The sequence below is a fragment of the Curtobacterium sp. VKM Ac-2889 genome (assembly GCF_015350855.1).
GTDB lineage: Bacteria > Actinomycetota > Actinomycetes > Actinomycetales > Microbacteriaceae > Curtobacterium > Curtobacterium poinsettiae.
Genome location: NZ_JADKSC010000002.1, coordinates 696,277 through 809,834, shown reverse-complemented (window position 1 = coordinate 809,834; position 113,558 = coordinate 696,277). Strand labels below are relative to the sequence as shown.

Below are 113,558 nucleotides of genomic sequence, written 5' to 3'. Positions count from 1 at the left end.
AGGGATTCCACCGAGGTGACCTCGCCACGTTCGAGCGTGACTGCGGTGCCGGCCTGGCCAGAGATCGCGGCGTCGTTGATCACGACGTCGAGGTCCTTCGAGTCGTGCTCCTCGCCTTCGATCTCCTGCACCACGTGTAGTGCGTTCGTGCCGCGCTCGAGGCCGTCGACCGTGATGCTCCACGCACCGGTCTCGGCGTCGGCCTCGGTGCTCTCGTCGCCGATCGTGATCGTCGCGCCCGGAGTTGCGGTACCCGAGATCACGGCGGACTTGCCTGCGTGGTCGATCGAAGCGATGTCGGCCACGAGGTCGACGACGTTGGTCTCGATGGTGGTGGTCGTCGTGCCCTCAGCCAGGAAGTCGCCCTTGCTGCTGGTGCCCGGCATGGAGAACTCCATTGCGTCGGAACCGGCGGGAGCGTCCTCGTCAGCGGTCACGCCGACCATGAAGCGGTACTGCTCGTCGGCGGGGTGGTTCGCGGCCCACTCGGCATCGAACGTGATGGTCTTGCCGTCATTCGACCGCGAACCGTCGGTCAGCGGGACGGACGTGGTGTTCGCCCAGTCGTCCTCTCCGACGTCACGCATCTGGCCCTGGACCGTGGCCTGCTGGTCGAACGTGGTGCCTTCGGGTGCGTCGAGCGTGACCGTGCCGTCGGTGTTCGTGCGCGCCTCGCGGTTCTCGACCACGAACGGCACCGGGGTGCTCTCGCCGCGCTCGAGCTCGATCGGGCCCTGGTCGACACCGACGAGCGTGCCGCCCTCGACGATCGTCGCGGTGACAGTCTTCTCGTCGACCCGCGCGTTGTTGAAGCGCTGCGTCGCGGTGAGGGAGTTCGCCCCGACTGAGAGCCCTTCGACGGTCATCGACCAGTTGCCGCTCGAGTTGACGTCGACGGTCTTGTTGCCGATCGTCACCGTGCCGTTCGGCGTTGCCGTACCCGACACCTCAGCGGTCCTCGCGATGTTGTTCGCCTTCGTCACCTGCGCGGTCATGGCTCGGGTGCTCGGGAAAATCTCATCGTACGTCGCGAGTTCGTAACCTGTCTGGCCTTTCCCAAGCCATGCTGGCTCATTCGAGTACGGCCAGATACCGATCCGGGAAGAACCCTCCCAGAGGGTGCCGCCACTGAGGTTGATCTGCACCGCGTTGCCGCAAGATCCAACGGTGTAGTCGTGGGTGAAGCCCGACGGTGCTGGGACAATGCACGAGGATCCGATCTTGAGCTCGCCAGTACCCGTAGTGAATGTTGCAGTCGCAGCAGCCGCTTTCGCGGCGGCGAGCGATGAATGGGCTGTGGCGCTGAGATTGGATCCGACAGCCCACCAGGTCGAGTTAGATCTGGACTTCATCACGAACTTGCCGGAGGCGGTGGCCTGGGTCGAGATCGACCGGGGCTCGGGCGAAGCGATCGCCGTTGCTGCACCGAATGACAGGCCGGACACGATGGTGGCAGCGGCCAGCCCGGCCGCACCCATGGACTTGAGGGCAGTCGATGCCCTCTTCTTGTGAGACATGTGCATCTTTCAGGACAGGCCGCGCGACGGCGGCTGTGCGGTAAGGGGGCACGCCCGTGGACAGACTCCAACGGCGCATGTGTATTCAGAATATCACGTGAAATACCAACATACGAACATGCTACCTCACTTGCGCCCGACTGGGAGTTGAGTGGGACTGGCGCAGGTTTGTGCTCCCTGAAGTTGACTCCAGGTGACTCAGGAGTAGGGTTGAGTCCATCGGACGCAAGTCCAACGACTTACCCCCAAGCAAGAGGAGCAACACATGGGACGTGCAGTAGGCATCGACCTCGGAACCACCAACTCCGTCGTCTCCGTTCTCGAAGGTGGCGAGCCCACCGTCATCGCCAACGCCGAAGGCATGCGCACCACGCCGTCGATCGTGGCGTTCACGAAGGACGGCGAGGTCCTGGTCGGCGAGACCGCCAAGCGCCAGGCCGTGACGAACGTCGACCGCACCATCGCGTCGGTCAAGCGTCACGTCGGCACCGACTGGACCACCGAGATCGACGGCAAGAAGTACACGCCGCAGGAGATCTCGGCCCGCACCCTCGGCAAGCTCAAGCGCGACGCCGAGCAGTACCTCGGCGAAGACGTCACGGACGCGGTCATCACCGTGCCGGCGTACTTCAACGACGCCGAGCGCCAGGCCACGAAGGACGCCGGTGAGATCGCCGGCCTCAACGTCCTCCGCATCATCAACGAGCCGACCGCCGCCGCTCTCGCCTACGGCCTCGACAAGGGCAAGGAAGACGAGCTCATCCTGGTCTTCGACCTCGGTGGCGGCACGTTCGACGTCTCCCTGCTCGAGGTGGGCAAGGACGATGACTTCTCGACGATCCAGGTCCGCGCGACCTCCGGTGACAACCGCCTCGGTGGTGACGACTGGGACCAGCGCATCGTCGACTACCTGGTCAAGAAGTTCAAGGACGAGCACGGCGTCGACCTGTCCACGGACAAGATCGCCAAGCAGCGTCTGAAGGAAGCGGCTGAGCAGGCCAAGAAGGAGCTGTCGTCGCAGATGTCGGCGAACATCCAGCTCCCGTACCTGACGCTCACCGCCGAGGGCCCGCTGAACCTGGACGAGACCATCTCGCGCGCACAGTTCGAGCAGATGACCTCCGACCTGCTCGACCGCACCAAGAAGCCGTTCAACGACGTCATCAAGGAAGCCGGTGTCTCGGTCAACGACATCGCGCACGTGGTGCTCGTCGGTGGCTCGACCCGTATGCCCGCCGTGGCCGAGGTCGTCAAGTCGCTGACCGGTGGCAAGTCCCCGAACCAGGGCGTCAACCCGGACGAGGTCGTCGCAGTCGGTGCCGCGCTGCAGGCCGGTGTGCTGAAGGGCGAGCGCAAGGACGTCCTGCTCATCGACGTCACGCCGCTGTCGCTCGGCATCGAGACCAAGGGCGGCCTGATGACGAAGCTCATCGACCGCAACACCGCGATCCCGACCAAGCGGAGCGAGACCTTCACGACCGCTGACGACAACCAGCCGTCGGTCGCCATCCAGGTCTTCCAGGGCGAGCGCGAGTTCACCCGCGACAACAAGCCGCTCGGCACCTTCGAGCTCACCGGCATCGCCCCGGCTCCCCGTGGCGTGCCGCAGGTCGAGGTCACCTTCGACATCGACGCCAACGGCATCGTGCACGTGTCCGCCAAGGACAAGGGCACCGGCAAGGAGCAGTCGATGGTCATCTCCGGCGGCTCGTCGCTGCCGAAGGAGGACATCGAGCGCATGGTCCGCGAAGCCGAGGAGCACGCCGCCGAGGACAAGGCACGTCGCGAGGCCAACGAGCGTCGCAACCAGGCCGAGCAGCTCGTCTACTCGATCGAGAAGCTCATCAAGGAGAACGACGAGAAGCTCCCCGCGGACGTCAAGTCCGAGGTGCAGGCCGATGTCGACGCGCTCAAGTCCGCTCTTGCGGGCGAGGGCGACGACGCCGTGAAGACCGCCTTCGACAAGCTCAACGAGTCGCAGGGCAAGCTCGGCCAGGCCATCTACAGCCAGCAGGACGCAGCAGCCGGCGCCGCCGGTGGCGAGCAGCCCGCGGGTGAGCAGCCGGCCGACGACGAGGACATCGTCGACGCCGAGGTCGTGGACGACGAGGACGACAAGGACAAGAAGTAACGATGACGGATCCCAAGGACAACGCGCCCCACGAGGACGAGCCCCAGGTCGAGGGCGACGCCACGAACGCGGCCGAGCCCGAGGACCTCATCGAGGCGGAGGGGCCCGACGTCGAAGTACCGACGGACGGCCCCGCCGCCGGGGGCCCGGCGGCCGATGCAGCGAACGACCTCTCCCCGGAGGACGAAGCGCTGCTCGCCGACGCGGCCCGCGGCATCGCCGAGGACAAGCTCAGCACCGAGGACCGCGACCTCGTCGCGGAGATGCGTGCGGACATGCTCCGTGCGCAGGCCGAGCTGGTGAACTTCCGGAAGCGCGTCGAGCGTGACCGGGAGGCCAACCGCGAGGTCGCCATCGCCGAAGTGGTGCGGGCCCTGCTGCCGGCGCTCGACGACCTCACCCGGGCCGAGGCCCACGGTGACCTCGCCGAGGGGCCGATGCAGGTCATCGGCCAGAAGATCCGCGGGGGCTTCGAGAAGTTCAAGCTCGTGCAGATCGGCGAGAAGGGCGAGGCGTTCGACCCGAACATCCACGAGGCGATCGTCCAGCTCCCCACCCCGGGCGCCACCGGACAGACCGTCGCGGACGTCGTCGAGCCGGGCTACAAGCTCGGTGAGCGCGTCCTCCGCGCGGCCAAGGTCGCGGTGGCGGTCCCGGCCTGAGCCGGGTCCCCAAGGTGACGACAGAAGAAGGCAGGTGATCCATGGCCAGTCAGGATTGGTTCGACAAGGACTTCTACAAGGTCCTCGGCGTGTCCAAGGACGCCTCCGACGCCGAGCTGAAGAAGACGTACCGGAAGCTCGCGCGGCAGTTCCACCCGGACTCCAACCCGGGTGACGCCGCCGCCGAGAACCGCTTCAAGGAGATCAGCGAGGCGTACTCGGTGCTCTCCGACAAGGAGCAACGCCAGGAGTACGACCAGGTCCGTGCCATGGGCTCCGGCGCCCGCTTCACAGCGGGCGGCGGGGGCCAGGGCGGGTTCGAGGACGTCTTCGGCGGGATGTTCGGGCAGCAGGGCGGCGGCGGACAGCGTGTCCGCTTCGGCCAGGGTGGCCCCGGCGGTGCCGGTGGATTCGAGGACATCCTCGGCGGGATGTTCGGCGGAGGTGGCGGCTTCGGCCAGACCTCCGGCGGCTACCGCGGTTTCGGCGGGCCGACGAAGGGCCGCGACGTCACGGCGTCGACGACCCTCGACTTCACCACGGCGATCGCCGGTGACACCGTCAAGCTGTCGCAGGGCAACGGCCGACCGGTGAACGTCCGCATCCCCGCGGGCGTCGCCGACGGTCAGAAGATCCGTCTGCGCGGCCGCGGCGAGCCCTCGCCCGATGGCGGAGAGGCCGGTGACCTCGTGGTCGCCGTGTCGGTGCGGAAGCACCCGGTGTTCGAGCGCGACGGGCTCAACCTGCGCGTGGACGTCCCCGTGACGTTCACCGAGGCAGCGCTCGGCGCGACGATCGAGGTCCCGACGCTCGGCGGTTCGCCCGTGAAGCTCAAGGTCGCCCCCGGCACGCCGTCGGGTCGCGTCCTGCGCGTCAAGGGCCGCGGCGTCACGACGAAGAACGGCACGGGCGACCTGCTCGCGACCGTCCAGGTCGCGGTGCCGTCGCACCTGTCGGACAAGCAGCGCGAGGCCGTCGAGGCACTTGCGGCTGCGCTGCCCGACGAGAACCCCCGCGAGGACCTCCTCGCCAAGGCGCGCGACTAGCGTCGCGCACGCAATGCAGTAGACCCGGCCTGGAGGAACGGCGCGGCTTCCTGACGGACGCTCGCCGTTCCTCCAGGCTGGTTTCCACCCCACGCGGACGACGGAAAGGAACGCGCCATGACCGACATGGACGAGAACTCGCCCGTCTTCGCGATCGCGGTCGCTGCGGAGCTCGCCGAGATGCACCCGCAGACGCTGCGGCAGTACGACCGGCTCGGCCTGGTCGTGCCGGGTCGCACCCGGGGTGGGTCGCGGCGGTACTCGATGCGCGATGTCGTGCAGTTGCGCGAGATCGCGCGACTCGGCTCCGAGGGGGTGTCGCTGGAGGGGATCCGGCGGGTGCTCGACCTGGAGAACGAGAACAAGGCGCTGCGCGACCGGGTGCGCGAACTCGAGTCGGCGTTGGCCGACCAGCTCATCAACCGGCCCGGTGCGCGGGTCTTCGCCGCCACCGCGAGTGGTGCGGCGATCTCGCTCAAGGCGGGGTCGCGGCCGCAGCGGAACACGCAGATCGTCCTGTACCGCGGACCGCGCTGACGGGGATCGACAGGCGAACGCCCCCGGTGACCGAGTGGTCACCGGGGGCGTTCTGTGTGGGCTGTGTGGCTTACTTGACGGTGAAGCGGACGGGGAGCTCGCTGGTGGCGTTGCCGGGCGTGGTCTGCTTCGCGGTGAGGGCGTAGCTGCCACGGCCGAGGTCGATGTTCGACGCCACGCTCCACTTGCCGTCGGCGTTGACCTCGGCGGTCGCGACGACGCGGGAGGTGCCGCGGATCTCGATCGTCGAGCCGGCCTGGCCGGTGCCGGTGAAGGTGGGGCGGGGTCCGGTGGTGGTGCCGTTCATCCCGGGGGACGTGACCGTCAACGGCGCTGCCGTGGCGGTGACGGAGAAGCGGACGGGGGCTTCGCTGGTGGCGTTGCCGGTGGTGGTCTGCTTCGCGGTGAGGGCGTAGCTGCCGCGGCCGAGGTCGATGCTCGACGTGGCGCTCCACTTGCCGTCGGCGTTGACCTCGGCGGTCCCGACGACGCGGGAGGTGCCGCGGATCTCGATCGTGGACCCGGCCTGGCCCGTGCCGGTGAAGGTGGGGCGGGGGCCGGAGGCGGTGCCGTTCATCCCGGGGGACGTGACCACGAGCGGTGCGACGGCGTCGTCTTCGGTGGTGAAGGCGATGTTGCGCATCACCGAGGAGCGTCCGTCGGCGGTGGTCTGCGTGAACGTGACCTCGTACCCGTCCTTGCTGGTCAGGTCGGCGGTGGCGTCCCAGGTGCCCACGCCCGACCGTGCGCCGTCTGCCTTCGTCTCGAAGAGTCGCTGGCCGCGCTGGTCGGTCGCGGTGATCGTCGCGCCGGCCTCGGCGGTGCCGGCGAACGCCCGCTTGCCCGGCGTGTAGTCGTTCTCGTCCGCGAGGCCCTCGACCCGCAGGAGGCGGGGAAGCGCAACGCGCTCCGATGTCCCGCTGAAGTCGCGGCCGTTGAAGACCAGGTTGACCATGTCGAGCTGCTTGCCGGTCGCGGCGGCGGCGATCGTGTAGCTCCACACCGCATCGGCGCGGGTGGTGTGCCCGACGACGCGGTCTCCGTCGAGGATCCAGAGCCCAGGAGCGTCATCGCGCTCCCCGACCACCTGGACGCGCCCGTCCGGGTAGACGAACACGGACCGGAGGGACGGTGCGGCGGCGGTCGGGTCGATCGGCAGCTGCTCGAGCGCGACGGGCACGCGGGCCGAGGAGGTGCCGTCGGCAGTGCGTCCGACGACGTAGACCGTGGAGCCGACGCGGTCCTGCGGGAGCCGAGCGGAGTAGCCGGTCTCGCCGAGGCTGGCGTCGGCGATGGTGGAGCCGGCTTCGTCCTGCACGACGACCGAGTCGACGTCCTCAGCGACGGAACCCGCCACGACGAACGACCCGTCGAGGACGCGCCCCTTCTGCACGACCGTCGGCGCCTGCGGCGCCTCCGATGCCGCCGGCGAGAACCGCACGTCGCGGAGCTCGTTCTTCCGACCGTCGGTCGTCGTCTGCGTGAGGGTGATCACGTGGTCGGAGTCGGCGAGGTCGGCATCGGCGTTCCAGGTGCCGGTCCCGTTGCGTGCCCCGCTGACCTCGGTCGTGAACAGGGTGGCGCCCGAGGTGGTGTCCTTCGCGACGATCGTGGCACCGGCGGTCGCACTGCCGGCGAAGTGGGTGGTGCCGGGCGTGAACGTGTTCTGCTGCTGCAGTCCGTCGATCTTGATGGTGCGGGGGATCGGGGTGCGCTCGCCGCGGGTCTGGGTGCCGTCGGCGGCGGTGTGGACGCGGATCGCTTCGAGCGGTTCGTCCTTGTGGCGGTCCTGCACGACGAGGAAGAAGATGCCGGTGGTGCTCCGGTCGTACACCTGGTTGCCGCTGACGAGCCAGACGTCGTCGCCACCACCGGCTCGTCCGCCGACGATGCGGGATGACCACGGGGTGCTCCAGTCGATGGAGAAGCGCAGTGCCTCCAGCGAGGGATCGACGGGGATGGAATCGAAGTCCGGAAGAGTCTCCTGCACGGTGGAGTCCGACGACGAGGCGGCTGCGGGAGTGGCGGTGGCAGCGGTGGCGGCCGCGGGCGTCAGCAAGCCGAAGCCGAGGGAAGCGGTGAGGACGCCGCAGACGACCGCGGCGCTCCGGAACGATGTGGATGCCATTGAGGGCTCCTTCTGGTGGGGGGGACTCCCAGTGTATTGACATGTGAAATACACAGGCTGTTGATATCGCGAGTGCAATCACCATGCGCTTCGCCGCGGGCTGTCGCCGGGTACGCTGACGCGGTGCCAGACTTCGCCGACCTCTTCCGCCGACGCGACGACGACGCGCCCGACCTCATCGCGATCGACGGCACCGACCGCTTCCTGCTCGACGAAGCACCGCACGTGCACGGCGACGCACTCCGGCAGCCGGGCGAGGTCGCGGTCGTCGACGACCGGTACGGGGTGCTGACGCTCGGCCTCATCACGCAGTACGGCGCGAGCGACATCCGGGTCGTGCAGGACTCCCTGGTGGGGGAGCGGGCGCTCGAGGCCAACGCCGGCACCTTCGGACTCCGTGGGTTCCACCACCCCGACTCGTTCGAGGCTGCGTTCCGCGACGTCCGGCTGGTCGTGCTGCGGCTGTCGAAGTCGCACGACCGTCTGGACGAGATCGCCCGCGCCGTCGCCCGGTTCGCCGCGCCCGACGTCGTGTTGCTCTGCGGCGGCAACGTCAAGTACATGAACCTGTCGCAGAACGACGTGCTGCGCCGGTCGTTCGGCGACGTCGCTGCCTCGCGTGGCCGGGGCAAGTCGCGGCTGCTCATCGCGCAGGACCCGCTCCGCGCCCAGGCCACCCGTGCCGCGACCACGAACCCCTGGCCCCGGTCGGTGCACGTCGACGACCTCGGCATGACCCTGGTGGCACACGGTGGCGTGTTCGCGGGGACGTCGCTCGACCAGGGCACGCGGGTGCTCCTCGACGCGATGGACCGAGCGGTCCCCACCGCGCGCACGGTCGTGGACCTGGGGAGTGGCAACGGCGTGATCGCAGCGGCGATCGCGCTGCGCCGACCGAACGTCCGCGTGGTCGCCACCGACGTGTCGCGGATCGCGGTGGAGTCGACGCGCGCGACGGCGGAAGCCAACGGGGTCGCCGACCGGGTGACGGTGCTGCGGACCGACGCGGGCGACGAGCTCGCCGAGGGGTCCGCGCAGCTGGTGCTGTGCAACCCGCCGTTCCACGCGGACACGGCGGTGACCACGGACACCGCCGAGGCGATGTTCCGGAACGCGGCCACGATCCTCCAGGCCGGCGGTGAACTGTGGTGCGTCTGGAACACGCACCTGCGCTACCGGCCGGTCCTCTCGCGCCTGGTCGGGCCGACCCGCGAGGTCGTCAGGACCCCGAAGTTCACCGTGACGGCCTCGGTCGCGACGAACCGCTGACGGCCACGGACGGCGAGAGCCGCCCGGGCTGACCCGGACGGCTCTCGCGACGTGCTGCTGTGCTGGGATCGATCAGGCCGGCACGTAGTCGAACGTGTCGGGGTCGGGACCCGTGCGGTGGCCCTTGTCGAGGCCGGTGATGTCCGTCATGTCCTCGTCCGAGAGCTCGAAGTCGAAGATCGCGAAGTTCTCCTCGACGCGGGCGCGCGTGACGGACTTCGGGAACACGATGTCGCCGCGCTGGATGTGCCAACGGAGGACGACCTGCGCCGGGGACTTGCCGACCGACGAGGCGATGCGGGTGATGGTCTCGTCGTCGAGCACGAGGCCCTGCGCGATCGGGGACCACGCCTCGGTCGCGATGCCGTGCTCGCGGTTGTAGGCACGGAGTTCGTCCTGCGCCAGGTACGGGTGCACCTCGATCTGGTTCACGGCCGGGGTAATGGTCGTCTCGGCGGCGAGGCGGTTGAGGTGGTTGGTCTGGAAGTTCGAGACACCGATCGACCGGGCGGTACCGGCGGCGTAGAGCTCCTCGAAGGCCTTCCACGTCGGCACGAAGTCCGAGACGGTGGGCAGGGGCCAGTGGATGAGGAAGAGGTCGGTGTAGCCGCCGAGCAGCTCGGCCGACTTCTTGCCGTTCTCCAGCGCAGCCTCGGGGTCGTGGAAGCCGTTGTTGAGCTTCGAGGTGACGAAGATCTCCTCACGCGGGATGCCGGACGCAGCGATCGCCTCACCGACCTCCTTCTCGTTGCCGTACATCTCGGCGGTGTCGATGTGGCGGTAGCCGACCTCGAGCGCAGCCAGCGTGGCGGCCTTCGTCTCGGAGGGGTCGATCTGGAAGACACCGAAGCCGAGCTGCGGGATGGTCTTGCCGTCGTTCAGGGTGATGTTCGGAACGGTCATGGACCCATGCAACCAAACGCCCCTCAGCGCGCATTCCGCCGACACCCAGGAACGGCGAGCCCGGGCGCGCCGCGCGGGCTGCGCCGCTCGGGCTGCGCCGCGCGGGCTGCGCAGCTCAGGAGAGCGCAGCCGTGATGTACGCCTGCAGTGCCTGCCCGTACGCGATCGCGGGCACCTCGGACGCGAAGCTGCGGTCGACGCCCCCGATCGTCGCGGTCACCGTGAAGACCACGCGCCCGCCGACCGGCACCCGGGTCAGCCCGATGAACGACGGCCCGAGCAGGTCGCGCAGCTGGTCCTCGCGGGGCAGCCAGAGCGACTCCGACGCGGTGACCGAGTCGAGGGCCCACTCCGTGGTGCCGTTGAAGCCGAGGATCGTGCCGGTGGGGGAGTCGTGCCGTTCGACGGTCATCTCGGACACCGTGTAGACGTCGTCGTCGATGCCGGGCTTGTCGATCACGAACCGGTCCCCGGTCTCGGGGTGCCAGCGGAGGCCGGCGTCACGGAGGGACCTGGCGAGTTCGACGGTGATCACGTTCCCACCTTGCCCGCGCGACCCGCCCCTGTCACCACCTAGGTTGCCGAAAGCATCCCGTACTAGCATCGCCGAGCACCCCTCGCGCGAGCGCACCCCGTTCGCGCGCGCGGCGTGACGACGCCCGGGCAACCGGTGCCGCGCCTCCAGGCCGTGGGACCGGTCGTGGGCCGGGCCGCCGGCCGGCGTCCCCGACCGAGGCTGACGGACACCCTGCCGCCGAAGAGAAGGACCCGCATGACCCTCGAACGCGAGGAACTCCGCGACCACTGGACCGTGACGATGGCCGGAGGAACCGGTGCGCCGGACGGCGTCGTGGGCCGCACCATCCCGGCGACGGTGCCGGGCCAGGTCCACACCGACCTGGAGCGGGAGGGCCTGCTGCCGGACCCGACGTTCCACCTGAACGAGCAGGCCGCCAAGTGGGTCGGCCGCGCCGACTGGGCCTACCGCCGCACGGTCGACGTCGACCCGCGCGGACACGAGCGCGTCGACCTGGTCTGCGACGGCCTGGACACCGTCGCGGAGCTCAGCCTGGACGGCGTCGTCGTGGGCACGACCCGCAACATGCACCGCCGCTACCGGTTCGACGCCCGGGTGCAGACGGGGTCCGGTGGCACCACGAAGGACCTCGAGATCCTGTTCGAGTCGCCGTACCGCGAGGCCGGCCGGGTGGCCGCGAAGGCCGGCAGCATGCCGGGCCCGTACGACGAACCGTTCCCGTACATCCGCAAGATGGCGTCGAACTTCGGCTGGGACTGGGGCCTGACCGCGGTCACGAGCGGCCCCTGGCGGCCGGTCGCGATCGAGCGCTGGTCGACCGCGCGCCTGCGCGAGGTGCGTCCACTCGTCGACGTCGAGGCCGGTGAGGGCGTGCTCGACGCCCACATCACCGTCGAGCGTTCGGGGATGAACGACCTGGACCAGGACGGCGAGGACGACGACCTGGTGCTCGTCGTCACCGTGAGCGGCGAGACCGAGGACGGCGCCACCACGCGTCAGCGCTCCCGCGCGCAGCTGACCCCGAAGGACGACGAGACGGTCGTCACCGTGCGCGTTCCCGAGGCACGACGCTGGTGGCCGCGCGGCTACGGCGCGCAGCCGCAGTACGACGTCGTGGTCGAGCTGCAGACCGTCGACGGCGAGGTGCTCGACCGCGACACGTTCCGCACCGGCTTCCGGTCGACCCGGATCGAGACCCAGGTGGACGGCATCGGTCGCCCCTTCGCGGTGCACGTCAACGGCACCCTCGTCGACGTCCGTGGCGTCAACTGGATCCCCGACGACGTCATCGTCTCGCGCGTGGACCGCGCCCGGCTCGAGTCCCGGCTGGGTGCCGCGGCGTCGCTCGGCACGAACCTCGTGCGCGTCTGGGGCGGCGGCGTGTACGAATCGCGCGACTTCTACGAGGTCTGCGACGAACTCGGACTGCTCGTCTGGCAGGACTTCCCGTTCGCGTGCTCGGCTTACCCGGAGGTCGAGCCGATCCGCAGCGAGGTCATCGCCGAGGCGCGGGACAACGTCGCCCGGCTCGCCCGCCATCCCTCGCTGGTGGTCTGGAACGGCAACAACGAGAACATCTGGCTGCACGACGCCGACGGCTGGGGTGCCGAGCTGGGCGATCGGGGCTGGGGCCTCGACTACTACCTCGACCTGTTGCCGACCATCGTCGACGCCGTCGACCCGTCGCGCTTCTACACGGTCGCGTCGCCGTGGTCCGGTTCCGAGTCGCTGCCCGCGAACGAGGTCGACCACGAGACGCACCACTCCTGGGACGTCTGGAACCGGCTGCCCGACACCGCCTACCGCGAGTCGGTGCCGCGCTTCGTGTCCGAGTTCGGCTGGCAGGCGCCGCCCGCTTGGCGCACGCTGCGCGAGGCGGTCACGGACGCGCCGCTGCGGGTCGACTCGCCCGGTGTGGTCCACCACCAGAAGGCGGCGGACGGGATGGCCAAGCTGGCCCGCGGGCTGGAGCCGCGCTTCGGCACGGTCGATCCGGCAGCGTTCGACGCCTGGCACTACCTGACGCAGCTGCAGCAGGCACGGGCGATCGCGACCGGCATCGAGCACTGGCGCACGCACTGGCCGCGGAACACCGGCGTGGTGGTGTGGCAGCTGAACGACCTGTGGCCGGTGTCGTCGTGGTCCGCGATCGACTCGGCAGGGCGGCTGAAGCCGCTGGCGCACGAGCTGCGCCGCCTGTACGACGACGTGCTGCTGACGATCCGTCCGGTGTCGTCGGTGTCGGTGGCGCCTGGGGCGGCCGACGCGTCCGGTGCGGTCGTTCCGACCAGCGCGTCGGGTGCGTCGGGTGCGTCGGGTGCGGAGCGGACGGGAGGCCCGGATCACCCGGGTGCGCCGCCTGCGGTCGGCGAGACGGCCGATCTGGGTGCGCTCGCGGACACGCTCTCGCTGGGCGTCTCGCCCGGCGCCTTCGGGTCCTCGCCCGTCGAGGTGGCAGTCCGGTCGACCCGCACCGGGCACGACAGCGTCGTCCGGGTGCGCCGGATCACCACGGCCGGCACGATCCTGGCCGAGGTGTCGCTGCCGGTCCGGTTGTCCGGCGCCGGCGTCGCGGTGGTGTCGCTGCCCGAGTCGGTGGGCGTCGTCGACGACCCGGCGAACGAGCTCATCGTCGCGGACATGGACTGGCGCCGTGCGGTCTGGACCCCCGGCCCCGACGCTGCGATGCGCTGGGAGCCGGCGCGCTACCGGACCGCGTTCGCGGTGGTCGACGGCGGCGTGGACCTGACCGTCGAGGCTGACTCGCTCGTCCGCGACCTGCTCGTGCAGCCGGACCGTGTGGCGGCCGGCGGCACGGTGGACCGCGGGTTCATGACGCTGCTGCCCGGCGAACGGGTGGTGTTCCGTCTGCGCGGAGTGACCGAGGCCGACGTCCCCGCGCTCCGGGAGGCGCCCGTGCTCTGGAGTCTGGACCGCGCACTCGACCGTTGATATGCAGAACGACACGGTGATATATTTAATGGTGCGCCGCTCGATGTCGTGACCTGAGCGACTCCGGCGTCCGATCGATCTCCTCGTCGATCGGTCGACAGGAGGCCCCAGATGTCGTTCGCGATGCGCCCACCCACCGGAGCGGTCCCCACCGTGCTCCACTCGACCGTGCTCCACCCGACCGCGCTGAACTCGACGGTGCCGACGTCCGCCGGGCCGGTCGGTGCCACGGCGTCACTCCGGACGGTCGCTCCGGCGGGGGCGCGCCGGGGGTTCGTCCCCGCGGTGGCGTTGCTCGACCTCGCGCTGCTGCTCACCGCGTTCGCCATCGCCCACGTCGTGCGGTTCCCCTGGGAGCTCGCATCCGTCCGACCACGCTCGGGCTGGTTCGAGTTCGTGGTGGCCCCCGCCATCGTCGTGGTCTGGATGCTCCTGCTCTCGGCGTTCCGCACCCGCGACCCCCGGATCGCCGGCATCGGCGGCGAGGAGTACCGCCGCCTCGTCACCGCGAGCCTCGTCGCCATCGCCGGGGTCGCGGTCGTCGCGTACGCGGCGCAGCTCGACCTGGCCCGCGGGTACGTCGCGATCGCGTTCCCGCTGGGGCTCGCGTTCCTGGCGCTCGGCCGCAAGGGTGTCCGCACAGTGCTCGCCCGGAGTCGCGCCCGGGGCGAGCACCTGCAGGACGTCCTGATCGTCGGCGACGCCGAGGACGTCCGGTACGTGGGTGCGCGGATCGCCGCTGCGCCGAGTGCCGGCTACCGCGTGCGGGCCGTCGTCACGGACTGCGCTCCGGCCGGGGCCCGTGTCGACCTGGGGGCGACAACGGCTCCGGTCGTCGGGGGCATCGATGACGTGCTCGCGCACGCCCGGGCCGAGGGCGTCTCCGCCGTCGTCGTCGCGGGTGCCGTCCGTGGTGGGCACGCCCGCCTCCGTCGCCTCGGGTGGCAGCTCGAGGAACACGGCGTCGAGCTCGTGGTGTCCTCCCCCCTGGCCGACATCGCCGCCGGGCGGGTGCACGAGCGCCCGGTCGACGGGCTGCCGCTCATGCACGTCGAGACCCCCGACTACCGCCGCCGGATGGGCAAGCGGGCGCTCGACGTCGTCGGCGCCGTGCTCGGCCTGGCGTTGCTCTCCCCGGTCCTGGCCGCGGTCGCGCTGGCGGTCCGCGCTGACGACGGCGGGCCGGTGTTCTTCCGGCAGGTCCGCGTCGGTCGCGGTGGCGCGGAGTTCCCGATCCTGAAGTTCCGGACGATGTGCGTCGACGCCGAGGCGCGCATGGCTGCTCTGCAGTCCGAGAACCAGGGCGCCGGTCCGCTGTTCAAGATGCAGGACGACCCGCGGGTGACCCGGGTCGGTGCCTTCCTGCGACGGACCTCGCTCGACGAACTGCCGCAGCTGTGGAACGTGCTCACCGGGTCGATGAGCCTGGTCGGCCCCCGACCGGCCCTGCCCCGCGAGGTCGCGCTGTACGAGGACTTCGCCGACCGCCGACTCCTCGTGACCCCGGGGATCACCGGCCTGTGGCAGGTCAGCGGCCGATCGGACCTCGACTGGGCCGAAGGGGTGCGGCTCGACCTGCACTACGTCGAGAACTGGTCGTTCCTGCACGACCTGGTGATCCTCGCCCGCACCGTCCCGTCGGTGCTGCGGTCCCGCGGCGCGTACTGAGCGCTGCGCTTCCCTGGACGAACGGTGTCCGTTCCGGGGGCCGGCCTGGGCTTCCAGGGGCGGGGGAGTTACGATGGAGGCACACGGACTTCCGCCGCGTGGGTCGACGACGATCACCGGACGGCGACCAGTTCCACAACAAGGAGTCATGATGCTCGGAAACCTCGGCGGCATTCACCTGCTGATCATCCTCGGGATCGTCATCCTGCTGTTCGGCGCGACCAAGCTCCCGGCGCTCGCCAAGGGCCTCGGCCAGTCGATCAACATCTTCAAGAAGGAGATGTCCGACGACGAGAAGAAGGCGCAGGCCAACGGCACGGCTCCGGACGGCACGGTGCAGAACAGCACCGTCCAGAACGTCCCCACCGAGCCCGCCGCCGGTCCGGTCCTGAACCCGGGGCCGACCGCGCAGCCGAACACCGACTCCCGGCGTTAGGACACCCAGCCCCGTCCTGTCGGCAGCCCCCGCGACCACACCGGTCGCGGGGGCTTCGTCGTGCGGGATCGACCGCGGGGTACCCGGTGCCGCAGGATGAGCACATGACCGCTCCCGTTCCCGTTCCGGCCCCCGTGCCGCACGGTGTCGCGCCGCTCCGGGACGACCGGCGGATCGTGCTGGTGGTGGCGATCCTGGCGTCGTTCGTCGTCGGGCTCGACTCGAGCGTCGTGAACGTCGCACTCCCCGCGATCCGGCAGGAGCTCGGCGGCGGACTCGTCGTGCAGCAGTGGGTCGTCGACGCGTACCTGGTCACCCTGGGCTCGCTCATCCTGGTCGCCGGCAGCCTGTCCGACCTGTTCGGCCGCGTCCGGATCATCACGTGGGGGCTCGTCGTCTTCGGCATCGCGTCCGTGGTGTGCGCGATCGCCCCGACCGGCGAGGTGCTCATCGTCGCCCGGGCGCTGCAGGGCGTCGGCGGAGCGCTCGTCATGCCGAGTGCGCTCGCGCTGATCGTGGCGGCGTTCCGCGGGGCGGCGCAGGCGAAGGCGATCGGCACGTGGACAGCCTGGTCGAGTGCAGCCACCATCCTCGGGCCCGTGGCCGGCGGGCTGGTGGTGGACGGGATCGGGTGGCGGTGGATCTTCGTGCTCACCGCGGTGCCGATCGCCGTGACGATCCCCCTGGTCCTGCGCATCACCGGCGAGGTGCACCCAGTCGTCCGCCCACGCATCGACGTCGTCGGGGCGCTGCTCGCCGTGGTCGGGGTCGGCGGTGTCGTGCTCGGGCTCATCGAGCAGGAGCGGCTGGGGTGGGGTTCCCCGGTGGTGGTCGCCGCGCTCGTGCTCGGTGCCGCTGCCCTCGTGGCGTTCGTGCCGTGGGAACTGCGGGTGACCCGGACGGCCGGGTCGCCGCTCGTGCCGCTCGAACTGTTCCGGGCGCGCAACTTCACCGTCGGCAACCTCGCGACGCTGTCCATCTACGGCGCACTCGGCATGGTCTTCTTCGTCGTCACGCTCTTCCTGCAGGAGGTCTGGCGGTTCCCGGCCTGGCTCGCCGGCCTCGCGACGCTGCCGCCGACGATCATGTTGCTCGTGCTCTCCACCGCCGTCGGGTCGTTCGCCGGTCGGTACGGCCCGCGCTGGTTCATGGCCGCGGGGCCGGCGGTCGGTGCGGTCGGGGCGCTCCTGCTGCTGTTCGCCGGCGACGACCCGGACGGCTACTGGTGGTCGGTGTTCCCCGGACTGGTGCTGATCGGCGTGGGCATCGCGCTGATGGTCACACCCCTGACGAGTGCGGTGCTCGGTTCGGTCCCGCAGTCCGAGGCCGGCTCCGGGTCGGCGGTCAACAACGCCTTCGCCCGGATCGCCGGCCTGGTCACGGTGGCACTCGCTGGCGTCGTGCTCGGCGGCGAGGTGAGCGTCGAGGGGCTGCACCGGGCCATGGTGGTGATGGCGCTCCTGCTGCTGGCCGGTGCCGTCGTCTGCGCGGTCGGGATCCGGAATACGCCCGCGCGGACGTAAGTTGAGTGGAGTAGACTCAAGTCCAGGACCACCGCAACGAAAGGACGGAACGCATGGCGAACCTCCAGGGCGCTCCTGACTCGCAAGAACGACAGAAGACCGCCCTCGAGCAGTACGGCATCGACCTCACGACGATCGCCCGCAGCGGCAAGCTCGACCCCGTGATCGGACGTGACTCCGAGATCCGGCGCGTGTCCCAGGTGCTCACGCGCCGCACCAAGAACAACCCGGTGCTCATCGGCGAGCCCGGCGTCGGCAAGACCGCCGTCGTCGAGGGGCTCGCGCAGCGCATCGTCGCCGGCGACGTCGCCGACTCCCTCAAGGACAAGCGGCTCATCTCGCTCGACATCTCCGCCCTGATCGCCGGCGCCAAGTACCGCGGCGAGTTCGAGGAGCGGCTGAAGGCCGTGCTCAAGGAGATCAACGACTCCGACGGGCAGGTCATCACGTTCATCGACGAGCTGCACACGCTGATGGGGGCCGGTGGCGGCGAGGGGTCCGTCGCGGCGTCGAACATGCTCAAGCCGATGCTCGCCCGCGGTGAGCTCCGGCTCATCGGTGCGACGACCCTCGACGAGTACCGCGAGTACATCGAGAAGGACGCCGCCCTCGAGCGTCGCTTCCAGCAGGTCTACGTCGGTGAGCCCAGCGTCGAGGACGCCGTGGCGATCCTCCGCGGGCTCAAGGAACGCTACGAGGCGCACCACAAGGTGACGATCAACGACTCCGCACTGGTCGCCGCCGCGAGCCTGTCGAACCGGTACATCTCCGGCCGCCAGCTGCCCGACAAGGCCATCGACCTGATCGACGAGGCCGCCAGTCGACTCCGCATGGAGATCGACTCCAGCCCCGTCGAGATCGACGAGCTGAAGCGGAACGTCGACCGTCTCCGTGTCGAGGAGTTCGCGCTCAAGCAGGAGAAGGACGACGCCTCCAAGGCCCGCCTCGAGACCCTGCGCAACGAGCTGCACACGCGCGGGGCCCGGCTGGCCGAGCTCGAGCAGCGCTGGCAGGCCGAGCGCGCGAGCCTGAACCGCATCGGTGAGCTCAAGCAGCAGCTCGACGACCTGAACATGCGGTCGCAGCGAGCCCAGCGCGAGGCCGACTACGAACTCGTCTCCCGCCTGGAGTACGGCGAGAAGCCCCGCATCGAGGCCGAGCTCGCCGCCGCCGAACAGGCCGAGAGCGCCGACCGGATGGTGAACGACAGCGTCACCGACGAGGACATCGCCGCCGTCATCGCGCAGTGGACGGGCATCCCGCTCGGCCGACTGCTGCAGGGCGAGACCGAGAAGCTCCTGCACCTGGAGAGCGAGCTCGGCCGCCGCATCATCGGGCAGCGCACGGCCGTGACCACCGTGTCCGAGGCCGTCCGGCGCACCCGCGCCGGCATCTCCGACCCGGACCGTCCGACCGGTTCGTTCCTGTTCCTCGGCCCGACGGGCGTCGGCAAGACCGAGCTGGCCAAGGCGCTCGCCGAGTTCCTGTTCGACGACGAGAAGGCCCTCGTCCGGATCGACATGAGCGAGTACGGCGAGAAGCACTCCGTTGCCCGCCTGATCGGTGCCCCGCCCGGGTACGTCGGGTACGAGGCCGGTGGGCAGCTCACCGAGGCCGTCCGGCGCCGTCCGTACTCGGTGATCCTGCTCGACGAGATCGAGAAGGCCCACCCCGAGGTGTTCGATGTGCTGCTCCAGGTGCTCGACGACGGACGGCTCACCGACGGCCAGGGCCGCACGGTCGACTTCCGGAACACGATCCTGGTGCTGACGTCGAACCTCGGGTCGCAGTTCATGACGGACCTGTCCCTGAGCGACGTGCAGCGGGAGGAGGCGGTCCGTGAGCTCGTGCAGCAGGCGTTCCGCCCCGAGTTCATCAACCGCCTCGACGACATCGTGGTGTTCCAGGCCCTGACCGCCGAGGACCTCGGACAGATCGTGTCGCTCTACGTCGACCGGCTGGCTCGTCGCCTGACCGACCGCCGGCTCGAGCTCGCGGTCACCCCCGAGGCGCGCGGCTGGCTCGCGGAGCGCGGGTACGACCCGCTCTACGGTGCGCGGCCGCTGCGTCGCCTGATGCAGCGGCAGATCGACGACCGGTTGGCCCGCGCGATCCTGTCGGGTGACGTCCGTGACGGCGACACCGTCCGGGTGGACGTCGCCGCGGACGGCGACGGCCTGACGGTCGAGCCCTTCGAGCTGGCCGAGATCGTCGAGGAGTAGCCCACCAAGACGGACGGGAGGCCCGCCACCGGTTCCTGAGACCGGTGCCGGGCCTCCAGGGTGTTGGCTGCAGAGCATGCCGGAGATCCGCGCGCTCCGCCGCCTCACCGACGCCGTCGAGCACGCCAGCGTGCTCGACAAGGCCGTCGACATCGACCGTGCCGTCGTGAATGCCCTGGCCAAGCCGAAGGCCCTGCGTCAGCTGCTGCACGGAGTCCCGTTCGGTCACCCGATCCACCCGCTCATGGTGCAGGTGCCGCTCGGCGCCTGGATCTCCGCCGCGGTGCTCGACCTGCTCGGCGGGAAGGGCAACGCGAAGGCCGCCAAAACCCTGGTCGGCGTCGGGGTCGTCTCGGCGAGCAGCGCCTCGGTCGCCGGCTACGTCGACTGGTCGGAACTGGACCGCGAGCAGCTCCGCACCGGATGGGTGCACCAGGCCGTGAACTGGACCGGGCTGTCGCTGTACGGCCTGTCGTGGCTGCAGCGGAAGCGCGGCAACCACGGTGCCGGCAAGATGCTCGGCTTCGCCGGGCTCGCCGTCGTGAGTGTCGGCGGGTACCTGGGCGGACACCTGTCCTACCGGCAGCGCGCCGGCGTCAGCGACCACGGTGAGGTGCCGTTCGACGCCTGATCTGCCTCCCAGGTCCAGTACAGGTACGTCACGTGTGATGTATCGATGCGCGTACTCGTGGTGGACGACGAACGGCCCCTCGCCGACCTGATCGCGACGGGCCTGACCCGACAGGACATGGCGGTGGACGTCGCCTACCGAGGCGACGACGCCGACGAGCTGCTGGCGGTGCACGACTACGACGTCGTCGTGCTCGACCGCGACGTCCCCGGGCTGCACGGCGACGAGGTCGCACGGCGGCTCACCGCTCGTGGCGCACTCACACGGATCCTCCTGCTCACCGCAGCGACCACGTTGCGCGACCGGGTGCAGGGGCTCGAGCTCGGTGCGGACGACTACCTGACCAAGCCGTTCGAGTACCCGGAACTCGTCGCCCGGGTCCGCGCGCTCGGTCGGCGGAGCGTCCCACCCGTCGCCCCCGTGCTCGAACGCTCGGGACTCGTCGTCGACACGAACCGGCGGATGGCCACACGTGACGGTCACCCGCTCGACCTGACGTCGAAGGAGTTCGGGGTGCTCGAGACCCTGCTCCGCGCGGACGGCCGCATCGTCTCCGCCGAGCACCTGCTCGAGAAGGTCTGGGACGTGAACACCGATCCGTTCACCGCCGCGGTCCGCGTGACGATGTCGAAGCTCCGCCGGAAACTCGGGGACCCGGACCCGATCCGGACGGTGCCCGGCCAGGGCTACTCGCTGTGAGTCGGTGGGCCCGGGGCTGGAGCATCCGGACCCGGACGGCCCTGACGTTCGCGCTGGCGGCCATGGCGCTCGCGGCCGGGGTCGTGGTCTTCACGAACACCATGTCCCTGGCGGGCGTCGGCGCGGGTCTCGACACGGCGGCCGTCGAGCGACCACCGTCCGGATCGGGGAGCGCCACGACCGCTCCGGCCCCGCTCGCGGTGGACCCAGCGGCGGCGGACGAGCGCACTGGTGCCGTGGCGGTGATCCGCCTCGTCGCGGTGCAGCAGTGGCAGTGGTCCGCGATCGGGATCGCCGGCGCCGGGATCGCTGCCGGCGGCATCGGTTGGATCGTCAGCCGCCGGGTGCTCCGTCCCATCGACCGGATCACGGCGACCGCGAACCGGATCTCCGCGTCGAACCTGCACGAGCGCATCGCCCTGGGCGGACCCGACGACGAGCTCCGACGGCTCTCGCGGACGGTCGACGACCTGCTGGCCCGCCTGGAGACCGCGTTCGAGAGCCAGCGACGGTTCGTCGCCCAGGCGTCCCACGAACTCCGGACGCCCCTGGCAGTGCAACGCGCCGCGGTGCAGATCGGGCTGCACGACGACGCCGACCCGGCCGAGGTGCGTGCCGTCCGCGCCGAGCTGCTCGAGCAGAACCGGCGGACCGAGCGGCTGGTCGCGTCGCTGCTCGTGCTCGCCGAGGCCGACCGCGGCCTGGCGGGCGCGACACGGGCCGTCGACCTCGTCGAGGTGACCGACGAGGTCGTCGCGAGCGCGGCCCGGGACGCGGCCGAGGCGGGAGTGACGCTGACCCACGAACGCCGGACCGGGCCTCCTGGCAGCCTGGTCGTGTCCGGCGAGCCGACGCTGCTGCGGCAGCTGCTCGGCAACCTCGTCGGCAACGCCGTCGAGTACAACGAACCCGGCGGTGCCGTGCGGGTGACGACGGAACCGGACGGCTTCGTGGTCGAGAACGACGGGCCGGTGGTCGCGGCGGACGAGGCGGCGTTGCTCGTCGAACCCTTCCGTCGCGGCGGCGCGGACGCCGGACGTGGGCAGCACAGCGGTCTGGGCCTGTCGATCGTGGCCGCGATCGTGCACGCGCACGGGTGGACGCTGTCGATCACCGCACGGCCGACCGGTGGGCTGCTCGTCCGGGTCGGTGTTTCGCCGGTGCAACCCGACGTGCACGCGGGGCGAAACAGCCCGTCCGCTGTGCTGGAGGCATGAACCACACCACGATGACGACCACCCGTCGCACCCGGTCCCTGATGAGCGTGGCCGCGGCCGTCGTCCTGCTGCCCCTGCTGCTGGCCGGCTGCTCCGACCCGGCACCCGACGACGACGCGACGACCGCCTCCGGGGGCGCGGCACCCGGCGTCGCCCTCGCCGAGTGCATGCGCGACCGCGGCTACGACATGCCGGACCCCGGCACCGGCGGCGGGTCGATGCAGCTCAGCGCACCGGACGGCGTCGACCCCGAGCAGTACCAGGACGACCTCAAGGGCTGCCTCGACGACTCTGCGGCCGCGGGTGACGCGCAGGCCGCGCAACCGATGCCCGGCACCGAGGAGATCGCCCGGAGGACGGCGGAGTGCCTGCGGGAGCAGGGGTTCCCGGACTACCCGGACGACCAGGACGCGCAGATGCGGTTCCAGCCGGACGACCAACAGGCGTTCGACGAGGCCGCCGGGCCGTGCACCGACGCGGCGTTCGAGGCTGTCCAGGGCGGAGCCGGGTCGTGACCCACCGACGCGCCCGTCGCCGGGTGATCATGTCGGGGTGCCTCGTCGCAGCGGTGGCCGCGGGGGTCGGGACGTGGGCCCTCGCCGTGGCGCCGAACGGTGCGGGCGCCTCGGCCAGCAGTGCGTCGCGCGGCGGGACTGCACCCGCCGGAGCCACCGGCACCGTCACGCGCGGTGACCTGACGGATTCGAAGGTGTTCGCCGGGACGCTCGGGTACGGCGCGGCCTCGGGGGTCCCCGGTGCAGCCGCCGGCACGATCACCTGGCTGCCCCGGGTCGGCGACGTGGTCGAACGCGACGGGGCGCTGTACGCCGTCGACGAGCGGGACGTCCGGTCGATGTACGGCACCGTGCCGCTCTGGCGCGACCTGGAGCGGGGGCTGCAGGGCGCGGACGTCCGGCAGCTCAACGAGAACCTGGCAGCGCTCGGGTACGACGTGTCCGTGGACGACCGGTTCGGCCCGCGGACCGAGCGAGCAGTCCGGCAGTGGCACGAGGACCGGGGACACGAGGGCACCGGGGTGCTCACTGCGGACGACGTCGCCTTCGTGGACGGCGCGGTCCGGGTCGCCTCGGTCGAGGGGCGCCTCGGCGAGCGGATCGACGGTGGTGCGGGAGCGGCCGCGGGTGGTGCTGGTGCAGCGGCCGGCAGCGCGGGCGCGACGACCGACGTGCTGCAGGTCACGAGCACCCGGCGGGTCGTCACGGCGACCGTGCCGCAGCGCGATGCCGAGCGGCTCGCCGTCGGCACCGACGTCGAGGTCCGCGTGAACGGCGCCGGTGCGGCCATGCCCGGTTCCGTCGTCGACGTGCAGCCGACGACGAGCGAGGACGGCGGCACGGCCGTCGACGTCTCGGTGTCGTTCGACCCGGGCAAGCGGTCCCTGCCCGAGGCCGCGTCCGCGCAGGTCGACGCGGAGGGCACCACCGAGCACGACGTCCTGTCCGCGCCGGTCGCCGCCCTCGTCGCGGGCGCCGGTGGCAGGTACGCCGTCGACGTCGTGCAGCGGGACGGCACGACCGAGCGGGTCCGGGTCGAGCCCGGCTTCAGCGCCGACGGGCGGGCCGCGGTCACCGGCGCCCTGACCGCGGGCGACCGGGTGGTGGTGCCCGGATGAGCGCCGTCGTTCCCGCCGTTCCCGCCGTGCCCGTCACGGCCGCCGTGCCCGCCGCGGCCGTCCTGCCGGCGGCCGCCGTCCTGTCGCTCCGGGACGTCACGAAGACCCACGGCGACGTCGGAGCCCTGCGCGGGGTCTCGCTCGAGGTCGGCGCGGGGGAGCTCGTCGCGGTCGTCGGCCCGTCGGGCTCGGGCAAGTCGACGATGCTCAACGTCGTCGGCACGCTCGACCGTCCCACCTCGGGCACGGTGACGATCGCCGGCAACGACGTCGCGACGATGTCCGACGACGATCTGTCCGGCCTGCGTGCTGACCACATCGGGTTCGTCTTCCAGCACTTCCACCTGCAGGCCGGGGCGACCGCCGCCGAGAACGTCGCCGACGGCCTGCTCTACCGGGGGGTCCCCCGGCGCGAGCGGCACCGACTGGCCGTCGAGGCCCTGGGCCGCGTGGGACTGGCACACCGGGTGGACCACCGACCGCACCAGCTCTCCGGCGGCGAGCGCCAACGCGTCGCCATCGCGCGGGCCGTCGTCGGCGACCCGACGATCCTGCTCGCCGACGAACCCACCGGGGCGCTCGACACGGCGTCCGGTGCGACGGTCGTCGAGCTGCTGCGCGAGCTCAACGCTGCGGGCACGACGGTGGTGGTCATCACGCACGACCTGGACCTGGCGGCATCGCTGCCCCGGCAGGTCCGGATGCGCGACGGCATGATCGAGCCCGAGGTCGCGCCGGTCGACGAGGTCGCCCCGTGAGCCGCCGTCGGTCCGTGGGCGGACTCGACCTGCTCCGCCTCGGCGTCTTCGGGCTGCGGACCCGACCGGGTCGCGTCGTGCTGTCCGCGCTGGGCATCGCGATCGGCATCGCGGCGATGCTCGCGGTCGTCGGGATCTCGTCGTCGAGCAAGGCGAAGGTCGACCAGGTGCTCGACACGCTCGGCACGAACGTGCTCACCCTCACCCAGGCGCAGGGCCTCGGCGAACCGGTGCCGTTGCCGTCCACCGCACTCGAGTCGGTGCTGCGACAGGACGACGTCGAGTCGGCTGCTGCGGTCGGCACCGTGCCGGACACCGGCGTGTACCGGAACGACTTCGTCCCGGCACCCCAGACGAAGGGCCTCGGGGTCCTCGCTGCGTGGGGCGACGTGCCACGGGTGCTCGGCGGGCGGCTCGCAGCCGGACGGTGGATCGACGACGCCGCCGGTGCCCCGCCGCAGGTCGTGCTGGGAGCGCGGGCCGCAGTCGTGCTCGGCATCGGCGACCCACGGCCGGACCGCCGGGTCTGGCTCGGTGGACAGTGGGTGCAGGTGGTCCGGGTGCTCGAACCCGTGGCGCTCGCCGCGGACCTGGACTCGCGGGTGTTCGTGCCCCGCGGGTTCGCCGAGCAGCTGGGCTTCGACGGGGCACCGACCGCCGTCTACACACGCGTCGACCCGGCGCACGTCGAACGGTCGAGGGACCTGCTCGCCGGCGCGGTCCGGCCGGGGGACCCGCAGGACGTCGGCGTCACCCGGCCCTCGGACGCGCTGGCCGCGAAGGACGCCACCGACGACTCGTTCACCGGGCTGCTCGTCGGCATCGGCGGGGTGGCGCTGCTGGTCGGTGGCATCGGGGTGGCGAACACGATGGTGATCACCGTCCTGGAGCGCCGCGCCGAGGTCGGTGTCCGTCGTGCCCTCGGCGCACGTCGTCGGGACGTCCGCGACCAGTTCCTGGTCGAGTCGTTGCTGCTGTCGTTCCTGGGTGGGGTGGCCGGTGTCGTCCTCGGGGTCGGGGTGACCGTCGTGTTCGCCGTCACCCGGGGGTGGCCGGTCGCGCTGCCGGTCTGGGCCGTCGTCGCCGGGCTCGGCGCCACCGTCGTGATCGGCGGGGTCTCCGGGCTCTACCCGGCGGCCCGCGCGGCGAGGATCCCACCGACGTCCGCCCTGGCGGCCGTCTGACGCGTGCGGTGGACGTCCGCACAGGAGGCCCGGTGCCGGTCCCCCGGACCGGCACCGGGCCTCCAGGCGGTCGCCGCGACCCCGCGGGCGTGATGGCCGATACCTGTGGACCTGTTGGTTTCAGGACGGAACGGTTGCGTTCTTGTGGGTTTGCGACGTACAGTGCTCGAAACCCAACGGAACGAAGGAGTTCGGGCATGTACGCAACCGAGCGGCACACCGCCATCGCCGCCGAGCTGCAGTCCGCCGGTCGCGTGTCCGTCGCAGGCCTGGCCGAGCACTTCGACGTCACCACCGAGACCGTGCGCCGTGACCTCGACGCCCTCGAGTCCGCCGGGGTCCTGCGCCGGGTGCACGGGGGAGCGGTGCCCGTCGGCCGCTCGAGCGTCGTCGAACTCAGCGTCGCCGAGCGCGAGGGACAGCACGGCACCGCGAAGTCGGCCATCGCCCGCGCCGCGATGCGCCTGGTGCCGCCCACCTTCACCGGCTCGATCGCCCTCGACGCCGGCACCACCTGCGCCGCCGTGGCCTCCGAACTCGCCCGCTGGGAGCCCGAGGTCGCCGGCTCGACGATCACCGTCATCACGAACTCGGTGCCGATCGCCGCGACCCTGCAGCACAGCGAGCACCTCGAACTGCACCTGCTCGGTGGCCGGGTCCGCGGCGTCACGAGCGCGGCGGTCGGCACGGCAACCGTCGAGCAGATCGGTGCGCTCCGCCCCGACGTGGCGTTCATCGGCACGAACGGCCTGTCCGCCGGCTTCGGCCTGAGCACTCCCGACGAGTACGAGGCCGCCGTGAAGGGTGCCTACGTGCTCGCCGCCCGACGCGCCGTGGTGCTCGCCGACGCCGCCAAGCACGGCGTAGAGGCCCTGATGCGGTTCGCACGCCTGGACGAGATCGACACGCTCGTCACCGACGACCAGCCCCCGGCCGACCTCGCCGGAGCACTCGCCGACGCCGACGTCGAGGTGGTCGTCGCATGAACGCCCGCATCGTCACCGTCACCCCGAACCCGTCGCTCGACCGCACGATCGAGCTCGCCGGTGAACTGCAGCGCGGCGCCGTCCAGCGCGCGACCCGGTCCACGGCGGAGCCCGGCGGCAAGGGCGTCAACGTCTCCCGTGTGGTCGTCGCGAGCGGTGGGGACACCGTCGCGGTCCTGCCCGGCGACGAGCTCGACCCGGTCCTGCTCGGCCTGGCCACGCGCGGCATCCCGACCGCCGCGCTGCCGATCGGGGCACCGCTCCGCTCGAACGTCACCGTGACCGAGCCGACCGGCACCACCACGAAGCTCAACGAACCCGGCCCCTCGCTCGCCGGGCGCCTCGACGACCTCGCCGCCCTGGTGGCCGACACCGCCGCCGCGACCGCCACCGGACCCGCCGCCCGCTGGGTCGTGGTCGCCGGGTCCCTGCCGCCCGGTCTGCCGGACGACGCCCTCGCCGTGCTCGTCCGGGCCGTCCGTGCCCGCCACGGTGCGGACGTCCGGATCGCCGTCGACTCGTCCGGGGTGCCGTTCACCGCGCTGCTGCAGTCCGGCGAACACCTCGACCTGGTGAAGCCGAACGCCGAGGAACTCGCCGAGGTCGTCGGCGGTGACCCCGAGGAGTACGAGCGCGACCTCGACGCCGCCGTCGCCGGAGCCCAGCGGCTGCGGCGCAAGAACGTCGGCACCGTCCTGCTCACCCTGGGCAGCGCCGGAGCCGTGCTGGTCTCGGACGAGGGGGCCTTCGCCGCGGCCGCACCGAAGATCATCGCCCGCTCGACGGTCGGCGCGGGGGACTCCTCGCTCGCCGGCTACCTGCTCGCCGAGGTCGCGGGAGCGTCGCCGGAGCAGCGTCTCGCACAGGCCGTCGCCACCGGGGCCGCGGCCGCAGCACTGCCCGGCAGTGACGTGCCGGCACTCGACCACACCGACCCGACGGCGGTCTCCGTCCGGGTGCTCGAAACGCACCCGGCTCCGGAACCCGCCTGATCCCCACCCCACCCGATCACCCCACGAACACCGCACCACCGCGCGATCAGCGCCATTGCGAAGGAGCAAGCACATGTCCGCAGACTCGAGTCCGCGCCTCATCAGCGCACAGCTCGTCGGCCTCGACGAGGACCTCGGCGCCACGTCGACCGACGTGATCCAGGTGCTCGCCGACCGCGTCGCCGCGACCGGCCGCGCCGCCGACGGTGCCACGCTCGCCGACGACGCCATCAAGCGCGAGGCGAGCGTCGGCACGGGCGTCCCCGGTGGCATCGCCATCCCGCACGCCCGGTCGGCGTCGGTGTCCGAGCCGACGCTGGCGTTCTCGCGCCTGGCCCGGAAGGTGCCGTTCGGCGCTCCGGACGGCGACGCCGACATCGTCTTCATGATCGCCGTGCCCGAGGGGGCGGACAAGGACCACCTGACGGTCCTCTCGACCCTGGCCCGCGCACTCATCCGTGAGGACTTCACCGCCGCGCTCCGCGCCGCGACCACGGCCGACGAGATCGTCCGGTTGGTCGACGACGAGGTGAGCGGCGAAGTGGCCGAGGCCGGCGTCGGGACGGCGAGCAGCGCCTCCGCTCCGGCGACGGCAGGCAGCGCGACCGCCGCGGCCCCCGCTGCCGACCGCAAGGTCTTCGTCGGCGTCACCGCCTGCCCGACCGGCATCGCCCACACCTACATGGCTGCCGACGCCCTCGTCGCCGCCGCCCAGCGCGCCGGTGCCGAGATGCACATCGAGACGCAGGGGTCCTCGCAGGTCGAGCCCCTCGACCCGGCCCTCATCGCCCGTGCCGACGCCGTCGTGTTCGCGGTCGACGTCGACGTCCGCGACCGCGGCCGGTTCGCCGGCAAGCCGCTGGTGTCCGGCCCCGTCAAGCGCGGTGTCGACGAGCCCGACAAGATGATCGCCGAGGCCATCCGCGCCTCGGAGGACCCGCACGCCGCACGCGTCCAGGGTGGTGCCGCCGTCGAGGGTGAGTCCACCGCCAAGAACGAGCACTTCGGCCAGTCGCTCAAGCGCTGGCTGCTCACCGGCGTCAGCTACATGATCCCGTTCGTGGCCGGCGGCGGGCTGCTCATCGCGCTCGGCTTCCTGCTCTCCGGGTACGGCATCGCGCTGAACCACGGTGACTCGGGGATGAGCAACGCCGCCTATACGCTCACGAACTCCACGCTGCTGAACCTGCCGCCGGAGGGCCTCGGGTACTACCTCGGCGCCGCCGCGTTCCAGATCGGGCAGGTGTCGCTCGGGTTCCTGGTCGCAGCACTCGCCGGGTACATCGCCTACGCCATCGCCGACCGTCCGGGCATCGCCCCCGGCTTCGTGGCCGGGTCGATCGCCGTGTTCATGAACGCCGGGTTCCTCGGTGGTCTGGTCGGTGGCCTCATCGCCGGTGCCGCCGCGTACTGGATCGGGCGCATCCCGACCTGGCGCTGGCTGCGTGGCCTGATGCCCGTCGTGATCATCCCGCTCTTCGCCTCGATCATCGCCTCGGGGCTGATGCTCCTGGTGCTCGGTGGCCCGATCGCCTGGGTCATGACCGAGCTCACCGCCTGGCTCAACTCCCTGTCCGGCGCCTCGGCCGTGCTGCTCGGGATCATCCTCGGCCTGATGATGGCCTTCGACCTCGGTGGTCCGGTGAACAAGGTGGCGTACGCGTTCGCCGTCGCCGGGCTCGGTGCCGGCACCGCCACGAACGTCGTGCCGTTCGAGATCATGGCCGCCGTCATGGCCGCCGGCATGGTGCCGCCGCTGGCACTCGCGCTCGCCTCGACCGTGCTCTACCGCAAGGGCTTCACGAAGCCGGAGCGCGAGAACGGCAAAGCCGCGTGGCTGCTCGGCGCGTCCTTCATCTCCGAGGGTGCGATCCCGTTCGCCGCAGCCGACCCGCTGCGCGTCATCCCGGCGTCGATGGTCGGGGCCGCGATCACGGGCGCGATCTCGATGGCTGCCGGTGTGACCTCACGAGCGCCGCACGGCGGGATCTTCGTCTTCTTCGCGATCGGTGACGTCCTGATGTTCGTCGTCGCGATCTTGGCTGGGACCGTGGTGTCCGCGCTGGTGCTCGTCGCCCTGAAGAAGTGGGTGCGTCGTCGCCCCGTGGACGAGGCCGCTGCGGGCAGCGAGGCTGCCGTGGCCGGCGAGACGATCGGCCAGCGCGCGCCGGTCGCCGCGTAGTCCATCCGCGAGACGCCGGCGTCCGACTGAGACGCCGTGGCGTCGCCGAGACGCCGTCGGATTCGGGGGCGTCTCGCGGGAGCACGGGCGCTTCAGCAAGACGACGGTGTCTCGCGGTGTCAACGCCACCATTCGACGGACGGGAGGCCCGGTGCCAGCTGGCACCGGGCCTCCCGTCCGTCGTCCCGTCGCCTTCGCCCGCCACGCTCGCCGAATCACAACGACTGGTCACGGATCGTCGTCTGCGCCGGTTCCATCCGACACTTGCTGACCAGTCCGCGGAGCTGAGCGGGGTGTCGTGACCGGGCGGCTCCACCGAGGCCGAAACCGAGGTCGTCGCTCTGCACGAACTCGGCCGACACCCAGGTGGCGCGCCGGGTCCTGACAGGGCGTTCAGGGATGCTGGGGGCATGACGACTGCCGTGACCGCCCGCGCCATGACCGTCGCCAGTGGCGACTCCACCGCCCCCTCGGACCTCGGTGGGCTCTCCGGCCTGGTGCTCCAGCTGATCGACGCCCTGGGGGAGTGGGGCGTCGGGCTGATGCTCTTCGTCGAGACGGTGTTCCCGCCGATCCCGTCCGAGGTGATCCTGCCGCTGGCCGGGTTCCTGGCGGGTGCCGGTCAGATGAACCTGGTGCTGGTCCTCGTGCTGGCGACGATCGGCTCGTACCTCGGGGCCCTGGTGCTGTACTGGCTCGGCGCGAAGATCGGGTTCGAACGCACCACGCGGTGGTTCGGCAAGCTGCCCCTCGTCGACGAGGACGACTTCCGCAAGGCGGCCGGCTGGTTCCACCGCCACGGCAAGAGCGCGGTCTTCTTCGGCCGGTTCATCCCGATCGTCCGCAGCCTGATCTCGCTGCCCGCCGGCGCCGACCGCATGCACCTCGGCACCTTCTCGGTGTTCACGATCATCGCGAGCGGCATCTGGAACAGTGCACTCGTGCTGCTCGGTGCAGCGTTCGGGTCGCAGTACGACAAGGTCGAGGCCTACACCGAGTGGATCGACCGCGTGCTCTACGTGGCCATCGCGGTGGTCGTGGTGAGCTTCGTGGTGCGGCGGCTCCGCCGGGTGCGGGCCGAGCGTCGTGCGGGCGGGTCCGACGACCACGACGACCGCGGCAGCAGCAGCCCGGCCGCGAGCGGTGCCCGGGGTCGTCGTCGCGCCGAGCCCGCCCGCGACTGACCGTCAGGCCTTCGTCAGCGCCGACTCCTTGTGGGCGGCCTGCTTGCCGCTCTTGCCCGACTCGACGATCCAGTACGGGTCGTCGTCGGTCGGCTTGAAGTGCTGTCCGTCGAACTCGAAGTCGCTCGTGCGCTTCCGCACGAGCGTGCCCGTCGTCTTGCCTTGCGAGGTGTTCCAGCGCACCTCGTCACCCTTCGACAGCGCCATGCTGTCCTCCTTGCGCGTTCGGTCTTCCTGATGGGTGTCGGACTGTACCCCGGAGATCCCCGGAAAACCGGGGAAGTACGGCGGTCACGATGTCGTAACGGCCCCTGCGGATCAAGAGTCGGACGCGTACCGTTTCCCACGAGCACCACACGTCGGCACCAGCCGCGGAACCACGGCGCTCTGGACGGGACGACGGACACCATGACCCTGCTGGACAGCGCGCGGGCGGACACCGTCCTCGCTGCGCGCTACCGGCTCGTGAAGCTCATCGGCACCGGCGGCATGGGATCCGTCTACGAAGCCCGTGACGAGCACACGTACCGCGCCGTGGCCGTGAAGCTCTTCGCCACCCCGGACAAGATGACCACCGCCGACCGTGTGCGCCAGGAGCGCGAGATCCGGCTGCTCAGCATGCTCTCCCACCCCGGCCTGATCCCGCTGTACGACGCCGGCACCCACGAGTTCGAGGACGGCCCGCACCGGTTCATCGTGATGGAGCTCATCGCCGACACGACGCTGCTGCGCCGCCTGTCCGAGGGCGCGCTGCACAACTACGAGGTGGCCGACCTCGGCGCACAGCTCGCCGACGCCCTGGCCTACGTGCACTCGCGCGGCATCGTGCACCGCGACGTCAAGCCCGCCAACATCCTGATCAGCGACGAGGGCTCGTCCGGGTTCGCCCGCACCGTCAAGCTCACCGACTTCGGCGTCGCCCACTTCGTCGACGGCTCCCGCTTGACCAACGACGGCACGGTCATCGGCACCGCCGCCTACCTCAGCCCGGAGCAGGTCGCCGGCGAGCCCATCAGCTTCGCCACCGACGTGTACTCGCTCGGACTCGTCCTGCTCGAGGCGCTGACCGGCAAGCAGGAGTACTCCGGCACCCTGATCGAAGCAGCGCTCGCCCGGCTCCGCCGAGACCCCGAAGTGCCGGACGACGTCGCCGACGAGTGGCGCGAGCTGCTCAGCCGGATGACCGCCCGCGACCCCGAGCGCCGGCCCACAGCGGTCGCGATCGCCAACGCGCTGCGCGGTGGGTCCACCCAGATCACCGGCCCCGTGCCGCTCGGCCCGGAGCGCGTGAAGCACCAGCGCGACCACCGCATGCACCGCGCTGCCCACCGCCACGCCCGGCGCGGCACGTTCTCGGCGGTCCGCCGGTGGCGCCGACGGAACGTCCTGGTGGGGTCCTTCGCAGCGTTCGGCGTCACCGCGGCCTGCGTGGCCGCCTACGTCGCGGGCGCCCTGCACTGAACCACCCGCGGATCCGGACTCCGGACTCCGGAGACCGGTGCGCTGCGGACAGCGGCACCCTGGCAAGATGGAAAGCATGACCGACCAGCGCTGGATCAAGATCTGCGGCCTGTCGACGCCCGACACCGTGGACGCCGCCGTCGACGCGGGTGCCGACGCCGTCGGGTTCGTCTTCGCGGCGGGCAGCCCCCGCACCGTCACCGCCGACCTGGCGAAGGAACTGGTGGAGCGGGTGCCGGACGGCATCGACGCTGTCGGGGTCTTCCGCGACCAGAAGATCGACGAGATCGTCGGCATCGCGTCCGAGGTCGGACTCACCACGCTGCAGCTGCACGGTGGCGAGTCGCCGTCCGACTTCGCCCGGGCCCGTGACGCCGGCTTCTTCACCATCCGGGCCCTCGCGGCCGAGGACTACCTGCGCGAGACGCCCGAACAGCGCGCCGCGTTCGACCACGACCTGCTGCTGCTCGACGCGGCTGTGCCCGGCAGCGGCCGACTGATCGACCCGGCCACGATCGACGGCGTCGACGAGGCCTGGATCCTGGCAGGCGGGCTGACCCCGGCGAACGTGGTCGCCGCGGTCGAGGCACTCGACCCCGACGGTGTCGACGTGTCGAGCGGCGTCGAGTCGGAGCGCGGCGTCAAGGACCCCGCGAAGATCCGCGCCTTCGTCGAGGCCGTCCGCAGCCTGGGCTGAGCGCGCGCTCGCGCTGATCGGCCGCGGACGCGGCTCTGGACCCGACTGCGGACGGACAGGAGGCGCGGGGCGGGCCTGCAACGGGCCTCCCGTCCGCCGTGCCGTCCGTGTCGGGCGCGGAAGACGCCGTCGTGTCCTGTCGACGCCGCGATGCGTGCGAGACGCCGCCGGATCCGGCGGCGTCTCGGCGACGCCGCGGCGTCCTGGCGAGACGCCGGCGTCTCGCGCGGGGATCAGCGCAGGGTGGGGATGAGCTCGTTCAGGAACGCGTCGGTGTCCTCCCAGCCCTCGACCGCGTGGCAGGGGACGCCCAGCGCCTTCACCGGGTAGTCGTTGCCCTCGGGGTCGAGTCGGTCCCCGACGAAGAGCATGTCGTCGAGCGCGATGCCGGTGATCTCGGCGAGGCGCTGCATGCCGTAGGCCTTGTCGATGCCCTTGCGGGTGATGTCGATGCTCGTCGAACCGCCCGAGCGGACCTCGAGGTCGGCGAGGTCCTGCTGCACCAGGCGGCGCAGGTGGTCCTTCTTCTCGCCCGTCGGGTCCCACTGCTTCTTGACGTCCACCGGTGCCGACTGGCCGAGGGCGGAGAACGTGATCTGGGACCCGCGGTCCTCGAGGATGGGGCCCCAGGTCTCGGACTCCCAGTACCCGGCTTCCTTCGCACGGGTCTCGACCGCGGCGAGGGCGCGGTCCTTCTGCTCGTCGGTGAGGTCCTCGGCGTACTGCAGCGCCCAGTCCTGGTCCTGCCACCGGTAGTAGCGGGTGCCACAGGTCGGCAGGAGGTGCAGGGCGTCGAGCGTCAGCCCGTCGCGCTGCCGGAGCGGGGTGACCAGCTGCTGCTCGAACTGCGTGAAGTTGCCGCCGGAGATGACCGCGACCGGCACGACCTCGAGCAGGGACGCGAAGGTCTCGAGCATGCGGGGGTCGAGGGAGGACTTCGACGGGGCGAGCGTGTCGTCCAGGTCGAAGGCGACGAGGCGGGTCGTGGTCATGCCCCTGATCCTGCCAGAGGCCGCCGATCACATGCCGCGTGCGGTGCTCCGGGCTGCCGGGTGCTGCGTGATGTCTGCGGGGTCACGCGCGGTGCGTGGCAGGGACCCGGTCGCGGGCGTAGGTGATGTCGGTGTAGCCGTGCGGGGCGGGGTTGCCGTCCTCGTCGAGGTTCACGAACACCACCTCGTCGATCGTCAGGATGCTCCGGTGCGTGAAGAGGTTGCGCGCCTCGGCCCGCATGGTGAGCGACGTCCGGCCGAACCGGGTGGCAACGAGGCCGATCTCGACGATGTCGCCCTCCTTCGCCGAGGACAGGAAGTTGATCTCCGACATGTACTTCGTGACGACCTTGCCGTTGCCGAGTTGGATGATCGCGTAGACGGCGGCTTCCTCGTCGATCCAGCGGAGCAGGCTGCCACCGAACAGGGTGCCGTTCGCGTTGAGGTCCTCCGGTCGCACCCACTTCCGGGTGTAGAAGTTCATCTCCGGCGGGGCGTCGTCCTGGTGCTGATCCATGTCACGTCATGGTACGCCGACGGCCGCGCCCCCGCAGGGACACGGCCGTCGTGACGATCCAGGGGCGGCGGTGTGCCGCCGTCGCTCACTCCTTGACGAGGACGACCTCGTCGAGGGCGATGCGGCTGCGCGGGGCGACCTCGCGCTCGGCGGCCTTCTCGTCGAGCTGTGACGGGTGCGCGACGGTGCCGACTGCCGTGACGGTGTACGGGACGAACCGCTCCGGCAGGTCGAACGCGGTGCGCAGTCCGGCGGCGTCGATGCCCGCCATCTGGTGCACGTGCAGCCCCTCGGCGTGGGCCTGCACCGTCAGGGCGGCGAGCGACTGGCCGAGGTCGTACTGGGCGAAGGGACGCTCGTCGCCGTCGGCGGTCACGGTCTCGAGCACACCGACGACCAGGGCGCTGGCACGGAACGCCCACGCGGCGTTGAAGCCGAGCAGGTTCTCGTTGATCTTCCGGAACGTCTCGGTACCGCGGCGGCCGGCGATGAAACGGCGGGGCTGGAAGTTCATGGCCGACGGTGCCCAGCGAGCTGCCTCGAGGACGGCGTCGAGCTGGTCGTCCGAGATCGTCGCGGTCTCGTCGTACGAGCGGGGGCTCCAGCGCTCCTCGAGCAGCGGCACGAGCGGCTGGCTGGAGTCGGTGGACCGGGTCAGGGTGTCAGCGTTCGTCGAGGTCATGGTGCGCTCAACGGTATTCGATGCGTACGCATTTCCGACCTGAGTGACGTCACATCCCCGCCTCCAGGTGCCAGGATGGAGGGGATGGGTGGCGTGTTGACCGGCTTCGCGATCATCGGCGTGATCATCGCCGGTGGGTACGTCGTCGGACGCATCGGTCTGCTCGGCCCGCACGCACAGTTCGTGATGAGCCGGCTCGCGTTCTTCGTGCTCATGCCGTGCCTGCTGTTCCACACCATCGCGACGGCCGACATCGCGTCGCTGCTGTCGTCGATGCTCTGGGTCTCACTGCTGAGTGCTGCCGTGGTCGCCCTCGCCGCCGCCGTGGTGTTCCGCTTCGTGCTGCGGCGGTCCGTCACCACGACCACCGTCGGAGCGCTGGCCTCGAGCTACGTCAACGCGAACAACATCGGGCTGCCGGTGGCCGTCTACGTGCTGGGGCAGGCGACCGCGGTCGTGCCGGTGATCCTGCTGCAGCTCGTCGTGATGGCCCCGATCGCGCTGACGATCCTCGATGCCGCGACCGCGGGTGGCGGCGGGTGGGGCAGGCGGATCGCCGGGCCGTTCCGGAACCCGATCATCATCGCCTCGCTCGTCGGGCTCGTGTGCTCGGCGACGGGGCTCACCCTGCCCGACCCCGTGCTCGAGCCGTTCTCGCTCGTCGGCGCTGCCGCGGTGCCCGTCGTGCTGCTGTCGTTCGGGATGAGCCTGCACGGTGCGACCCCGCTGCGGGACCCGGCGATCCGGACGGACGTCATCGTGGCGTCGTCGATCAAGCTCGTGGTGATGCCGGCGGTGGCGTTCGTGTTCGCCCGGTTCGTGTTCGGCCTCGGGGACCAGGACGTCTTCGTGCTCACCACGCTCGGCGCCCTGCCCGCGGCGCAGAACGTCTTCAACTACGCGCAGCGCTACGGGGCCGCGGTGCCGGTGGCGCGTGACGTCGTGCTCATCTCGACCCTCGGCTCGGTGCCCGTGCTGGTCGCGATCGCCGCCCTGCTGCACCCGTAGCGCTCGAGACGCCGGCGTGTGGCTTTGCGGAAGACGCCGTCGTGTTGTCGAGACGCCGGCGTGTGGCTTTCCGGAAGACGCCGTCGTGTTGCCGAGACGCCTCGATCTCGCCGAGACGCCGCCGCATTCGGCGGCGTCTCGCGCACTTGCGGGCGTCGTGCGCGCACGCCGGCGTCTTCCGCGCCCTGGACGCGCGGCGGGACGGACGGGAGGCGCGTGGCGGGGCTGCACCGGGCCTCCCGTCCGTCACGTGGTGGCGACCACCGCGGACCGTGCGCAGGAACGGTCGGGTGGCGCCCGCCGACCCGACCGTTCCTGCTCACGAAGTGGGAACAGCGCGCGCGTATGGTGGCGGGCACGCGGGGCGGACCGCCTCGCGACCGATGACCACGACGAGGAGACCTCCGATGGACACGATGGCGATGATGCAGAACATGTCGACGACGGACATGCCCGTGCAGATGGACATGAGCACGATGCAGGACACGATGATGGCGATGAACGCCGCGTCGATGGCCGCGACGATGTGTTCCGCGGCCGACATGCGCATGGGCGGCGACATGGCCACCTGCGCCGCGATGTGCTCGAACACCGCGATGCTCGCCGACACCGGCATGCGGATGATGATGCGTCCGATGGGCATGGACACGGCCGCGATGCAGGCGATGCTCATGGCCGTCGTCGCGATGGGCACCGCGTGCGCCGCCGAGTGCCGCACGCACCAGGACATGGACGAGTCGTGCCGCTACTGCGCGATGGCCTGCGACGAGATGGTGTCGAAGTGCCAGGCGATGCTCGACGCGATGGCCGCGTGAGCCGCTCCGGCTGCGCTACGCGACGCGCGCGGTGGTCTGCCGGCTGCCGGCGCTGAGGATCTCGGCGACCGGGTGGTGGGCGACCGGTTCGCCGACCGACAGGACGCCGTCCGCGTCCGCCACCCGCAGCTGGGTGATGCTCCCGTCGAGGAACAGCACCACGGCGTCGGCTGCGCGGGTCTCGACGACGATGCCGTCGCGCCACGCAGCGGGGGCCGCGGTCGCCATGAGGCGCTGGATGGGAAGGATCGTCGTGCGTGACATGGCTTCACCTGCTCTCGAAGGGGTTCGGTGCAGGAAACCTACGTCGACGTGACGGTCCTCGGCGCGACGGCGGACGCCGGGCGTAACAGAGCGGGTGCCGACGTTCCGGCCTGGTGCCCCGGCTCCGCTCAGAAGATCATCGGGCGGTCGTCGTCGAGCGACGTGTCCAGGTCGAGGTCCACCACCACGGGCACATGGTCGCTCGGGGCGTCGCCCTTCCGCTCGTTCCGGTGGATCGACGCGTCGGTGACGACGTCGGCGAAGGCTTGCGAGCCGAGCACGAAGTCGATGCGCATGCCCTCGTCGCGCGGGAACCGCAGCTGCTTGTAGTCCCAGTAGGTGTACCCGTCGGGCACGATCGGGCGGACGACGTCCTGCAGCCCCCGGGCCTCGAACTCGCGGAACGCTGCCCGCTCGGGCTCGCTGACGTGCGTGGACCCTTCGAACACCCGCAGGTCCCAGACGTCCTGGTCGAGCGGTGCGACGTTCCAGTCGCCCATCAGCGCGAGCGGGGTCTCCGGCGACGCCTCGATCCACTCCGACGTGCGGTCGGCCAGCTGCGCGAGCCAGTCGAGCTTGTACGTGTAGTGCGGGTCGCCGAGCTCACGGCCGTTCGGCACGTAGAGGCTCCAGAGCCGCACGCCGTCGACCGTGACGCCGATCGCGCGGGCCTCGACCGGCAGGTCCGGCCCCTCGTGGCCCTTCAGGAACCCGGGCTGGCCCGGGAAGTCGCGGGTGACGTCCTCCAGCGGCAGACGGCTGGCGAACGCGACGCCGTTCCACTGGTTCAGGCCGTGGGCCTCGACGTGGTAGCCCGCAGCCTCGAACTGCTCGACCGGGAACTGCTCCGGCTTGCACTTGATCTCCTGCATACCGAGGACGTCGACGTCCTCACGCACCAGCCAGTCGACGATCCGACCCACTCGGGTGCGGACGGAGTTCACGTTCCAGGTCGCCACGCGCATGGAACAAGAACCTACCGGTGCCGACTGACGACGAGGTCGGCACGTGCATCGTCTGTGCGGCGTCCGGCACGATGGTGTTCGCTGGAGGCCAGCAATCGACCGCACGGAGGCAGCAATGGCATCGACGACGAACCGCGTCGACGGGACCCCGACCGGGGCCACGCTCGGCGCCGGGGCAGGCAACACCCAGCCCGCAGGCACCACCACGACGCAGGTCACCGCCAAGGGCAAGACCATCATCGACGACACGGTCGTCGCGAAGGTCGCGGGCATCGCCGCTCGCGACGTGCCGGGCGTCTTCGCGCTCGGCGGCAACGCCTCGCGCGCGTTCGGCGCCATCCGCGACGCCATCGGCTCGAGCGCGCTCGGCCAGGGCGTCCGCGTCGAGGTCGGCGAGACCCAGGTGGCGGTCGACCTGACGATCGTCGTCGACTACCCGACGCCGATGATGGAGGTCGCCTCCGCGGTCCGCGCCGCCGTCACGAACGCCGTGACCGAACTCGTCGGCCTCGAGGTCACCGAGGTCAACATCGCCATCAACGACGTGAACATCCCGGCCCTCAACGGCGTCGCGGACGAGCTCGACACCCGGGACGGTCGGGTCCGTTGAACGCCACCGTCGTCGGGATGGGCGTCGGTGCCCTGCTCGCGATCGTCGCCGTGACGCTCGGGTTCTGGGCGTTCGTCGTGGTCGCCGTCTGCATGGCGCTCGGCGCACTGGTCGCACGCATCGTCACCGGCGACGTCGACTTCCGTCGCCTGCTCGACGTGCTGCGCGGACGCCGGAGCTCGTCGTGAGCGACGCCGCCGTCGCCACGACCGGCGACCGCGGCGTCCGGGTCCCCGGTTCCGGTCCTGGCGCTGCTCCCGTCGGTGTCCGGGTCCCCGGCTCCGACAGGATCGGAGCCCACGCGCTGGTGCGGACCGCGCAGGCGGTCGCCGCCGAAGCGCTGCGCGTTGCCGCCCGGGAGGTCCGTGCCCGCGTCGCCGACGACGGCCGCGGTGCGCTGGCGGTCGAGATCACGGCCCCGCTCGCCCTGCCGGTGCTGGGCGCGCACGCACTCCCCGACGAACCGGTCGTCGCCACGGCGCACCGGGCTCGCGGCACGATCGCCGAGCGCTTCCGGACCATCACCGGCCGACAGGTTGCCCGCGTGACGGTGACGTTCGCGTCGTCGGTGGTGGACACCCCGCGGAGGGTCCGGTGACCGCAGCACCCACGGTCGGCCGCCCCGATCCGGTCGTCCCCGCCGGTCCGTCGCGCGACGACCACGCCCCGACGTACCGGCGTCTGCTGCGTCGCGAGACCCACGTCTCCCGCTCCGGTGCCGTCGTCGTCGCGATGCTCATCGCCCTGGTGCTCGCCGCCGCTGCGGTCTTCGCCGGGGCGCTCGTCCTGCTCGACCAGAACGTGCTCGGTGTCGACCCCCGTGCCGTGGTCGACGCCGCCCTCGCCGCGCCGGACGGCCTCGACACGACGATCGTGATCGGTGTCGGCGCCGTCGTCGCCCTGATCGGCCTGGTGCTCCTGCTGCAGGGGATCCTGCCGCAGCGGCGCCCACGCCACACGATGTCGTCCGACCGGCTCGCCGTGGTCGTCGACGACGAGGTCCTGGCCTCCGCCGCGGCCCGCGCCGCCCGATCCGCGACCCGTCTGGGCGCCGACGCCGCCGTGGGCACAGTCGGCCGTCGCACGGTCGACGTCGTGCTCCGGCCCGCAGCCGGGGTGGACGTCCCCGCGGTGGCCGCGACCGAGGCCGTCGAGCGGGAGTTCGCCGCGATCGACGCGCAGCCGGCCCTCGCCGCGCGCGTCCGGGTGCAGCCGACGGGGCGGGTGGACGGATGAACGCCACGAACCGCGCACTCGGACGCACGGCACTGATCGTGCTCGGGCTCGTCCTGCTCGTCGCCGGGGTCGCCGCGATTCTGGTGCAGACCGCCCAGAGGTTGCCCCTTGTCGCATCGTGGTGGCGCGTGGTCGGCGATGCCCTCGCCGGACTCGGCACCGGAGCGTCGCGTGACGACTCGGTGTTCGCGTGGACCTGCGTGCTCGGCGGTGGTGTCGTGCTCGGCGTGCTCGCACTCGTGGTGCTGACGACGCTCGGCGGTGGTCGCGAGAGCACCGTGGTGGACAGCGACGGCTCAGCGGACGGCGTCGCCGGTTCGGTGCGCATCGAGTCCACCGCCGTGCAGCACGCGCTCTCCTCGGCCATCGGGGACCTGCCCCAGGTCGGCTCGCTCGCCGTCGACGTCTACCGGGTCCGTGGCGGTCGGGCGATCCGGGTGCGGGTCCGTCCGCGGCGGGGAGCCGCGCCGCGGGAGATCACCGAACGGGTCGAGGCCGTCGTCGCCGACCTGGACGCCCTGCTCGGCGAACGCCTGCCGGTGCTGCTCGAGATCGCCCGTGGCGGTTCGGGGTCGTCCCGCCCGGACCGCGTGCACTGAGCGTCGCCGTGGTGCGCTCGATCGGTGGACTGCCCCGGCCGGGCGAGACCGTCCCGGTGCCGCACGTCGTCGCCCAGGCGGCCCGAGGGCGTGAGGTCGCGCTCGTCTGGCACAACCAGATCGGCGGGACGACGTTCCGCATCGGACCGGACGCGCACGCCGAGGAGTTCGTGAAGGTCTTGCCGCACGCCTACGGTTCGTGGGTCGGCGGCGAGGCCGCGCGGCTGACGTGGGCGTCCCGGTACGCCCGGGTGCCGGAGGTGCTCGACCACGACACCGACGAGGACGGCGTCTGGCTGCACACCCGCGCGGTGCCCGGCTGGAGCGCCGTCGACCCGCGTTGGCACGACGAACCCCGGACGGCGGTGGTCGCGGTGGGGGAGGGCCTGCGCGCGCTGCACGACGCCCTGCCGGTCGACGACTGCCCGTTCACGTGGTCCACGGTGGACCGGCTCGATCGCGCGCGTGCGGCCGACACCGACGCCGACCGGGGGCCGGGCTCGCTCGGTCCGGAGCCGCCGACCGACCGGATCGTCGTCTGTCACGGCGACCCGTGCACGCCGAACACGCTCATCGGTGCGGACCGGCGGTGGAGCGGGCACGTCGACCTGGATGCGATGGGCGTCGCTGATCGCTGGGCCGACATCGCGGTGGCGACGATGGCGCTCGGCTGGAACTACGGACCCGGGTGGGAGCCGCTGTTCCACCGGGCGTACGGGCTGCCGGACGACCCGGAGCGCACCGCGTGGTACCGGGCGCTGTGGAACACCGACGTGGACGACGTGGGGCCTGCCGCGGGCTGAGCCGGAGGCGGGCTGGTCCGCTAGAAGGCGACGCCGCGCGCGGACATGAACGGAACCGGGTCGGTGGTGGCGCCGTTGATGTGCACCTCGACGTGGCTGTGGCAGCCGGTCGATGCCCCGGTGGAGCCGACGAGTGCGATGAGCTGCCCCGCGGAGACCTGTTGTCCGGTGGCGACCCGGAAGCCGCCGTCGACGATGTGGCCGTACGCGGTCTGCACGCCGCCGCCGTGGTTGATGCGGACGTAGTTGCCGTACCCGCCGTACCAGCCGACGTAGTCGACGGTGCCGGCCGACGCCGCGACGATGGGGGTGTAGCAGCCGCTCGCCAGGTCGGTGCCCTCGTGCATGGTCACGACGCCGGTGATCGGGTGCACGCGGTACCCGTAGGGGCTGATGACGTAGCCGCTGGCGGGGCGGACCCAGCCGGTCCCCGAGCCCGCGCCGACGGAACCGCCGCCGCCCGAACCGCTGCTGCCGGTCGAGCCGCCGCCTGACGGAGCGCCCCCGCCGGAGTTCGCGGCAGCCTGTGCGGCGGCCGCTCGCTGCGCGGCTGCTGCGCGCTCTGCAGCTTCGCGTGCCGCCTTCTCTTCCGCCGCCTTGCGGATGCGCTCACCCTTGGCGAACTCGGCTTCGGTCCGGACCCGGCCCGAGGTCAGCGTCGCGAGCTGGGCGTCGAGTCGTGCCTTGTTCGACTGCTGCTCGTCGTAGGCGGCCTGCACGGCGTCGGACGCCGTCTGGGCTTCCTGCATGCGGTCTTCTGCTTCGGCGGCGAGGTCGCCGAGTGCTTCGGCGGCGCGGTCTGCCTGCGCTTCGAGCGAGCTGGCGACGGCGGCGTCGGAGCTCGCGGCGGCCTGCACACGCTCGGCCTGCTCGGAGAGCTTGCTCAGTGCGCCGAGGTTGTAGAGGAGGTCGCTGGCGTCCTTGCCCTGGGTGATCACCGAGGTGGTGACGTCGGCACCACCGGAGCGGGACATCTGTGCGGCGAACTGGCCGGCCTGCGCGGCGCTCTGGTCGGCGACCTCCGCGTGCTCCTTCGCGTCGGCGCGGAGCTGCTGTTCCTTCTCGGCGGCGGTCTGGGCCTTGCGCTGCGCCTTGTAGAACACGTCACCGAGCTTCTGCGCCTTCGCCTCGGCAGCCTCGACCTTGGCGTCGAGTTCGCTGATGATGCCCCGGATCTCGGTGATCTGCCCCTGCTTCGCGGATTCCTTGCCACGGGCGGACTTCACTTCGTCCCACGTGGGGTAGGTCACCGCCTGGGCTGCCGGGGCATCGACCACGACCGTGCCGACGAGGCCCGCGAGCGCCAGGCCGGTGACGGCGAGGCGCAGGCGCACGGGGACACGGGGGACGCGGAGGCGTGAGGGGCGAGACATCGAGCACGAGCCTATACATCCGTACAGCGAGCATCGGACGGCAACGCGCCGCTGTGGACAACTTCAGCAGCGGATCAGAAGCCGCGCTCGCGGCGGATGACGTCGGCGCTCCCGACGACGTCGCGCCGCAGGAGGGCCTGCCCCGCGGTGCCGGCGTAGTCGTAGACGTCGAAGCCGGTGCAGTGGGTGATCGTCGCCGGCGGGCCGAGGGAGTCCTCGACCGCGGTGGTCCAGAGGTCGTGCGACCCGACCACCACGAAGCTCGGGTCGGCTCCGCGGTACGCCCCGAGGTCGACGAGCCACGGGTACGTCTCGAAGGTGTCGCGGACCTGCAGCAGCTCGAGGTTCGTCGACGCGTAGGTGGCGAGGGGACGGACGGTCCAGAACTGTCCGACGCCGGTGACCTGGCGTCCGTGCGCCCAACGGTCGAGGCACGCCGCCGCCGGGTACCGGGCGGTCGCCACGGCGTGGGCGGTCCCGGGGGTCACCGCGACGCCCACCGCGAGCACGGCGGCCATCGCGACCGCGACCCCCGCTCGGACGCCCCGGTGCGGACGGTGGACCCGTGTCCGGCGCACCGCGGTGCGGGTGAGTTCGGCCACGGCGACGAGTGCGAGCAGCGGTGCGGTCACGATCGGCTGCAGGTAGCGCGGGGTCTCGGACCCGGCGACGACGACCCCGACGGACACCGCGACGACGGTCACCAGGGGGAGCAGCGTCGCGACCAGCACGGTGCGGGCGGTGCGGACCCGCCAGGCCCAGACCGTGCCGCCGACGGTGACGAGCACGCCGGCGAACAGCAGCAGCAGGCCGACGTCGCCCGGTGCCGTGCCCGCCCGGTCGTCGGTCAGTGCCGCGAAGAACCGCAGCGTCTCACCGGCCCGCGACGGCTGCACGTACGTCGCGGGGTCGAGGGAGACGAACGGCCGCAGCGGGATCCGCACCAGGTACCCGACGACCGAGCCGATGGTGACGGCACCGGACAGCAGCGCCGCCGGACGCCACGGCACCCGGCGCGCCAGCACCAGGAGCCCGAGCGTGACGACGACCGGAGCGGCGGACCACGGCACGTACAGCGGGTTCGACGCCGTCGTGCACGCGGCGACGAGTCCGAGCACCACGAGCAGCAGCACCGACGCCCGGCCGAGCCGCACCGCCCGCAGCACGAGGATCGCGGTGCCGAGCATCGCCAGCACGGCACCGTAGTAGTAGGTCGTCGTGAGCAGCAGCGACGCCAGCTCGAGCGAGGTCGCCGTCGCCGACGACTCGGTCAGCACCAGCAGGGTGACGAGGCCGAGCGCCCCGGCCGACACCGCGATCCGGGCGGGGCGCCCGGCGGACGGCATCAGTTCGTTCGCGGCCGCACGCACCAGCGCGTAGACGGCGAGGAGCACGAGCACCCCGTTCAACGCCAGGGCCTGCTGCGGCGTCGCGGTCACCAGCGCGCTGAACAGGTACGCGGGCAGCTCCGGGAAGAAGAACAGCGCGGGCGACATCGCCCACTCGAACGGCTGCCCGGCCTGCAGCGAACGCTCGACGAGCGGCAGCAGCACCGAGTCGCCGTCGTACCAGAGCAACGCCACCCGTTCCGTCGCGACGACGTGGCGCAGGGCGATGACGGCCAGGGCCAGCGCGACCAGGCCGCCAAGGGCCTCCCGTCCGATCGTGACGGCCACGGCACCGGGCCGGCGGCCGGCGGCCGGAGCCGGCTCCACGGCGGCGCGACGCGGTGCACGGGACATGCCCCGGAGCGTACCGACGCTGCCTCGGTGCCAGCACGCACAGACGCTCAGGCTGGGGGAGCGCGCTGCGGGCCCGACCGGCTACCCTTGTGCGCTGTGACCGACGCGCGCGAACAGTTGATCCAGTACATCTCCTCCGAAGCGGTGTTCCACGGCGACTTCACCCTGACCAGCGGGAAGAAGGCGACGTACTACATCGACCTGCGGAAGGTCAGCCTGGACCACCGCGTCGCGCCGCTGATCGGACAGGTCATGACCGAGCTCGTGCAGCAGGTGCCGGACGTCTCCGCCGTCGGCGGGCTCACCATGGGCGCCGATCCCATCGCCAGCGCCGTCCTGCACCAGGCCGCCGCCCAGGGACTGACCTACGACGCCTTCGTCGTCCGCAAGGAACCGAAGGACCACGGCCGCGGCAAGCAGGTCGAGGGCCCGGACCTGCAGGGCAAGCGCGTCGTCGTGCTCGAGGACACCTCCACCACCGGTGGCTCGCCGCTCAAGGCGGCCGAGGCACTCGAGCGTGAGGGCGCGATCATCGCCGCCGTCGCGGTCGTCGTCGACCGGGACACCGGCGCCAAGGAGACGATCGAAGCGGCTGGCTACCCGTACTTCGCAGCCATCGGGTTGGCTGATCTGGGGCTGACCGCGTGACCGAGGAGCGTCCGGACGACGCACGCGAACCCGACGGCACCGCCGGCCCGGCAGACGGGGACGACGGCCAGGAGGCTCGGCGTGCGTCCGGATCGGACGCTCCGTTCCACGGTCTCCGCAGCGCTGCGGACATCTTCGGGGCGCCGCGGGGCGAGGAGGACTGGCCGTCGCGCCGGGAGCGTCGCGAGGCCGAGCGCACCGCGCGTGAGACGGGCGCACCGCTTCCCGAGCCGTTCGTGCCCGAGCCCGAAGATGCTGCGCCTGCGCCTGCGCCTGCGCCTGCTCCTGCTGCTGCTGCTGCTCCTGCTGCGCCGGACGACTCGACCCAGGCCATCTCGATGCCCGCCGAGCTGCTCGCGCCGTCGGAGAACCCTGACGCCGCCGTCGAGCACGAGCGCTCCACGCTCCACGACCGGATCCCGGCCGCCGCGGACGTCCCCCCGGACTCCACCGCACCGCACCCGTCGTCGATCGTGCTGCCGACGGCCCAGGCCCACCGCGACGAACGTGCCGCCGCGTCCAAGGCGATCGAGGACGAGCGTCGCCGCGTCGACCCGTTCGGCGAGGGCCGTGCCGACGTCGACTGGCTCGGCCGTGCGACGGGATCGCACCCGGAGCCCGTGGCGCCCGCTGCGCCGCAGCCCCTCGGCGTCGAGAACGTGCTGCCCCCGACCGAGGAGCCGCCGACCTTCACCGACCTGTTGCGCATCACGAGCACCGGGCCGGTCCCCACGCAGACCGGCGCCCACGACCGGCCGTTCGACTGGGCGATCGGCGACGACGACGAGCCCGGCGAGGTCCCGGCGACGCTGACCACCGACTCGTTCGACACCACCGCACTGTCCGCAGGGTCCTGGTCGCTCGCCGACGAGTTCGACGACGAGGACGAGGTCGTGGCCGGCGAGGTCGACACCCCGGCCGCCGGGCTGCCCCAGGCGCCGCGCACCTACCCGGTGCCGCCGGCCGTGCCGGTGCCGCCGGCTGTGCCCGCTGCCGGTGCCACCGCTGCCGGCGCAGGTGCCGCCGCCGCTGCTGCTGCCGGCGCCGCTTCGCCGGACACGAGCGACCCCGCGGACCCGACCGAGGCAGTGGACGCGCCCCGTGCGTCCACCGGAGCCGACGAAGCGGAGGCGACCGAGGGCCTCCGATCTGACGCCCCGACCACCGCGATCCCGGCAGCCGGGACGCCCTGGTGGTCCGAGCCCGACGCGACCGTGCCGCCGACCGCTGCGCCGCCGCTCGTGGAGCCGACCGCGGGTGCCCAGGAGTACCCGGCACACCTGCCGCCGTCGGTCGGACAAGACCTCGACGCCGTGCTCGGACTGGGCCGGACCGAGACCGGTCCTCAGCCGGAGTCGCTGCCCGCCGCCGCGCCGGACGACCTGGACCAGTCCGAGTGGGACGGCCGCGAGACCAGCGACACGAGCGCCATCAAGGACCTGTTCGGCACCGAGGCCGTCGGGCAGCTCGGCGACACCGGCTACGACCCCGAGGACACCGGCACGCGGATGATGCCCGCGGCTGCCGTGCCCACTGCTGCTGCTGCGCCGGCTGCGGCCCGCCCTGCTGCTGGTGCTGGTGTCGGCCGGTCCGCGGCTGGTCCGGACCGACAGCCCGGCGAACGCGACAACTTCATCAACGAGGGCTTCGCGCGGCTGCGGAGCGAGGGCAAGCGCGGCAAGCAGCTGCTGATCTACGGGTCGATCGCCCTGATCCTCGTGCTCATCGTGCTGGTCTTCCTGCTGTCGAAGTGGATCCTCGGCAACAACATCGCCGACCAGGCCGTCCCGACGAAGTCGCCCTCGGCTGCGTCCTCGGCATCGGCGGCCCCGACCGCCGCTCCCTCGACCGCGCAGTCGAGCGAGGCCACCGCACCCGCCGCCGCGCTGCAGTTCGCGACGACCCCTGCCCTGCCCGGTGAGCACCCGTGGACCGACCTGGCCGGGGGGGAGTGCCTGTCCCCGTTCACGAACGCGTGGTCGCAGACCTTCACGGTGGTGGACTGCGCGACGCCGCACATCGGGCAGCTGACCGCACGCCTCGCCGTCGAGGGTGACACCTACCCCGGTGCCGAGGCCCTTGCGACCCAGGCGGCCGACCAGTGCCAGTCCGACACGGCCCTGAACGCCTCGGCCGCGGCTGCCGTGGGCGACGTGCAGGTTCAGGGTTCCTACGCGCCGGACCAGGCGACGTGGGACCAGGGTGACCGGTTCATCGCGTGCTTCGTGACGCGGTCGTCGGGGCAGCCGCTGACCGGGTCGCTGGCTCCGGGGGCGTAGGGGCGCGGGGCGGGGCGCCCCGTTCTGCGACGATGCACCCCGTGATCGACGGGTGCTCTGTCGGAACATGCACGCGCAGCGGATGCGTGCGCAACGAACGACATCCCACCCGTCGAACGACGAGTGGGATGTCGGAACATGCACGCGCCTCCTTTGGCGCGCGGGCGTCAGGCGCTCGCGGGCACCTTCGCCGACACGTCGGACAGCGTCTGCAGCTCGTCGGCGGAGAGCTCGAGCTCCGCCGAGGCCAGCAGCGCCGGCAGCTGCTCGGTGTTCCGGGCGCTCGCGATCGGCGCGACGACGTCGGGCTGCGCCTGCAACCAGGCGAGTGCGACCGTGGCGATCTCGGAACCGTGCGCGTCGGCGATCGAGGACAGCGCGTCCACGACGGCGAGCCCTTCGTCGGTGAAGTAGCCGGACACCTGGCCCTCGCGGTCCTTGCCGGCGAAGTCGTCCTTCGTGCGGTACTTGCCGGTCAGGAACCCCGCGGCGAGCGAGAAGTACGGCACGACGCCGAGCCCGTGCTCGTGGGCGAGCGGTGCGATGTCGGACTCGTACGGCTGGCGGGTGACCAGGTTGTAGTGCGGCTGGATCGCGACGGGCTGGGCGAGGCCGTTCTCCGTCGCTATGCGGATCCACTCCGCGGCGCGGTCCTTCGAGTAGTTCGAGATCGCGGTGTACCGGACCAGACCGTCCTGCACGAGCTGGTCGAAGGCACGGACGGTCTCCTCGAGCGGGGTCGACTGGTCGTCGAAGTGCGCGTAGTACAGGTCGATCCGGTCGGTGCCGAGGCGCTCGAGGCTGGCGCGGGCAGCGGCGGCGACGGTGTCGGCGCCCAGTCCCTGGAACTCCGGGTGCTGCGAACCCTTGGTGGCGATGACGACGTCGTCCCGCTTGCCCGAGGCCCGGAGCCAGGAACCGATCACGCGCTCGGACTCGCCACCCGAGTTGCCCGGCGCCCATGCGGAGTAGACGTCGGCGGTGTCGATGAAGTCGCCGCCGGCAGCGGTGTAGGCGTCGAGGACCTGGTGCGAGGTCGACTCGTCCGCCGTCCACCCGAAGACGTTGCCGCCGAGGGCGAGTGGGAACACGTGCAGGTCACTGGTACCGATGCGGGGCATGCGGAGGTCCTTTCGTGATCGGAGGTGCGGTGGGAGCGAACCGCACGTCTCCCGACGCTATGCCCCGATGCTTGACACGGCCCCGGCGCGAGGGGCTTCGATGGAGGGATGACCACGCTCACCGATGCCCTCACCGACCCGCGATCCTCTGCCCGGTTGCAGGCCGTGATGGCCGCGGGCACCACCCCGGACCCGTCGGACCTCGAGGTGCTCGTCGCGCAGTGCGCCGTGGAGCCGGACTTCTTCGTCCGCGACATGCTGACGTGGGCACTGACCCGACACCGGGCCGAGGACGTCGTGGCCCGGGTGCTGCCCGAACTCGAGCGCCCCGAGCCGCAGGCCCGCAGCCAGGCGCTGCACACCCTGTCGAAGATCGGTGACCCGGACGCCTGGCCGGCGGTGCGCCCGCTGCTCGGGGACCAGGACGACGAGGTGCTCCGAGCCGCCTGGCGCACTGCGGTCGCCCTGGTCCCCGACGACGAGCGGGCGTCGCTCGCGCGGACCCTCGCGGTGCAGCTCGGCGTCGGCGACCGGGATCGTCGGCTCAGCCTGTCGCGTGCGCTGGTGGGACTCGGCGAGGACACCGTCGCGCCGGTGCTGGCAGCGGCTGCCGACCGGGGCTCCGACGTCGTCCGGGAGCACGTGCGTGAGACCGAACGCCTGCTGCACGACCCCGGCGCCGCCTCCGAGTACGCGCTCGAACGGGCTCGGCGCGAGGTCGCCCTCGGCCGGACGCGTTCCGTCAAGGGGTAGGGCCGGCGGGCGCGCCCGGCCGGGCGCGCCGAGTGGTCGCGGACTGTCGGTTGTGGGGGTGTCGGGCGACGGATGGTGACCGGTCGGCGGACGTGAGCGGGGTGTCGTGACCGGCGGGGGCGCCGGACGGGAGGCGCGTGGCGGTCGCGCGCTGAGCCTCCCGTCCGTCGCCACGCGCGTTCGCGGGCCGCGGTGCGGTCGCGACACCCCGTGCGCTGGACGCCGAGCGGTCGCGAATCGTCGGTTGCGGGGCTGTCGGACGACAGTTCGTGACCGCTCGGCGGACGTGAGCGGGGTGTCGCGACCAGCCGACCAGCCGACCGGCCGACCGGCCGACCAGCCGCGACCAGCCGGCCAGCGCCCGCAGCGCGGTCAGTCGCCGTCGGGCGCCAGCCAGATGGACGCGGCGGCGGCGGCCGGCAGGTCGACGAGGGACTCCGAACCGTCGGTCGAGCGTCGTGACACCGCGATGACGCCGGCGTAGTCGCGCACCCGCTCCACCCGCAGGTGCGTGCCCAGCCGCACCCCGAGCTCGTCGAAGTACCGCAGCAGCGACGGGTCGTCGTCCGAGACCCGGTCGACCGTGCCGCACGCACCGGGCTCGATCGCGCCGAGGAGCGTGCCGGGGGAGTCCGGCACGATGCCGTCCGCGCCGGGGATCGGGTCACCGTGGGGGTCGTGCGTCGGGTGCCCGAGGTCGGCGTCGACACGGTCCAGGAACCGCTCCGAGACCGCATGTTCGAGCGCCTCGGCCTCGGTGTGGACCTCGTCCCACGAGTAGCCGAGCCGCCGCACCAGGAACGTCTCGATCAGCCGGTGCCGGCGGACCATCGCCACCGCGACCTGCTGGCCCAGGGGCGTGAGGACGACGCCGTAGTACGGGGTGTGCTCGATCAGGCCGTCACGGTCGAGCTTCTTGAGGTTGCCCGAGACCGTCGACGCCGACACCTTCAGCGACGCGGCGATGTCCCGCGTCGCCAGCCCGGGCCCGCCGCGCTCGCTGGCCTTCCAGATGAGCTTGACGTAGTCCTCTGCCATCGTGGACAGGGAGGGCAGGCGCATACCGCCAATCGTACGTCCCGCCTGGTACAACCGGGAGGTGACCACGACCACCCCCACCCGAGCCCGCCGCCGTCGCTGGCCGGTGCCCACGTCGCTGCTGCTCGGGCTCGCGCCGCTCGTGGTGTTCGCCGCGATCAGCGCCTGGCGCTCGCGGCCGAGTGACGACTACGCGACCCTCGCGCAGACCGTCGACAGCGTCGTGCACGCCCTGGTCATCCCCGAGGGCATCGCCGTCGCCGCGCTCGCCGTGTTCGTCACGGCGCTCGGCTGGTGGCGGATCGCCACGGTCGACCCGGTCCGGACGCGGGTGCGGTGGACGATGCTCGCGCCGATCCTCGTGCTGGTGGTGTGCGTCGTGCGGCTGCCCCTGATCGACTGGACGGCGCTGCCGGCGCACTACTTCCTGCTGCTCGCCGTCGGGGTGCTGTTCGTCGGGGTGTTCGAGGAGCTGATGGCCCGCGGGACCCTGCTCGTCGGGCTGCGCCGCCGCCTGCCCGAGATGGGTGTCTGGGCGCTGTCGTGTGTGCTGTTCGGGCTGCTGCACCTGCTCAACGCGCTCGCCGGGGCGGGCATCGGACCGACGCTGATCCAGGTCGTGTTCGCGGCGTCGTTCGGGTCGACGCTGTACGTCGCGCGTCGGCTGACCGGGTCCCTGCTCGCACCGGTGCTGCTGCACGCCTTCTGGGACTTCGGGTCGATCGGGTTCTCGGCGACCGCGGACACGGGCGACTTCGGGAAGCTGACCCTGCTCGGCCTGATCGGGCTGTTCTCGTTCGGGGTGCTCGCGTTCGGCATCGTGGCGGGCGGGGTCGTCGCCTGGTACGACGACCGACCGCGGCGGCTGGCGAAGCGGTGGCGGACGGTACCGCCCATGGGGGCGGTCGTGGTGCCGGGAGGCGAGCCGCGCCTCCAGGCCGACGTGGTCTGAGGGAACGGACGCGACGGGCGCGGGGCGACCCCGCGCGGACGCGACGGTGCCCCGGAACGCAGCACGCTCCGGGGCACCGGTCTGTCGAGTCAGTCGGCCCGACACGTCGTGTCAGTCGGCCCGACGCGTCGTGTCAGTCGGCCCGACGGCGGAGCTGGCGACGGCGGATGACGACCAGCGCGGTGCCGGACATCAGGAACACGATCGCGGCGATCGTGACCCCGGTGAGCTGCGCACCGGTGAAGGCCAGGCGCGTCGCGGACGGGTCGGTCGCGGACGGGTCGGCGGCGACGGTCTGCCCCGCGGCCCCGGCTCCTGCTGAGGCACTCGAGACCGGCGCTGCCCCGCTCCCCGTGCCCGTGCCCGTGCCCGCACCCGTGCTCGAGCCGCTGCCGGTCCCACCAGCGGAACCGGTGCTCGCGCCCGTACCGCTGCCGGAGCCCGTGTGCGGCTTCGCCGTGGGCTTCGGGGTCGGCTTCGGCGTGACGGCCGTCGACACGATCCGCGAGACCGCACCCGTCTTGGTGTTCAGGAGCACCTCGCGGTGCTGCGGGTGCGTGAAGTCGAACATGCCCCGGAGGGACCCGGCACGAGCATCGAACGACTGGTCACCGATCCGGCCCGTCGACCAGTTGTCCTCGATGAACTTCGTGGTCGAGGTCTGCTCGATGGCGGTGTGGTCGACGTGGTCCTGCTTGGCGAACGGCGAGATGACCAGGTACGGCAGCCGCTGCGAGGGGCCGCAGCGGTCGAGGTACCCACCGGCGACACCGACCTTGGTCGCGGCCGTGGTGCAGACCGTGGTGTCGTTCGAGGAGTCCGTCGAGCCGTTCAGGATCGTCGGCGCGACGTGGTCGTACCAGCCGTCCGAGTCGTCGTAGTTGATGACGATGGCCGTGCTCGACCACTCCGGCGACCGCTCGATCTCGTTGATCTTCGACGTCAGGAACTTCTGCTCGTCGAGCGGGTCGGAGTACGCGGCGTGGCCGTCCTGGGCCTCGGGTGCCTTGAGGAAGGACACGGCGGGCATCCGGTGCTCGGCGAGGGCCGTGTCGAACGCGGACAGGTCGTACTGGTGGTTCGCCCGGTCGGTGGAGCCGATCATGCGGTCGCTCGTCGGTGCCAGGTGGTGCGGGTTCGACGTCGACGCGTAGTACGCGAACGGGTTGTGGTGCGGCGAGTAGTCGTTGCTGACCGAGCCGCCGACGTTCGTCGTGGTGGCGTCGCACTTGGCGAGCGTGCCGGTGCCCGCGTAGGCCGTCGTCGGGGTGAAGCCGCCCTGGAACCAGCCCCAGGTGACGCCCTTCGCGTTGAGCAGGTCGCCGATGTTCTTGCCCGACATCTTCACCAGGTTCGACGTCGACGTGTGGTCCTTGTCGGAGCAGTCGTCGTAGGCGGGGTCCGGGTCGGCGGTGACGGTGCCCTGGCCCGCGGCGTCCTTCGCGACGACGGCGGTCGAGGTCGGCACCGCGGCACCGGTGACCGAGTCCACGCCGGTGCCGCCGTGGGTGTTGCCGCTGATCAGGTTGAGCGCCCCGGGGGTGGAGGGGCCGAAGCCGGTGTCCCAGGCGTTGTCGCTCATCGCGTAGTTCTGGGCGTAGTTCCACAGCCCGGTCGTGGTGTTGCCGTCGTAGTAGTCCATCGTCAGGCCCGGCGAGCCGTACAGCCCGGTGCAGGTGTCCACCGAGGTGCTCTCGACGAACTTGTCCATGGCACCGCCGTCGACGGCCTTCTGCTCGGGCAGGTAGTTGTGGTTCTGGTCGCAGGTGAGCGCCTGGGCGGGCGTCAGCCGTGACGGGGCGTAGGCGTTCGGGTTCTTCGTCAGGGTGCCGGAGGACGCGAGCGTGTTCACCTTCGGGGTGCTCCGTGCGGCGGTGAAGCGGGTGCCGTCGGTGTTCGCGGCCTTCGGGTAGGTGCCGAAGTAGTGGTCGAACGACACGTTCTCGTCGTACATGACGACGACGTGCTTGATCGGGGTGGTGGTCCTGAGGGAGTTGTCCGCGGCGGACGCCGACTGCGGGATGGCGAGGGCCGTCCCGGCGACGGACGCCAGGGCCATGATGGCGAGCGCGCCCTGTTGGACGCGTCGTTCGGAAGGTCGGAACACGTGGAACCTCTCACTGGTCGGGACGGTGGGGTGGTGGGGGAGCGGTGGGGCCCGGCGGGCGGGCGGGTCCGGGCGGGTCCGTGCGGGCGGGGCCGTGCGGGCGACGGCCCGGGCTCGGATGTGCGAGCGTCGGCCCGGCTAGGTCCGTGCGAGCAGTCGACGGCCCAGCCAGTCGTCCGCGTGGCGGACCCCGGGCAGGGCGAAGAAGTAGCCGCCGCCGACCGGTGACACGTAGTCGACCAGGGGCTCGTCGACCAGGCGCTTCTGCACGGCGACGAACTGCCGTTCCAGGTCGGCCTGGAAGCACGCGAACAACAGGCCCATGTCGAGGTCGCCGTTCGTGTCGGTGCCGTTGTCGTAGTTGTACGGACGACGGAGCATCTGCTGCGCACGCGCCTCGGCGGTGCGCGGGTTCGCCAACCGGATGTGTGCGTCCATCTGGATGACGTCGCCGGTCGGGTCGTCCTGGTACCGGGGGTCGTCGAACTCGCCGCTGCGGGTGAGCGGGGCACCGGAGTCGCGGTGCCGGCCGATCATGTTCTCCTGCTCGTGCAGCGAGACGCGGTCCCAGAACTCGACGAACATCCGGATGGTCCGCACGACGTGGTAGCTGCCTCCGGTGACCCAGTCGGGTTCGCCGTCCTGTCCGCCGCGGGTCCAGACCAGGTCGTCCATCAGGCTGCGGTCCGCGGTGGAGGGGTTGCCGGTGCCGTCCTTGAACCCGAGCAGGTTGCGCGGGGTGCCGGAGGGGCGCGGCGGGGACGCGAAACCGTCCTGGCGCCAGCGCACCTGCATGCCGCCGCGGGTGGCCCGGGCGATGTCGCGGACGGCGTGCAGGACGGTGTCGGTGTTGTGCGCGCACACCTGCAGCAGCAGGTCGCCGTCCGAGATCGACCGGTCGAGGTCGTCGTTCGGGAAGTCCTCCATCGTCCGCAACCGCGCCGGGCGCTGCCCCGACAGGCCGTACCGGTGGTCGAAGAGCGAGGCGCCGACGCTCGCCGTCACGGTGAGCCCGTCGGCCGCGACCTGCGGTCCGAGCACGCCGGAGTCGGCCGGCGGCGCGGTGATCCCGACGTCGGCAGGCGTGCCGCCGCGGGTCAGGAACCGGGCCCGCTCGGTGATCGTCCGGAGCAGGTCGGCGAGGTCCCCGCGGTCGGCCGCGGTCACGTCGAACGCCAGGAACGCCGACTGTCGCTGTGCGGGTGTGGTGATCCCGGCCTGGTGCGCGCCGTGGAACGCGTACGAGGCGTCGGCACCGCCGGTGGTCGCGGCGGCTGCCTGGAGGCCCGTCCCACGCCCGGCGGTCAGGCTCGCTGCCGCCGCGGCGGCTCCGGCACCTGCCCCGGCCGCGCTGGTCAGGAACGCGCGGCGTCCGACCCCGCGGGTGGGGCCGGGCTGCTGCTGGTCGTCCGGTGCGCCGGCGGGACACACACTGCCGTCGGCGGAGAGCCCGAGGCGGGCGTGCGCCTCGGCCATCCGGCGGTACGTCGCCGCGTCCATCCCGCGTGGGCGCTGCTGGCTCCGGGGGCCCGCCGGGCCCGGGCGCTGCGGTCGTTCGGTCACGAGGTCCTCCTCGGGTCGCAGATGGCGGCGACGGGCGCGAGCTGTTCGAGCGCAGCGTCGAGGTCGGCGTCCAGGTGCTCGCGGGCGGTGCGGTCGAGACCGTCGAGGGTGTCCCAGCTGCCGTCGGTCCGTCGGTGTGACTCGACGTCGGCGCGCAGGGTCGCCAGCGCACGGTCGGTGGCCCGGAGGCCCGGGTAGCGGGTCCGCAGGATCGACCGGAGCGGCTCGAGCGCGTGCTCCGTCCCGCTGATGTTCGCGTCGATCGTCGCCAGTGCCGTGTGGCTGCCGGCGTCGGTGGCCCCGGTCGCCTCGAAGCGGAGCGCGTTCTCGAGGATCTCGTGCGAGCGCAGGCCGATGTCGAGCGGGTCGACCCGCTGGGTGGGGAACGTCCGGCGCAGGTGTTCGACGGCGGCGACCAGGGCGTCTGCGGGGGCGACGGCGCGGCTGCTGGGCACTCCGGACCACAGCAGCGCCTCGAGGCGGTGGAAGCCGGTCAGGTGCGGGTCGTCGAGTGCGGTCCGTCCGGCGGCCGGGAGCCCGTCGATCGCGGTGTCGTCGTCCCCGAACGCGCCGTAGGCGGCTCCGAGCTGCTCGTACTCGCGGTGACCGACCAGCCAGTCCCGTCGTGCGGCCCGGACGTCACCCGTCCGGACGTCGGAGTCCAGTGCACGCACGTCGGCGAGCAGCGTCGGCAGGCGGCTCTCGATCCAGTCGCCGTACGACTTGGCGGCGGGGATCAGGGCGTCGCGGGTGACCGGGACGATCCCGGGGGTCTCGTCGCTGACGTGCGTGGCGCCGCGCAGGTGGACGACGGCCCCGGTGCCGGGGTTCGCGTCGGCGGGCAGGCAACGGAACCGGTACTGGCCGCGCGGGAGTCGGACGCCGTAGTCGTGCGTGGCACCCGCTCCCAGCCCCTCCGCGTCGAGGTAGACCGCGCCGTTCGTGGGGTCGACCAGCTGCACCTCGATCCCGGCGACGGAGGTGTTGTGGATCCGGAACGTCTGGGGGCCGGCGAGGGCGCGGTCCGGACTCGCGGGCCACCCCGTTCCGCAGGCGTCGGTACCGGCCTGCACGGTGACCGCGCTCGTGTGCGGCGACGTCGGAGGGACCAGGTGCGGGGCGACGATGGCGGTCCCCACGAGTGCTCCGAGTGCGCCGACGACCACCGCCGTCGTGGCACGAACCGACATCGGCACCGATGACCCCATCCTGTAGCAATTCACAGAAAACCCTGGTCAGAGCCGCTTTCAGCTCGACCAGGGCAACCCTAGGGTCGCTCCCGGGGCAGTTTTCCCGTCGTTCACCGCGGAACGGTTCTGTTCACCCGATCGTCATGCGGGCCGCGCCGCGCCGCACGGTGCGGGGTGCGCGCCCCCGTGCGAGCTTGACGGCTGGGTGCGGCGCTGCAGGCTCGCACGGAACCACCAACCCGGCACCAGCTGCCCAACCCCGCACCGTGCGCCGCCGCCAACCTCGCGCCCGGCCGCGGCACCAGCTGCTCAACCTCGCACGGTGCGCCGCCGCCAACCTCGCGCCCGCTCTGTCTCGCCGGGCTCGGCACGGTGCAGGTTCGTACATGCGGTGCGAGCTTGACGGCTGGGTGCGGCGCTGCAGGCTTGCACCGAACCAGCACCGCGGCACCAGCTGCCCAACCTCGCACCGTGCGCCGCCGCCAACCTCGCGCCCGCTCGGTCTCGCCGGGCCTCGCACGGTGCGGGTTCGTACATGCGGTGCGAGCTTGACGGCTGGGTGCGGTGCCACAGGCTCGCACCGAACCAGCACCGCGGCGCCCGCTGCTCAACCTCGCACGGTGCGCCGCCGCCAACCTCGCGCCCGCTCTGTCTCGCCGGGCTCGGCACGGTGCGGGTTCGTTCATGCGGTGCGAGCTTGACGGCTGGGTGCGGTGCCACAGGCTCGCACGGAACCACCAACCCGGCGCCCGCTGCTCAACCTCGCACGGTGCGCCGCCGCCAACCTCGCGCCCGCTCGGTCTCGCCGGGCCTCGCACGGTGCGGGTTCGTTCATGCCGTGCGAGCTTGACGGCTGGGTGCGGCGCTGCAGGCTCGCACGGAACCAGCACCGCGGCACCAGCTGCTCAACCTCGCACCGTGCGCCGCCGCCAACCTCGCGCCCGCTCGGTCTCGCCGGGCTCGGCACGGTGCAGGTTCGTTCATGCGGTGCGAGCTTGACGGCTGGGTGCGGCGCTGCAGGCTCGCACGGAACCACCAACCCGGCGCCCGCTGCCCAACTCCGCACTGTGCGCCGCTGCCGCCCACCGAGCGCCGCCACCCACCCCGCGTGCGACCTCGCCACCCCCCCCCCCCCCGCGGCGCAGGCTGCACTCCGAAAGCGGCCCGGGGTGCATGGGCCGCTAGGGTTCCACCATGAGCATGCAGCCGACCGGTGGGGCGCCGGCGCCGAGCCCCGTACTCGTCTCGATCGGATCCGTGGGGGTGACGCAGGACCGCATCGTCACGCCGAGCGGGACCTGGCCGGCCGCGCAGGTGAACATCACCGCGCAGGACCAGTCGTCGTCGACGTCGCACATCCCGACGTGGGCGATCGTGATGACCGTCATCACGGTGTGGTTCTTCCTGCTCGGACTCCTGTTCCTGCTCGCGAAGGAGCGACGGACGCAGGGCAACGTCTCCGTGTCGATCTGGGCCGCGAACGGCCAGTCGCACACCGAGTTCGTGCAGGTCTTCTCCGAGGAACAGCGCGTCGACGTGTTCAACCGGGTCTCCTACGCGCAGAACATCATCGGTCAGGCGCGCTGGCGCGAGTCGGCTGCCGGCAACTGACCGGCCACCGGCGCACTGCCGACGGCCCGACGCCGGTGGGTCGTCAGGGCTAGAGCTCGACCTCGAACGGCTCGGTGCGCACGAGTTCGTGCACGCCGGAGATGACCTCGCTCGGACGGAACGGGTACCGGTCGATCTCGGCCTGGTCGCTGATCCCCGTCATCACGAGCACGGTGTGCAGCCCCGCCTCGATGCCGGCCTGCACGTCGGTGTCCATCCGGTCGCCGATCATGCCGGTGTTCTCGGAGTGCGCGCCGATCCGGTTCATCGCCGACCGGAACATCATCGGGTTCGGCTTGCCCACCACGTAGGGCTGCTTGCCGGTCGCCTTCTCGATCATGGCCGCGATGGCGCCGGTGGCCGGCAGGACGCCCTCGGCGCTCGGGCCGGTGGCGTCGGGGTTCGTCACGATGAACCGTGCGCCGTCGCGGATGAGCCGCACGGCCTTCGTGATCGCCTCGAACGAGTAGTTGCGGGTCTCGCCGACGACGACGTAGTCGGGAGCGGTCTCGGTCATGATGAACCCGGCCTCGTGCAGGGCGGTCGTCATGCCGGCCTCGCCGATCACGAACGCGGACCCGCCCGGCATCTGCGACTTGCAGAAGTCGGCCGTCGCGAGCGCACTCGTCCAGATCCGCTCTTCGGGCACGTGCAGGCCGGAGCCCCGCAGCCGGGCGCTCAGGTCGCGCGGCGTGAAGATCGAGTTGTTCGTCAGCACGAGGAACTCGGTGCCGTCGTCGAGCCACTGCTGGATGAGCTCCGGCGCGCCGGGGAGCGCCTGGTTCTCGTGGACGAGCACGCCGTCCATGTCGGTCAGCCAGCACTCGACGTCGTCTCGGGTCGCCATGCGCCTCACCCTACTGCGCGGGGGTTCAGGTCCGGCTCGCGTCGGCTCGTGGTCGGCTCGGAAAGGGCCGGGAGGCCCGGGGCGGCTCTTGCGCGCTGCTGCCAGACCCGAGATGGTCGAGACACCGAACCGCGGTCGGGTTTGCCCTACGCTTTTCGGGACACGTACCGAATCAAGGAGGCCCCCTCGTGCTCGTCGAACCCGGAACCCCGTCCACCGCGCCCCGACCCACCCCGGTGTCGGAGACGGAGCTCGAGGTGACGCCGCGACGACGCCGAGGCCGCCCGAACGTGCTCTCCCGCGAGCAGGTGATCGACGCCGCCACGACCATCGCGAACGAGGACGGCCTCGACCGGCTGTCCTTCCGTGCGTTGGGCGTCCGGCTCGGCGTCGCCCCGATGACCGTGCACCGGACCATCGGCGGCCTGGACGACCTGCACGCCGAACTCGTCCGCCGCACGGTCGACGAGTTCACCGCCACCTTCGTCTGGCCCGACGAGTGGCACGCCGTCGTCCGCACCTTCGCCACGACGTTCCGCGACCTGATGCGCACCCACCCGCTCGTGCTCGAGTCGCACAGCCAGCGGGCCCCGCTCGCCTCGACCGAGTCGGACGCCGTCGTGGCGAAGGTCGTCGGCGCCCTGCAGGACGCCGGGCTGCCGCCGGCCGAGGCGATGTACGCCTTCTTCGTCGTGTACGACTTCGTGGTCGGGCACGCCGGGGTGCAGGTCGGACGCGGGGACTCCGAGGCCGGCCGACCCGAGCGGCACCGCCTGGTGGGCGAGATCCTCGGCGAGCACTCCTACGACGACCGGTTCGCGCTCGGCCTCGACATCCTGATCGCCGGCATCGAGGCGCGCATCGCCCGCACCGCCTGAGCCGGCGGCGCCCGACCCCGCGCCCGGCCGTACGCTGGTCGGGTGACCACTGCGCCCGAACCGTCGCACGAGCTGACGACCAACGGGGTGGGGCCGCACCCGGAACCCTGGCCCGACGACCCGAGGCTCGACCCGGAGCTGCTGGCCGCCGGGGACTCCCGGAACGTGCTCGACCGCTACCGGTACTGGTCGATGGACGCGATCGTCGCTGAACTCGACACCCGCCGGCACGCGTTCGACGTGGCGATCGAGAACTGGCAGCACGACCTGAACATCGGGTCGATCGTGCGGAGCGCCAACGCGTTCCTCGCCGGCACGGTGCACATCATCGGGCGACGCCGGTGGAACAAGCGCGGGGCGATGGTCACCGACCGGTACCAGCACGTCCGCTACCACCCCGACGTCGAGGCGTTCCTCGCCGCGATGGCCGATGAAGCGCGTCCCGTCGTCGCCATCGACAACACCCCGGGTGCCGAACGCATCGAGACCGCGACGATCCCGGAGCGCTGCGTGTTCCTGTTCGGGCAGGAGGGCCCCGGGCTCACCGAGCAGGCGGTCGCCGGTGCCGACGCGCACCTCGAGATCACGCAGTTCGGGTCGACGCGGAGCATCAACGCCTCGGCCGCCGCGGCGATCGTCATGCACAGCTGGGTCGTCCAGCACGCGGAGTTGCCCAGCGCGACGTCGTGAGCAGGAATGGTCGGCTATGGGCCCTGGACCCGACCATTCCTGCTCACGAAGCGGGCGTGACGGACGCGGGGCGGGCCTCCCGGCCGGGGGCAGGGGTGCCGCGTCAGCGCGCGGCGGTGGTGCGGCGCGCGACGAGGCGGGGTTCGACGAGCAGTTCCGTCGCGGCGATCCGCGGATCGGCGATGCGGGCGAGCAGACGCTCGCCGGCGCCGCGGCCGATCTCGACACTGCGGTCGTCGATGCTCGTCAGGCCGACGTACCGCATCGCGGCCACGGGGGTGTCGTCGTAGCCGATGACGGAGACGTCCTCGGGGACGCGCAGCCCGCGTTCAGCGAGTTCGGACAGGGCACCCAGGGCCATCACGTCGTTCGCGGCGAAGACCGCCGTGACGTCCGGGTGCTCGTCGAGGAGCATGCCGAGGGCACGCGAACCGGCCTCTTCGGTGGGCTCGCCGGGCAGCACCGTCGTGACGACGGACGCACGTGTCGCCGCTACCTGCTCGAACCCGGCCTGGCGTTCCGCCGAGGCCGCCGAACTCGCACCGACGAACCCGAGTCGGGTGTGTCCGAGGTCGAGCAGGTGCTGCGCCGCGATGCCGCCACCGGCGTGGTCGTCGTTCGCCACCGTGTCGGCGCGCGGGATCGCGACGCGGCCGCCGGCGATCACGAGCGGCATCGAGGCGGGGATCGCCAGGTCGGTGGTCGGCTCGCCGGCGATCACGATGCCCTCGACGCGCATGGACAGGAAGCCCTCGACCGGTGAGGCGTCGAGCCCCGTGTTGAGGAAGCGGTCGGCGACCACGAGCCGGTGCCCCTGGTCCTGCAGGCTCTCGCGCAGGCCGGTGAGCAGGTCCACGAACCACTGGTTGCGGAAGTCGTCGAGCACCACACCGATGGTGCGGCTGCGGGTGCCGGCGAGGGACACTGCCGCGGTGGAGGGCCGGTAGTCGAGCTCCTGGATCGCCTTGAGCACCGCGGCCCGGCGCTGGTCGCTGACCCGGGGGGAGCGCTGCAGCACGAGGGAGACGAGGGACTTGGAGACCCCGGCGCGTGCGGCGACGTCGTAGATGGTCGCGGGCTTGCCGTCTCCCATGATGCGCTTCGACCTCCGTTGGCTCGTGCGTCGATCGTAGCGGTTGACGTGACATGGGCCGGCGGGCGGGGTGTGGGGGGCGGTTTCGCTTCGTGAGCAGAAATGGTCGGGTGTGGCGCCGCGACTCGACCTTTTCTGCTCACGATCTGCGTGTGGCTGGTCCTCCACACGGGAGGCCCGGGGTGCGTTGTACACAGAAGTCGCGTTCGGCGCGCGAGCAGTGGGCGCTGGGCGCGAACGTGGTGGACATGCGAGCACGACCACTTCCGACACCGCTGCGCGGGCGCGCGTTCGACATCAGCGCGGCCGACCGCGCCGGCGTCTCCCGACAACGACTCCGACGGCGTGACCTGGTCCGGCCGACCCGGTCGATCCGCTGGGCACGTGATCGTCCGCCCGACCCGGTCCACCGGATCCGGGCACTCCGGCCGCTCCTGGTTCCCGGGCAGTTCATCAGCCACGTCTCGGCGGCGGTCCTCTGGCAGCTCCCCGTCCCTGTCGCCGACGACGCCCCGGTGCACGTCACGAGTCCCGTACCGATCGCGCAACCGCGACGCCGCGGGGTCGTCGGGCATCGCATCACGCCGGACCGTGCCCGGGTGACGGAGCGGTGGGGGATGCCGACGAGCACGCCCGCGGCGCTGTGGGTGGACTGCGGTGCGATGCTCTCGGTCGACCAGCTCGTCGTGCTCGGGGACGCCATCGTCACGGAACGACGGTGCGGGACGACGATCGACGACCTCGCCGCGGCCGTCGCCCTGGCCGGAGCACGATCGGGAGTCCGGAAGCTGCGCGTTGCACTCGAGCTCGTGCGGGTGGGCGCCGGGTCGCCGCAGGAGACCCGAGCGAGGCTGGCGATCGTCCGCGCGGGGCTGCCCGAGCCCGAACTGCAGTTCGACGTGCTCGACGAAGCCGGCCGGTTCGTCGGCCGTGTCGACATGGCCTACCCCGAGCAGCGCATCGTCATCGAGTACGAGGGCGACCACCACCGGACCGACGCCGAGCAGTGGGGCCGTGACCTCCGCCGCTACCGTGAGATGGAACGACTCGGCTGGGTGGTGGTCCGGTGGACCAAGTCCGACCTGACGCTGCACCGCTCAGCCGCAGTGGCGCACCTGAAGACGCTCCTTGCACGCGGAGGTCGCGTTGAGTGAGCAGAAGAAGACGGGTCGCCATTGCACACCCGTCGTCTTCTGCTCACTCGATGTCGCGGCGCACCCGCCCGCGCCCCGCCGCCGCCCCGCGCCCGCTACCCGATCAGGCTCGGGCGCAGGTCGCGCAGCGTGCGGGAGCGGGTCTGCCGCGCCGTGACCACGAAGGACACCAGGAGCGCCCCGAGCAGCCAGCAGAGCAGCACGCCCGCGTCCGACCACGCGGCGCCGAGGTTGCCGCCGTACATCGTCTGCCGGATCGCGTCGACCGAGTACGTCATCGGCAGCGCGAAGTGCAGCGCCGCCAACGGCCCAGGCAGCGTCTGCCACGGGAACGTCCCGCCGGCGGTGACGAGCTGCACGAGCATCAGTACCAGTCCGAGGAACTGCCCCACCGAGCCGAGCAGCACGTTGAGGGCCATGATGATCGCCGCGAAGGTCGCCGAGGCCAGCACCATGATCCCGATCGTGCCACCGACGTGCACCACGTTCAGGTCGAGGGCGAAGCGCACGATGAAGAACAGCGCCACCATCTGCACCAGGCCGAGGAGCGCCGGGGTCAGCCAGCCGCCGAACACCACCGCGAGGGGCTTCCGCACCGCCGTGATCGCACGCTTCGAGATCGGCTTGAGGATGAGGAACAGCGCGTACATGCCGATCCAGGCCGCGAGCGAGATGAAGAACGGCGCGAGGCCGGCGCCGTAGTTCGACGCGGCGGCGACGTTGTCGTCCCCGACCTTGACCGGGTCGGAGATGACCGAGGCCTGCGATGCACGCTCCGAGGCGTTCGACGCCGGGATCTTCGTGCGGCCCTGGTCGAGCGACGACGCGAGCTTCGACGAGCCGGTCGTGAGCTTGTCCAACCCTGACGCGAGCGACGAGGCGCCCTGGTCGGCGGTCTTCGCACCGGTCGCGAGCTGGGACGCACCCGACGACAGGGTCGGGGCGGCCGAGGCCAATTTCGACGTGCCGTCGGCCACCTTCGACGCGCCCGACGAGACCTTCGAAGCACCGTTCGCGGCGGTGGCGATGCCGGACGACAGCTCCGGAGCCTTCGCGGCGAGCTTGCCGGTGCCGGCGGCGAGCGTGTCCGAGCCGTCGGAGAGCTGCTGGATGCCGCTCGTCAGCGCCGGGGCCTGCTCGGCGAGCCGGGAGGCGCCCGAGGACACCTGCGCGCTGCCGGTCTTGAGCTTCTGCAGGTTGCCGGACAGGTCGCCGGCACCGGTACCGAGCTTGGTGCCGCCGGCCTGCAGGTTGTCGAGCCCGGCGAGCAGCTGGGTCTTCTGTTCCGCGGAGAGCACCGTGGAGGCTTGGACGACGGGCTTCAGTGACGCGACGAGTTCGGGCGACTGCGCAGAGAGCTGCTGGACGCCCGCGATGAACGGTGCAGCCTTGTCGACGAGCTCGGCGTTGCCGCTGGCGACCTGCGACGCACCACTGGACAGGCGCGCCGAGTCCGACGGCAGCGAAGCCGTCTGGTCACGGAGCCGGTGCAGCCCGGACTGCAGCTGCTGCGCCCCACTGTCCAACTGCTGCGTCTGCGACGGCAGCGCCGCCGTCTGCTGCTGCGCGCTGGCCAGCCCGGACGCCAGGGTCGACGCCCCCGACGCCACCTGCTGCGCCCCGCTGTCCAACTGCTGGGTCTGGGACGGCAACGACGCCGTGCCGGAGGCGAGCTCCGCCGCACCGGACGACAGCTTGCCGGTGCCGTCCGCGAGCGTGTGGGCACCCCGGTCCGCCTTCTTGGCCCCGGAAGCGAGCTCATCGGCACCGTCGACGGCATCGCCGAGGCTGTCGCGGACGTCGGCGAGCCCGACGAGCAGGGTCTTCGCGGCCTGCTTGCCGACGCGCTCGGCGACGGCGGTGCGCATGGTCTTGCCCGCCTGCTCGGCGATGGTCGAGGCCAGGTACGAGTTCGTGTCGGCCGTCGTCATGACGAGCTTCGCCTGGGTCGGGTCGTCGGACTGCGCGGACACCAGGTGCTCGGAGAAGTCGTGCGGGATGGTGACGACGAAGTCGTAGGTGCCGTTCCGGACACCGGAGCGGGCGTCGGCGGCGCTCGTCTTCGTCCACTTGAAGTCAGCGCCGTCGATGGCCTCCTTCGTGACGTCCTTGCCGTAGTCGACCTGGTCGCCGTCCAGCGTTGCGCCGGCGTCGAGGTCCACGATCGCGGCGGGGATCTGGTCGAGCTTCGCGTACGGGTCGCGGTTCGCCCACAGGTAGGCGCCGCCGTAGAGCAGCGGCACGATCATCAGCGCGATGAACGCCAGGCGTGCGAGCGGGGTCGCGGTGAGCCGCGCGAGTTCTGCGCGGACGAGCGAGGTGGTGTTCACTTCTGTGCCTCCGTCGGGACGGTTGCGGATGCTGTGGTGACGGAAGGAGCGGCCAGGAGGCCCGGCTCGGTTCCGTCGGTTCGGGCCACGTCCTCGGGGTCCTCGGTCTGGGGCTGTTCGAGCGTCTCGGCGACGCCGGGCGTCGCGACGCCGGGCGTCGCGACGTCGTCGTGCGTCTCGACCTCGTCGTGCGTCTCGATCGTCTCGAGCAGGTGCTCGACCGTCGCGGCGGCGGCCTTCGAGGTCACCAGCACCACGGTCACGCCCCGTCGGGCGACGTCGCGGACCACCTGGAACCAGTCCTCGACGGCGCCGCCGTGCCGCTCGGGCGAGGTGATCACGATCCCGGTGACACCGTCGCGGAGCAGGGCGAGTTCGACGAGCAGCCGGATGCGCACGGCCGTCGGGACCCGCTGCACGGCGGTGTCGACGTAGTCCCGCAGTCCGAGCTCGTCGAGCACCGTGTCGACGTGCTCGCGGTTCGGGCGCTGCCCGGCGAACGCGAGTTCCTCGCGCACGATCTGCTTGAGGGTCAGGACGGGGAAGGGTTCGGCGATCCCGGGGGTGTCGACCAGCGCGAACGCGCGGCGGACGGCTGCCGGGTCCTCGTGCCCGTCGAGCAGCAGGCGGCCGGTGTCGGGCTGCATGCGGCCACCGGCGACGAGGGACGCGAGCACGGGTGCCTGCTCGGTCTCGACGGCGAGGACCCCCGGGCGTCCGGGCGCGGCGACGGCGGAGACGACGGGCAGGGGTGCGCCGGGCTCCTCGCCGATGCCGACGTGGTCGAGTTCGAGGGTCATACGTGGTCCTTCGGGGCGGGAGCGGGAGCTGCGGGTTCGGAGAGCAGTGCGGTGCGCCAGTCGATGCCGGCCGTGCCCAGCGCCGACACCACCACCATCCGCCGTCCGTCCTCGTCGCTCGTGCCGGAGCGGGTGGCTTCGTCGAGGACGGCGATGCACGCGCCCTCGACCAGGCGGCCGAGGGTCTCGGGGTCGACGTCGTCCCGCATCGCGCCGTCGGCGATGCCGAGCGCGCACGCCTGACGCACCTGTGAGCGCAACGGGGCGAAGACCTCGGCGACGGGTTCGGCGAAGGGGCTGCGCACGGCGATCCGGGCCATCGAGCGGACGTGAGAGACCTCGGTCCAGAGCGTCACCGCGATGGCGGCCAGGCGTGCGGCCGGCGGGAGCCCCTGCAGGTCCGAGGTGGTGGGCATGGCGGCGGCGATCCGGGCGGCGCCGGCGGTCACGACCTCGCGCACCAGGTCGTCGCGCGAGGGGAAGTGCCCGTACACCGCGCGACGCGAGAGGCCGGCCGCGGCGGCGATCGTCTCGATGGAGGCGTCCGGGTCCTGCTGCAGGCAGGTCCGCGCCGCGTCGAGGAGTGCTGCCCGGTTCTCCGTGGCGTCGCGGCGGGGCGCGCGGGAGGGGTGCTCGGTGGTGGTCACGCACCCCATCGTAATAACGTGCACACGTGTGTGCAACTTAACAGGTTCCGTCCCCTGGACGAGGGGTGTCCCCCAAAGTGCGGACTGTCTTCCCTGAGAACGAACGCATAGCTTCACAGGAATCTCATGCGAACCACGGACTGAGCCTGGAGTGCCCTCTTTGAACCGTGCAACACCGAACACCGACCCGAAACCCACCCCCCATCGCTTCACCCGCGTCCTGACCGCCGGCATCGCCGTCGCGGCCCTCGCATGCGGCGGTCTCGCAGTCGGGGGCGCGGCCTCCGCTGCTCCGGCCGGGATCCCGGTGGCCGACCTCAAGCTCTCCGCGCCGCTCCGCGACGCCAAGCCGACGAAGACCGTCGCGGCGTTCGTGCGCACGACCGGCCAGGGCGCCCTCGAGGTGGACGCCAAGGCCAAGGGCGGCGACCTGACCCAGTCGCGCAGGCAGTCCTCCGCCGCCGCGGACCGCGTCGAGGCGATCCAGTCCACCGTCGCCGCGGTGCGGTCGGCCGTCAAGCGCGCCGATGCCGACGCGACCGAGCTCTACTCGACCGAGTACACCGTGCCCGGCATCGCGGTCGTCGCCGACGTCGACGCGTTCCGGAAGATCGCCGAGCGCTCCGACGTCGAGAGCATCATCCCGCTCACGCCGAAGAAGATCGTCGAGCCGACGGTCAACGAGAACGCCGACGCCGCTCCCTCGGGCGTCGACCCGAGCCTGGTGCGCCCCGGTGCCGACGGAGTCTCGCCGAAGAACGCCGCGAGCGACGTCTACACGCGCTCGCTCAACGCCTGGCAGCAGACCGGCCACACCGGCAAGGGCGTCAACGTCGCCGTCCTCGACACCGGTCTCGACTACACGCAGGCCGACTTCGGCGGCCCCGGCACCACCGAGGCGTACCAGCAGGCCCTGGCGAACGCGAGCAGCGGCGCCCCGGACCCGAGCCTGTACGACGCGTCGAAGTTCCTGGGCGGGTACGACTTCGCCGGTGCGACGTACAACGCCAACCCCGAGGACCCGAACACCTACGACCCGGTGCCGGCTCCCGACGACAACCCGATCGACGGCAAGGGCGGCGACCACGGCACGCACGTGTCCGGCTCGATCGCGGGCTACGGCCTGACCGCCGACAAGCAGCAGTTCGACGGCGACTACACCAAGCTCACCACGCAGCAGGTGCAGGACATGTGGATCGGTCCGGGCACCGCGCCCGAGGCCGGCCTGTACGCCCTGAAGGTCTTCGGTGACAACGGCGGTTCGACCGACGTCACCGGTGCCGCGCTCGACTGGGTGGGCAAGGCGCTCACCGAGGGCAAGGACATCAACGTCCTGAACCTGTCGCTCGGCTCCGACTACGGTGCACCGGACGACCCCGACAACGCCAAGATCGACGCACTGACCGCACGTGGCGTGCTCCCCGTGATCGCCTCGGGCAACGCCGACGACTTCACCGACATCGGTGGCTCGCCGGGCAACGCCGAGGGTGCGCTCACCGTCGCCGCGAGCGCCACCGGCCAGTCGCTCTACGACGGCGTGCAGGTCACCGCACCGGCCGACGTCGCGAAGACCTACCGGTCGCAGTACTCGTCCAACTTCAAGGGCACCCTGCCGGTCGAGGGCGACGTCGTCGTCCCGACCGCGAACATCGACGGCTGTGCCGCGTTCAGCGCCGCCGACGCCGCGAAGATCAAGGGCAAGGTCGTCTGGCTGAAGTGGACGGACGCCGCGCTCGAGTGCGGTTCCGCCGTGCGCTTCGACAACGTCAAGGCCGCCGGTGGTGTCGGTGTCCTGCTGGCGGGCACGCTCGACACGTTCGAATCCGGCATCGGTGGCAACGCGACCATCCCGGGTGCCGAGCTGACCGCGAAGAGCGTGGCGAGCCTCCAGGCCACCGCGAAGGCGGGGACCCTGCACGTGCGCTTCGCGGACGAGCTGAAGGGCTTCGAGGTCGCCATCGAGGCGGACGCCGTGAACACGCTCGCGTCGTTCACCAGCCGTGGTGTGCACGGGTCGTTCGACGACATCGTCAAGCCGGACATCGCCGGCCCCGGGGTCAACGTGATCTCGGCGGCGAACGGCACCGGTGACGGCCGCATGTCGATGAGCGGCACCTCGATGGCCACGCCGGACGTCGCGGGCATCGCGGCGCTGACGTTCCAGTCGCACCCGACCTGGTCCGCCCCGCAGGTCAAGGCGGCGCTGATGAACACGGCGACGCACGACGTGAAGGACGGCAACCGTTCGGCCACCCTGCTCCGCCAGGGCACCGGTCGCGTGGACGCGCTGCAGGCGGTCACCGCCGGCACCACGGTCCGCAGCGCCGAGAACGACCAGCTCGTCACCGCGTCGTTCGGCGTCGTCGAGGTCGCGAGCGGGACGAGCGAGACCCGCACCCTGCAGGTCGACAACACCGACAGCACGGCGCACACGTACGCCGTGTCGTACCAGCCGCAGGTGTCGCAGCCGGGTGTGACCTTCGCGCTCAGCTCGAAGCAGGTGACGGTGCCCGCCAACGGCACCGCCTCGGTCACGCTGACGTTCTCGGTCGCCGACCCGACGAAGCTCCGTCGTGTCATCGACCCGACGCAGGACGCCGTCCAGAAGGGTTACCAGCGCGAGTTCGTGACCGCTGCCTCGGGCATCGTGGCCTTCGCGCCGACCGACAGCACGCTCAACCCGATGCGCCTCGGTGTCTACGTGGCACCGAAACCCGTCAGTGCGGTGCGTGCGCGGACCACGGTCCCCTTCACGGGGCCGGGCAAGTCGGCCGAGCTCACGCTCAAGGGCCGCACGCTCGACCAGGGCGGCCTGACGACCGGCTACCACGCGGCCGTCGCCCCGTTCGTGCTCGGTGGCACCGACCCGGCCGAGACGTTCCCCGAGGGTTCGGCGGAGCAGTCGCTGCTGGCGGCCGACGTCCGTTCCTACGGTGCGTCGTACGACAAGGCGTCGGGCACCATCGCGTTCGGTGTGCAGACCGCCGGTCCGGATGCCGACCCCGGTGCCGTGACCAACGTCGAGGTCCTCATCGACACGAACCGTGACGGTGAGCCCGACTACCTGGTGTACGACGCGAAGTCGGCCACCATCGACGCCACGCTCGCGACGACGATGAACCTGGCAACGGGCAAGACGGTCGACGCACAGCCGCTCAACGGCGGAGCGGCCGGCCAGGACGTCAACACCTTCGACAGCTCCGTCAAGGTGCTGACCGTCGGTGCCTCGGCGATCGGCGCGTCGACGAAGTTCGACTACACCGTGCTGACCGAGTCGGCCTACGCCCCGGGTGCCGCCACCAGTGGTTCGTCGGTGGTGGACGAGACCAAGCCGGTCACGTTCGACCCGACCAAGCCGAAGCTGTCGTTCTCGCAGGACGGCGCCACCGGCGTGCTGTTCGCCGACGCCGACTCGCTGACGGTCACCCGCGCCTCGGGTGTCACCAAGGCGACGGTGCTGCTGCTCCACCTCGACAACGCGGCGGGCAAGCAGGCCGACACGTCGACCATCAACGTGGTCCCGCCGAAGCTCGCGCTGGCGAAGGGGAGCAAGGTCACGGTGAGCGGGACGGCGAAGGTCGGCTCGACCCTCACCGCGAAGCACGGCACCTGGAGCACGACGAAGGCGACGTACAAGTACCAGTGGCTGCGTGACGGCACGGTCGTGAAGTCGGCCACGGGGTCGAAGGTCACGCTCGGCTCGTCCGACGTCGGGCACCGCATCAGCGTGCAGGTGACGGCCCACGCCTCCGGGTACAAGGACGGCACGGCCAAGTCCGGGGCGACCGCGAAGGTCACGCGCCGCTAGGACAGGGAGCGCGCGCGGTTCACGCGCCACATGGTGAGCAGAAGAGGTCGGGTCCCGAGTGGGGATCCGACCTCTTCTGCTCACCAAGCGCTGGGCAGCCTTCTGAACGCGTGTTCGGGACAGATAGTTAGACAAACTAGTGAAGTGGTGCCAGTGTGGCTCCCATGCAGAGCACGCTGAACCAGCTCCGGTCCAACCCGGTCGAATGGCGCCGTCGTGGACTCACCCCGCCGGACGTCATCCAGGCCATGATCGAGCAGCGCCTGGCTGAGCCGGGGCACTCCCAGCCCGTCGGCGACCCGTCGTACCAGGACTTCTTCCGGAGCTGATCCGGACACTGTCGGACGGTCCGGGACGCACCGGACGACGGACGGGAGGCGCGGTGCCAGCTGGCACCGCGCCTCCCGTCCGTCCGTCTGGTCGCGTCCGGAGCCTCGCGCAGCGCGCCGTCCACAGGGGCGTCACGCCGGGTGGCGCGCAGGTGACCAGCCGATAGACTCGGGTGGACCACCGGCCCGGACGGCCGTGTGCGGTCCTCCGCCAACGTGAGGAGAACCAGATGCCCGCAGCAGTCATCATCGGAGCCCAGTGGGGCGACGAGGGCAAGGGGAAGGCCACCGACCTCCTCGGCTCCCGCATCGACTACGTCGTGAAGTTCAACGGCGGCAACAACGCCGGCCACACCGTCGTCGTCGGCGGCGAGAAGTACGCCCTGCACCTGCTGCCCTCCGGCATCCTGACGCCCGGCGTGACCCCGATCATCGGCAACGGCGTTGTCGTCGACCTCGAGGTGCTGTTCCAGGAACTCGACGCCCTGCGTGCCCGCGGCGTCGACGTCTCGAAGCTCCTCGTGTCGGCCAACGCCCACGTCATCACGCACTACCACCGCACCGTCGACAAGGTGACCGAGCGGTTCCTGGGCAAGCGCCAGATCGGCACCACCGGTCGCGGTATCGGCCCGACCTACGCCGACAAGATCAACCGCGTCGGGATCCGGATCCAGGACATCTTCGACGAGAACATCCTGCGCCAGAAGGTCGAGGCCGCGCTCGACCAGAAGAACCACCTGCTGGTCAAGGTCTTCAACCGCCGCGCGATCGACCCGGAAGAAGTCGTCGAGTCGCTGCTCTCGTTCGCCGAGCGCCTGCGCCCGATGGTCGCCGACACCGCCCTCGAGATCCACCGTGCGCTCGAGCGCGGCGAGACCGTCCTGTTCGAAGCCGGCCAGGCCACCATGCTCGACGTCGACCACGGCACCTACCCGTTCGTCACCTCGTCGTCCGCGACCGCCGGTGGCGCCGCGACCGGTTCGGGCATCGGCCCGGGCAAGCTCGAGCGGATCATCGGCATCGTCAAGGCGTACACGACCCGCGTCGGCGCCGGTCCGTTCCCGACCGAGCTGTTCGACGAGTCGGGCGAGTTCCTGCGCGCCAACGGCTTCGAGTTCGGCACCACCACCGGCCGCCCGCGCCGCTGTGGCTGGTACGACGCCCCGATCGCCCGCTACACGGCACGCATCAACGGTGTGACCGACTTCGTGCTCACCAAGCTCGACGTCCTGACCGGGCTCGAGACGATCCCGGTGTGCGTCGCGTACGAGGTCGACGGCGTCCGCGTCGACGAGGTCCCGGTCAACCAGTCCGACTTCCACCACGCGAAGCCGGTGTACCAGGAGTTCCCCGGCTGGACCGAGGACATCACCGGAGCCCGCACCTTCGACGACCTGCCGAAGAACGCGCAGGACTACGTCCTGGCGATCGAGGCGATGTCCGGCGCACGGATCTCCGCGATCGGTGTCGGCCCCGGCCGTGACGCCATCGTCGTGCGGCACGACCTGCTCGGCGACGACGAGCGTGCCGACCAGCGCGCCGGCGAGCGCACCGACGCAGCGTGACGATGCGGATCCTGTTCGTCTGCAGCGGCAACATCTGCCGGTCGCCGCTCGGCGCGCAGGTCCTGACGGCACGACTCGGCCCGGACGCCCCCGCGTTCGTGGTCGAGTCGGCCGGCACCATCGCCGACGACGGCGCCGCGATGGACGCCGCCGCGGCCGAGCAGTCCGTCCGGCTCGGGGGCGCCCCCTCGGCGCACCGGTCGCGGTACCTGACGGCCGAGATCGTCGCGAGCGCTGACCTGGTGCTGACCGCGGAGCGATCGCACCGTGCAGCCGCCGTCTCCCTGGCGCCCCGGGCCTCCAAGCGGACCTTCACGATCAAGCAGTTCGCGCGGGTGCTCGCCGGCCTCGAGCCCGGTGACCTGGCCGACGTGACGACCCCGCAGGAACTCGTGGAGCGCGTCGCCCGGCTGCGGGGCACGGTCCCGCCGCCCGCCGACCCGGCCGACGACGACGTGGACGACCCCTACCGTCGCTCGACGGCGACGCATCAGCGCGTGGCCGACGAGGTCGACGTGGCCCTGACGGGCATCGCGGACGCATTGCGTGCCGTGGTCTGACCCCCTGACGGACAGGAGGCCCGGTGTCAGTTGACACCGGGCCTCCCGTTTGTCCCGACTGCTCGTGTCCTGCGAGTGATAACGATTATCAGTTGCATGTAAGGTCGCTGTGGCAGCGCGCAGCGCTGCGTCCCCGCCTCTCAGCAGACCAGGAACCCATGCGTCCACGCTTCCTCATCGGTGCGCTCGCGCTCGCCGTGATCATCCCCGGCACGCTCCTCGTGCGCCCCGCACCGCCCTCGCCCGACCGACCGCTCGCGGACTCCGTCCCCGCCTGGACCGCACACGCCGAGCGCGGCGACCCGGTGACCGCCGACGAGTTGTCCCTCACCGTCCTCCTCGACCCCGTGCACCTCGACCGCGCCCCGGCCGTGGCGACCTGGTTGCGCGGTGCCGGGCTCCACGTCGGCCCCGTCGAGCGCTCGATCGCATCCCTGCCCGTTCGCGGGACGGCCGCGCGCATCGCGGACGCCTTCCACACCTCCTTCGCGCGGTGGGACGTCGCCGGACAGAGCGCCGTGGCACCGGTCCGCGCCCTCGCCGTGCCACGCGGGCTGACCGCCGTCGTCGGCGTGTCCGGAGCCGTTGACTCTGACGCCGTCCGACCGACCGAGACGACCACTGCAGCAGCGGCGGCACCCACCCCGGCACCGGGTGAGACCGTCCCGCGACCGCCGGTCCTGGCCGACGACGGACAGTGCGCCGCATGGTGGGGCGAGCGCCTCACGACGGACTGGCCCGCATCGGTGCCGGTCACGCACCGATCGAACGCGCTGTGCGGGTACCAGCCGGCCCAGTTGCGCGAGGTCCACGACGTGCCGGCCGGGTACACCGGACGCGGCGCGACCATAGCGATCGTCGCCGCCTACGACGACCCCGACGTCGAAGCGAACACGGACACCTACTTCCGGGCGGCGGGCGCCCAGCCGTTCCGCTCGGGGCAGTACCAGCACCACGCTCCGGCGTCGCCGGACACCTCCCGCTGCGGCGGGCCGCAGAGCTGGACAGAGGAGCAGCACCTCGACGTGCAGGCGGTGCACGCGATGGCCCCCGACGCCGACATCGAGTACTGGGGTGCCGACGACTGCAGCACCACCTCGTTGTTCTCGCGGATCCTCGACGTCGTCGAACACGGCAGTGCGGACGTCATCAGCCTGTCGTTCGGGTCCACCGAGGACCTGGACACCGCGGACGACCGGACGCTGCTGAACCGGGTGCTCGTCGAGGCGGGGGCCCGGGGCATCTCGGTGTTCGCGTCCTCTGGCAACGACGGCGACAACAGCGCCGTCGGTGACCACGACTCCGGCCCCGACGTGTCGTCGCCGGCGTCCAGCCCGTACGTGACCGCGGTCGGAGCGACCAGCACCGGGCTCGCCCGTGACGGTTCCGTCGCGGTCGAGGCTGGTTGGGAGACCGAGACCCGCTTCGCGCGCAACGGTGCCCTCATCCCGCCGGGCTTCGCGTACGGCGCCGGCGGCGGCCAGTCCGACGTCTACGGCCGACCGACGTGGCAGCGCCAGCTGCTCGACGAACCGGGGACCGGGCGACTCGTCCCCGACGTCGCGTCGATCGGCGACCCCAACACCGGCTTCGTCGTGTACGGGCCACACAAGGGCGTGACCGGCTACGTCACGCACGGCGGCACGAGTCTGGCGACCCCGATGGTCGCCTCGATGGTCGCCATGGCCAAGGCCGCCACGGGGGTCCGGATCGGGCTCGTCACGCCGATGCTCTACGAGATGCTCGGGACCGACGCCGTCCGCGACGTCCGCCCCGCTTCCGCTGCCACCTGGTCGCCGCGCGGGCCCGATGCCGGAGCGCTGTGGCCCGAGACCCTGTTCCTCTGGGACACCGGTCGGCAGGGACTCCGGTCCGCACCCGGCTGGGACGACGTGACCGGGGTCGGCGTCCCCGCCGGCCGCGCCTTCTTCACCGCGTTCGCCGAGGAGGCCCGCCGATGACCGATCGTCCACGCACCAGTTCCGTCATCGCGCTCGCGGCCTCGGCACTGCTCGGCATCGGCCTCGTGGCGCCCATGCTCGCGCTGCCGGCCAGCGCGGACACCGCGGCCGACGGCGCCACCCTCGCCGCCGCGTCGGGCGTCGAACTGACCGACATCGACGGTGGCACGCTCACCGCACCGACCCCGGCCGTGCGCTGGGACTCGGGCGACCCGACGGTGGCCCGGGTCGACACGACGCAGGACGTCCTGAAGCTCAACACCACCCGCACGAGCGGTCTGCGCTCGGAGGCCGGCCCGGACGGGGCGACCTCGACGATCGCGAGCGGGGAGTTCACCCTGCGCGATCGTCCCCCCGTCGTGTTCACCGGACTCCGCGCCGCGTGCACTCCCGGCGGCACCCCCGCGGTGTCGTTCGACCGCCTGACCATCGACGGCGACGACGTCACCACCGAGGCCACCGCGACGCCCGGGTGGAGCCGCGACCTGCCGGAGTCCCGTTACGGCGCCACCAAGGTCGTCGTCGGTAGCACCACGACGGCCGCCGACGGCACCACGACGACGGTCGCGCTCCGCATCGACGCCGAAGCCGGTGCCTCCGAGATCTGGCGCGTCCGTGCCGGATCGGTCTCCTGCGCGGCGGGTGACCGCTGGCCGGCACCCACCCCGACGCCGACGCCGACGCCGACGCCGACGCCGACCCCGACCCCGGCTCCGACGCCTGATCCCGCGCCGCAGCCGACCCCGGCCCACGGCGACGCCCTGGCCACCCGGAGCGTCAGCGGTGTGCAGGTGACTGCCCCGGACGGAACCGTGCTCATCGACGGGCAGCCCACGGTGACCGGCGTCGCGAAGCGCACCGCCGACCGGGTCGACGCTGCCGACGGTTCCCCGTCGACCGCACGTGGGGTCACCGTCTCGACTGCGGCGGACGGTACTTCGGACGTGCACCTCGACTCGTTCGAGCAGATCCCCGACCGGGCCTCGGACCCGGTCGCGGAGTACCGCTGGCCAGCGCTGCGCGTGTACGGCCTCGACGCCCACCTCACGCCGGAGGGGACGATGACCGTGGACTTCGCGAACGAGTCGAACGCGGTGTTCGTCAACGGGGTGTGGATCAACACCGCCACCGACCTGTACACCGGCGTCGACGCTGACGGCAAGGAGCGGGTCAGCGTGGCCTTCGGGGAGCGCACGGTGCACGCGGACGGCAGCACGACCCTGACCGCGCTGCACTACCGCGACCTGACGGGGGCGCACCCCTACGTGCGGCTCGGCGCCGTCACGATCCCGGCGAGGGCGAGCAGCCCGACGGACGCTCGGGTCACCGCCGCCTTCGGGGTGGGCGTCCGGGGGACGGACGGTACGGCGCTGGTCGCCCCGCAGCCGCGGATCACCAGTGCCGGGGAACACCGTTCCGCCGCCCGCATCGACGCGACCGCCGGCTACCCCGCCCGGGCAACCGACGTCACGGCGGCGATCGGGGACGACGGCGACACCGCGACCATTTCGGTCGGGCACTTCGAGCAGATCCCGGACGAGGCCACCGACCCCGTCGCCGCCTACCGCTGGCCGGCACTCCGCGTGAACGGGTTGCACGCCGAGGTGACGGCGGCCGGCACGATGACGGTCTCCTTCGACGACGAGTCGAACGCCGTGTTCGTCAACGGGGTGTGGATCAACACCGCCACCGACCTGTACACGGGGCTCGCCCCGGACGGGACCGAACGGGTCCGCGTCCACATCGGCGAACGGACCGAGAACCCGGACGGGACCGTCACGCTCACGGCGCTCCGCTACGAGGACCTGACCGGGACGCACCCCGACGTGCTGCTCGGCCAGGTGACGTTGGCGGCGGCGCAGCCCGCCCCGGACCCGACCCCGGGAGGGGGCGGCACCACGCCGACACCGGAGCCGCACGACCCGGCCATCGCACGCTGGCACGCCTTCGCGCTCCGGGCATCCGGACCGAGCGACGTCCCGGCACAACCCGTCGCTGCGCCCGCCGCCGACGGCACCACCGTGACCGAGCGGGCGGACGAGGCCGGGGACGGCGCCACCGGACAGCTGCGTGTCGACGGGGTCACGGTGCGGTCGGCGAGTGACCGCGGCGAGGTCCGACTCGAACGGGTCGTCCTCTACCCGGGCACGAGCATCGCCGGCGAGCTCCGTGACGTCCGTGTCCGGGTGACCCACGGCGGTGCCACCGTGACGACCGCGGGTGGGCAGATCGCGGGCACCACCATCCCGGCGGGCACGATCCGGGCGAACACCCGGATCGCCCTGCCCGGCGGGCTGGGGAAGGTCGTGCTCAACGAGCAGCGGACCCGCGGGCGGGACCGGACCGTCACCGCGCTGCACCTGAGCGACCCCGCCGGGTTGGCAGCCGACGTGTCGGCAGCGGTGGTCACCACGGCAAAGGTCGATCCGCCCGCGAACGGCGGGAATGGCGGGCAGGGCGGCGGCAGCGCAGCCGGAGGCCCGGGCAACGAAGCGGCTCCCGGTGCCCTGACGCCGGACGGCACGAGCCCGGCCGGTACGAGCGGTACGAACGGCATCGGGACGGGCAGCGGAGACCTCGCGTTCACCGGTGCCTCGCTCCTGCCGGGCCTCATCGCGGCGGTGCTCCTGTTCGGTGCGGGTACCGCGATGGTGGCGCTGCGGCGTCGACGGCGCGTGCGCTGACCGCAGGCCCGCGGGATCGCGGGACGTCAGGCCCGGTGCCAGTCGGCACCGGGCCTGACGTCCGCCGCGTGGGGGAGGCCCGCGCGACCGCCACGTGCGAGGATGACTCATGCCCGTCGTCGAGTCCCGCTGCGTCGTCCCGGTCGAGCCCGACGTGGCCTTCGCCGTCTCGCAGACACAGGGGGCGATCCGGAAGCGTTGGGACCCCTTCATCCGCCGCCAGCACCTGATGGACGGGGCCACCGTGCCGGCGAAGGGCGTCCGGACGTACACGGTGCAGCGGTTCGGGCTGGCGATGGAGAGCGAGTACGTCTCGTACCACCCGCCGTCGAACGTGGGGATGAAGATGACGAAGGGCTCGTGGTTCTTCGAGCGCATGGGCGGGGGCTGGCGCTTCACGGCGGCCGAGGGGCAGCCCGGACACACGCTCGCGGTCTGGCGCTACAACTTCACGTGCCGGCCGAAGTGGCTCGCGCCGATCGCCGAGCGAATCGGCGTGCTGGTGCTGCAGCGGGACATCGACCGGCGCATCCTGGGGTTCGCCCGCGGCTGCGAGGACCCCGTCGTCCTGGCCCACGTGGCCGCCCAGCGCGCTGCCTGACCGGACCTGCGAGACGTCGGGGTCCTGCAGGCCGAGTCGGTTCGGAAGACGCCGTCGTCGTGCGCAGACGCCGCCGAGTGCTCGACACGCCTCCGGATTCGGCGGCGTTTCGAGCGCAAGGCGGCGTCGAGCGATGACGACGGCGTGTTCAGGAGTGCCGAACCGAGCGAAAGGCACTTGCATCCTTCGATGGAACTCCCGCAGGTGCATCCCGAAGCCGGTCGTCCCCGAGCGCCCGGTTTCCTAGCGTCGTGTGCATGACGAACACCACCGAAGTCCGGCCCACCGCCGGCACCGCAGCCCGCGACCGAGGGGGTGTCCGCGGCCTCATCGCCCGGCACCCGCTCGTGTCCTTCTTCACCATGGCACTCGGCCTGAGCTGGCTCGCGTGGGTGCCGTACATCCTGTCCCCGCACGGCATGGGGGTGTGGGACATCCACTTCCCCGAGGTCCTGGGCAGCGGTCAGTTCACGGGCGTCCTGCCCGGTGCGCTCCTCGGCCCGTTGGGCAGCGCGTTCATCGTCACGGCGGTCGCCGACGGTCGCGCAGGCCTGCGCCGCTGGGTGGGGCGACTGTTCCGCTGGCGGGTCGCCTGGTACTGGTACGCACTGGCGCTCGTCGTCGTGCCGGCCCTGATCGTCGTGTCCGCGCTGCCGTTCGCCGGTGGTGACGTGCGGGCTCCCTCGGGCCTGGCCTTCGCCATGCTCGTGCCCGGACTGATCATCCAGCTGTTCTCGACCGGTCTGAGCGAAGAGCCCGGCTGGCGCGACTTCGCCCTGCCCCGCCTGCAGCACCGCTTCGGGGGCCTCGGTGCGGCGGCGATCCTCGGTCCGATCTGGGCGCTCTGGCACATGCCGCTGTACCTCAGCGACTGGGGCGGGTGGCCGAACGCGCACTGGAGCGAGCCCGTCGTGTTCGCCCTGTTCACCATCACCTTCAACGTGGTGATGATCCAGGTGTTCAACAAGACCCGCGAGAGCCTGCCCCTGGCCCTGCTGCTGCACGTCGGCGTGAACAACACGATCTCGACCCTGTTCCCTGAGATGTACCCGAGCATGACCGCCGGCACGCTGATGATCGGCCTGACGATCATGTCGACGATCGCCGCCGTGGTGCTGCTCGTCGCGACCCGTGGCCACCTGGGCTACGACCCCGCCCGACGCGCCCTGCCCCTCGACGCACCGGTCCCCACCCGCGCCCGCCTCGTAGGATCCAACGATGGCACCCGCTGAGCACGACGCGCTGCGCGTACCGGATGAGCCGGCCGCGCAGCCGGCCCAGCCGGCCAAGCCCGCGCAGCCAGCCCAGCCAGCCCAGCCGGCCCAGCCCGCGCAGTCAGCCCAGCCCGCGCAGTCGCCCCGACCCGCCCAGCGCGCCGGCCGCGTCGACGTCCTCGTCGCCCTCGGCACGGCCGTCGTCGCCCTCGGGCTGCTGCTCGGCCTGCCGCCCCTGGACAGCCTGGAACCGGACGGCCCCGCCCTGGCGCTGGGGGTCCCCGCAGTGTTCTCGGCCGCCTGGACCGTCCTGGCCCTCGGCCTGCTGGCCCAGTCCGCCGCCCTGCTCGCCGCCCGCCGGGCACCCCGCACCGCGCTGATCGTGGTCGCCGCACTCCCGGTGCTCGTCGCCGCGCTCGCCCCGCAGTCGTCCGACCTGTTCGGTCTGACCGCCCTGCCGGTGCTCGTCGGCGTCGTCGTCGCCGCACTCCGCGTGGCGCTGGCCCGCCTCTGGCCGACACTCGTGGTCGCCGCCGCCCTGGTGGCAGCCGGCAACGTGGTGCTCGCGCTCGCCGGTGACGCCACGACCGCCGTCTCCGGTTCGCTCGGGCAGGGCGTGCTGCAGGCGATCGGCGCGGTCGGCCTGCCCCTGCTGGTCACCCTGCTCGTGCAGTCCCGCCGCGAGGTCCGCGTCGCCCGCACCGCCGAGGCCAGCGCCGTGGACCGTGAGCAGGACGCCCTGGTCGACGCCGCCGTGTCCCGTGAGCGTGCCGCGATGGCCCGCGAACTCCACGACATCGCCGCGCACCACCTGTCCGGGATCGCACTGATGGCAGCGGTCATCGACCGGCAGATCGACGCGGACCCGGAGCGTGCCCACGAGGGTGCCCGCCAGGTGCGGGAGCAGAGCACCGCGGTGCTCGAGGACCTCCGCCGCCTGGTCGGCCTGCTCCGCGACGACGCCCCCGCCGAGCGTGCGGTCGAGACGGTCGCCGGGATCGTCGACCTGGCCGAACGCGCCCGGTTCCGCAGCGACGTCCGGCTCGACGTGCTGCCGGGTGACCGGCCGCTCGCCGACGGCGTCGGCCCGCTCGCGCAGCTCGCCGCCTACCGCACCGTCCAGGAGGCACTGGCCAACGCCGCCCTGCACGCCCCGTCCGCCCCGTGCACCGTCACCATCGACGACCGCGACGCGACCCGGGTGGTGATCCGGGTGGAGAACGCACCGGCCACCGTGCCGGCAGCGGGGACCTCTCCCTCGGGCGGCAACGGCCTGCGGGGGATGCGCGAGCGGGCGGACCTGGTCGGGGCGCGCCTCCAGGCCGGCCCGACCGCGACCGGCGGATGGCTGGTTGAGCTGGCGCTCGGCCGGGAGGCACCTGCCGCACCCGCGCAGGCCGCCGACGGCACCGGGGTGGTCGCGTGATCCGCGTGCTGGTCGCGGACGACCAGCCCCTGGTCCGAGCCGGGGTGTCCGCGCTCCTCGGCGCGGAGCCGGACATCGAGGTGGTCGGCGTGGCCGCCGACGGCGGCGAGGCGCTCGCGCTGGCGCGCGAGACGCGACCCGACGTCGCCTGCCTGGACATCCGGATGCCGGTGATGAACGGCATCGAACTCGCGCGGATCTTCTGCGCGCCGGACGCCGATCCGGCGATCCCGGCGCTCATGCTGACGACGTTCGACCTGGACGACTACGTGTTCGGGGCGCTCGAGGCCGGTGCCTCGGGGTTCCTGCTCAAGGACGCCGAGCCGGACACCATCGTCGACGCCGTGCGGCAGGTCGCCGCCGGCAACGGCACGCTCGACCAGGCCCTGACCCGGCGGGTGCTGCGGGAGTTCGTGTCGCGGCGGAGCCTGCAGCCGGTGTCCGGCGACCGGGCCGACGGCGTGCTGACCGCCCGGGAGCGGGAGGTCCTGCTGCTGCTGGCGCAGGGGATGTCGAACGAGGAGATCGCGGTGGCGCTCGTGCTCGAGGTGTCGACCGTCAAGTCGCACCTGGCGCGGATGCTGCCGAAGCTCGGGGTGCGGTCGCGGCTGCAGGCCGTGGTGTGGGCGTACCAGAACCGGATCGTGACGGTGCCGGAGCAGCCGTAGCCGACCCGGTGTCAGCTGGCTGCGGCGTCCGCCTGCAGGATGCGGTGTCAGCCGGCGGGCTGCGGCTCGGCGGCGCCGGGGACGACGAGTCGCCAGACGGCGGCGTTCCCGGCGTCGCCGGCGTCCCCGTCGTCGTCGGCGGGGGAGAGGTACAGGCGGAAGGTGCCCTCGTGGGCGAGGGGGTCGCCCTCGAGGTACTCGACCGGTTCGCCGCTCGTCTCGCACTCGTCCGAGGTGCTGATCACCTGGATCGTGTCGCCCGGCTTCGGACCCGAGGCGTCCTCGTCGCCCTTCGGGACGTCGGTGACCGTCGCCTCGTACACGTCGTAGATGCCCTGGAGCTCGACGGTCCGGTCGGTCTTGGTGACGTCGCCGTCGACGACCAGGTCGGCGGCGTCGCGGCGCTCGGCCGAGGTCTTCAGCGGGACGTAGTCGGCGCAGAACCCGGACTGCAGCGGCCCGGCCTGCGTGCTCGGACCCGTGGGGCCGGCGTCGTCGTCGCCGCTCGTCTCGGTGGCGCAGCCGGCCAGGGTGCCGCCGAGCACCACGACGAGTGCCACGACCGGTGCGATCCGTCCCCACTGCATGGGCCGAGTATGACCCACGCGACCCGTCGAGACCAGGGCGTTCGGCCCCTGTCCGGGGAACGCACGTTCCCGTTCGGGGGACTGGTCGCAGCGGCCACGGGCTGGTGCAGTGTCCGGATGCACATCGAGACGCCGCCGGTGACCAGCCCCGACGACCCCTCCCTGCGGGGCGAGGCCATCCTCGGGATGATCACGGCGCTGCGGTCCCGGCCCCTGCACGAGGTGACCCCCGAGGTCGTCGCGGCGGCGGCCGGGGTGGACCTCGATGCCGTGGCACGCACGTTCCCGAGCTGGGACGGTCTGCTGCTCGCGACGATCGACCGGTGGAACGAGGAGCGCACCGTGCCGCTCATGCCCCTGGCCGAGCAGCACGGCACCGTCCGGTTCCTGCGCGCGATCGTGGCGGACCCTTCGCTCATGCGGTTCCTGACGGCGACGCTGAACATCGCGGCGTCGCCCGAGCCGGGCACGATGGAGCCGGCTCGCGGCTCGGAGCAGCTGCTCGCGACCTCCGAGGGGCTGCAGCTGCAGTCCATGGTGCGGCCGGAGATGGACCTGCTCGAGGCCTTCGACCGCGCCGTGACGCGCCTGCGCGAGGGCTGGTCCCGCGCGTTCGTGCCGCCCGTGTGGGAGCTCGACCTGGTCCACTGACCCGCCCGGTGGCCCGACGGGTCACCCCACAGACCGAGGACGCTAGGGCGTCCGAGGGCAGACGCACCGTCTGCACGCGTCGCCGCACGATTCGGGTTCGAGCGGCGGCGCGTACCACCCCGTCCCGCGGCCCGCGGCCCGCGGCCCGCCTCACGCGTCCCGCGGACCCGCCGTCAGTCGGCGTGCAGCGCGAGCGGTCGTGCCGAGTCCACCTGGACCGGCTGCCGACGGATCGCGATCACCGTCACGTCGTCGTCGTGCGGCACCTCGTCGGCGCGGGCCGACAGGGCGAGCACGACCGCGTGCGGGTCACGTCCGGCGCGCGCGATCTCGGCCACCGCCTCGACGGTCTCCTCGAGCCCCTCGTACAGGTCGAGCACGCCGTCGCTGAACGAGACGAGCAGGTCGCCCGGCTCCAGGGTGCTCTCAGCCGTCACCCACTCCTCGCGGATGCCGAGCCCGAGCGGCATGTCCCCGGACCGGAGTCGGTCGACGTGCCCGTCGGCGCGCAGCACGAAGCTCAGCCCGTGCCCGGCGTCGGACCACCGGAGGGTGCCGTCGTCGGAGATCCGGGCGTGGAACAGCGTGGTGAAGGCCAGGTCGGGCCCGATGCCCTCGGCGCTCAGGCCGTCGGACGCCCGCTTCAGTGCCTCGGCCGGGTCGTCGACCGTCCGGGCGCTCCGGAGCGTCGACCGGACCGCTGCGGCGATCAGGCCGGCACCGACGCCCTTGCCCATGACGTCGCCGAGGCTCACCGCCACGCCGTTGTTGGTCTGGTACCAGTCGAAGAAGTCCCCGCCGACGCTCCGGGCGGGCAGGCAGGCACCGGCGACGACGACGTCCTCGGTGATGCGGCCCGTCGTCGTCGGGAGCAGGGAACGCTGGACCGCGGCTGCCCGGTCGATCTCGGCACGGACCTTGCCCTCGCGTGCTTCGGCGGACCGCAGGCTGCGTCGGGCCCGGCGGGAGAGCTCGTGCACGACGACGGCGACGGTGCCGAACACGACGACGAGGATGCCCAGGCGGACGAGTTCACTCGGGCCGGGCGCGTCGGACGGGGTCAGGACGTAGGGCGCGAGGATCACGAGCACGATGCCCGCGATCGCGAAGAGCACGGTGCGACGGCCCTCGAGCGACGCCCACCAGACCACGGGGAGCACCACGATCGCCGTGAACAGCGACGAGCCGGAGCCCGTCCCGGTGCGCAGCAGTGCGATCGTCACGAAGTCGACGGTGAGCAGGACCGGCACCAGCCAGGCGGCGCCGTGCACGAGCGCGGGGACGGCGCTCATCAGGGTCGCGACCACCGTGCACACCAGACTCGCCGCGAACAGGTGGTGGGCCGTGATCGGCAACGACGGCATCACGATGCTGAGCAGCGCAGACAGCGCCAACAGGCCGCTGATCGGAGCCTGACGGACGAGGGGGTTGTCGACGATGCTGGTTGGGCGAGTCATGCTCAGTGCAGGTTAGTGCTCCGCGACGGACGACGACCGCTGCTGACCCCTTCTGGGGACGCCAGCGTGGCCGATCAGCGCGGCCAGGTCGCGACGACCGCGACCGCGTTGAAGAGCACGTGCGCCAGGATCGCACCGCCGATGCGGTCGGTCATCGCCACGAGCGTGCCGGTGAGGACGCCGAGCAGGAACGTCGTCACGAACACCTGGAACCCGCCGAGCGTCGTGCCGCCGGCTCCGAGCAGCAGGTGGAGCAGCGCGAACAGGAGCGCCGTGACCAGCACCGCGAGGAACCGGGTGCGGGGCGTGAGCTCGGCGGCCAGTCGGCGCTGGAACAGCCCGCGGAACACCACTTCCTCGAGCACCGGGCTGACGACGACGATGCCGATCGCCGACACGAGCAGCAGCCCGACGTCCGGCGTGCCGAGGGTCGGTGCGGGGACCAGGCCGGTCGTCCCCGTGAACGACAGGGACAGGAACACGTCCACCACGCGGCAGATGATCACGATGCCGATCGCGAAGACCACGATCCCCAGGTCGAGCCGCAGCCGTGACAGCATCGCCGACCGCGGGGTCCGACGGAGCACCACGGCGGCGGCGATGACGAGCGGCACCCACACGGCGGCGTCCGCGGCGAGCACCTGCAGGACCGGCGACGGGATGCCCCCAGTCCGGGTGACCTGCCCGACGATCCGGGTCAGGATGACGGCGACGCCGAGTGCGACGAGGATGACGATGAGGTCCCGCTGCCGCCGCACGCTGGGCTCGATGGTGGTCTGGGCCGGCTCGGAGCGCATGGGGCCACCGTAGAGGACACCGCGCGCCGGATGGCGACTTCCCCCGAGCAGGACTCAAACCTGTGACACTATTTGTATGCCGTGCGCTGGGAGTACCCCGGCGTGCCTGTGTCGGGACCACAGGGACGGTTCGGATCGGGGAAGGCAAAGGCGTGGAACTCCGCGACTACATCACGGTGCTCCGCAAGGGTTGGGTACTCATCGTCGTGCTCGCCCTGGTGGGAGTGGCCGCAGCCGCAGGGTTCTCCCTGCTGAAGAAGCCGGTCTACTCGGCATCGGCGCAGGTCTTCGTCTCCACCGAGACGTCGGGCAGTGCCAGTGACCTGGCGCAGGGCAACACGTTCACCCAGCAGCGGGTGCTGACGTACTCCAACCTGGTGTCGACGCCGATCGTGCTGCTGCCGGTCATCTCGTCGCTCAAGCTCGACATGAACGCCGACCAGCTCGCGACGATGGTGTCGGCGACCGCGCCGACGAGCACGACGCTCATCGCCATCTCGGTCGAGGGCACCGACCCGGTGCAGGCCGCGAACATCGCGAACGCGACATCGCAGAGCCTGACCAACGTCGTGCAGGACATCGAGGCCACCGACGCGAGCGGCAAGAGCACCGTCAAGCTCACCCGCGTCAAGCAGGCCGACGTGCCGAGCGTCCCCGTCAGCCCGAACGTGCCCGTCAACGTCGCCCTCGGGCTGCTCGTCGGGCTCGCGCTCGGTGTCGGCATCGCCGTCCTGCGCCAGACCCTGGACAACCGGATCCGCACCGAACTCGACGTCGAGAAGATCAGCGACAAGCCGGTCGTCGGCGGGATCGCCTTCGACGCCAAGGCAGCCGAACGGCCCCTGATCGTGCAGGTCGACCCGCGCAGCCCCCGCGCCGAGTCGTTCCGCACGCTCCGCACGAACCTGCAGTTCCTGGACATCGGCACCGGTGCCCGCACCTTCGTCATGACGTCGTCGATGCAGTCCGAGGGCAAGAGCACCACCGTCGCGAACCTGGCGATCGCCCTGGACAGCGCCGGGTTCCGCGTCATCCTGATCGACGCCGACCTGCGCCGCCCCCGCGTCGCCGAGTACATGGACGTCGAGAGCAACGCCGGGTTGACCGACGTGCTGATCGGTCGCGCGGACCTGGAGGACGTCGCCCACCCCTGGGGTCGCGGCAAGCTCGTCGTCCTGCCCGCAGGCCAGATCCCGCCGAACCCGTCCGAGTTGCTCGGTTCGCGGGCGATGCAGGAACTGATCGACCTGCTCGAGCAGCAGTTCGACTACGTCCTGTTCGACGCCCCGCCGCTGCTGCCGGTCACCGACGCGGCGATCCTGGCGAAGAAGGCCTCCGGCGCGATCGTCGCCGTCGCCTCCGGGCAGACCCTGAAGGGCCAGCTCGCCGCTGCCGTCGCAACCCTCGAGAACGTCGGCGCACCGATCTCCGGCTTCGTCATCACGAAGATGCCCGTCAAGGGCCCGGGGGCGTACGGCTACGGCCGGTACGGCTACGGCTACAGCTACGGCCACGACGAGGACGACAACACCGTGACCACGTCGACGCACCCGCCGAAGCGCGCCGGCAAGAAGCTGGGCGTCCTGCGTCGAGCAGGACGCTGAACGGAGTCGAGGGACATGGACACTCGCCGGGGGACCCGAAGCCTCGGTCGTGCACTGCCACGGACCACACTGATCATCGTGGCCGTCGTGGTGGTGGCGCTGATCGTCATCGACGTCGTGCTCGTCGCACTCGCCCTGGGCCGTACCGCGCCCGAACAGAACGGACCGGCCGGTCCGATCCCGACCTTCACGCAGATGCCGGACGCGAGCGAGTCCCCGCGGGCCAGTGCGACCGCTGACGCGGATGCCGCGGGGACCAAGGAACAGGGCCGGCGCCTGTTGGCAGCCGTCGACGGTCAGGAGGCGTGGCGCGCGTCCGGCGGATCGTGCGGCGGCCCGCGGCCGGTGCTGGAACACTCCGTGGACGGCGGGGCGACGTGGGTCAAGGTGGGACTCGGGACGGATGTCGGATCGCTCATGGCGATCCGGGCCTCCAGTGCGGAGCTCTCGATCCTGGCGGGCGTCGGCGACGACTGCACCGCGACCGCGCGGACCAGCACCGACGCCGGTGTGACGTGGGCAGCCGGTGCGCCCGGCGCCGCCGGCGCCGGCATCAGCACCGACGGCGTCGTGCTCGCGAGCGGGACCGTCCAGGCGCCCTGCGCAGACCCCATCGACGCGTTCCAGGGCGACAAGACCTCGGTCGTCATCTGCGACGGCCAGCTCGAGTGGCGGACCGGCGAGGCAGCGTGGGTCGACGTGCCGCTGGGCGGCGTGCGCTCGGTCGGCGTCGACGGCGGGGAGTACACGCTCGCCCGTGTCGGCGCAGCGTCGTGCGACGGCGTGCAGATCGAGACCATGTCCGCTTCCGACGTGACGCCGTCGTCGTCCACCACGCCGATCGGCTGCGCCGACGGAGCCGACACCGACAACACCGTCACCATCGACCGCGCCGGGCAGGACGTGTGGCTGTGGGACGGCACGACCGTCCGGGTCTCGTCGGACGGTGGCGCGACGTGGTGACCGGACGGCGACCGTGACAGCGGACGCACTGCGCGCACCGCGACCGATCGGCGCCACGGACGAATGGAGCCGGAGCTACTCACGCCGTGTGCTCTTCACCGACCTGCTGGCCCTGATCTGGGTCGTGTTCGGTGTGCAGATCGCCTGGCTCGGGCTGAAGTCGAACCTGGCGACGAACACCGCCGACCTGCGGCTGAGCTACTTCTCGATCTCCATCGTCGTGATCGTCGTGTGGATGAGCGCGCTCGCCCTGTACGACACCCGCGGCGCACGCGTCATCGGCGTCGGCAGCACCGAGTACCGGCTCGTCGCGGACTCCAGCGTCCGGGTGTTCGGCCTGCTCGCGATCGCAGCGTTCCTGCTGCACGTCGACCTGGCCCGCGGGTACGTGCTCATCGCGTTCCCCATCGGGATCCTCGTCCTGCTGCTCTCCCGGTGGATCTGGCGGCAGTGGTTGGTCGCCCAGCGCCAACACGGTGTCTACTCGGCGACGGTGCTGCTCGTCGGCTCCCCGGCCAGCGTGCTGCACATCGGCCGCGAGCTCGCGCGTTCCCCCGAAGCCGGCTACCGCGTGGTCGGCGCCGTCGTGTCGACGAACCACCGCGGCCTGCTGGCGGGTTCGAGCATCCAGAGCCACGGCGGCTTCGACGACGTCGGCTCCGCGCTGCGTGAGACCGGCGCCGACACCGTCGTGATCACGAGCTCCGACGACCTGCCGCCGGAGCGCGTCCGCGAGCTCAGCTGGTCACTCGAGCCGGGGCGGCAGCACCTGGTCGTCGCGCCGAGCCTGACAGACATCGGCGGCCCGCGCATCCACACCCGACCGGTGCAGGGGCTGCCGCTCATCCACGTCGAGACGCCGACGTACTCGGGGCGCAAGCTCTACACGAAGCGTGCCTTCGACCTGATCGGCGCAGCTCTGCTCGTCGTCGTCCTGTCGCCGCTGCTGCTCGTGCTCGCCGTGCTGGTGAAGACGACCTCGACCGGTCCGGTCTTCTTCCACCAGGAGCGCGTCGGTCTGAACGGCAGCACCTTCCGGATGATCAAGTTCCGGTCGATGGTCGTCGACGCCGAGGAACGGCTGCAGGAGCTCAGCGCACTCGACCGGGCCGAGGGGAACGACGTCCTGTTCAAGATGCGGAACGATCCCCGGGTGACCCGTGTCGGCGGGTTCATGCGCCGCTACAGCCTGGACGAGGTGCCGCAGCTGTTCAACGTCCTGGCCGGCAGCATGTCGCTGGTCGGGCCCAGACCGCCGCTGGCGCGCGAGGTCGCCCGCTACGACACACACGTCCACCGTCGATTCCTCGTCAAGCCCGGGATGACCGGATTGTGGCAGGTGAGCGGTCGATCCGACCTGTCATGGGAGGATTCGGTGCGGCTCGATCTGTACTACGTGGAGAACTGGTCGTTGCTGGCGGACTTTGTGGTCTTGTGGCGAACGATGAAGGTGGTGCTTGCGAAAGATGGGGCATATTGATCTTCTGGACGACTCGCCACTGAAGGAACAGTGGCGTTCGGGGCTGGTGCTGTGATCCGCGCTATGTTCCTGTCGTCCGGCGCGCGCGCGCTCGGGCTCCCTGTGACAGCACTGGCAGCCGCATTGACGACCTTCCTGATCGTCGACTCCCGCGGCGCCGCTGCGTACGGCTACGTCATGCTGGTGGGCTTGCTTTTCCAACTGATCCCATTCGCTGATCTCGGGATGGGGGCAGCGGTCACGACGACTGTTGCCCTCAGCGGGCGCAGCGAGCCGGACCAAGAACGCGCGGACAAGACGATCCGCGCAGCATTCTGGCTGCTCGTTGCGTCCGGGTGCGTGGTCGTTCTGTTGGCACTCGTACTCAGTGCGGGCAGCGCATGGGGGCACCTCCTGCAACTACCAACCGAGCTGGTCGAAGACGCGCAGTGGTCGCTCTTGATCACCTTCGTGCCCTTCGCGGTCTCTCTACCCCTGGGCATCGGGCAACGAATGCTCCTCGGACTCGGCAAGAACCACTACGTGAACATGATCTCGGTCGGTGGTCCGATCATCGCGCTGGGTGCGACGTGGTTGCTCCTGCACGCAAACGCCCCGTCGCTCTACCTCGCGGTCGCCACCCCACTGGGTGTCCTACTGGTCTCGGCCCTCTGTTTCGTTGTCGCAGTACGGAGATACCAGCGTCCTCTTCGTGGCCTCCTGAATCCGTCTGGCATCGAACGGAGAACCGTACTCGAGGTCTGGCATTCGGCTGGACCCATGCTCGTGATCAGCATCGCGGTTCCGATCGCGCTGCAGAGCGACCGGCTCGTGCTCTCGTGGGTGTCCAACGGCCACGCACTGGCCAGTTACTCGGTCGGCGCCCAGTTCTACACCCCGACGTTCTCACTCATCTCCACAGCCGCAGTCGCGCTGTGGCCAATTTTTTCTCGCGAAACCACCAACGCGCTCCGGCAATGGCGACGCGCACTGCTTGTACTCGTCGGGATCGGCACGCTGGCAGGTGGACTCTACGTTCTCCTCATTCGGCCCGTAGCATCGTTGGTGACGAAGTCTGAAGTGCCGGTCGACCTTCCGCTGGCCGTGGCCTTCGGCGTGCTCATCGTGGTCATGGCGGCGCATCAACCGTCGGCGATGATGTTGACAACTCCTCCTGGTCTCCGTTTCCAAGCAGTGTGCGTTGTGCTGATGCTGCTGGTGAATCTGCCGCTGTCGGTCTACCTTGCTTCATTCATGGGAGCACCGGGCCCGATCTGGGCGTCCGTGATCTCTGCCGCGCTTGTTCAGCTGCTGCCTATCGGCGTTCGCGCAGCGCGGCATGCGCGCGATCGAGCCGAATCGACGGAGCGAGCATGAGCCGGAGTCCTCGCCGTCATGTGACTGTCTACGACCCGAACGGACAGAATCCCTACGGAAACGAGCTCGCGCTGATCCTTCAGGGCACGGGGAGGACCGTGGACCACTGGGTGTCGGCGTCGCGGACGTATCAGAACGCGAGTGGTATTCGAGTCAGGAGTAGCCTTGGCGGGCCGGTCCAAGATTCGCAGCGTCGAATAGTTACCGCAATCCGCCGCCTCCTCGTGCCGGTGCGCGCCATCTTGTTCGCTCCACGTGATTCTCCGGTTGTGGCCGCGTGGACCGTCGACACGTGGGATACGTTGGTTCTGGGGGCTCGCTCGCTCTTCAGCGACGACGTGTTCGTGGTGTTGCACAATCCTCGTCAAGTTCAGGGTCGTGCCGGGAAACGTTGGCGACTCGAGCGTTTGGTCCTTCGCCGAGCTGTCATCTGCTTGCATTCGGACCGCCTTGCTGCTCTGGCCGCCGCCGACTTCCCTCGGCGCGCTGTGACACCCCATCCTCCGTATTTGAGCATGACGCAGTCGTCACCGACGTGGAATCCAAGCCGTGTGACCGCGCGTGGGGGGCTACCGCGAGTCGGCTTCATCGGTGAACCCCGCTTGGACAAGGGTGTTGCTGACCTCGAACAGATGGCAGAACGTGTCTCGGTTCGGTTCGAATTGTGCATCCTGAGCTCGAAGCGTCTACCGAGCGGGCTCGCGGAACGTATACGAGCACTGGGTCACGAGGTGACGGAGATGGCTGACGGCGGTAGGCCCACTGACGAGGAGATCGTGTCCGCTCTTCTCGAATCCGTGGTGGTTGTTGCTCCTTACAGAGCGGTGACCGAAAGCGGCTCCATCCGTCTGGCGACCGCGGTGGGTGTTCCGGTCGTCGCGTACAACACCGACGGCGTCCGAGAACTCCTGCCAGACAGCCAGTTGGCCAATGACGTCGGTCTGTTGTCGAGCCTCGTTGAAGCACGGCTGGTGGATCCGGGGCTCCCGAGCGCGCAGCTGAGTCTCTCGCTCCAGTCGGAACTGGCGATGACGGCGTGGGAAGGGATCCTTGATGGCTAGTACCGAGCGTCCGTTGATCAGCATCATCATTGCGACGTATAACGCGGGCAGCTTCATTGACCGGACCCTGCGGTCGGTCGCGAGCCAGGAACTCGAAGGCTTCGTCATCGAAGTCGTACTGGTCGACGGCGCTTCCACCGATGACACTCTTGATCGTGTTCGTGCGTCCGGACTTCCGATCGTCCTCCGAAGCGAGCCGGACGAGGGGATATACGACGCAATGAACATCGGTGCCGGGATGGCGTCGGGCCGCTGGGTCCAGTTCCTCAATGCTGGAGACACGTTTACTCGCAGTTACAGCCTCTTGCGAGTCGCCAAGGTTCTCGATCGCCTTTCTGGCACTGGAGTCACGTGGGCCGTTGCAGGAGCCCAGAACCTCCAGGGTGGTGCGGGACCTGCTCGAATCATCGAGAATCTCCCCTACAAGCGATGGAAGCACTTGTTCGGCCTCCAGCCGCACTGCCACCAAGCATGTTGGTTTGCAACCGAGCGTTTCCGGGGCATGGGAGGACATCGGTTGGATATGGGAATAGTAGCTGACTACGACCTCATTTCCAGATTCGGTTCCGAAGTTACGCCAGCATCCGTGAACGACGTCGTCATCGACTACCTTGGTGGAGGAATCTCCGAAGTGTCGGCGAAGGACATTGCGGACCGCCTGCACGAGGCGCGTTCTCGTCGTTTCGAACTGGGATGGTTCTTGCGGGCGGCGGACCGTGTATTTTCCCGTGTCATCGGGCTGCTCAACGGGTTGAGGATACGAGCCGGGGCGGTCCGACAGAAGTTGCAAGTTCGTCGGAGCGAGTGACCGATCCCGCGCTACGGCCGAGCATTGTGGTCGCCAGAAGGGCGACGCAGAATACCGTTTGGTAGAGATTAGAGCCGATCGGGGAGAACGCGAGGTTCCACAGTGTTATCACGCTGAGGAATACAACTAGCGGGCTTGAAACGGTTCCGGATGCGCTTGCGGTGAGGCTTCGAGCCGCAAAGAATGCCAGTGTCAAGGCCAGGAGAATCCCCGGTATTCCAAAGCTGACCCAAAGATCGCTCGTGATTGAATGCAGTTTGAAACCAGTGCCGAAGAGGTAGTCCCGCACGTACTGGCCGGTCAAGTCAAGCCCTCGACCGGCAAGGCCCTGTTGTCCGATAGCCACATCAGCCGCCGAAGGCAGGACGCCGGGCCCGTACCCCAGCGGGCGGTGGACGAACAGCGCGGCTGCCGCACCGGACTCGCTTCGACCCGACGTAAGCACGGAACCGGACGCCTTGAGTTGAGCGGTCGTGACGATTCGGTTCCGTTCACCCAGGTACCCAGCCAGAGCTAGAGCGACTCCTGCTGAATAGACGACAGCGCCAGAGGCGATCAGGCCGGCGACGGCGAGTATCGACCGGCCTGGTGTTCTGCGTCGGCGTGCCCGCGGCATCAGAACCACGATGAGCACGACGGCCACGAATCCGAAGTAGCTCCGGTCACCGGCCGATATCGCCACGCCCGCGATCACGGCGAGGGCTAGGAACGTAGGGGCAAGAGCCTTCGACCGCGAGGTCATGGCGAGGAGGATGACTGAAACCGGGAAGGCGAGGCCGAACTTCCAGATGTTGCCCTCCCATGTCTCGGGGGTCGCAAGTACCTCGACGGTCGACCCCACCGCGAATGCGATGGCAACGCCTGAGATGCTGAGGACTCCGCGAGACCAGACCAGGACCGGGATCAACACGTACGCGGCACACGCGACCGAACTGACGGTGACCCAGAAGTAGCTGACGTTGACCATGTGGTCCCTCTGGGCGAACGCGGTCAAGACGAATCCTGACGCCAGCGTGATCAACACGACCAGGCTCAGAAGCTTGAGTCCTCTTTGCCGGACGAGCGTTCGGAGGACGACCGGGAGGAGAGGGATTGCGAGAAGGAACCCCCATGAGAGAACGCTCGACGCAAACGGGACTCCGACGTGGATGGGAAGTAGGAAGACCAACGTCCGGGCCGCGAGCCTGGACCAGGTGGAGCTTCTGTCTGACTCGATGGGCACTTTCGTCTTCTCAATCAATTCGATCACCCGTCGCTTTACGAAGGACGGTCAGCCATCGCTGAGCAACGCGTTCCCAGCCGAACTCCGCAGCAGCGACTTCGAGCGCAGCTTCCCGGAGGGTCGATTGCTCTTCCGCAGCGAACTGCTGCACAAGAGTCGCAACGTCGTCCGGGTCAGGCGAAGCAACCAACTTCACCGCCCGCGAGTAAGCAGCAACTGACGCCGCCTGTACATGTTCACTCGCGACCACGGGAACCCCGTTGGCCAGAGCTTCAGCGACGACGATGCCGAAGTTCTCGTCCTCGCTGGGTAGCAGGAATACGTCGGCGTCTTGGAAGATCCGTCTCTTGGCTTGTCCCGTCACTTCGCCGACGAAACGTACGCTGTCATCGAGCGAATGTTCGCGGGTCAAGCGCTGGAGGTTCGTGAGCTCGCTCCCGGCTCCTGCGATCACGAGCTGTGCCGCGATCCCCATGGACCTGAGCTTGCTCAAGGCGAGGATCGCGACATCGATCCGCTTCTTCTCGGCAAGCCTGCAGAGCGTGAGAAGACGAAGGGGCGGCGTCACCTCGCGGAAAGTCGGAGCGCCGACCATGGAGGTGCCTACTCCACAGACAGTGGCAGTCACACCGGGAAGAACGACCGTGGCATCTTCGGCTTCTCTGCTAGACCCGACTGCCAGGGCTCGCACTGTGCGACGCACGAGGGGACGGATCGCCCTGCGGAACCAGGCCTTCTTCACGCTCTTCTTCGAGGTCTCGTAGGACGTCAACGCGCCGTGTGGCATGAGGACCACGGGTTTGCGGAGGAAGAATGCCGCTATCAGTACCAAGGGAATCCAAGGCAGGTAGAACCCGTGGACGATCACCACGTCGTGCTGGCGCAGAGCACGGACGGCAGAGGTCAACGAGATCAGCTCGGCGTCGTGGTTGTCAGCTCGCCAGCTGAGCTGACGCGGGCCGGGGCGGCCATCGCGAGACCGCGGGACAGACGTACCCTCCAGGACGGAGGCCTCACGGTCTCCATGTATCCACACAAGGTCAACCTGCAATGCGGCGCTCGCGTTGAGCGCGCGGTTCAGTTCGAACGCATTCCGGGCGGGCCCACCGTTCGAAGTCGCAAGCGTGTCACATATCTGGAGAATGTGCATCAGCGCGTGTCCGGACCTGAACGCTGGAGCTCTCGAGTTTTCACGCCGATCTGCCAGTAGTACGAAGAAAGGGCGAACGCATAGTCGAATCCCGCGCGCCCGTCGAGGAATCCAGCGCGGAACAAGTACGAATACAGAAAGAACGCCGCCGGCTTGAAGGGTACTCGGTCGAAGAGCCGTCCCTGTCGAGATCGCCGCTGTGCGACGGCTGTCCGCACATCTCGTTTGACGCGAAGATGAGCTTCCCAATCGGAGTAGCGGTTGTGACGATCGAACCAGCTGCTCACGGGATCCTGATCATCGTGCAGAATTGCACCAGAGAGTCGCCCGGTCTGCCCGTCAACCTCAGGTTGATAATGTCCTTCTACTTCTCGGATCCCCGGAACGAGCTCGTCGCCAACGTCTGGGAAGCGGCATCTTCCGGCTCTCAAGAGAGAGCGCTTGGTCACCTTGTGGCCGTGTCGGAGAACGGTGCCAGCAAATCTGTAGCGCAGCGGGAGATCGTAGGCGCTGTAGCTGCCGGAATCTGCCCGCAGCACCGCTTCGAGTTCAGTGAGGAGCTCATCGGTAGGGGTCTCGTCGGCGTCTAGGAGCAGGGTCCAGTCGAGTTCTGTATGGACATTCTCGAGCGACCACTGCTTTTTCTTGGGATACTGACCGTCCCAATCGAACTGGAGTACTCGAGCGCCATGAGCCAGTGCGATTTCGGCTGTTCGGTCGTCGCTCCGTGAGTCAACAACGGTGACTTCGGCGAACCTGCCGAGCTTTGAGAGCGTGTCACCGATCTGGGCTTCTTCGTTCTTCGCGAGAACGATCACTGAAATCTGCAGGAGGCCGCTTGACCGGCGGGGGGAGTTCATGCTCGAGTCTCAGTTTCTGGTTCGAGGTCGGTATCGAGTGCACGTATGAGGCGGGCTGGAACCCCGGCGTAGACGGAGTTGTTGGGGATGTCGCTCGTGACGACTGCACCGGACCCGACGACGCTGCCGGAACCGATTGTCACTCCCGGGAGGATCGTGGCGCGCGAGCCGATCCAGGTGCCGTCGCCTACCACGATCGGTCGAACTACCGCCGGACCTGCTCTCCGTCCCGCTTTCGCGAGTTGGTGTGTAGCGGTGGTGAAGAGGACCTGGTGACCGATAGCGCAGTCCTTCCCGATCGTGATCTGTTCGGAGAGGTCGAGGTAGATGCCCTCGTTGAGAAAGGTCCTCGCGCCAACGGTGAGGTTCGCTCGCCCCGCTATGGTCACGTGCGCGTTGATCACTGCGCTCCGATTTATGTCGCTCCCGAGGCGTCCAAGCGCTCTTGAGCGTAGTAGGCGGGGGAATGAGCGCTGCCTGATGAGATGGTGCACGATCCCGGTGGTTGAAGCGAAAAACACCTCTCTGAGCAGGGCCCTCGCGGCCGTGATGCTCTTGCTGTGCGATCTGCGGCTCATCGGTTGCTCTCCGGACGGGGGAAGCGCCAGCCGACTTGGACGGCCGGATTCCCTCCGTAAATGGCGTTCTCGGGGATGCTATCGCTGACGAGACTCATCGGGCGGACGAGGGCGGACCTGCCAATCCTCACTCCGCCGGTGACCATGGAACGCGAGGTGATCCACGCGCCGTCGTCGATGACGACGGGCCTCGTAAGCAAAGCCATGTCTTTACGGTAGGCGTGGCTCCCGGTCGTGATGAAAGTCTCTTGCGAGATGACGACATCGTGTCCGATGCTAACTTCGGCCTGGTTGTGTATCCAAACTCCCTCGCCGATCCACGAATCTGCACCGATGCGCAGCTTCCACGGAAAACGCACTCTGGTGCGAGGTCTGTACACGACACCCGCCTCGATATCGGCCCCAAACCGTCGCAGTGCCCATACTCGTAAGCGAGAGCTGATCTGCCATGGATTGGTCACAAGGATGAGTTCGACGACTGACCAAAGGGCAACGAAGATGAAAGGGCGGTCCCAGGACGCACGTTCGCCGGGTGCCAAGCGGAGCGAGATCACGGGGACGGTCTGATCATTCAGAGGTTCTGACGCTCGTTCCACTTTCGCTCCTCGGATTATTACTGGCAACCGAGGCTCGGGCGCCCCAGGTCAGCATAGTTCGTGCGGGGCTCCGTCGAGGGGATCTCGTGTTCGGCGCCCTCGGGCCGACGGGTGGGCAGCGGCCCCTTCCAGCGCCGCTCGGTGAGGGTACGAAGTCTCCCTCGCCCGTAGGACCGGCATCGCAGGGGCACGCGGAGGAGCACGGCTGGTTGCTCTGTTACCGCGCCCACGCACGTGTTGATTTGACCGACCGTAGGCGCCTCGGCTGGCCAGCCGATCGGATCAGGCTTCTCAGCCAGTGTGCAACGGGCAGCTTCGTGGAGCAGTCCCCTTGCGAAGTGGCATCACCACCACCAAGCCTTGGCCTTCGCTGATGCCAGCCGGTAGGTCTTCGGCCCCTCACGCTCCCGGATCTTCCGGGCAGGCACGCCCCCGTAAAGCCCGTACGGCGCCAGATCTTTCGTCACGACGGAGCCCGCGGCCACGACGGCACCTTCTCCGATCGATACGCCTGGGAGGACGGTGACTCGCGTACTCAGCCAAACGTGATCGCCGATGGTCACCGGAGCAGAGACGTAGTCAAAGTCAGCTGAGTCCCACGCGTGCTGCGCAGTCCAGATGTGAACTTGCGTCGATAGATTGACGTCGTTCCCCAGTGTCAAACCGCCGCGAGCATCCAGGATCGCGCCATCTCCGACGCTCGTACGCGCCCCGATACGGAGCCGACGCGCGGATCTGACCTGGAAGCCGTGATAAAGCGTCGCGGTACCGTCGATTTCCGCGCCCCACGCGCGCAGCGCGCTCACGCGCGCAGCATGAAGCGGCAGGCGCGCCACGATCGCGAGCGTCGCCATCTCAACGTTCCCGATCCGCGAGCCGACGAACGATCGTAGGCTCATCGGAGCCTCTGGGGCTTCGAGGGAAGTTTCGGCCGATCCGACATGGCGCGACCATACCAGCGCGCGGGTTCTCGGAGTTCGTCGTCAACTCTCCCGACTGCTGCCGAGCGGGCCGGATGCCAGCGCACCGCTGCGATGGTGCCGGGGGTCTCGTGGCTGTTTGCCCTACTCGTCCCTCCGCTCTCCGTAGACAGGCAGCTGTTATGTTCACACCGTGAACCCGTCGCCCTCCGTCCTGCTGGTCGGACTGAACTACTCGCCGGAGAGCACTGGAATCGCTCCATACTCGGCTGGGATGGCGGAGGAACTCGCCGCCCGCGGGTGGCAGGTCCGCGTGATCTCTTCTTTCGCTCACTACCCGCAGTGGTCTTTCCGTGGGGGGCGTCCCCCGCGAAAGGAAGTGCGTATCGAAGGCGCGGTCCGAGTGGTGCGCCGGCGGCACGCGTTGCCGAAGAAGCCTGGCGGTGTTGCCCGAGCTCTGTCCGAGCTGTCGTTCGGCCTGGCAACGCTCACAGAAGCGTTCGGGCGTCCCGACGCAGTTGTGCTCGTTTCTCCGGCGCTGATCTCTTCTGCGCTCGCCCTTGTGAAAGCCAAAGTGATCACGAGGCGTCCCGTGATCGTGTGGGTTCAAGATCTGTACACACTCGGTGTGAAGGAACTCGGCGGTCGACGATCCGCGCTCGCCGGGCGAGCCATTGCCGCCATCGAAAGATGGGTCCTGCGTTCCTCCGACAAGGTCGTCGTGATCCACGAACGCTTCCGCGACACAGTCGTTCAGGAGTTCGGCCTTCAGCCTGGGGCTGTTGCGGTTGTGCGGAACTGGTCTCACCTGGCCGACATTGAGCCGCCGAACCGGGGAGATGCACGGGTTGCGTTCGGTTGGGAACCGGAGCACTTTGTGGTGCTGCACGCGGGCAACATGGGATTGAAGCAGGGACTTGAGAACGTTGTTGCGGCGGCGCGTCTCGCGAATGCTCAACGCAGCGATGTGCGCTTTGTCCTTCTCGGCGACGGCAATCAGCGAGAGCGCCTCGCGGAGCTCTCGTCGGACGTCCCGACCCTGTCCATGATCGGGTCGCTGCCAGACGACCAATTTCGGCTGGCCCTTTCGGCTGCTGACGCGCTCTTGGTGAACGAGCGAAGTGGTATCGAGGGCATGGCCGTGCCGAGCAAGCTCACTTCGTATTTCAGTACTGGTCTGCCGGTGATCGCGGCGACAGATCACGGCAGCATCACCGAGAGCGAGGTCTTGTTGGCGGCGGCTGGCCCAGTCGTCCGACCTGATGACCCGCAAGCGCTGCTTGATGCGGCTGCTTCACTGCAGTCGGACCCTGCCCTCGCGGCCAAGATGGGTGAGAATGGTCGTCAATTTCGAACGAGTCAGCTCGACCCGCGAGCTTCCTTCGATAGGTTTGCTCAGCTACTGAAGGCTCTGACTGCAGGCCGAAAGACAGACGCATCAAGCGAATCGGGGAACGATTGACCAAGCGCGCGCTCATCACGGGCATCACCGGACAGGACGGGTCGTACCTGGCCGAACTGCTCCTTCGTAAGGGGTACGAGGTGCACGGCTTGATCCGTCGTGCTTCGACGTTCAACACGTCGCGGATCGACCACCTGTACGTGGACCCGCACAACCCCGACGCCAAGTTGTTCCTGCACTACGGGGACCTCGGTGACGGTGCCAGGCTCGTCAGCCTGCTCAGTGAACTGAAGCCGGACGAGGTCTACAACCTGGCGGCGCAGTCACACGTGCGTGTGTCGTTCGATGAGCCCGAGCACACGGGTGACGTGACCGGCGTGGGCACGATGCGCATGCTCGAGGCCGTCCGCGTGTCAGGCATCCACACGCGCTTCTACCAGGCGTCCTCGTCCGAGATGTTCGGGGCCACCCCGCCGCCGCAGAACGAAGAGACGCCGTTCTGGCCGCGTTCTCCGTACGGTGCCGCGAAGGTCTACAGCTACTGGGTGACGCGGAACTACCGCGAGGCTTACGGCATGTTCGCGGTGAACGGCATCCTGTTCAACCACGAGTCGCCGCGTCGCGGCGAGACGTTCGTCACCCGCAAGATCACGCGCGCGGTGGCTCGGATCAAGGCCGGCCTCGAGGACCACGTGTACCTCGGCAACCTCGACTCCGTCCGTGACTGGGGGTACGCGGCCGAGTACGTCGAGGGCATGTGGCGGATGCTGCAGGCCGACGAGCCCGACGACTTCGTCTTGGCGACCGGTGGCAACTTCACGGTCAAGGACTTCCTGACCACGGCGTTCTCGCACGCTGGCCTGAACTGGGAGAACCACGTGCGGTTCGACGAGCGCTACTTGCGACCGAGCGAGGTGGATGCCCTCGTCGGTGACGCCTCGAAGGCCAAGGAGAAACTCGGCTGGGAGGCGACGGTCGACACCGCGGAGCTGGCGCGGATCATGGTCGACGCCGACATCTCGGCGCTCGAACACGAGGGCCGACCTTGGATCGACACCGTCCGACTCGAGAGCTGGGGTTCCTGATGGACACCGCCGACTTCACCCCCGGTCCGATCGACCGGGTTGATCGTGTCTACGTGGCGGGCCATCGCGGCCTGGTCGGCTCGGCCGTCTGGCGCAAGCTTGAGTCGGAGGGCTTCACGGACCTGATCGGGCGGACCTCGTCCGAGCTCGACCTGAAGGACCGCAGCGCCGTCTTCGCCTTCTTCGCCGAGCAGCAGCCGAAGCACGTCGTGCTCGCCGCCGCGAAGGTCGGTGGGATCATGGCGAACAACACCTACCCGCACGACTTCCTGAGCGAGAACCTGCAGATCCAGGTCAACGTGATGGACGCCGCGGTGGAGCACGGTGTCGAGCGCCTCGTGTTCCTCGGTTCCTCCTGCATCTACCCGAAGATGGCCGAGCAGCCGATCCACGAGGACGCGCTGCTCACCGGCCACCTGGAGCCCACCAACGACGCGTACGCCATCGCGAAGATCGCCGGCATCCTGCAGGTGCAGGCTGTCCGTCGACAGTTCGGTCGTCCGTGGATCTCGGCCATGCCGACCAACCTCTACGGCCCGGGCGACAACTTCTCGCCGACCGGTTCCCACGTGCTGCCGGCGCTCATCCGCCGGTACGACGAGGCCGCCCGCAGCGGTGCGTCGACGGTGGAGAACTGGGGGACCGGGTCGCCCCGTCGCGAGTTCCTGCACGTCGACGACATGGCGGCCGCGGTGTTCCACCTGATGGAGCACTACGACGGTCCTGACCAGGTCAACGTCGGGACCGGTTCGGACGTCACCATCAAGGAGATCGCCGAGACGATCGGCAAGATCGTCGGGTTCGAGGGTGAGACGGTCTGGGACACCAGCAAGCCGGACGGGACGCCGCAGAAGCTGCTCGACGTGTCGAAGCTGGCGGAAGCCGGGTGGACGGCGCAGATCGGCCTCGAAGACGGGCTCCGCAGCACGATCGACTGGTACCGCGAACACGCGGATTCCGTCCGTCAGTGATGGGTGCTGGACCCACCGGACCGTAGGATCGCCTCATGTCCGACGCGCCCGAGTCGCGACGCACTGCAGTTCACCGGGGGTCCAGGGCCCGGATCGTTCTGTGGGTCGTCCTCGCCCTTGTCCTGCTGCTCATCCTCGCTGTCGCCTGGGTGGGGATCCGTGCCTACCTGGCGAAGGGGCATCTGGAACGCGCAGTCGGTGACGTGGACACGCTGCGGTCACAGTTGACCGGTGGTGACCCTGCCGCGGTCCAGAAGACCGCCGCGCGTCTCGAAGACGAAGCGGCGGCGGCTCGTTCCCTGACCGGCGATCCCGTCTGGGGCGCGGCGCAGCACGTGCCCTTCTTCGGCGAGAACCTGCGTGCGGTGCGTGACGTCTCGGTGATCGTCGACGATGTCGCACGCAACGCCGTCACACCGGTCGCCGGTGCCGTCGGCGAGCTCGGATCGGACTCGTTCGCACCCAAGAACGGAAAGATCGACCTGCAGCCGATCGAGGACGCCCAGCCTTCGGTCGCCAAAGCGACCAAGACCCTCGCCGGGGCGCACCGCGACGCCGAGGCCATCGACGTCAGCGGCACGCTGTCACCGGTGACGACAGCGGTCGGCCAGCTGCGGAACGCGCTGTCGTCGGCGTCCGCGCAGGCGACGACCGCGAACCGCATCGTCCAGCTCGCCCCGGCCATGCTCGGCCACGACAGCGACCGGAACTACGTCCTGCTGTTCCAGAACAACGCCGAGCTCCGCGCCGGCGGGGGGATCCCGGGCGCAGTTGCGCTCCTGCAGGCGAAGGACGGGGCGATCAGTCTCCGCAACCAAGCGTCCGGCTCGTCGTTCGGACCGTACGACCAGCCCGTGCTACCGCTCACCGCGGACACTCGGGGGCTCTACGGGGACATCACCGGCGAGTACATGCAGGACGTCACGCTGACGCCGCGTTTCGACGTGTCGGCGAAGCTCGCGCGGGAGATGTGGAAGCAGAAGTTCGGGCAGCAGGTCGACGGTGTGCTGGCCATGGATCCGGTCACGTTGAGCTACATCCTCAAGGCGACCGGCCCGGTGCAGCTGCCGACCGGGGACACCCTGACCGCCGACAACGCGGTCAAGCTGTTGCTGAGCGACGTCTACGCGAAGTACCCCGACCCGGTGGCGCAGGACGCGTTCTTCGCTTCCGCTGCCAGCGCGGTGTTCGCCAAGGTGTCATCCGGCGGGTTCGACACGAAGGCCTTCGTGTCGGCCCTGACGCAGAGCTCGAGCGAGGGGCGACTGCGCCTCTGGAGCGTGGACAAGGCTGAACAGCGCCAGATCAGCGGGACGCCGGTCGCCGGGGAGCTCCCGACCGCCACTGCGGACGGACGGCAGCTCGCCGTCTACCTGAACGACGGCACCGGATCGAAGATGGACTACTACCTCGACAAGCGGGTATCGGTCGGCAGCTCGGTGTGCCGAAAGGACGGACGCCCGACGTCCGTCGTCCAGGTCACCATCAAGAACACGGCACCGGCTGACGCGGCGACGAGCCTGCCCGAGTACGTCACGGGTGGGGGCAACTTCGGTGTGGAGCCGGGCAAGATCAAGACGCTCCTCGCCGCGTATGCACCGGAGAACGCGATCTTCCTCGGCGCCACGAAGGACGGCAAGACGACACCGGTGCAGACCCAGACCGACGGCGGGCACCCCGTCGCGCAGCTGCAGACCCTGCTCGCGCCGGGCGAGAGCCTGACGTACCGGGTGGCGTTCCTGGGCGAAGCGAAGTTCGGGAGGGCTCCCGTCAGCGCGACCTCGACCCCCGGCGTCCGCTCCACGAAGACCCAGCCGCTGACGTTCTCGTGTGAGGACCCACTCGCGGCGGGCTGACGAGCACTCATTCCTTCGAAAGATCCGTTGAGCGCGAAGGGCACGCCCCCACTCCGGGGGGCATCCCACCTGCCTGTCCGACCGCAAAGACTCCTGATGTGACGGTCAGGACGACTGTGGCGCCACGGGGACTGCCGATTGACCAGGGGTTTTCCTGACGGATGTCCGCAGAAAGGTCGACAGGGGGTGCTCGGGCGCCCGATCGAGCACGGTGAACACATGACGACCAATGACCGAAATCCAAACGATCTGGCACATCGCTGTGAAAACCCGCTAGATTGAGGGAACTTCGCCATAACACCCGCCATAACCATGGCCTGGGTTCGGACCGGCGAGGGAGCGGGCTCTGGGCGTCAGGGTCTGGAAACCAGATCTTTAGGGGAACCATTCATGAAGAAGCTCATCGCAGCGGTGGTGCTGGCTGGCGCCGCACTGCTCGCCACTCCGGCCGTCGCCAACGCCGCCGGGTACACGCCTGACTCCGACGTCTCCGTCTCCGGCAGCGCCGTCGCCGGTGGCACCGCGGCCGTCAGCTTCACGCCGGGTGCCTTCCAGGACAACGAGACCGTCAACGTCCAGGTCACCGGTGCCGGTGCGGTCACGCTCGGCGCCCTGCCGACCACGACCGTCTCGAAGTCCTACACGGCAGCGTCGGACGGCTCGCTCGTCGTCAAGGTCACGTTCCCCCAGGGCGCCTCGGGCACCTACAACCTGACCGCCACCGGCGCCACCTCGGGCGTCGTCGGCTTCGCGGCCTTCACCGTCGCCCCAGCTGACGCTGCTGCGGTTCCCGCAGCCGGCGCCGGCGCTGGCAACGGCACCGACGGCACGCTGGCCTTCACGGGTTCGACCGTCTCCGCCCTGGCCCTCTGGGTCGCCGGTGGCGCAGTCGTCCTCGGTGGTGGCCTCCTGCTGGTCCGCGGCTCGGTCCGCCGCCAGCGCGAGTCCGTCTGAGTCTCGACACACTGAACGAAGCCCCCGGAGCACCTGCTCCGGGGGCTTCTTCGCGCGCGGGGATCGTCGTCAGTGACGCCGGGCCGCACGGCTGAGGAGCAGCACGCCCGCCACGGCCCCCAGGAGCGCCCCCACGCCGTTCGCGACGACGTCGTCGATGGTCGCGGTGCGGGCCGGCAGGAACAGCGCCTGGCCGGTCTCGATGCACGCGCTGACGACGAGCCCCGTGGCGATGGCGGCCCACCACCACCGTGCACCGGCGAGCAGCACCACCAGCAGGCCGAGCGGCACGAAGTACACGACGTTCGCGAACGACTCGACCGCGGCGTAGTCGATGCGGTCCGGCAGCCCGTGACGGTGTGCGGCCGCGAGTGCACGGGTGAGCCACGGGCCGCCCGAAGCGTCGACGGGGGAGCCCCAGAAGCCGACGAGTGCCAGGGCGACGCCGTAGGCGACGGCCAACCCCGTCGCGAACCGACGGCTGCGCCAGGTGGCGGGTGCGCGGTCGTCGACGCGGGGCTTGTCGGAGGTCACATGCCGACGCTAGCGAGTCGCGCCTCCAGGCCGGTGACCGCACCGTTTCGTCCCCCGATCGCGTCGATCCGGAAAACGAGTACCCCGATCCTGGCCCTGTACCCCGGAAATGCGACGCACCTGCCCGGAAATCCGGGGCTGGCCGATGGGTCGCATTGACGGAACCCGTGAATCCACGGGCCTCGCTGGCGATCCCCGCGGCTGTTCTCGTAGCGTTCTGGTGTCAGCAGATGTACCCCGGATCGTGAAGGAGAGCGACATGAGCATCACCGTGAACAACGCGACGCAGGCCGAGGTCACCCTCGACACCGAGACCGTGGACACCATCGCGATCCTCGAAGCCGACGCAGAGCTCTCCTCGCGCCCGAAGCGCGCCAAGGTCACCTGGGTGCAGGAAGACCAGGGCGAGTGGATCGCCGGTTACGGCGGGTACTTCGGCGGCAGCGTCGACAAGCGGGACGACCGCTACGTGGCTTCCGACACCTTCGGACTCGTCGTGGGCGAGTTCGCCTCCCTCGAAGAAGCACAGACCAAGCTCGAGGACCAGCTGCACGTCATGCTCCCGCCGGTCATCCGGCCGGTCGAGTGACGACGGCGGACACCAAGACCCCCGGCGTCGACCGCGACGCCCGCACCACCCGGAACCACCGGCACCACCCAGTACGCAGCACAGCACGAAGGAGCAGCACCATGAGCACGACCGTCGCCCACCGCCAGCAGGCCGAGGTGACCCTGGACACCCAGACGATCGAGGTCATCGCCGAGATCGAGGCCCAGGTCGTGGCTCCGGTGCAGGCAGCCCCCGTCCACATCACGTGGGCGCAGGCCGACACCGGCCTGTGGGTCGCGAACTACGGCGGCTACTACGGCGGCACCGTCGACCGTCAGGGCACCCACTTCTTCGTCGCCGACACCTTCGGCCAGTACGTCGGGGACTTCCGCTCCCTCGACGAAGCGAAGGCGCGACTGACCGAGCGCCTGCACGTGGTGCTGCCGGACGTCATCCGTCCCACCGCTTGATCTGCTGCTGACCGCTCGCTGATCCTCGAACCCCCGCCGGCATGCCGACGGGGGTTCTTCGCGTATGCGTGCCAGCCCTGCCCTGTCCGCGTGGGGCGCGACCCTACGCGACGGGCTCGATGAGCTGCGGCCCGTCGTTCCGCACGCTGTTCACCGTGCGGGAGACCTCGTACTGCGCAAGTCCCGCGGCCACCGTCAGCGACTCGTGGTCGAGCAGGGCCAGCAGGTCGTCGGTGTGCAGGTCGCCGCCGAGCCAGTCGTCGTAGCCGTCCGGCGTCAGGAACGCCGGCATGCGGTCGTGGACCTCGCCCGGAGCGACGTGGGCGTCACGGGTGATGATCGCGAGCGACAGCCGCCACTTGTCCGGGTCGCCCTCGGGCTTCGTGGGGTCGGGCCAGGCGCTCACGACGCCGGCCATCGCCAGGGCGCCGCCGGGTTCGTGCACGAAGTGGGGTTCCTTGCCGTCCTCGCGCACCACCCACTCGTAGTAGCCCTGCGCCGGGACGATGCAGCGGTTCGTGGCGAATGCCCGCTTGAACATGCCGCTCGTCGCCACCGTCTCGATGCGGGCGTTGATCGGCTTCGGGCGCTGCTTCTGGAAGTCCTTCGCCCAGCTCGGCACGAAGCCCCAGCTGATCTGCGGCAGTTCCCGTTCGCCGTGCCGCTGGCGCACCGCGTACACGGGGTCGGTCGGGGCGACGTTCCAGCTCGGGGCGAGGCCGGGGTGCACCTCGCCGGTGTCCTGGTCGACGTGCTCGGTCCGGGCGGCGAGCTCGCCTATGAGCTCGGGCAACAGATCGGCCGTGGTGTCGGAAACGACGAACCTTCCACACATGCGCCCAGTGTGCCCGTCGCCGCCGACAGCGGTGCGGTGCGGTTCCTGCTCACGAAGTGGGGCGTGCGGGCGTCTCGGGTGCGGGCTCGAGGGACTCGGCGGCCAGGCGGGCGCGTTCGGAGCGGCCGAGGCGGACGAAGTACTCCGACAGCCCGACTGTGTACGCCGCGATCGCGAGCACGTGGAAACCGCTGGCGGCCCCGAGGACGAACGCCCCGAGGACGGCGACGAGACCCGAACCGAGCAACGGTGCGACGCGGGCGAGCATGCCGATCAGCCCCCGCCGCAGCAGGACCGTGTCGGTGCGGACGATGTCGCGGTGCTCCGGCAGGACCGGCACCGGACGACGCTGCACGTACAGCTGCGTGGCACCCCGCGCGGCGAGCTGCCACGAGGGCCGCACCTGCCGGCCGTTGATCGTCGTCGAGGGGTCCGGCGGCTGCCACGTCGGGATGCACGCGAACGTCAGGAGCCCGACGCCGAGCGCCAGCAACACCATCGCGACCACGCTGCGGACCGGAGTGGTCCCCGTCCAGTCGACCCGGGCCTCCAGGACGGCCATGCCGACCAGCGCGACGACCGCTGCGACGCCGGACCACACGGCGGCGCGTCGGACGCGTGCCGGATCGAGCACGTCCGTGACGTGCCGACGGAAGACCTGCCAGCCGAGCGTGAACACGGCTCACTCCTCCGGCAGTGCGAGCTTGCTGCCGCTCCGCGCGCCGGGGCGGCCGCGGGGTGGCAGGGGTGGAGGGACCGGCGGGAGTGCTTCGGCCTCGACGCGGAGTTGCTCCTGCCGGCCGAGGGTGCGCAGACCGCCGATGCCCGTGGTCGCGCCGGTGATGCCGAGGAAGAACCAGAACAGCGGCAAGCGGGACAAGCCGGTGCCGGCCGAGATCGCGGCGACGTCGACGATCACCACGGCGAGCAGGGCGGCCGCGCACCCGGTCAGGAGCAGGAGGCCGCCGAGCGCCGAGCGGACGAGCAGGTCGCGGGTCTCCGGCAGCCGGTCGAGGACGGCGTCGCGGTGCTTCGGGTCGACCGGGGGTGGGTTCCTGCGGTGGTACCGGGCAACGGCCTCCTGCGTGCGCCACCCGATGCCGGGGATCGGCGCGATCGCCCACCCCTTCGGCCCGGACGGCACGCAGGCGGCTGCGAGGCACCCGAAGCCCACGGACAGGAGCAGGCCGACGACGACCCTTCCGGCGGGCGGGAGCGGAGTGGCGTCGAACGCGTCCGTCGTCAGCGCGAGCACCACCAACCCGACGAACGCGACGACCACCGCGATGCTGCCGACGAGCCGGATGCGGCGGCGGCGCCGGGGGCCGACGAGTGCGGGGAGGCGCTCGCGGAAGACCTGCCACCCGATCTTGAACACTCATCATGTCTACCCGGTGCTGGTGCGGGGTGTCTGCGCGCGCTTTGCGCTCAGTGAGCAGAAGACGTCGGGTGCTGGCGGGGGACTCGACATCTTCTGCTCACTCGATGCGCGGCGTCCCGCGCCCTGCGCCCCGGCCGCGCCCGCACCCTCCCCACCCGGACACGCCCGAGCGCGCGGCGCCCGGAGCGCCCGCGCCCGCGACGTGGTGCTGCCCCTCAGCGATCGTCCAGGCGGGCACGGTGACCTCGGACCATGAGTCTCGACATCGTCTACACCGCCGCTGCCCACGCCACCGGGGGCGGCCGCGACGGGCACGTCCGCAGCGAGGACGACCGGCTCGACCTCGACACCCGCCCGCCCAAGGAGATGGGCGGCAGCGGCGAGGGCACGAACCCCGAGCAGCTCTTCGCCGCCGGGTACGCCGCGTGCTTCCTCGGTGCGCTGCACGCCGCCGGCAAGGAGCTCGAGCTCGACACCACCGGCGCCGAGGTCTCCGCCGAGGTCGGCATCGGCGGCATCGGCAACGGGGGCTTCGGCCTCGCCGTGGAGCTCGACGTCTACGCCCCGAACGCCCCCCAGGAGCAGCGGCAGCGTCTGGCCGAGCGCGCGCACGAGATCTGCCCGTACTCGAACGCCACCCGCGGCAACATCACGGTCACGCTGTCCATCGTCGACTAGCGTTCCGCCGGTGGTCCCCGACGAGACGCGCTGCCCCTGCCTGAGCGGCAACCCCTACGGCGAGTGCTGCGGCCCCCTGCACGCCGGGGCGGTGGCGCCGACCGCGGAACGGCTCATGCGCTCCCGCTTCAGCGCCTTCGCGCTGGGCCTGCCGGAGTACCTGCTGCTCACCTGGCACCCGCGCACGCGTCCGGCGGGCCTCGAGTTGGATGCGTCCCAGCGCTGGACACGGTTGGACGTGCTGGCGACCACCTCGGGAGGCCCGTTCGACTCCCACGGCACCGTCACGTTCCGTGCGTGGTGGCGTTCCGAAGACGAGCGCGGCACGCTCGAGGAGACGAGCGACTTCGTCCGCAAGCAGGGACGATGGTTCTACGTGGACGGGGTCGTCGCCTGACGGCTCCGCACCACGCCAGCTGACAGGAGCCCACATGCCCGCACGCGACCTCACCCGCTACGGCGAACGGACCACGGCCGCCGAGGTCGTCGACGGCCTCGACCTGACGGGGCGCACGGCGATCGTCACCGGTGCTGCGTCCGGCATCGGGGTGGAGACCGCCCGAGCGCTCGCCGGAGCCGGGGCCCGCGTGACGCTCGCGGTGCGGGACGTCGAGGCCGGCCGACGGGTGGCGGACGACATCGCGCGGACGACGGGGACGGACGCACCGGCCGTCGTCGAGCTGCACCTGGACCGGCCGGCCTCCGTCGCGGCCTGCGCTGCAGCGTGGTCCGGGCCGCTCGACGTGCTCGTCGCCAACGCGGGCATCATGGACGCGCCCGAGTCGTCCACGCCCGCCGGGTGGGAGTCGCACTTCGCGACCAACCACCTGGGGCACTTCGCCCTCGCGCTCGGGCTGCACGACGCCCTTGCCGCCTCGGGTTCGGCACGGATCGTCTCCGTGTCGTCGAGCGGACACGGTGGTTCGCCCGTCGTGTTCGACGACCTGTTCTTCCGCCGACGTCGCTACGAGCCCGGACTCGCGTACGGGCAGTCGAAGACCGCCAACGTGCTGTTCGCCGTCGCTGCCGGCCGACGGTGGGCCGCCGACGGCATCACCGCGAACGCCCTGATGCCCGGCGGGATCTGGACCGGGCTGCAGAAGCACTGGGACCCGGCGGTCCTGGCCGCCACGAAGCTCGCCGCGGCCGACGCCGTGAAGTCCCCGGAACAGGGAGCCGCGACCTCGGTCCTGCTCGCCACCGCACCCGAACTCGACGGGGTCACGGGTCGCTACTTCGAGGACTGCCACGAAGCAGCGGTGGTGGAGCGGATCGAGGACGGCCTGCACGGCGTGCTGCCCTGGGCGCTCGATCCCGACCAGGCCGATCGGCTGTGGGACGTCTCCGTCGCGCTGCTCGATGCCGAGGCGCGGTCCCGCGGCTGACCGAGGGCTGCCCGGTTCGGCTAACCGCTGATGACGGCGGGCAGGTCGACCGCGGTGCGCATCGCCCGGCGGACCCCGGCCTCGTCGGGGAGCAGCTCGTCCTCGTCGCCGGTCAGGAAGAACCGGATCTGCCCGATCGCCTGCTCGGTCAGCATGTCCAGGCCGTTCAGGACCAGCCCCCCGGCCTCGGTCCAACGGCTGGCGACCGCGGTGGGCCACGGTTCGTAGGCGACGTCGAACAGGACGGCGTCGGGTCCCGACGGCCGGACGTCCAAGGCGTCGGCGGCTCCGCCCGGCAGCGTCGACAGGACGAACCCGTGGTGGGTGCCGGTGAGTTCGGTCAACGGGTGGACCTCGAGCGTCACCCCGAGCCGGACGGCCAGGCCGACCAGCGGGTGCGTCTTCGCGGTGTCGCGGACGAACACCCGCACGAGCGAGGCACCGAGCCGGACGGCAGCGGTCAGGGCACTCGCCGCGGTGGCACCGCCGCCCAGGATCGTGGGCTCACCGGGCAGGTGTCCGAGCGCCTCGACCGGTCGGACGAGGCCCTGCACGTCGGTGTTCGCGCCGGCTCGCACGATCGTGGAGCCCTCGTGGCGGAACGCGACCGTGTTGGCGACCCCGAGCTCATCGACGAGCGGGGTCGTGCGGTCGAGCAGCGGAAGCACCTCGCGCTTGAGCGGCATCGTGAGGCTCAGCCCACGCCATTCCGGACCCAGCCCCGCGACGAACGCGGCGAGCCCGCCGGACGCGACCTCGTGCCTCCCGTACGTGAAGGGCAGGTCGAGCGCATCGTAGGCCGCTGCGTGGAGCGTGGGCGAGAGCGAGTGCGCGATGGGGGAGCCGAGCACCGCGAGGTGCGTGCGGCCTGGTTCGGTGAACGCCACGGTCACCCAGCCTAGCCAGCCGTTTTCTTGAGCACCCCGTTAGGTTAGGCTACCCTTCGTGAACCGTTCCCCCTTGCGTCTCCGACGCGTGCTCGCCGCGGCCGGCGCCGTCGTCGCCGCGTCCCTCGTCCTCGCCGGCTGCGCGTCCGGCTCCGGCTCCTCGACGGACTCCGCGTCCTCGGGGTCGTCCGACGCCGCGTTCCCGGTCTCGATCACGACCGGCCTCGGCACCACCACCATCGAGTCGGCACCGAAGCGCGTCGTCGCACTCGGGTGGGGCGACGCCGAGACCGCCCTCGAACTCGGCGTGCAGCCGGTGGGCGCGAGCGACTGGCTCGCCTTCGGTGGCGACGGTGTCGGCCCGTGGCTCAAGGGTGCGTACGACAAGTCCCCGAAGATCATCCAGACGCTCGAGCCGAGCTACGAGGACATCCTCAAGCTCAACCCCGACCTGATCCTCGACGTGAAGTCCTCGGGCGACAAGGAGCGGTACGACAAGCTGTCCGCGATCGCGCCCACCCTGGCGATCCCGAAGGGCGGCGCGAACTACCTCGCCTCGACCGAGCAGCAGACGACCATGATCGCGAAGGCGCTCGGCAAGGAGTCCGAGGGCAAGAAGCTGCTCTCCGGCCTCGACGACGCCTACGCCGCAGCACGCAAGGCGCACCCGGACTTCGCGGGCAAGACGGCCGTCGTCGGTGCCTACAGCTCCGAGGGCTTCGGGGCGTACGCCTCCACCGACAGCCGCTCGACCTTCATGCGAAACCTGGGCTTCGAGATCCCGAAGGCCATCGACCAGCAGGCCGGCAAGGAGTTCTCCGTGCACCTGTCCGACGAGAACCTCGACCTGCTCGACGCCGACCTGACGCTGATCCTGCCGATCTACGTGGACGCGTCCGAGGCTTCATCGAACAAGCTGTTCCAGAAGGTGCCGTCGGTCGAGGCCGGGCACGCGATCGTGTTCGACGACAAGGACGTGTCGTCGGCGTTCTCGATGGGCACCACGGCCGCGATCGAGTGGGCGCTCGACAAGCTGCCGGCGGAGTTCGAGAAGAAGCTCGGCTGACCCAGAGCGCTTCTCCACCGCGAAAGCGACAGGGTGCCGCCGATGTTCGGCGGCACCCTGTCGCTTTCGCAGTTCGGGGGATGAACTAGGCGCCGACGGTGGACCCCAGCAGCGCGAAGAGCAGGGCGATCAGGGGGAGCGTGCCCTGCTTGAACGCGGAGTTGACGTACTTCCGGCCGGAGCCGATCAGGACGACCGCTGCCCCGAGCATGCTCGCGGTGGAGAACACCACGAGCGTCCAGCCGCTCACCGTGTTGCCCGCGAGCACGAGCACGACGCCGAGGATGGCCCCGATCGCCAGGAACAGGTTGTAGAAGCCCTGGTTGAAGGCGAGCGAGCGGGTCGCCACGGCTTCGGTCTCGGAAGCGATGCCGAAGATCCGGCGCGCTTGCGGACTGGTCCAGATGACCGATTCGAGGAAGAAGATGTACACGTGGATGAGGCCCGCGAGGACCGCACAGACACCCGAGATCACCAGCAGGACCGACATGTGCACATTCTCGCAGGCGCGGGCGGGGTTCCGCTGCACGTCCGCCAGTAGGCTCGGACCATGAACGACGAGGTCACCCCGCCCGAGGCCGAACCGAGCGCGGAAACCAGCGCCGTCGCCGAACTCCGCAGCATCCGGCAGAGCATCGACAACATCGACGCCGCCGTGATCCACATGCTCGCGGAACGCTTCAAGTACACGCAGCGCGTGGGACACCTGAAGGCCGACTCGGGCATGCCGGCTGCCGACCCGGACCGCGAACGCACACAGGTCGCCCGGCTCCGGTCGCTCGCCACCGACTCCCACCTCGACCCCGCCTTCGCCGAGAAGTTCCTCAACTTCATCGTCGCCGAGGTCATCCACCACCACGAGCGCATCGCGGGCCGCGACGAATGAACGTCGGGCTGCCGTCGCTGCTGATCGGGTCGTACACGGCGACCGGCGGCGGGAACGCCACGGGCATCTCGCTGGTCGACGCCGGCCCGGTCGGAACCACTCCGGCGCCCCGGACCGTCGCGGTGCTCGACGACCCCTCGTTCCTGGCCGTCTCGGGTGACCGGGTCTACGCGGTCTCCGAGACGAACGACGGCGCCGTGTCGGCCTCCCGGCTGCAGGGCGGCGCGCTCGAGCACCTGTGGGACGCCCCCGCCGGTGGGGACGCCCCGTGCCACATCCGGGTCGACCCCTCGGGCGCGCTCGTCGTCACGAACTACGTCTCCGGCACCGTCACGGCGATCTCGTTGCTGGCAGCCGAGTCGCACGCGGCCTCGCTGACGGCGAGCGACGGTGTGGTGCTGCACGGTGACGCCGACCAGCGCTCGGTGCCGGCCGACGCGGCCGAGGTCGCCGTGCTGCCCGACGTCACCGGCCCCGACGAGGACCGCCAGGACGGCCCGCACGCGCACCAGTCGATCGCCACCCCGGACGGCACGGTCCTGGTCGCCGACCTGGGCGGCGACGCCCTGCACGAGTTCCGCATCACGGTGTCCGTCGACGGGGTCCCCGACATCGAGGCGGTCCGCGTGCACCACGTGGCACCGGGTGCCGGCCCGCGGCACATGACCTGGATCGACGGCGACCTGCTCGTCGCCGGTGAGCTCGACGGCCGCGTGTACCGGCTGCGTCGCGATGACTCGGGGTCGCTGGTGACGATCGCCGCGGTGCCCGTGTTCGACGGTGCCGTGGGGGAGTCGCTGCTCAGCCACATCGAGGTCGACGACGCCGGCCGTGTCTACGTGGCCGTGCGTGGGCGTGACCTGCTCGTGGTGCTCGACGCGCGTGACGGCGGGCTCTCCGTCATCGGGTCCGTTCCCTGCGGTGGGGTCTGGCCGCGGCACTTCGCGCGGGTGCCCGGGTTCGTGCTGGTCGCGAACCAGATGTCCGACGCGGTGGCCGTGCTGCCGCTCGACGCCGACGGCATGCCCGGCGAAGCCGTCGCGCAGATCCCGGTCGCCACCCCGACCTGCATCGTCCCCGTCTGACGCCGGCGTGTTCGTGCGTGCGAGCCTGCGTGACGCCGGCGTGTTCGTGCGTGCGTGCCTGCGTGACGCCGGCGTGTTCGTGCCTGCGTGACGCCGGCGTGTTCGTGCGTGCGTGCCTGCGTGACGCCGGCGTGTTCGTGTGACGCCCCGAAGTCGGGGGGGGG

107 protein-coding genes (1 of these 107 running past the window's edge) are annotated in these 113,558 nt (G+C 70.7%); 70 read left to right on the top strand and 37 right to left on the bottom strand.

All coding sequences use genetic code 11. From position 1 onward, the window contains the following. On the bottom strand, window positions 1-995 hold the beginning of the coding sequence (locus ITJ50_RS09615; RefSeq protein ID WP_194590383.1) for an Ig-like domain-containing protein. The gene continues 2,269 nt to the left of window position 1, outside the view; the window shows 995 of its 3,264 coding nt (coding positions 1-995); it begins with the start codon at window positions 993-995; the stop codon falls past the left edge of the window. 226 nt (window positions 996-1,221) lie between these two features. Here ITJ50_RS09615 and ITJ50_RS09610 point away from each other — a divergent pair, with 226 nt between their 5' ends. The 5 genes from ITJ50_RS09610 to ITJ50_RS09590 all read left to right on the top strand — a co-directional run bounded on the left by ITJ50_RS09610 (window position 1,222) and on the right by ITJ50_RS09590 (window position 5,893). Next, the gene (locus ITJ50_RS09610; RefSeq protein ID WP_139179641.1) at window positions 1,222-1,512 is read left to right on the top strand and encodes a hypothetical protein; all 291 of its coding nucleotides are present in this window, start codon (window positions 1,222-1,224) and stop codon (window positions 1,510-1,512) included. A 270-nt stretch (window positions 1,513-1,782) separates the two neighbouring features. After that, window positions 1,783-3,648, top strand: coding sequence for a molecular chaperone DnaK (gene dnaK / locus ITJ50_RS09605; protein ID WP_194590382.1), 1,866 nt, complete (start codon window positions 1,783-1,785; stop codon window positions 3,646-3,648). A gap of 2 nt (window positions 3,649-3,650) precedes the next feature. Next, on the top strand, window positions 3,651-4,310 hold the full coding sequence (locus ITJ50_RS09600) for a nucleotide exchange factor GrpE (protein WP_082046895.1): 660 nt from the start codon (window positions 3,651-3,653) through the stop codon (window positions 4,308-4,310). Window positions 4,311-4,351: 41 nt separating this feature from the next. After that, a complete protein-coding gene (locus ITJ50_RS09595) occupies window positions 4,352-5,356 on the top strand; it encodes a DnaJ C-terminal domain-containing protein (protein ID WP_017886377.1) in 1,005 nt (334 codons plus the stop codon). Window positions 5,357-5,482: 126 nt separating this feature from the next. Next, window positions 5,483-5,893 (top strand): heat shock protein transcriptional repressor HspR, encoded by a 411-nt coding sequence (locus tag ITJ50_RS09590; RefSeq protein ID WP_027464889.1) that lies wholly within the window; start codon window positions 5,483-5,485, stop codon window positions 5,891-5,893. Window positions 5,894-5,963: 70 nt separating this feature from the next. On the opposite strand, the gene ITJ50_RS09585 is transcribed toward ITJ50_RS09590, so the two are convergent. Beyond that, on the bottom strand, window positions 5,964-8,021 hold the full coding sequence (locus ITJ50_RS09585) for an Ig-like domain-containing protein (protein WP_017886375.1): 2,058 nt from the start codon (window positions 8,019-8,021) through the stop codon (window positions 5,964-5,966). A 123-nt stretch (window positions 8,022-8,144) separates the two neighbouring features. Here ITJ50_RS09585 and ITJ50_RS17880 point away from each other — a divergent pair, with 123 nt between their 5' ends. Next, window positions 8,145-9,290, top strand: a complete 1,146-nt coding sequence (locus ITJ50_RS17880; protein WP_071250560.1) for a class I SAM-dependent methyltransferase — start codon at window positions 8,145-8,147, stop codon at window positions 9,288-9,290. Between the two features lie 72 nt (window positions 9,291-9,362). Here the strand turns inward: ITJ50_RS17880 and ITJ50_RS09575 are convergent, their stop codons facing one another. Together ITJ50_RS09575 and ITJ50_RS09570 are read right to left on the bottom strand one after the other, a co-directional pair. Next, a complete protein-coding gene (locus tag ITJ50_RS09575) occupies window positions 9,363-10,193 on the bottom strand; it encodes an aldo/keto reductase (RefSeq protein WP_017886373.1) in 831 nt (276 codons plus the stop codon). Between the two features lie 115 nt (window positions 10,194-10,308). Continuing rightward, window positions 10,309-10,728: a hypothetical protein gene (locus ITJ50_RS09570; protein WP_017886372.1), complete on the bottom strand. Its 420-nt coding sequence runs from the start codon at window positions 10,726-10,728 to the stop codon at window positions 10,309-10,311. Between the two features lie 237 nt (window positions 10,729-10,965). Here ITJ50_RS09570 and ITJ50_RS09565 point away from each other — a divergent pair, with 237 nt between their 5' ends. From ITJ50_RS09565 to ITJ50_RS09490, 16 genes are all read left to right on the top strand, one after another. After that, window positions 10,966-13,683, top strand: coding sequence for a glycoside hydrolase family 2 protein (locus tag ITJ50_RS09565; protein WP_056069539.1), 2,718 nt, complete (start codon window positions 10,966-10,968; stop codon window positions 13,681-13,683). 111 nt (window positions 13,684-13,794) lie between these two features. Beyond that, window positions 13,795-15,351: a sugar transferase gene (locus ITJ50_RS09560; protein WP_052481748.1), complete on the top strand. Its 1,557-nt coding sequence runs from the start codon at window positions 13,795-13,797 to the stop codon at window positions 15,349-15,351. A gap of 148 nt (window positions 15,352-15,499) precedes the next feature. Further along, window positions 15,500-15,787 (top strand): twin-arginine translocase TatA/TatE family subunit, encoded by a 288-nt coding sequence (gene tatA / locus ITJ50_RS09555; RefSeq protein WP_416354616.1) that lies wholly within the window; start codon window positions 15,500-15,502, stop codon window positions 15,785-15,787. A 104-nt stretch (window positions 15,788-15,891) separates the two neighbouring features. Next, window positions 15,892-17,310: an MFS transporter gene (locus tag ITJ50_RS09550; protein WP_194590381.1), complete on the top strand. Its 1,419-nt coding sequence runs from the start codon at window positions 15,892-15,894 to the stop codon at window positions 17,308-17,310. Between the two features lie 53 nt (window positions 17,311-17,363). Then, window positions 17,364-19,532, top strand: coding sequence for an ATP-dependent Clp protease ATP-binding subunit (locus tag ITJ50_RS09545; RefSeq protein WP_194590380.1), 2,169 nt, complete (start codon window positions 17,364-17,366; stop codon window positions 19,530-19,532). 76 nt (window positions 19,533-19,608) lie between these two features. Further along, window positions 19,609-20,163: a DUF2231 domain-containing protein gene (locus ITJ50_RS09540; protein WP_194590379.1), complete on the top strand. Its 555-nt coding sequence runs from the start codon at window positions 19,609-19,611 to the stop codon at window positions 20,161-20,163. Window positions 20,164-20,208: 45 nt separating this feature from the next. Beyond that, window positions 20,209-20,862, top strand: coding sequence for a response regulator transcription factor (locus tag ITJ50_RS09535; protein ID WP_194590378.1), 654 nt, complete (start codon window positions 20,209-20,211; stop codon window positions 20,860-20,862). Continuing rightward, on the top strand, window positions 20,859-22,079 hold the full coding sequence (locus tag ITJ50_RS09530; RefSeq protein ID WP_194590377.1) for a sensor histidine kinase: 1,221 nt from the start codon (window positions 20,859-20,861) through the stop codon (window positions 22,077-22,079). The genes ITJ50_RS09535 and ITJ50_RS09530 overlap by 4 nt, the downstream gene beginning before the upstream one ends. Continuing rightward, window positions 22,076-22,594, top strand: a complete 519-nt coding sequence (locus ITJ50_RS09525; protein WP_056069528.1) for a hypothetical protein — start codon at window positions 22,076-22,078, stop codon at window positions 22,592-22,594. Before ITJ50_RS09530 ends, ITJ50_RS09525 begins: the two co-directional genes overlap by 4 nt. Then, window positions 22,591-23,712, top strand: coding sequence for a peptidoglycan-binding protein (locus tag ITJ50_RS09520; RefSeq protein WP_194590376.1), 1,122 nt, complete (start codon window positions 22,591-22,593; stop codon window positions 23,710-23,712). The genes ITJ50_RS09525 and ITJ50_RS09520 overlap by 4 nt, the downstream gene beginning before the upstream one ends. Continuing rightward, window positions 23,709-24,470: an ABC transporter ATP-binding protein gene (locus ITJ50_RS09515; RefSeq protein ID WP_228499453.1), complete on the top strand. Its 762-nt coding sequence runs from the start codon at window positions 23,709-23,711 to the stop codon at window positions 24,468-24,470. Before ITJ50_RS09520 ends, ITJ50_RS09515 begins: the two co-directional genes overlap by 4 nt. Then, window positions 24,467-25,654 carry an ABC transporter permease gene (locus ITJ50_RS09510; RefSeq protein WP_323749899.1) on the top strand — a complete coding sequence of 396 codons (1,188 nt, stop codon included), beginning with the start codon at window positions 24,467-24,469 and terminating at the stop codon, window positions 25,652-25,654. Before ITJ50_RS09515 ends, ITJ50_RS09510 begins: the two co-directional genes overlap by 4 nt. 197 nt (window positions 25,655-25,851) lie before the next feature. Next, the gene (locus ITJ50_RS09505) at window positions 25,852-26,640 is read left to right on the top strand and encodes a DeoR/GlpR family DNA-binding transcription regulator (protein ID WP_056069518.1); all 789 of its coding nucleotides are present in this window, start codon (window positions 25,852-25,854) and stop codon (window positions 26,638-26,640) included. After that, window positions 26,637-27,632 (top strand): 1-phosphofructokinase family hexose kinase, encoded by a 996-nt coding sequence (locus ITJ50_RS09500; protein ID WP_042538717.1) that lies wholly within the window; start codon window positions 26,637-26,639, stop codon window positions 27,630-27,632. The genes ITJ50_RS09505 and ITJ50_RS09500 overlap by 4 nt, the downstream gene beginning before the upstream one ends. A 73-nt stretch (window positions 27,633-27,705) precedes the next feature. Further along, window positions 27,706-29,814 carry a PTS fructose transporter subunit IIABC gene (locus ITJ50_RS09495; RefSeq protein ID WP_194590375.1) on the top strand — a complete coding sequence of 703 codons (2,109 nt, stop codon included), beginning with the start codon at window positions 27,706-27,708 and terminating at the stop codon, window positions 29,812-29,814. Between the two features lie 410 nt (window positions 29,815-30,224). Continuing rightward, window positions 30,225-30,998, top strand: a complete 774-nt coding sequence (locus tag ITJ50_RS09490; RefSeq protein WP_228499450.1) for a DedA family protein — start codon at window positions 30,225-30,227, stop codon at window positions 30,996-30,998. A gap of 3 nt (window positions 30,999-31,001) precedes the next feature. Here the strand turns inward: ITJ50_RS09490 and ITJ50_RS09485 are convergent, their stop codons facing one another. Further along, entirely contained in the window at window positions 31,002-31,205 is a 204-nt protein-coding gene (locus tag ITJ50_RS09485; RefSeq protein ID WP_017886355.1) for a DUF2945 domain-containing protein, read from the bottom strand. A 201-nt stretch (window positions 31,206-31,406) separates the two neighbouring features. Here ITJ50_RS09485 and ITJ50_RS09480 point away from each other — a divergent pair, with 201 nt between their 5' ends. Next, window positions 31,407-32,459: a serine/threonine-protein kinase gene (locus ITJ50_RS09480; protein ID WP_051067362.1), complete on the top strand. Its 1,053-nt coding sequence runs from the start codon at window positions 31,407-31,409 to the stop codon at window positions 32,457-32,459. Window positions 32,460-32,535: 76 nt separating this feature from the next. Beyond that, the gene (locus ITJ50_RS09475; protein ID WP_017886354.1) at window positions 32,536-33,156 is read left to right on the top strand and encodes a phosphoribosylanthranilate isomerase; all 621 of its coding nucleotides are present in this window, start codon (window positions 32,536-32,538) and stop codon (window positions 33,154-33,156) included. Between the two features lie 233 nt (window positions 33,157-33,389). On the opposite strand, the gene ITJ50_RS09470 is transcribed toward ITJ50_RS09475, so the two are convergent. The 3 genes from ITJ50_RS09470 to ITJ50_RS09460 form a co-directional block, all read right to left on the bottom strand. Next, window positions 33,390-34,148 carry an HAD-IIB family hydrolase gene (locus tag ITJ50_RS09470; protein ID WP_194590374.1) on the bottom strand — a complete coding sequence of 253 codons (759 nt, stop codon included), beginning with the start codon at window positions 34,146-34,148 and terminating at the stop codon, window positions 33,390-33,392. Window positions 34,149-34,230: 82 nt separating this feature from the next. After that, the gene (locus ITJ50_RS09465; RefSeq protein WP_017886352.1) at window positions 34,231-34,665 is read right to left on the bottom strand and encodes an acyl-CoA thioesterase; all 435 of its coding nucleotides are present in this window, start codon (window positions 34,663-34,665) and stop codon (window positions 34,231-34,233) included. Window positions 34,666-34,750: 85 nt separating this feature from the next. Continuing rightward, window positions 34,751-35,347, bottom strand: a complete 597-nt coding sequence (locus ITJ50_RS09460) for a nitroreductase family protein (RefSeq protein ID WP_017886351.1) — start codon at window positions 35,345-35,347, stop codon at window positions 34,751-34,753. An 84-nt stretch (window positions 35,348-35,431) separates the two neighbouring features. On the opposite strand from ITJ50_RS09460, the gene ITJ50_RS09455 reads away from it, so the two are divergent. Together ITJ50_RS09455 and ITJ50_RS09450 are read left to right on the top strand one after the other, a co-directional pair. After that, window positions 35,432-36,355, top strand: coding sequence for an AEC family transporter (locus ITJ50_RS09455; RefSeq protein WP_017886350.1), 924 nt, complete (start codon window positions 35,432-35,434; stop codon window positions 36,353-36,355). Between the two features lie 407 nt (window positions 36,356-36,762). Next, the gene (locus ITJ50_RS09450; RefSeq protein WP_071250534.1) at window positions 36,763-37,170 is read left to right on the top strand and encodes an aldehyde dehydrogenase; all 408 of its coding nucleotides are present in this window, start codon (window positions 36,763-36,765) and stop codon (window positions 37,168-37,170) included. A 15-nt stretch (window positions 37,171-37,185) separates the two neighbouring features. Here ITJ50_RS09450 and ITJ50_RS09445 read toward each other — a convergent pair whose 3' ends face one another. Both ITJ50_RS09445 and ITJ50_RS09440 read right to left on the bottom strand, forming a co-directional pair. Further along, complete coding sequence (locus ITJ50_RS09445) at window positions 37,186-37,434, bottom strand: hypothetical protein (RefSeq protein ID WP_056069500.1); 249 nt, start codon at window positions 37,432-37,434, stop codon at window positions 37,186-37,188. A gap of 128 nt (window positions 37,435-37,562) precedes the next feature. Beyond that, window positions 37,563-38,399, bottom strand: coding sequence for an exodeoxyribonuclease III (locus tag ITJ50_RS09440; protein ID WP_017886347.1), 837 nt, complete (start codon window positions 38,397-38,399; stop codon window positions 37,563-37,565). A 115-nt stretch (window positions 38,400-38,514) separates the two neighbouring features. Between ITJ50_RS09440 and ITJ50_RS09435 the strand changes: the two genes are divergently transcribed. The 6 genes from ITJ50_RS09435 to ITJ50_RS09410 are packed head-to-tail and all read left to right on the top strand — an operon-like array spanning window position 38,515 to window position 41,647. Continuing rightward, complete coding sequence (locus ITJ50_RS09435) at window positions 38,515-39,009, top strand: Asp23/Gls24 family envelope stress response protein (RefSeq protein WP_140448277.1); 495 nt, start codon at window positions 38,515-38,517, stop codon at window positions 39,007-39,009. Further along, window positions 39,006-39,197 carry a DUF2273 domain-containing protein gene (locus ITJ50_RS09430; protein WP_017886345.1) on the top strand — a complete coding sequence of 64 codons (192 nt, stop codon included), beginning with the start codon at window positions 39,006-39,008 and terminating at the stop codon, window positions 39,195-39,197. The genes ITJ50_RS09435 and ITJ50_RS09430 overlap by 4 nt, the downstream gene beginning before the upstream one ends. Further along, a complete protein-coding gene (locus ITJ50_RS09425) occupies window positions 39,194-39,607 on the top strand; it encodes a hypothetical protein (protein ID WP_159557232.1) in 414 nt (137 codons plus the stop codon). The genes ITJ50_RS09430 and ITJ50_RS09425 overlap by 4 nt, the downstream gene beginning before the upstream one ends. Continuing rightward, window positions 39,604-40,245, top strand: a complete 642-nt coding sequence (locus ITJ50_RS09420; RefSeq protein ID WP_017886343.1) for a hypothetical protein — start codon at window positions 39,604-39,606, stop codon at window positions 40,243-40,245. The genes ITJ50_RS09425 and ITJ50_RS09420 overlap by 4 nt, the downstream gene beginning before the upstream one ends. After that, the gene (locus tag ITJ50_RS09415) at window positions 40,242-40,844 is read left to right on the top strand and encodes a hypothetical protein (protein ID WP_071250526.1); all 603 of its coding nucleotides are present in this window, start codon (window positions 40,242-40,244) and stop codon (window positions 40,842-40,844) included. The genes ITJ50_RS09420 and ITJ50_RS09415 overlap by 4 nt, the downstream gene beginning before the upstream one ends. Window positions 40,845-40,852: 8 nt before the next feature. Further along, entirely contained in the window at window positions 40,853-41,647 is a 795-nt protein-coding gene (locus tag ITJ50_RS09410) for an aminoglycoside 3'-phosphotransferase (RefSeq protein ID WP_263137099.1), read from the top strand. A 20-nt stretch (window positions 41,648-41,667) separates the two neighbouring features. On the opposite strand, the gene ITJ50_RS09405 is transcribed toward ITJ50_RS09410, so the two are convergent. Together ITJ50_RS09405 and ITJ50_RS09400 are read right to left on the bottom strand one after the other, a co-directional pair. After that, the gene (locus ITJ50_RS09405) at window positions 41,668-43,020 is read right to left on the bottom strand and encodes a M23 family metallopeptidase (RefSeq protein ID WP_083389219.1); all 1,353 of its coding nucleotides are present in this window, start codon (window positions 43,018-43,020) and stop codon (window positions 41,668-41,670) included. Between the two features lie 74 nt (window positions 43,021-43,094). Then, window positions 43,095-44,762, bottom strand: a complete 1,668-nt coding sequence (locus ITJ50_RS09400; protein ID WP_042538728.1) for a hypothetical protein — start codon at window positions 44,760-44,762, stop codon at window positions 43,095-43,097. 96 nt (window positions 44,763-44,858) lie between these two features. Between ITJ50_RS09400 and pyrE the strand changes: the two genes are divergently transcribed. Next, a complete protein-coding gene (gene pyrE, locus ITJ50_RS09395; RefSeq protein ID WP_017886338.1) occupies window positions 44,859-45,410 on the top strand; it encodes an orotate phosphoribosyltransferase in 552 nt (183 codons plus the stop codon). Further along, the gene (locus ITJ50_RS17875) at window positions 45,407-47,689 is read left to right on the top strand and encodes a septum formation family protein (protein WP_194590373.1); all 2,283 of its coding nucleotides are present in this window, start codon (window positions 45,407-45,409) and stop codon (window positions 47,687-47,689) included. The genes pyrE and ITJ50_RS17875 overlap by 4 nt, the downstream gene beginning before the upstream one ends. 167 nt (window positions 47,690-47,856) lie before the next feature. On the opposite strand, the gene ITJ50_RS09385 is transcribed toward ITJ50_RS17875, so the two are convergent. Next, on the bottom strand, window positions 47,857-48,810 hold the full coding sequence (locus tag ITJ50_RS09385) for an aldo/keto reductase (protein WP_140448283.1): 954 nt from the start codon (window positions 48,808-48,810) through the stop codon (window positions 47,857-47,859). A 108-nt stretch (window positions 48,811-48,918) separates the two neighbouring features. On the opposite strand from ITJ50_RS09385, the gene ITJ50_RS09380 reads away from it, so the two are divergent. Then, window positions 48,919-49,563 carry a HEAT repeat domain-containing protein gene (locus ITJ50_RS09380; RefSeq protein ID WP_194590372.1) on the top strand — a complete coding sequence of 215 codons (645 nt, stop codon included), beginning with the start codon at window positions 48,919-48,921 and terminating at the stop codon, window positions 49,561-49,563. 372 nt (window positions 49,564-49,935) lie between these two features. Here the strand turns inward: ITJ50_RS09380 and ITJ50_RS09375 are convergent, their stop codons facing one another. After that, window positions 49,936-50,625 carry a metal-dependent transcriptional regulator gene (locus ITJ50_RS09375; protein ID WP_017886335.1) on the bottom strand — a complete coding sequence of 230 codons (690 nt, stop codon included), beginning with the start codon at window positions 50,623-50,625 and terminating at the stop codon, window positions 49,936-49,938. Between the two features lie 37 nt (window positions 50,626-50,662). On the opposite strand from ITJ50_RS09375, the gene ITJ50_RS09370 reads away from it, so the two are divergent. Then, entirely contained in the window at window positions 50,663-51,553 is an 891-nt protein-coding gene (locus tag ITJ50_RS09370) for a CPBP family intramembrane glutamic endopeptidase (RefSeq protein ID WP_194590371.1), read from the top strand. 133 nt (window positions 51,554-51,686) lie between these two features. Here the strand turns inward: ITJ50_RS09370 and ITJ50_RS09365 are convergent, their stop codons facing one another. From ITJ50_RS09365 to ITJ50_RS09355, 3 genes are all read right to left on the bottom strand, one after another. Further along, window positions 51,687-53,660: a phospholipase C gene (locus tag ITJ50_RS09365; protein WP_416354615.1), complete on the bottom strand. Its 1,974-nt coding sequence runs from the start codon at window positions 53,658-53,660 to the stop codon at window positions 51,687-51,689. A gap of 138 nt (window positions 53,661-53,798) precedes the next feature. Then, the gene (efeB, locus tag ITJ50_RS09360; RefSeq protein ID WP_323749898.1) at window positions 53,799-55,223 is read right to left on the bottom strand and encodes an iron uptake transporter deferrochelatase/peroxidase subunit; all 1,425 of its coding nucleotides are present in this window, start codon (window positions 55,221-55,223) and stop codon (window positions 53,799-53,801) included. Beyond that, a complete protein-coding gene (locus ITJ50_RS09355) occupies window positions 55,220-56,413 on the bottom strand; it encodes an EfeM/EfeO family lipoprotein (RefSeq protein ID WP_194590436.1) in 1,194 nt (397 codons plus the stop codon). The genes efeB and ITJ50_RS09355 overlap by 4 nt, the downstream gene beginning before the upstream one ends. Window positions 56,414-57,607: 1,194 nt before the next feature. On the opposite strand from ITJ50_RS09355, the gene ITJ50_RS09350 reads away from it, so the two are divergent. Beyond that, entirely contained in the window at window positions 57,608-58,024 is a 417-nt protein-coding gene (locus ITJ50_RS09350; RefSeq protein WP_042539144.1) for a hypothetical protein, read from the top strand. Window positions 58,025-58,073: 49 nt separating this feature from the next. Here ITJ50_RS09350 and ITJ50_RS09345 read toward each other — a convergent pair whose 3' ends face one another. Then, window positions 58,074-58,871, bottom strand: coding sequence for an HAD-IIA family hydrolase (locus tag ITJ50_RS09345; RefSeq protein WP_017886329.1), 798 nt, complete (start codon window positions 58,869-58,871; stop codon window positions 58,074-58,076). A 188-nt stretch (window positions 58,872-59,059) separates the two neighbouring features. On the opposite strand from ITJ50_RS09345, the gene ITJ50_RS09340 reads away from it, so the two are divergent. Together ITJ50_RS09340 and ITJ50_RS09335 are read left to right on the top strand one after the other, a co-directional pair. Then, on the top strand, window positions 59,060-59,749 hold the full coding sequence (locus tag ITJ50_RS09340) for a TetR/AcrR family transcriptional regulator C-terminal domain-containing protein (RefSeq protein WP_017886328.1): 690 nt from the start codon (window positions 59,060-59,062) through the stop codon (window positions 59,747-59,749). A 42-nt stretch (window positions 59,750-59,791) separates the two neighbouring features. Beyond that, window positions 59,792-60,439, top strand: coding sequence for a TrmH family RNA methyltransferase (locus tag ITJ50_RS09335; protein WP_194590370.1), 648 nt, complete (start codon window positions 59,792-59,794; stop codon window positions 60,437-60,439). A gap of 103 nt (window positions 60,440-60,542) precedes the next feature. On the opposite strand, the gene ITJ50_RS09330 is transcribed toward ITJ50_RS09335, so the two are convergent. Beyond that, a complete protein-coding gene (locus tag ITJ50_RS09330) occupies window positions 60,543-61,532 on the bottom strand; it encodes a LacI family DNA-binding transcriptional regulator (RefSeq protein WP_017886326.1) in 990 nt (329 codons plus the stop codon). Window positions 61,533-61,714: 182 nt separating this feature from the next. Between ITJ50_RS09330 and ITJ50_RS17870 the strand changes: the two genes are divergently transcribed. Next, window positions 61,715-62,686, top strand: a complete 972-nt coding sequence (locus ITJ50_RS17870) for an endonuclease domain-containing protein (RefSeq protein WP_194590369.1) — start codon at window positions 61,715-61,717, stop codon at window positions 62,684-62,686. Window positions 62,687-62,781: 95 nt separating this feature from the next. On the opposite strand, the gene ITJ50_RS17865 is transcribed toward ITJ50_RS17870, so the two are convergent. From ITJ50_RS17865 to ITJ50_RS09310, 3 genes are read right to left on the bottom strand one after another with little or no spacing between them, the layout of a single operon-like run. Beyond that, a complete protein-coding gene (locus tag ITJ50_RS17865) occupies window positions 62,782-65,016 on the bottom strand; it encodes a YhgE/Pip family protein (protein WP_194590368.1) in 2,235 nt (744 codons plus the stop codon). Continuing rightward, window positions 65,013-65,816 (bottom strand): hypothetical protein, encoded by an 804-nt coding sequence (locus tag ITJ50_RS09315; RefSeq protein ID WP_194590367.1) that lies wholly within the window; start codon window positions 65,814-65,816, stop codon window positions 65,013-65,015. The genes ITJ50_RS17865 and ITJ50_RS09315 overlap by 4 nt, the downstream gene beginning before the upstream one ends. After that, on the bottom strand, window positions 65,813-66,472 hold the full coding sequence (locus ITJ50_RS09310) for a TetR/AcrR family transcriptional regulator (protein WP_228499447.1): 660 nt from the start codon (window positions 66,470-66,472) through the stop codon (window positions 65,813-65,815). Before ITJ50_RS09310 ends, ITJ50_RS09315 begins: the two co-directional genes overlap by 4 nt. Before the next feature lie 151 nt (window positions 66,473-66,623). On the opposite strand from ITJ50_RS09310, the gene ITJ50_RS09305 reads away from it, so the two are divergent. From ITJ50_RS09305 to ITJ50_RS09260, 10 genes are all read left to right on the top strand, one after another. Continuing rightward, window positions 66,624-70,271, top strand: coding sequence for a S8 family peptidase (locus ITJ50_RS09305; protein WP_194590365.1), 3,648 nt, complete (start codon window positions 66,624-66,626; stop codon window positions 70,269-70,271). A gap of 164 nt (window positions 70,272-70,435) precedes the next feature. Beyond that, a complete protein-coding gene (locus ITJ50_RS09300) occupies window positions 70,436-70,600 on the top strand; it encodes a hypothetical protein (RefSeq protein ID WP_156155336.1) in 165 nt (54 codons plus the stop codon). 230 nt (window positions 70,601-70,830) lie between these two features. After that, window positions 70,831-72,165 (top strand): adenylosuccinate synthase, encoded by a 1,335-nt coding sequence (locus ITJ50_RS09295; RefSeq protein WP_017886319.1) that lies wholly within the window; start codon window positions 70,831-70,833, stop codon window positions 72,163-72,165. Window positions 72,166-72,167: 2 nt separating this feature from the next. Then, on the top strand, window positions 72,168-72,725 hold the full coding sequence (locus tag ITJ50_RS09290; protein ID WP_031259331.1) for a hypothetical protein: 558 nt from the start codon (window positions 72,168-72,170) through the stop codon (window positions 72,723-72,725). Window positions 72,726-72,883: 158 nt separating this feature from the next. Further along, window positions 72,884-74,686: a S53 family peptidase gene (locus tag ITJ50_RS09285; protein ID WP_017886317.1), complete on the top strand. Its 1,803-nt coding sequence runs from the start codon at window positions 72,884-72,886 to the stop codon at window positions 74,684-74,686. Continuing rightward, entirely contained in the window at window positions 74,683-77,370 is a 2,688-nt protein-coding gene (locus ITJ50_RS09280) for a hypothetical protein (RefSeq protein ID WP_194590364.1), read from the top strand. Before ITJ50_RS09285 ends, ITJ50_RS09280 begins: the two co-directional genes overlap by 4 nt. 109 nt (window positions 77,371-77,479) lie before the next feature. After that, window positions 77,480-77,971 (top strand): SRPBCC family protein, encoded by a 492-nt coding sequence (locus ITJ50_RS09275; protein WP_017886316.1) that lies wholly within the window; start codon window positions 77,480-77,482, stop codon window positions 77,969-77,971. 257 nt (window positions 77,972-78,228) lie between these two features. Beyond that, window positions 78,229-79,203 (top strand): CPBP family intramembrane glutamic endopeptidase, encoded by a 975-nt coding sequence (locus ITJ50_RS09270; RefSeq protein ID WP_194590363.1) that lies wholly within the window; start codon window positions 78,229-78,231, stop codon window positions 79,201-79,203. After that, window positions 79,190-80,611, top strand: coding sequence for a sensor histidine kinase (locus ITJ50_RS09265; RefSeq protein ID WP_194590362.1), 1,422 nt, complete (start codon window positions 79,190-79,192; stop codon window positions 80,609-80,611). Before ITJ50_RS09270 ends, ITJ50_RS09265 begins: the two co-directional genes overlap by 14 nt. Continuing rightward, the gene (locus ITJ50_RS09260; RefSeq protein ID WP_017886312.1) at window positions 80,608-81,279 is read left to right on the top strand and encodes a response regulator; all 672 of its coding nucleotides are present in this window, start codon (window positions 80,608-80,610) and stop codon (window positions 81,277-81,279) included. Before ITJ50_RS09265 ends, ITJ50_RS09260 begins: the two co-directional genes overlap by 4 nt. A 47-nt stretch (window positions 81,280-81,326) precedes the next feature. Here the strand turns inward: ITJ50_RS09260 and ITJ50_RS09255 are convergent, their stop codons facing one another. Continuing rightward, window positions 81,327-81,866: a hypothetical protein gene (locus ITJ50_RS09255; protein WP_194590361.1), complete on the bottom strand. Its 540-nt coding sequence runs from the start codon at window positions 81,864-81,866 to the stop codon at window positions 81,327-81,329. A 117-nt stretch (window positions 81,867-81,983) separates the two neighbouring features. On the opposite strand from ITJ50_RS09255, the gene ITJ50_RS09250 reads away from it, so the two are divergent. Then, window positions 81,984-82,517 (top strand): hypothetical protein, encoded by a 534-nt coding sequence (locus tag ITJ50_RS09250; RefSeq protein ID WP_194590360.1) that lies wholly within the window; start codon window positions 81,984-81,986, stop codon window positions 82,515-82,517. Window positions 82,518-82,690: 173 nt separating this feature from the next. Here the strand turns inward: ITJ50_RS09250 and ITJ50_RS09245 are convergent, their stop codons facing one another. Together ITJ50_RS09245 and ITJ50_RS09240 are read right to left on the bottom strand one after the other, a co-directional pair. Beyond that, window positions 82,691-83,974: a PP2C family protein-serine/threonine phosphatase gene (locus ITJ50_RS09245; RefSeq protein WP_194590359.1), complete on the bottom strand. Its 1,284-nt coding sequence runs from the start codon at window positions 83,972-83,974 to the stop codon at window positions 82,691-82,693. A 74-nt stretch (window positions 83,975-84,048) separates the two neighbouring features. Further along, window positions 84,049-84,771, bottom strand: a complete 723-nt coding sequence (locus ITJ50_RS09240) for a CPBP family intramembrane glutamic endopeptidase (RefSeq protein ID WP_042539123.1) — start codon at window positions 84,769-84,771, stop codon at window positions 84,049-84,051. Window positions 84,772-84,923: 152 nt separating this feature from the next. Between ITJ50_RS09240 and ITJ50_RS09235 the strand changes: the two genes are divergently transcribed. The 6 genes from ITJ50_RS09235 (at window position 84,924) to ITJ50_RS09210 (ending at window position 92,043) form a co-directional block, all read left to right on the top strand. Further along, a complete protein-coding gene (locus tag ITJ50_RS09235) occupies window positions 84,924-86,375 on the top strand; it encodes a polysaccharide biosynthesis tyrosine autokinase (protein ID WP_140448297.1) in 1,452 nt (483 codons plus the stop codon). A 78-nt stretch (window positions 86,376-86,453) separates the two neighbouring features. Further along, on the top strand, window positions 86,454-87,338 hold the full coding sequence (locus tag ITJ50_RS09230; RefSeq protein WP_194590358.1) for a hypothetical protein: 885 nt from the start codon (window positions 86,454-86,456) through the stop codon (window positions 87,336-87,338). Beyond that, the gene (locus ITJ50_RS09225; RefSeq protein WP_194590357.1) at window positions 87,322-88,818 is read left to right on the top strand and encodes a sugar transferase; all 1,497 of its coding nucleotides are present in this window, start codon (window positions 87,322-87,324) and stop codon (window positions 88,816-88,818) included. The genes ITJ50_RS09230 and ITJ50_RS09225 overlap by 17 nt, the downstream gene beginning before the upstream one ends. Window positions 88,819-88,881: 63 nt before the next feature. Continuing rightward, window positions 88,882-90,174 (top strand): oligosaccharide flippase family protein, encoded by a 1,293-nt coding sequence (locus ITJ50_RS09220; protein WP_194590356.1) that lies wholly within the window; start codon window positions 88,882-88,884, stop codon window positions 90,172-90,174. A gap of 740 nt (window positions 90,175-90,914) precedes the next feature. Then, complete coding sequence (locus ITJ50_RS09215) at window positions 90,915-91,235, top strand: glycosyltransferase (RefSeq protein WP_194590355.1); 321 nt, start codon at window positions 90,915-90,917, stop codon at window positions 91,233-91,235. A 13-nt stretch (window positions 91,236-91,248) separates the two neighbouring features. Further along, on the top strand, window positions 91,249-92,043 hold the full coding sequence (locus tag ITJ50_RS09210) for a glycosyltransferase (protein WP_194590354.1): 795 nt from the start codon (window positions 91,249-91,251) through the stop codon (window positions 92,041-92,043). On the opposite strand, the gene ITJ50_RS09205 is transcribed toward ITJ50_RS09210, so the two are convergent. The 6 genes from ITJ50_RS09205 to ITJ50_RS09180 all read right to left on the bottom strand — a co-directional run bounded on the left by ITJ50_RS09205 (window position 91,979) and on the right by ITJ50_RS09180 (window position 97,348). Then, entirely contained in the window at window positions 91,979-93,283 is a 1,305-nt protein-coding gene (locus ITJ50_RS09205; RefSeq protein WP_194590353.1) for a hypothetical protein, read from the bottom strand. The genes ITJ50_RS09210 and ITJ50_RS09205 overlap by 65 nt on opposite strands. Further along, window positions 93,276-94,415 (bottom strand): glycosyltransferase, encoded by a 1,140-nt coding sequence (locus ITJ50_RS09200; RefSeq protein ID WP_194590352.1) that lies wholly within the window; start codon window positions 94,413-94,415, stop codon window positions 93,276-93,278. Before ITJ50_RS09200 ends, ITJ50_RS09205 begins: the two co-directional genes overlap by 8 nt. Beyond that, window positions 94,415-95,275 carry a glycosyltransferase family 2 protein gene (locus ITJ50_RS09195; RefSeq protein ID WP_194590351.1) on the bottom strand — a complete coding sequence of 287 codons (861 nt, stop codon included), beginning with the start codon at window positions 95,273-95,275 and terminating at the stop codon, window positions 94,415-94,417. The genes ITJ50_RS09200 and ITJ50_RS09195 overlap by 1 nt, the downstream gene beginning before the upstream one ends. Then, on the bottom strand, window positions 95,272-95,679 hold the full coding sequence (locus ITJ50_RS09190) for an acyltransferase (protein WP_194590350.1): 408 nt from the start codon (window positions 95,677-95,679) through the stop codon (window positions 95,272-95,274). The genes ITJ50_RS09195 and ITJ50_RS09190 overlap by 4 nt, the downstream gene beginning before the upstream one ends. A gap of 170 nt (window positions 95,680-95,849) precedes the next feature. Further along, window positions 95,850-96,407, bottom strand: a complete 558-nt coding sequence (locus ITJ50_RS09185; RefSeq protein WP_323749896.1) for an acetyltransferase — start codon at window positions 96,405-96,407, stop codon at window positions 95,850-95,852. Window positions 96,408-96,793: 386 nt separating this feature from the next. After that, complete coding sequence (locus ITJ50_RS09180; protein ID WP_194590349.1) at window positions 96,794-97,348, bottom strand: acyltransferase; 555 nt, start codon at window positions 97,346-97,348, stop codon at window positions 96,794-96,796. 214 nt (window positions 97,349-97,562) lie between these two features. Here ITJ50_RS09180 and ITJ50_RS09175 point away from each other — a divergent pair, with 214 nt between their 5' ends. The 5 genes from ITJ50_RS09175 to ITJ50_RS09155 all read left to right on the top strand — a co-directional run bounded on the left by ITJ50_RS09175 (window position 97,563) and on the right by ITJ50_RS09155 (window position 103,637). Continuing rightward, on the top strand, window positions 97,563-98,831 hold the full coding sequence (locus ITJ50_RS09175) for a glycosyltransferase family 4 protein (RefSeq protein ID WP_259575665.1): 1,269 nt from the start codon (window positions 97,563-97,565) through the stop codon (window positions 98,829-98,831). Then, window positions 98,828-99,856: a GDP-mannose 4,6-dehydratase gene (gene gmd, locus ITJ50_RS09170; protein WP_194590347.1), complete on the top strand. Its 1,029-nt coding sequence runs from the start codon at window positions 98,828-98,830 to the stop codon at window positions 99,854-99,856. Before ITJ50_RS09175 ends, gmd begins: the two co-directional genes overlap by 4 nt. Further along, window positions 99,856-100,827 (top strand): GDP-L-fucose synthase family protein, encoded by a 972-nt coding sequence (locus ITJ50_RS09165; protein WP_194590346.1) that lies wholly within the window; start codon window positions 99,856-99,858, stop codon window positions 100,825-100,827. The genes gmd and ITJ50_RS09165 overlap by 1 nt, the downstream gene beginning before the upstream one ends. Before the next feature lie 35 nt (window positions 100,828-100,862). Further along, window positions 100,863-102,683 carry a DUF4012 domain-containing protein gene (locus ITJ50_RS09160; protein WP_140448307.1) on the top strand — a complete coding sequence of 607 codons (1,821 nt, stop codon included), beginning with the start codon at window positions 100,863-100,865 and terminating at the stop codon, window positions 102,681-102,683. Between the two features lie 390 nt (window positions 102,684-103,073). Continuing rightward, window positions 103,074-103,637 carry a hypothetical protein gene (locus ITJ50_RS09155; protein ID WP_140448308.1) on the top strand — a complete coding sequence of 188 codons (564 nt, stop codon included), beginning with the start codon at window positions 103,074-103,076 and terminating at the stop codon, window positions 103,635-103,637. Between the two features lie 69 nt (window positions 103,638-103,706). Here ITJ50_RS09155 and ITJ50_RS09150 read toward each other — a convergent pair whose 3' ends face one another. Beyond that, window positions 103,707-104,171: a VanZ family protein gene (locus ITJ50_RS09150; protein ID WP_140448309.1), complete on the bottom strand. Its 465-nt coding sequence runs from the start codon at window positions 104,169-104,171 to the stop codon at window positions 103,707-103,709. Between the two features lie 259 nt (window positions 104,172-104,430). Here ITJ50_RS09150 and ITJ50_RS09145 point away from each other — a divergent pair, with 259 nt between their 5' ends. Further along, window positions 104,431-104,760, top strand: coding sequence for a hypothetical protein (locus ITJ50_RS09145; RefSeq protein ID WP_056069418.1), 330 nt, complete (start codon window positions 104,431-104,433; stop codon window positions 104,758-104,760). Between the two features lie 101 nt (window positions 104,761-104,861). Continuing rightward, window positions 104,862-105,191 (top strand): hypothetical protein, encoded by a 330-nt coding sequence (locus ITJ50_RS09140; RefSeq protein ID WP_214519769.1) that lies wholly within the window; start codon window positions 104,862-104,864, stop codon window positions 105,189-105,191. A gap of 103 nt (window positions 105,192-105,294) precedes the next feature. Here ITJ50_RS09140 and ITJ50_RS09135 read toward each other — a convergent pair whose 3' ends face one another. The 3 genes from ITJ50_RS09135 to ITJ50_RS09125 are packed head-to-tail and all read right to left on the bottom strand — an operon-like array spanning window position 105,295 to window position 107,404. After that, complete coding sequence (locus tag ITJ50_RS09135; RefSeq protein WP_140448311.1) at window positions 105,295-106,026, bottom strand: SOS response-associated peptidase; 732 nt, start codon at window positions 106,024-106,026, stop codon at window positions 105,295-105,297. Window positions 106,027-106,075: 49 nt separating this feature from the next. After that, window positions 106,076-106,705: a hypothetical protein gene (locus tag ITJ50_RS09130; RefSeq protein WP_159557314.1), complete on the bottom strand. Its 630-nt coding sequence runs from the start codon at window positions 106,703-106,705 to the stop codon at window positions 106,076-106,078. A gap of 3 nt (window positions 106,706-106,708) precedes the next feature. Then, complete coding sequence (locus ITJ50_RS09125) at window positions 106,709-107,404, bottom strand: hypothetical protein (RefSeq protein ID WP_194590345.1); 696 nt, start codon at window positions 107,402-107,404, stop codon at window positions 106,709-106,711. Window positions 107,405-107,659: 255 nt separating this feature from the next. Between ITJ50_RS09125 and ITJ50_RS09120 the strand changes: the two genes are divergently transcribed. From ITJ50_RS09120 to ITJ50_RS09110, 3 genes are read left to right on the top strand one after another with little or no spacing between them, the layout of a single operon-like run. Then, window positions 107,660-108,085 carry an organic hydroperoxide resistance protein gene (locus tag ITJ50_RS09120; RefSeq protein WP_017886283.1) on the top strand — a complete coding sequence of 142 codons (426 nt, stop codon included), beginning with the start codon at window positions 107,660-107,662 and terminating at the stop codon, window positions 108,083-108,085. A 10-nt stretch (window positions 108,086-108,095) separates the two neighbouring features. After that, complete coding sequence (locus tag ITJ50_RS09115) at window positions 108,096-108,482, top strand: YchJ family protein (protein WP_194590344.1); 387 nt, start codon at window positions 108,096-108,098, stop codon at window positions 108,480-108,482. 34 nt (window positions 108,483-108,516) lie between these two features. Next, entirely contained in the window at window positions 108,517-109,470 is a 954-nt protein-coding gene (locus ITJ50_RS09110; RefSeq protein WP_194590343.1) for an SDR family NAD(P)-dependent oxidoreductase, read from the top strand. Window positions 109,471-109,490: 20 nt separating this feature from the next. On the opposite strand, the gene ITJ50_RS09105 is transcribed toward ITJ50_RS09110, so the two are convergent. After that, entirely contained in the window at window positions 109,491-110,357 is an 867-nt protein-coding gene (locus ITJ50_RS09105; protein ID WP_031259323.1) for a shikimate dehydrogenase family protein, read from the bottom strand. A 58-nt stretch (window positions 110,358-110,415) separates the two neighbouring features. Here ITJ50_RS09105 and ITJ50_RS09100 point away from each other — a divergent pair, with 58 nt between their 5' ends. Beyond that, window positions 110,416-111,423 (top strand): iron-siderophore ABC transporter substrate-binding protein, encoded by a 1,008-nt coding sequence (locus ITJ50_RS09100; RefSeq protein WP_031259322.1) that lies wholly within the window; start codon window positions 110,416-110,418, stop codon window positions 111,421-111,423. A gap of 85 nt (window positions 111,424-111,508) precedes the next feature. Here the strand turns inward: ITJ50_RS09100 and ITJ50_RS09095 are convergent, their stop codons facing one another. Beyond that, the gene (locus tag ITJ50_RS09095; protein WP_017886278.1) at window positions 111,509-111,913 is read right to left on the bottom strand and encodes a DUF1304 domain-containing protein; all 405 of its coding nucleotides are present in this window, start codon (window positions 111,911-111,913) and stop codon (window positions 111,509-111,511) included. 60 nt (window positions 111,914-111,973) lie between these two features. Here ITJ50_RS09095 and ITJ50_RS09090 point away from each other — a divergent pair, with 60 nt between their 5' ends. Together ITJ50_RS09090 and ITJ50_RS09085 are read left to right on the top strand one after the other, a co-directional pair. Continuing rightward, complete coding sequence (locus ITJ50_RS09090) at window positions 111,974-112,309, top strand: chorismate mutase (protein WP_017886277.1); 336 nt, start codon at window positions 111,974-111,976, stop codon at window positions 112,307-112,309. After that, window positions 112,306-113,394, top strand: a complete 1,089-nt coding sequence (locus tag ITJ50_RS09085) for a lactonase family protein (protein ID WP_194590342.1) — start codon at window positions 112,306-112,308, stop codon at window positions 113,392-113,394. Before ITJ50_RS09090 ends, ITJ50_RS09085 begins: the two co-directional genes overlap by 4 nt. The last annotated feature ends 164 nt before the right edge of the window (window positions 113,395-113,558 follow it).

Bases quoted from the DNA above. Each gene is read 5' to 3' on its own strand.
- dnaK (WP_194590382.1), top strand. From the start codon at position 1,783: ATGGGACGTGCAGTAGGCATCGACCTCGGAACCACCAACTCCGTCGTC.
- ITJ50_RS09600 (WP_082046895.1), top strand. From the start codon at position 3,651: ATGACGGATCCCAAGGACAACGCGCCCCACGAGGACGAGCCCCAGGTC.
- ITJ50_RS09595 (WP_017886377.1), top strand. From the start codon at position 4,352: ATGGCCAGTCAGGATTGGTTCGACAAGGACTTCTACAAGGTCCTCGGC.
- ITJ50_RS09590 (WP_027464889.1), top strand. From the start codon at position 5,483: ATGGACGAGAACTCGCCCGTCTTCGCGATCGCGGTCGCTGCGGAGCTC.
- ITJ50_RS09585 (WP_017886375.1), bottom strand. From the start codon at position 8,021: ATGGCATCCACATCGTTCCGGAGCGCCGCGGTCGTCTGCGGCGTCCTC.
- ITJ50_RS09575 (WP_017886373.1), bottom strand. From the start codon at position 10,193: ATGACCGTTCCGAACATCACCCTGAACGACGGCAAGACCATCCCGCAG.
- ITJ50_RS09565 (WP_056069539.1), top strand. From the start codon at position 10,966: ATGACCCTCGAACGCGAGGAACTCCGCGACCACTGGACCGTGACGATG.
- ITJ50_RS09560 (WP_052481748.1), top strand. From the start codon at position 13,795: ATGTCGTTCGCGATGCGCCCACCCACCGGAGCGGTCCCCACCGTGCTC.
- tatA (WP_416354616.1), top strand. From the start codon at position 15,500: ATGATGCTCGGAAACCTCGGCGGCATTCACCTGCTGATCATCCTCGGG.
- ITJ50_RS09550 (WP_194590381.1), top strand. From the start codon at position 15,892: ATGACCGCTCCCGTTCCCGTTCCGGCCCCCGTGCCGCACGGTGTCGCG.
- ITJ50_RS09545 (WP_194590380.1), top strand. From the start codon at position 17,364: ATGGCGAACCTCCAGGGCGCTCCTGACTCGCAAGAACGACAGAAGACC.
- ITJ50_RS09540 (WP_194590379.1), top strand. From the start codon at position 19,609: ATGCCGGAGATCCGCGCGCTCCGCCGCCTCACCGACGCCGTCGAGCAC.
- ITJ50_RS09535 (WP_194590378.1), top strand. From the start codon at position 20,209: ATGCGCGTACTCGTGGTGGACGACGAACGGCCCCTCGCCGACCTGATC.
- ITJ50_RS09525 (WP_056069528.1), top strand. From the start codon at position 22,076: ATGAACCACACCACGATGACGACCACCCGTCGCACCCGGTCCCTGATG.
- ITJ50_RS09515 (WP_228499453.1), top strand. From the start codon at position 23,709: ATGAGCGCCGTCGTTCCCGCCGTTCCCGCCGTGCCCGTCACGGCCGCC.
- ITJ50_RS09505 (WP_056069518.1), top strand. From the start codon at position 25,852: ATGTACGCAACCGAGCGGCACACCGCCATCGCCGCCGAGCTGCAGTCC.
- ITJ50_RS09500 (WP_042538717.1), top strand. From the start codon at position 26,637: ATGAACGCCCGCATCGTCACCGTCACCCCGAACCCGTCGCTCGACCGC.
- ITJ50_RS09495 (WP_194590375.1), top strand. From the start codon at position 27,706: ATGTCCGCAGACTCGAGTCCGCGCCTCATCAGCGCACAGCTCGTCGGC.
- ITJ50_RS09490 (WP_228499450.1), top strand. From the start codon at position 30,225: ATGACGACTGCCGTGACCGCCCGCGCCATGACCGTCGCCAGTGGCGAC.
- ITJ50_RS09485 (WP_017886355.1), bottom strand. From the start codon at position 31,205: ATGGCGCTGTCGAAGGGTGACGAGGTGCGCTGGAACACCTCGCAAGGC.
- ITJ50_RS09480 (WP_051067362.1), top strand. From the start codon at position 31,407: ATGACCCTGCTGGACAGCGCGCGGGCGGACACCGTCCTCGCTGCGCGC.
- ITJ50_RS09475 (WP_017886354.1), top strand. From the start codon at position 32,536: ATGACCGACCAGCGCTGGATCAAGATCTGCGGCCTGTCGACGCCCGAC.
- ITJ50_RS09470 (WP_194590374.1), bottom strand. From the start codon at position 34,148: ATGACCACGACCCGCCTCGTCGCCTTCGACCTGGACGACACGCTCGCC.
- ITJ50_RS09465 (WP_017886352.1), bottom strand. From the start codon at position 34,665: ATGGATCAGCACCAGGACGACGCCCCGCCGGAGATGAACTTCTACACC.
- ITJ50_RS09460 (WP_017886351.1), bottom strand. From the start codon at position 35,347: ATGACCTCGACGAACGCTGACACCCTGACCCGGTCCACCGACTCCAGC.
- ITJ50_RS09455 (WP_017886350.1), top strand. From the start codon at position 35,432: ATGGGTGGCGTGTTGACCGGCTTCGCGATCATCGGCGTGATCATCGCC.
- ITJ50_RS09450 (WP_071250534.1), top strand. From the start codon at position 36,763: ATGGACACGATGGCGATGATGCAGAACATGTCGACGACGGACATGCCC.
- ITJ50_RS09445 (WP_056069500.1), bottom strand. From the start codon at position 37,434: ATGTCACGCACGACGATCCTTCCCATCCAGCGCCTCATGGCGACCGCG.
- ITJ50_RS09440 (WP_017886347.1), bottom strand. From the start codon at position 38,399: ATGCGCGTGGCGACCTGGAACGTGAACTCCGTCCGCACCCGAGTGGGT.
- ITJ50_RS09435 (WP_140448277.1), top strand. From the start codon at position 38,515: ATGGCATCGACGACGAACCGCGTCGACGGGACCCCGACCGGGGCCACG.
- ITJ50_RS09415 (WP_071250526.1), top strand. From the start codon at position 40,242: ATGAACGCCACGAACCGCGCACTCGGACGCACGGCACTGATCGTGCTC.
- ITJ50_RS09405 (WP_083389219.1), bottom strand. From the start codon at position 43,020: ATGTCTCGCCCCTCACGCCTCCGCGTCCCCCGTGTCCCCGTGCGCCTG.
- ITJ50_RS09400 (WP_042538728.1), bottom strand. From the start codon at position 44,762: ATGTCCCGTGCACCGCGTCGCGCCGCCGTGGAGCCGGCTCCGGCCGCC.
- ITJ50_RS09385 (WP_140448283.1), bottom strand. From the start codon at position 48,810: ATGCCCCGCATCGGTACCAGTGACCTGCACGTGTTCCCACTCGCCCTC.
- ITJ50_RS09380 (WP_194590372.1), top strand. From the start codon at position 48,919: ATGACCACGCTCACCGATGCCCTCACCGACCCGCGATCCTCTGCCCGG.
- ITJ50_RS09375 (WP_017886335.1), bottom strand. From the start codon at position 50,625: ATGCGCCTGCCCTCCCTGTCCACGATGGCAGAGGACTACGTCAAGCTC.
- ITJ50_RS09355 (WP_194590436.1), bottom strand. From the start codon at position 56,413: ATGTCGGTTCGTGCCACGACGGCGGTGGTCGTCGGCGCACTCGGAGCA.
- ITJ50_RS09350 (WP_042539144.1), top strand. From the start codon at position 57,608: ATGAGCATGCAGCCGACCGGTGGGGCGCCGGCGCCGAGCCCCGTACTC.
- ITJ50_RS09345 (WP_017886329.1), bottom strand. From the start codon at position 58,871: ATGGCGACCCGAGACGACGTCGAGTGCTGGCTGACCGACATGGACGGC.
- ITJ50_RS09330 (WP_017886326.1), bottom strand. From the start codon at position 61,532: ATGGGAGACGGCAAGCCCGCGACCATCTACGACGTCGCCGCACGCGCC.
- ITJ50_RS09315 (WP_194590367.1), bottom strand. From the start codon at position 65,816: ATGACCCTCGAACTCGACCACGTCGGCATCGGCGAGGAGCCCGGCGCA.
- ITJ50_RS09310 (WP_228499447.1), bottom strand. From the start codon at position 66,472: ATGGGGTGCGTGACCACCACCGAGCACCCCTCCCGCGCGCCCCGCCGC.
- ITJ50_RS09300 (WP_156155336.1), top strand. From the start codon at position 70,436: ATGCAGAGCACGCTGAACCAGCTCCGGTCCAACCCGGTCGAATGGCGC.
- ITJ50_RS09295 (WP_017886319.1), top strand. From the start codon at position 70,831: ATGCCCGCAGCAGTCATCATCGGAGCCCAGTGGGGCGACGAGGGCAAG.
- ITJ50_RS09290 (WP_031259331.1), top strand. From the start codon at position 72,168: ATGCGGATCCTGTTCGTCTGCAGCGGCAACATCTGCCGGTCGCCGCTC.
- ITJ50_RS09285 (WP_017886317.1), top strand. From the start codon at position 72,884: ATGCGTCCACGCTTCCTCATCGGTGCGCTCGCGCTCGCCGTGATCATC.
- ITJ50_RS09280 (WP_194590364.1), top strand. From the start codon at position 74,683: ATGACCGATCGTCCACGCACCAGTTCCGTCATCGCGCTCGCGGCCTCG.
- ITJ50_RS09275 (WP_017886316.1), top strand. From the start codon at position 77,480: ATGCCCGTCGTCGAGTCCCGCTGCGTCGTCCCGGTCGAGCCCGACGTG.
- ITJ50_RS09270 (WP_194590363.1), top strand. From the start codon at position 78,229: ATGACGAACACCACCGAAGTCCGGCCCACCGCCGGCACCGCAGCCCGC.
- ITJ50_RS09265 (WP_194590362.1), top strand. From the start codon at position 79,190: ATGGCACCCGCTGAGCACGACGCGCTGCGCGTACCGGATGAGCCGGCC.
- ITJ50_RS09255 (WP_194590361.1), bottom strand. From the start codon at position 81,866: ATGCAGTGGGGACGGATCGCACCGGTCGTGGCACTCGTCGTGGTGCTC.
- ITJ50_RS09250 (WP_194590360.1), top strand. From the start codon at position 81,984: ATGCACATCGAGACGCCGCCGGTGACCAGCCCCGACGACCCCTCCCTG.
- ITJ50_RS09245 (WP_194590359.1), bottom strand. From the start codon at position 83,974: ATGACTCGCCCAACCAGCATCGTCGACAACCCCCTCGTCCGTCAGGCT.
- ITJ50_RS09240 (WP_042539123.1), bottom strand. From the start codon at position 84,771: ATGCGCTCCGAGCCGGCCCAGACCACCATCGAGCCCAGCGTGCGGCGG.
- ITJ50_RS09220 (WP_194590356.1), top strand. From the start codon at position 88,882: ATGTTCCTGTCGTCCGGCGCGCGCGCGCTCGGGCTCCCTGTGACAGCA.
- ITJ50_RS09215 (WP_194590355.1), top strand. From the start codon at position 90,915: ATGGCTGACGGCGGTAGGCCCACTGACGAGGAGATCGTGTCCGCTCTT.
- ITJ50_RS09200 (WP_194590352.1), bottom strand. From the start codon at position 94,415: ATGCACATTCTCCAGATATGTGACACGCTTGCGACTTCGAACGGTGGG.
- ITJ50_RS09195 (WP_194590351.1), bottom strand. From the start codon at position 95,275: ATGAACTCCCCCCGCCGGTCAAGCGGCCTCCTGCAGATTTCAGTGATC.
- ITJ50_RS09180 (WP_194590349.1), bottom strand. From the start codon at position 97,348: ATGAGCCTACGATCGTTCGTCGGCTCGCGGATCGGGAACGTTGAGATG.
- ITJ50_RS09165 (WP_194590346.1), top strand. From the start codon at position 99,856: ATGGACACCGCCGACTTCACCCCCGGTCCGATCGACCGGGTTGATCGT.
- ITJ50_RS09160 (WP_140448307.1), top strand. From the start codon at position 100,863: ATGTCCGACGCGCCCGAGTCGCGACGCACTGCAGTTCACCGGGGGTCC.
- ITJ50_RS09155 (WP_140448308.1), top strand. From the start codon at position 103,074: ATGAAGAAGCTCATCGCAGCGGTGGTGCTGGCTGGCGCCGCACTGCTC.
- ITJ50_RS09145 (WP_056069418.1), top strand. From the start codon at position 104,431: ATGAGCATCACCGTGAACAACGCGACGCAGGCCGAGGTCACCCTCGAC.
- ITJ50_RS09140 (WP_214519769.1), top strand. From the start codon at position 104,862: ATGAGCACGACCGTCGCCCACCGCCAGCAGGCCGAGGTGACCCTGGAC.
- ITJ50_RS09135 (WP_140448311.1), bottom strand. From the start codon at position 106,026: ATGTGTGGAAGGTTCGTCGTTTCCGACACCACGGCCGATCTGTTGCCC.
- ITJ50_RS09120 (WP_017886283.1), top strand. From the start codon at position 107,660: ATGAGTCTCGACATCGTCTACACCGCCGCTGCCCACGCCACCGGGGGC.
- ITJ50_RS09110 (WP_194590343.1), top strand. From the start codon at position 108,517: ATGCCCGCACGCGACCTCACCCGCTACGGCGAACGGACCACGGCCGCC.
- ITJ50_RS09095 (WP_017886278.1), bottom strand. From the start codon at position 111,913: ATGTCGGTCCTGCTGGTGATCTCGGGTGTCTGTGCGGTCCTCGCGGGC.
- ITJ50_RS09090 (WP_017886277.1), top strand. From the start codon at position 111,974: ATGAACGACGAGGTCACCCCGCCCGAGGCCGAACCGAGCGCGGAAACC.
- ITJ50_RS09085 (WP_194590342.1), top strand. From the start codon at position 112,306: ATGAACGTCGGGCTGCCGTCGCTGCTGATCGGGTCGTACACGGCGACC.